Genomic DNA, 115343 nt, shown 5'->3' with positions numbered 1-115343 from the left:
CCTGGGGCCGCTCGCCGACGAGCGCGCACGCCTGCTCGACGCGATGCTGGCGCGCTCGTCGGGCGACGTCGCCGCCCCCGCGCTCGAACGCGACGGCTGGAATTACGAGTCCGCGCGGCCGGCGGGCGCCGCCCATGCCGTCTACACGCGCCAGCGGAAGGGCGCGAAGCCCGAACGGCTGGTCGACGAGGCCGAGCGCGCCGCGGGCCAGCCCTATTTTCGCAGCACCGGGCACCAGCCCAGCCCCGATCATCGCTATTTCGCCTGGGCCGAGGATGTCATCGGCAACGACCGCCATCGCATCGTCCTGCGCGACAATGCGACCGGCGCGGTCCGCACGGTGGTCGACAAGGACGCTTATGGCTATGGCGGCCTCGTATTCTCTCCCTCGTCGCGCTGGTTGTTCTGGATCTGGCGCGACGCACGCAACCGGCCGACGCGGCTCTACCGGACCTCGGTCGACGGCAAGACCACCGACCTTGTCTATGAAGAGAAGGATCCCGCAATCTTCATGTCGGTGAAGCGGACCGCCGCCGACGGCTTCGTCGCCCTCACTCTCGCCGGGCCCGAAACCGCCGAAGTCCGGCTGGTCGCCGCCGACGCCGAAACCGCCGAACCCGCGATCGTCTGGCCACGCAAGGTCGGCGTGCGCTATGAAATCGACGAATGGAACGGCGGCCTGATCGCGCTCACCGACGCCGACGACGCCTTCGACATGGCGCTGCTGCGCCTCGATCCGGAAAGCTTTGCCACCCGCGCGACGCTCGTTCCGCACCGCGTCGGCACTCCCATCCTTCAGGTGCAGCCCTTCGCGGCGGCGCTCGTCCGGCTCGAACGCGTCGACGGGCTCCACCGGCTCGTCATCCTGCGCGCGGACGGATCGGAACAGGCCGTGGCGTTCGACGACCCCGCCTATGCGATCGAGCTGCCGCCCGAGCAAAGCTATGCCGCGCCATCGGTGATGATCGTCCACCAAACGCCCAAATCGCCGCGCCGCTGGATCCGTATCGACCTTGCGAGCGGCAAGCAGACCGTCGTCCAGCAACAGTCGGTCGCGGGTTTCGACCCCGACGATTATGTGGTCGAGCGGCTGTTCGCGCCGGCCCCCGACGGCGAAATGGTTCCGATCACGCTATTGTCACGCCGCGACGCGCCAAAGGACGGCAAGGCGCCGCTGCTGCAATATGGCTATGGATCCTATGGTGTCCCCAGCGATCCCGAATTTTCGATCCCCGCGCTGGCGCTCGTCGACCGCGGCTGGCGCTATGCGATCGCACATGTGCGCGGCGGGTCGGAGAAAGGCCGGCGCTGGTTCCTCGGCGGACGCAAGTTCACCAAGCGCAACAGCTTCACCGATTTCATCGCCTGCGCCGAACATCTGGCGGCCGAGCGCTATGCGGCAAGGGGCAAGGTCGTCGCTTATGGCCTGTCGGCGGGCGGCCTGCTCGTCGGTGCGAGCATGAACATCGCCCCGACGCTGTGGGGCGGCGTGATCGCGCAGGTGCCCTTCGTCGACATGCTCAACACGATGAGCGACGGCGCCCATCCGCTTGTGCCGCTGTTCCGCCCCGACTGGGGTGATCCGCTCGCCGACCCCAAAGCCTATGACTATATCGCCTCGATCTCGCCCTATGAGAATGTGCAGGCGGCCGCCTATCCGCCCCTGCTCTGCACCGCGGGGCTGAAGGACGACCGCGTCGCCTATTGGGAGCCCGCCAAGCTGGTCGCCGAGGTGCGGCGGCGTTCGACGAGCGGCAACCCCGCGATGCTGCTCACCGACATGGACAGCGGGCATCAGGGCAGCGCGGACATCAAGAGCGAGTATCGGGAAAAGGCGCTCTTCTGGGCGTTCGCGATGCGCTGCGTCTAAAAGCCCCGGAACGCCGGGACCGGATCGAACATCAGCGCGATGAAACCATAAGCGCTCGCGAGCAGCAACAGCACGCCCGCCGCGCCGACCAGCCAGTCGGCGCGAAGGCGGCGGACCAGCCAGGCGCCGATCGGGGCGGCGACGACGCCGCCGATCAGCAGCCCGATCGCCGCGGTGCTGAAGCTCTGCCAGCCCATCGCGCCGATGAAACCGGCCGCGATCGTCACCGTGACGAAAAATTCGGACGCATTCACCGTGCCGATGACGGTGCGCGGTTCGGCGCCTTGCGCGAGCAGGTTCGCGCTGACGATCGGCCCCCAGCCGCCCCCGCCCGATCCGTCGGCAATCCCGCCGATCAGGCCGAGCGGGCCGACGAGTTTCAGGCTGCGATAGGTTTGCGGTCGCCGCGCCCCGCGCCACAACAGATAGATGCCGACCGCGCCCAGATAGGCGAGCACCACCGGCCGCGCGATGCTGTTGTCGATATTGGTCAATATCCAGACGCCGATCAGCCCGCCGACGATGCCGGGCACAACGAGCCGACGGAACAGCCGCCAGTCGACATTGCGTTGCAACGCATGGGCAAGCCCCGACACGCCGCCGGTGAAGCTTTCGGCAACATGCACCGCCGCCGACGCCGACACCGGCGGCAGGCCGATGACGAGCAGCAACGCGGTGCCGATCACCCCGAACGCCATCCCGAGCGCGCTGTCGATCAGCTGCGCAGCGAAACCGATGAGGATGAAGGGCAGCAGCGCCCAGAGCGTCAGCCCGTCAAAAATCGTCATCGTGCCGCCTGACGGCGGCGCGCTGCCTTGCTGCTGCTGCGCGTGAACAGGAAGGCCGCCGGGAAGCCGAGCGCGATCAGCGACAATGCGCCGGCGAAGACCGGCTCGCCCCCCGCCAGCCAGGGCAGGACCGCGGCCCAGATCGATACGCCGAGCACCGTCAGCAGCGTCTGTTCCTGATCGATATCGGCGTCGACGGCGAGCGGAACGCCGCGCGCGTCGGCGCGCAAGGCTTCGAGACGGCGCGCGACCGGGCTGTGCGGCGCCGACCTTCGCCCCGGCGCGACCGACGACAGCATCGACCCGAGTCCGGCGCCGACCAGCCGCACGCCGACCGCGCGCGCAAAGGCGCGCGGCTCCTCAAGCCGGTCGCCGACCGCGCGCAGGCTGAGCCGGCCGCCGAAGACGAGGTCGATCAGCGCGTCGCCCGTCACCGCCTTGATCGGCCGTTCTTCCGCGGCGTGGCTGGCCTCGATCCATTCGAAGATCGCATTGGGCACGTCGATGGCGCATGCCCGTTCGAGCCCCTGGAACCCCGGCGCGCTGTTCGCTTCGCAGATCCGGTATCCCTCATTGTCGAACAATATGTCGATGCCCGCGACCTCGAGCCCCAATGTATCGGCAGCGCGCGCCGCAAGGTCGGCCATTTCACCGGTCGGCGTATGGGCGATGCCGACCCCGCCCAGCGAGACGTTCGATTTGAAATGTCCTGCGGGCGAGCGCCGCTCCATCGCCGCGATCACGCGCCCGCCGATCACCAGCACGCGCACATCACGCCCGTGGCTCGACCGGACATAATGCTGGAACAGGAAGTCGGCCTTGGCGTCGGCGCTTTCGAGCAACCCGGCCAGATCCTCGAACTGGCTGCGATCCTCGCATTTGAGCACACCCGTCCCGCGCGTCCCGCGCAGCGTCTTGACGATCACGGGGAAACCCAGCTCCTCCTCGACGATATCGACGTCCATCGGGAATTTGCCGAGGATGGTCGCCGGGATCGGCAATCCGGCGCGCGCGAGCCGCTGCATCGTGTGCAGCTTGTCGGCGACAAGGTCGATCGCCTCGGGCCCGTTGATCAGGCGAACCCCGCGGCGCTCGAAATGACGGAGCACCGCCAGCGTGAAATAATCGGTTTCGGCGCCCGTACGGCACAGGATGAAATCGGGCCGCGCCAGCGAATGCCCCTCATAATGCACCGACCAGCTGTCGACGGGCGCCGCGACAATGTCGAAATTATGCGGCTTCAGAACATGAAGCTCGACGCCGCGTGCCGCCGCGGCCTCCTGAAACCTAAGGATTTCGGGAACTTCCGGCAGGGCCGGATCGAGATCGCGTTGGAAGAATATCCAGCCCAGCAACGATCGGCTCCTTCTGACTCTGGTCGAACGCCCCGCCTCAGTGCCAGAGAACGTCCCGTTCGCGCAATCGTTCACACCGACCTTTCACGTAAATCACTGTTTTGCCGTGACGATTGCGCCGACCGATCCGAAACGGACGATATCGTACGGAAAATTCGCATTCGCCAGCCCCTGTCGGCCTTAAATCCGGGCGCCGCTAAACGTTAAATGTCGCATGACCAGCAAAGCAACACGATCGAACGAGCCGGTAGGACGGCTTTTGGGTTGGCTAGGCTTGCGCGATACGCGCAGCAGCCCTCCGGCGGGCGGTTTCGCCTTTCCCGAGGGCGGCGGCGGACGCGACCTGACGCGCCTCGCCCGGCATCAGCTCATCGGCACGATCATGGCGTTCCTTGTCGACAACGACCTCGACGTTTCGCCGACAAACCTGTTGCTGGCGCATGGCGCCTTTTCGGGGAGCAACCCGCATCTCGCGCGGCAGATTTCGACCCGTTCGCAGTCGCCAGGCGGTATCACCCAGCAATGGCTCGACGAGATGGCCGATCAGGACAGTGGCCAGCCCGATCGCGCCGACCTCGACCGGTTGATCACCCGTCTCGAGACCAATCTCGAATCCTTCCACGCCCATACGAAGGAAGCGCGCAGCGTCACCAGCGACTATGGTTCGGAACTCGAACAGCATGTCGTCGACCTCGAACAGCTCCAGAAAACCGGCCGGATCGTCTCGAGCCTCGCCGATCTCGCCAAGGTGATGCTCGACCGCACGCGCAAGGCCGAGGACGACATGCGCAAGAGCGAGGACGAGGCCAAGGCGCTGCGCCGTAGCCTTGCTCGCGCCAAACGCGATGCCGAAGTCGATTTCCTGACCGGCCTGCCCAATCGCCGCGCTTTCGAACTGCTGCTCGACAAACATTATCACGAAGCGCGCGCCGCTTGCGAACCGCTCAGCGTCGCCTTTTGCGACATCGACGAATTCAAGAAGGTCAACGACGTCCACGGCCATGAGGCCGGCGACCGTGTGATCAAGGCCATCGCCGATACGCTGGCCCGCATTTCCAACGATCATTGCCACGTCGCGCGCCATGGCGGCGAGGAGTTCGTCATGCTGTTCCGCGGCGCGACGCCCGGACAGGCGGCCATGCGGCTCGACGAGGCGCGCGAGGCGCTCGCCGACCGGCGCCTGATCAATCGCAAGACCGACGAGCCCTTCGGCCAGATTACCTTCTCGGGCGGGGTCGCCGACGTCTTCGGCTATGGCGACACGCGCGCGGCGCTGAAGGCCGCCGACGATGCGCTGTACAAGGCGAAAGCCGCCGGACGAAACCGCGTCGAAGTAGCCGATCCGGCCTGATCATCCTTTCCCGCACGGGGGGCGGGGGACCGCGGACGATCGCTCACCAGAGAGCGGCCGCCCGCGGTTTTTTCCTTCAGACGGCGGGTCGCCGCGCGTAGATGCCAAAGGCGGCGATGACCGCGTAGCAGAGCGCCGGCAGCAACAGCGCCGTTGCAAGGCTGCCCGTGCCGTCGGCGATAGCGCCGGTTGCCAGCGGAACGACCGCGCCGCCGAAGATAGCGACATTGATGATCCCCGATCCGTCGGCAGCGCGGCTGCCGAGCTTTTCAGACGCAAGGCTGAAGATCGTCGGGAACATGATCGCGTTCATCAGGCCGATCGCGAGCAGGCTGTAGCCCGAAACCACGCCGGTCGTGTTGGTCGAGATCAGGATCAGCGTGATCGCACCGGCCGCGACCGCGGCGAGCAGTTTGCCGGGGCTGACGAGGCGCATCAGGCCCGATCCGATGAAGCGGCCGACCATCGCGCCGCCCCAGTATAGACCGATCAGCTTACCGGCAGCCTGCTCCTGCAGCCCCATCACGCCGGGCTGCATCAGATAGTTGACGATCAGCGAACCGATCGACACCTCGGCACCGACATAAAGGAATATGCAGAGCGCACCAAAGCCGAAGCGCGGGCGCTTCAACAGGTCGAAGCCGGCGAGACCGGCGCTCGCTTCATGCTTTTCGCCCTGAAGTCGATTGCGGAACATCCATACCGCCCCGGCAACGACCGCCAGCGCGACCGCAATGGCCAGATAGCCATGGACGATCGCCTGGCTTTCGGCGGTGCGATAGGCGTCGAGTTCGGCACCCGACAGCTGGTCGGCGCTGACGCTCGCAAGGCTGCCGAGGATCAGCATCGATCCGACGATGGGAAAGATAGTCGTACCCAGCGAATTGAATGCCTGTGCAAAGGTCAGGCGGCTGTGCGCAGTCTCGGGCTTGCCGAGCAGCGAGATCAGCGGGTTGGCGACGACCTGAACGATCACGACCCCGCTTGCCAGCACGAAAAGCGCAAGCAGGAACAGGCCGTAAACCGCCTGCTGCGACGCCGGGATGAACAGCAGGCAGCCGACGAGCATCGTCAGCAGCCCGGCAACCGCGCCGCGCATATAGCCGATCTTCTTGACCAGCTTGGCGCCCGGAATGCCGATCACCAGATAGGCGGTGAAAAAGCAGAACTGGATCAGCATCGCCTGCGTGTAATTGAGCGTGAAAAGCTCTTTCAGCTTCGGGATCAGCACGTCGTTCAGCGACGTGATCCCCCCGAAAATGAAGAAAAGTCCCATCACGAACAGGCGCAGTTCGGGCGCGTCGACATGCGCCCCCTGCCCCTCGCCGGCGGACGGCGCGCCGCCCGACGTCATATCTGGCGCTAATGCCATAGTCTCTCTCCCCGACCTGTCTCAGGCTAACCCGGCTAAGGTCTTGTCACTTTACTGCGGGCGGGCAAGGCAGATTTTCGCCGACCGCCTGCACATTCGTATTCAGCAGCGTCGCGGCAAAGCCCTTGTCCGCGGTAACGCTCAGCGCATAGTCGAGCTTTTGCAGGTTCGCGCCCGCGTCGGCGAAGCAGCGCAGCGGAATGCGGAACGAACTCACCTGCCCCTTCGGCGCTGCCTTGACCCAGTCCGACACATCGAAGGCCTTGCCGCCGAGCGCCACCTGCACCGGGCCGGTGCCGAGCGCATCGACGCGCCATTCGACGCGCAGGGCGAAGCTGTTGTTGAGCTGGCGCGTCAGGTCGGCATAGGGCCCCGAAAGGTGGAACGACGCCGGGCCGGTCCAGACGAAGCTCTTGCCGTCTTCCTGCGCCTTGACGTCGACCGAGCGCGCGGCAAGCAGCCCGCCCGGGCTCGTCACCGGGCCGGACTCGACCGGGCGCGCGCCGCCGGTGTCGGTGACCGTCAGCGCCCAAGGCGCGCGCGCGCGGCCGCCCGAGAAGAAATTCTCGACGTTCAGCGCCGCTGCGATGTCGACACCCAGTTCTTCGGACAATTGCGGGACAGTTGTGTTCGCGCCATATTTCAAGCCATATCCCACGGCGAACTGGGGCTTTTCGACCGGCGATCGCGCGTCGGCCGGCCAGGCGAAGGGCAAGGTGCCGGTAAAGCCGCGTGCCGTCTTCCCATCCTTGCCCGCAACGAGCACGTCGGCGACGCCGGCGCCCTGCGACCCCGGCAACCAGCCCGCGACGAACGCATCGGCGGCGTTAATTTCGGGATTGGTGAACATCGGACGCCCCGACAGGAACAGCGCCACCACCGGAATGCCGGCGGCCTTCAGCTTCTTGAGCGTCGCAAGATCGGTTGCCTCGGTCGGCTGGTAATCGAGCGTCGCGACATCGCCCTGGAATTCGGCATAGGGCGCCTCGCCGAACACGACGATCGCGACGTCGGGCTTTTCCTTATACACCCCGCCATCGGACAGCGTCGCGACGCCGCCCGCATCGCGGACCGACTTGTCGAGCGCTTCCCAGATCGTCTGGCCGTTCGGGAAGTCCGATCGCACGACATCGGTCCCCTGCCAGCTGATCGTCCAGCCGCCCGACTGGATCGCCATGCTGTCGGCGGCGGGTCCGGTGACGAGCACGCGCGCGCCGGGCTTGATCGGCAGGACGCTGCCGTTATTCTTGAGCAGGACCAGCGACTTGGCGACCGCTTCGCGCGCGACGGCGAGATGTTCGGGGGTTCCGATCGCCTTGACGACGCTGCGGTCGACATGGCCCTCGGGGAACAGGCCGAGCTTGTATTTGACGCGGAGGATACGCCGTACCGCGTCGTCGAGGCGCGCGGCGCTTATCGTGCCGTCCTTCGCCTGTTTCAGCGTCGTCTCGTACAGCCCCTTCCAGCTGTCGGGCGCCATGAACATGTCGAGCCCGGCGTTGATCGACTGCGCGCAATCGGTGACGCTGCAGCCCGCAACCTGCCCATGGCCGTTCCAGTCGCCGACGACGAAGCCGGCAAAGCCCATCCTGTCCTTGAGCGCGTCGGTCAGCAGCCCCTTGTTGCCGTGGTGCTTGATGCCCTGCCAGCTCGAAAAGCTGGCCATCACGGTCAGCGCGCCGGCGTCGATCGCGGCGGGATAGCCCATCGCGTGCTTCGCGATCAGTTCCTTTTCGTCGACCCGCGCGTCGCCCTGATCCTTGCCCTCGAACGTCCCCCCGTCGGCAAGGAAATGCTTGGCGGTCGCGGCGACATGTTGCGCACCGACAGTCTTGCCGGCGACGAGCGGCCCCTGCAGCCCGATCACCATCGCCTTCGCATAGTCGGCGATCAGCTTCGGATCGGACGCATAGCCTTCATAGCTGCGGCCCCAACGCAGATCCTGCGGCACCGCGAGCGTCGGTGCAAAGGTCCATTCGATGCCGCTTCCCGCAATCTCGGCCGCGGTCACCGCGCCGATACGCTGGATCAGCTCCGGATCGCGCGCCGCGCCAAGCCCGATATTGTGCGGGAACAGCGTCGCGCCCGGGATATTGTTATGGCCGTGGACGGCGTCGACGCCGAAGATGATCGGAATGGCGACGCCGTTCGCCTGCGGCTTCATCGACACGGCGCGAAAATCGCCGACGAGCTTGGCCCAGTCGGCCGCGCTCGACCGTTCATTGCCGTTCGGACCGCTGTTGCCGCCCGCAAGGATCGACCCCAGCGGATAGGTTTCGAGATCCTTCGGCGTGATCGTGCTGATGTCGGCCTGCACCAGCTGGCCGACCTTTTGTTCGATCGTCATCTTGCTTATCAGCGCATCGATCCGCGCTTCGGTTTTGGCGTCCGAAATCGCCGCCGGGCTTTTCGCTGTCGGCCAGAGTTCGGGATGGACTTTCGCCGCCTCGGTTCCGGTGGTTTGCGCGGTCGCGGTCGCGGTTCCTGCCAGAAGCAGCGCAGTCGCCATACCCATTGCCTGTCGGCGCATCGTCTCTCCCATCCCTCTAAATGTGAACGTTATCAAAAATCATTCGCATAGTGGCCCGGTGAAAGCAAGGAATGTTTCAGCCGATATCAGCGAAGACGCGGCATCGTCGCGAGCAGCAGCACCGCAATGGCCGAAAGCGCCGCGAGGAGCAGGAACAGGGCATCGAAGCCGAAACCGGGGACGAGCGAGATCGTCAGCCATGGCATGATGAGCGACGGCACCGTGTTGGTGAGGTTGAAGACGCCAAGGTCGCGGCCGCGCCGGTCCGACCGCGGCAGGATACGCAGCGTCTGTCCACTATGCAGCGACAGGAACACCGTCGTCGCGATGCCGAACACGAGATAGCTCGCCTTTGCGGCATCGAGCCCGGTCGCCAGCGCCATGCCGACCATTCCGAGGCTCGATACGGCGGCCGCGACGACGAGCGGCAGGAACGGCCGGTCGTTGCGGTCGGCCCAGCGGCCGCTCGCCAGCGCGATCGGGATCGCGATCGTCAGCGCCATGCCGAACAATCGCGCCTTTTCATTGTCGTGCATCGTGGGATCGATCGAACGGAACCAGAAATAGAGATAGGCGAACAGCGCCGCCTCGGCGATCTGGACGAGCAGGCGCGCCAGCCACATGCGGACCGCCGGGTCCGCCGGATGCAGCCGCCGCTTGACCGCCGCAGACACGAGCGGCTTCGCGATCAGTTCGGGGAAGGCGCGCGGACGGCCGAACAGCAGGACCGGCAGCACGGCGCTTGCGACGAGCAAGGCGATGACCATGAGCCGCTGATCCGCCGACACCAGCCCCGGCCAGGTGACAAGCCATCCCGACCAGCCGCCCAGCGCGGGCGAAAAGGCGAGGAGCCCGCCGAGCAGCCCCTTCTGCGCGTCGGGAACAAGGTCGCCCGCCCAGGCTGCCAGCGGCCCGAGCATCATGTTGAGCGTGAGTTGCCAGGCGACGATCATCGCGACGAGTGACCAGATATCGTGCGCCAGCGGAACCGCCAGCAGCAAGGCGATCGTCAGCACCAGCCCGGCCAGGATCCAGCCGCGCCGATTGGCGGTGCGATCGCTGAGCCAGCCGAAGGCGATGCCGCCGACACTCGCCGCGATCGCGCCGAAAAAGGTGATATATCCCAGCGTCTGCACGTCCGCCGATCCCGCGAGCTGGGTCATCCGGCCGGGCAGCCAGATGGTCAGGAAGGGGACATAGGCGATCGCCCCGCCCGCCGACGCAAGCGCGTAGAGCAGGAGAAAAGCGAGGGATTGGCGGCGCGGAAGCTCGGCGTCAGCCATGGACGGCGACGGGCGGTGCGGCGGTCGATCCGCGCTCGACAAGGCCGCCCTGCACCCGCGTCGGTTCGGTCGGGCGCGGCGCGCCACGCTGCGCCGCGATGATCAGTTCGACCGCGCGCGACGCGGTTTCGGCGACCGGCTGGTCGATCGCGGTCAGCGCGGGCTGGGTGAAGCGCACGATCGGGGTATTGTCGAAACTGACGATCGACAATTGGCCGGGGACGTCGAGGCCCAGTTCGCGCGCGACCTCGAGCGTCGCGAGCGCCATCTGGTCGCTGCTCGCAATGATCGCGGTCGGCGGGTTGGCGCTGCCCAGCAGGTGCCGGGCGGCGGCGGCGCCCGAAGCATAGGTGAAATCGCCTTCGGCCAGCAGCCCGTCGGTCGGCAGGTTCGCGGCCACCATTTCGGCTTCCCACCCGTCGACGCGCCAGCGGCTCAAACTATATTCGGGCGATCCGGGAATGAAGCCGATCCGCTCGTGCCCCAGATCGATCAGGTGGCGCGTAGCGCGGCGTCCCGACCCTTCGTCGTCCATCGTCAGCGCGATCCCCGCCGCGCCGCCGCGCGACCCGATGCGCGCAAAGGGAATTTTCTGCTGGTCGAGCAGGCCGACGATCAGCGGATTGTCCGAATGCGGCGGGGTCAGGATGACGCCGTCGGGTTGCAGGGCGGCGATCGCCGCGCGCAGTTCGCGTTCGACATGGTCGTTATGCGTGTCGACGAGCTCGAAGATCATCCGATAGCCATATTCGGCGCATTTCAGCATGCCTCCGAGCAGCATCTGGTCGACCCAGTCGACCCCCTGCCGGCCGCGCCAGTCGGCGATCGTGCGTTCGCGGTCGTTGATCGCGAGGATCAGATAGGAGCGCGACCCGCTCATCCGCTGCGCCGCGATCGACGGCACATAGCCGAGCTTGTCGATCGACGCCTGGACGCGTTCCTTCATCTCGGGCCGGACGTTCGGCTCGTCGTTGATGACGCGGCTCACCGTCTGCAGCGACACGCCCGCGTCGGCTGCAACATGCTTGATCGTAACCGACTGTCGCCGACGCCCCATTATTGTTTCTGGCCCCCCGTCTCGCCGCAATCGCTAACGCCATCGTCGCCACATTGCCAGACGCGAACCCAGTCGACTTCCATAATTTTCGGGTATCCGCGTTCATCGACGCCTTTCAGACCGCGCCCTTCGGCCAGCCCGCCGCCGACCGCAAGGTTCAGTATCAGGTGAAAGGGACGATCGAACGGCGCGGCGGGATCGCTCGAACCGCTCGTCGACCAGTCGCCCGCGACGCGCGCGGCATAGGGTTGGCCATCGACCGTCCAGACGATCCTGCCCTTTTGCCAGACGATGCCGAAGATGTGGAAATCGTCGATCGTCCCGGGCAAGGCGGTCTCGTCGCCCTTATGCTTGTTCGCGGGCCACGGCCCGCCGAAATGCAGCGTGCCGAGAATGCGGTTCTCGATGCCGCCGGCGCAGCTGTCGCACGGCACACCCAGGTTGACCGCTTCCAATATGTCGATCTCGCCCGACGCCGCCCATGTGCCGTAACGGCTGTCTTCGGGCAGCATCCAGATCGCCGGCCATGTCCCCTGCCCCTGCGGCAGCTTCGCCCGCACTTCGATCTTGCCATAGGTCCACGCCGCCTTGCCGCGCGTGACGAGGCGGGCCGAGGTGAAGTCGCGCGTCGCCTGTGCATCGGCCTTTCCCGCTTCGCCGCGCTGCGACAGTGGAAAGGCGGGTCCGGTCGCTTTCTCCTTACGCGCGGTGATGACCAGCTTGCCATCCTCGACCGCCGCATTGCGATCGGTATAGCATTGGCGTTCATTGTTGCCGCCGCCCCAGCAATCGACCTCGAAGTCCCATTTGCTGTGGTCGATCGCGGGTTTGTCGAACTCATCCGACCAGACGAGCCGCCAACCGTCGCGGGCGGGCGACGCCGCTACCGCATCGCCGGGGCCAAGCGCGGCCGCGAACATCAGGAACGCCGCGCGGCGCGTCATGCGGCCTGCGGTTCCTCTGCGCCGCAATAACGGGCGACATAGGCCTGATGCTGGGGCAGCGTCGCCACCGTCTGGGCGATATTGTCACGGATCGACTGGAACAGGCGTTCGACCTCGTCATCGCGTAATTTTGCGGCGATCGGGTGATAGCTTTGCGGCTCGATCCCCTGCCCCATCATCACCTGCACCCAGCTGTTCTCCGCGAACAATTCCTCATTCTTGCGGAAGACGCGGCCGGTTTCACGGAACAATTCGATTTTCTGCTCCAACGAATCCGGGATCGGCATGGTCGCAACATGACGCCAGAAGGGGCTGTCGCGGCGATTGGTCGCCTTGTAATGCAGCACGACGAAGTCGCGGATCTGCTCGATATCGGTGCGCTGCTGGTCGTTGAATTCCTGCGCATCGCGCTCGCTGACGCGGCCATTCGGCATCAGACGGATGAAGCGCAGCACCGCGCGCTGGATCAGGTGGACCGTCGTTGCTTCGAGCGGCTCGACAAAGCCCCCCGCCAGCCCGACGGCGACGCAGTTGCGGAACCATTGCTTGCGCCGCACGCCGCCCTTGAACTTGATGTCGAACGGTTCGATCAGCGGTTCGCCGACGCTGCTCATCAAGCGGTCATAGGCTTCGTCGCGAGACAGGTAGCCGCTCGAATAAACGATCCCCGCGCCCATTCGGTGCTGGAGCGGGATACGCCATTGCCAGCCGGCGTCGTGCGCGATCGCCTGCGTATAGGGCATTGGCGGACCGAGATGTTTCGACTGCACCGCGATCGCGCTGTCGTTGGGCAGCCAGTGGCTCCAGTCCTCGAACCCCGCGTGGAGCGCACCGTCGATCAAAAGCCCTCGAAAACCGGTGCAGTCGACAAACATGTCGCCTTCGATCCGCCGGTCGCCATCGAGATGCAGCGCGGCGATATCGCCGCTTTCGCTGTTCAGTTCGACGCGCGCGATCTTGCCTTCGACGCGCGTGCATCCGTCCGCCTCGGCCAGCTTGCGCAGGAAGCGGCCGTAGAGCGTCGCATCGACATGATAGGCATAATTCATGCGGTCTTCGGGAAGGTGCGCGAATTTGCCCTGCATCCCGGCAACCAGTTCGAGGCAATAATCGCTGTACGGCTGTTCGTGTCCCCGTTCGCGCGCGTTCAGCCAGAAATGCTGGAAACCGGCGGACCAGTGATCCTTACCCGACAGGCCGAAACTGTGGAAATAGCTGTCGCCGTCATGCTTCCAATTGTCGAACAGGATGCCGAGTTTGAAGGTCGCCTGCGTCGCGCGCATGAATTCGGGTTCGGGAATGCCGAGGATGCGGTTGAAATTGACGAGCGGCGGGATCGTCGATTCCCCGACGCCGATGGTGCCGATCTGTTCGGATTCGACGAGCGTCAGGTCGACCGTCTCGCCCATCGTGCGCGCGATTGCCGCCGCCATCATCCAGCCGGCGGTGCCGCCGCCTGCGATGACGACGCGCTGGACCGGTTTCTTGTCGCTCATTTGCTCAAAGCCCTCAGCAAGAAGGCGCGCAGCCGCCCCGCCGTCTCGGATGTAAGCGGGGCGAGGATGCTGCGCGCGGTTTCGGGAATATGGTTGGTGACGCTGGCGTCGTTGTCGAAGACATAATGGTCGAATTGCTCGCGCCAGATCGCTTTGTCCTCGGGCGGCAGGTCGCGGATCGCAAGGATCGCATGGTTGAGCGCCGCCTGCGGCTGGCCGAGCCACTCGGGGGTTCGGCGCCACCAATAGTTCACCAATATGTTGAAGCCTGCGAGCCCCTCGACATGGTGCCACCACATCGAGGGGATGAAGATCGCATCCCCGGGTTCGAGCTCGACGGTCAGCGCCTCGGCCATCGCATCGACGAAACGCGGATGCGCGGCAAGGTCGGGCGCGTCGAAATCGACCATGCTGACGACGCGCCCCGCCGGCGTATTGTCGATCGGCCCCAGATAGAGGTTGCGGAAGGCACCCGGCGGAAACAGCGTAAAGCGGCGGCGCCCCGCCGCACAGCACGCCAGATTGTCGGGAAAATCATTGTGCGCGGCGATCTTTGTGCGTGTGCCGATCCAGATGCTTTTCAGCGGATCACGGTCGCCGAGGTCGACCCCGTTCGCTTCGTCGAGGCCGTCGAAATGCGAAGGAATATCGATCGAGGCGAGATAGACGGTCCGCTTCTCACCCTGCTCTTCGGCGCTATCGATGCCGCCGAAAATGTCGGCGAGCCGCCCCGTCCCGATCCGGAAATTCATTTCCATTTCGGCATCGTAGAACAAGCGTCCGTCATGGCCAGGCGGGCCGATCGACACCTTGAACGGCCGTTCGCGCGCATGATCGAGCAGATAGCGCCGTGCGTCGCGCGCAGACCGCCGGCCCGCTGCGACGAGCGGCCAGTCGGCGACAAGGCCGCGCAGGACAAAGGGCTCGCGCGCGCCTTCCAGCAACGCGTCGAGCCCCGCCCCCTTATCCCATCCGCGTTCCGGCACCCGCGCCAGACGCGTGTAAAAGGCACTGCCTTCTTCAGCCACCGGCAAGCCGCCGGTTTTTGCGGGCGACGAGCACCGAAAGCTGCGACAGCGACGCGAGCGCCATGAACATAGGCATCAGGTGCCCTGCCGCATGGAGGCTACCCAGCGCTTCGCCATCGAGCGCGCGAAGCTTCGCTTCGTCGATGATGTGAAAACCCACGAGCGAGTGGATCGATCCGTCGTCGAGCGTCACCTCGAGGCTGAATGGTTCGAGCAGTTCATAGGCCAAGAGTGCATCGTAAAAGGCCTTACTCTCGCGATAGCCTTCGTCGAGGTCGCCCAGCCGCTCGACGATGTCGTCGAGATAGGGTGTCGCCCGGCCGTCGACGTCGAACAGCCTGATCCCCTCATGATCCGCCGCCGCGATACGCGGATGCGCCATGTCGATATGCACCTGCCCCGGGCCCTCGCCATTTGCCGGGCGGCCGATCAGGAAAGGCTGGATCGCGACCGAAAGCGGCCGGTACCGCGCGTCCCAGCGATCACCTTCGAGGAACAGATTCTCGCCGTTCTGGAAACCGAACATCGCGAGCGCCGAAAATTCCTCGCGTCCCGTTTCGCGGCGGAAGAGGATCGGGAAATGCGCCTGCACGCGGCGGAACTCGCTCGGCACCGTCAGCGTCGCCATGATGTCGTCGCCAAGATCGGCGCCCGCATCGGTGCGAACGCGCAGGTCGCGGTGGCTGTTGTTGTCGAGAACGGCGTGGCTGCTCATCAAGCTCTTTCCTGTCGTGCCGCCGCGACCCCGGGATCGGGACGCAGCGCGTCGAGATAATCGCGATTGGGTGGCAGCGCGGCGGCGAGCGCGCGGGCGCGCTGCCGGTTTTCGGCGAGCTGCGCCGCGGCGCGTTCGCTCGCAGGCATGCCGGCCGGAACCGGGTGCCCCATGCCATAGAGAATATATTGGTGGCTTTCGGCCGAGAAAATCTCGTTCGAACGCGGGAAGTCCCAGACCGAAGGCGGCTGATCGCGCCAGAGCGCGAGCAATTCGGCGAGCCGCGGCGGGAAATGCGCGGGGTCGCGCTGCGCCAGCCAATAGGCGCCATCGCGGCGGCTCAGCGCATAATGGAGCTTGAGGAACTCGACGATACGGTCCCAGCGATAGCGGAAAAGTTCGTTGAAGCGCCCCGCGTGGATCGACAGCGTGTCGCGGCGCGCGGGGAAATTTTCGATCAGCGCGCGCATCGACAATTCGATCATCACGATCGCCGACGCCTCGAGCGGTTCGATGAAGCCCGCCGACAGGCCGACGGCGACGCAATTTCCTTCCCAGAAGCGCGCGCGATGGCCCGTGGGAAAGCTCAGCCGGCGCGCCGGAACCTCGGGCGCATCGGGGAGCACCCGCGCGATATAGTCGCGCAGCACCGCTTCGGCCGCATCGTCATCCATGAAACGGCTGGCATAGACGCAGCCGATTCCCCGGCGCCCGGGCAGGCCGATGTCCCAGATCCAGCCCGCATCGTGCGCGGTCGACACGGTCTGAGACGCGATCGGGCTCCCCGGCGCAACGGGCACCTGCGCCGCCAGCGCGCGGTCGTTGAACAGCACGTCGCTGCGGTCGATCCATTCGACGCCGAGGTGGTTGCCGATGAGCAGCGAGGCGTGGCCGCTGCAATCGATGAACAGGTCGCCCCCGATATCGCCGTTCGCGCGCGTCGCGACCGACGCGATGCCGCCATTCGTATCGCGTTCGACGCCGGTTACATGATCCGAAACATGCCGGACACCGAGCCGCGCCACGGCGTGCGACGACAGGAGCGCCGCGAACTTCCCTGCATCGAGATGATAGGCATAATTGGCCGCGCCCTGGTAATCGGGCATCGACCTTTGCCGTGGCGCGAGATCGAGATCGCAGACATGCGCCTGCGCAGTCATGGCGGCCGCGAACGACAGATCGGGCGCCCCTGCCTGCCAGGCCGCGAGCAATTCGCCCGTCGGTGCCGATGGCGGCGAGGTGAAGGGATGGAGGTAGCGGTCGTCGGCCGCGCCGGTCACCCAGCCATCGAACCGCGACCCCTGTTTGAACGAACCGTCGCATGCGGCGAGGAATTCGCCCTCGCCGATTCCGATCGTCGCCAGCGTCTCGCGCATCGTCGGCCAGGTCCCCTCGCCGACACCGATCGTCGGGATATCGGGCGCCTCGATCAACGTTACCGAAATCCGGCCCGCGGCAGCGTGCCGTGAGCTTGCGAGAAGACAGGCCGCCAGCCAGCCGGCGGTGCCGCCGCCCACGATGACTATCCTCTCGACCGCTTTATTCATTGCCGGCGATCCTATGCCAACCGTCCGTCGCCGTCACGCAAAAGAGCCGCCCCGAAAAGGTGCGGCTCTCCTGCCAGTGCCGGTCGAAGATCCGGTCCAGCCTTTAGAAGCTGAACCTGACCCCTGCCGCGTAGCGGGCAAAGCCCGGCTGCACGAAGGTGACATTATTCTTGTGTCGAAGGTGCCCGCGCCGACCCTCTCCTGTCAGGTTGATCACCTCGGCAAAGGCGGTGAGGCCCGGAATGAACTCATAGCTCGCACTGGCGTCGATCTGCCAATATTCCTCGGTATAGAAGGGGTTAGGCCCCGTTCCCGCAAGGAATTCGTCGCGCCAGTTCCAGGCGACACGCGCCTGAAGCCCGTTCTTGTCGTAGTAAGCGACGGCGTTGGCACTGTCACTCAGCCCGGTTAGCGCGAACTGCGGCACCGAGGACGGCTGCGTATTGTCATATGTCGCATCGCCGTTGACGATCGTATAGTTCAGGATCACGCCGAAACCCGTGTCCCACAGGCTGTGCTGGAGCGCGAACTCCCAACCGTTGATCGATGCCTTCTGGTCATTGTTGATCGGGGTCGTGATCTCGAAATTCACCAATGGATCGCCCGGCGCGGCGTTGATGATATTGCCGGTCACCGTGTCCGGGAAAGTGGTGATGATATACTGGCGAATATCGGCAACCGTCGCGTTCTGCCCGAGCGCCGCAAGCGCGGCATTCCAGCGCGGCCCGCCGATCGGCGTCGTCAGCCCGAACGCATTGGTATCGACCCGCGTCGACGATATGAAGTTGCTCACATCCTTGTGGAAATAGCCGACCGACACATAGCTGTCGCGGCCGTAATACCATTCCGCCGACAGGTCGATGTTCTTCGACTTATAGGGGATCAGGCCCGGGTTGCCCTGCGCGCCCGTGCCGCCGCCGACGCGGAACAGCGTATCGATCGTGCGCCCGCCCTGCATGCTGGCATAGTCCGGACGCGTGATCGTGTGGCTGTACGACGCACGCAGCTTGACGTCCTGCATCGGCGATATGTCGAGGTCGAACGCCGGCAGCCAATTGTCATACGATCCCTTGAACCGCGTGAAGTCGCTGTCGTTCGAAAAGACGACGTTCAGTTCATTATCGCCGACCCAGCGCGTGGTGGTCGGAACCGGCACCAGCGCCGCTGAGGCGATATCGGTCGTCTCGTAGCGAATGCCTGCCCGGAAATGCGCCGGGTTCTGGAACAGGTCGAACACCGTCCCGATTTGCAGATAAGGCGCGAGCGTCTTTTCCGAAATGCGGCGGTCGGTATTGAAATTGGCAAGGCAGGTCCCCGGCTGTGCCGAGCCTGTTGCGGGATTGCTGCACGTCTGGAAATTCTGCTCGACCAGATCCGCCATCCGCTCGAAGTCGAACGTGTAAAAGCTCTGGATCATCCCGTCTCGCGCCAGCCCCGGAAATTTGTCGGGAAGCGTGACGAGCGAGAAGATATCGTCGGGAATGCTCGACGCCGGCCCTGCACCGCCCCAGGTATCGTCGTTCTGGATCGTGCCGAAGGCCGAGCGCACCTTGCTATCGACATAGGACACGCCGAAATCGATGCTGTCGAGGAAACCGCCGTCATGGTCGTACTGGCCACGCAGCTGCACCTGATTGATCCAGTTACGGAAAAAGGCGTTGCGGAAGGCATTGCCCGTCGGAGTGATCAGCGCCGGGTTCAGCGGATCGATACCGGGGTGCATGCCATAGGAAATCACTGGCAGGTCGTTTTCGAAATTGATCGTCTGGTTGGCCACGCCAAAGACGGCGTTGCCCAGCGACATGCTCGATCCGAACCGGTTGACCGGGTTCACTTCCGCCGTCGAATGATGGGCATCGAGTTCGAACGTGACGCCGCCCGGCCCCTTCCATTCGAGGTTGACGCCGAGCGAGTTATTCTCGGCCCGGTTCTCGGTCAGCGCGCCGCTGTACGACAGATCCTTGCCGCCATAGAGGGCATTCGGACCGGGGACACCAGTGGGCGCCGCGAAACGTTCGGTGTAGAAAAGCGGGCCGGCGACGGGGCCGTCGGTCCAGGCGCTCGACGTATCTTCGTGGTTGAACCACACGCCGACATTGCTGTTCCGCGTTTCCACGGTGTTGCGCGAATAAATATAGTCGACCGTCGCGGTGAACGCGTCGCTCGGACGGAATTGCAGCACCGCCTGGCCATTGATGCGTTCGCGATTGATATCATTGAGGTCGTAGGACGCGTTCTGCGGCACCTGATAGACATCCCCGTCGCCGGGGCGATTGGTGATATTGCCGTAACGCGGATTGTTGGGGTTTTCCTCAAGTTCGCCCCAGTTGTTTTCGGCGGTCACCGCCCCGGGATATGCGTCGCGCCAGCCGACATTCGCCGTGTTGGTGCTCGATTTGCGCTTCTGGTACGAACCGGCGATCATGATGCCGATCCGGTCGTCCGCGAAAGTCGTGCTGACGATGCCCGAGATTTCGGGGGTGATCGGCTTCCCTTCATTGCGCGACGTGTCGTACACGCCCTTCACCGACAGGCTGCCGCGCAGCCCCGGATTGTCGAGCGGGCGCGGCGTGCGGATGTTGATCGTCGAACCGATGCCACCCGACTCGATCGTCGCGCGGCCGCTCTTGTAGACTTCGACGCCAGCGATACCTTCGGACGCAAGATTGGCGAAGTCGAACGAGCGTGACGACGGCGCGCTGCCGCCGTCGCCGATCAATGCGGTCGGGATCTGGCGGCCGTTGACCGTCACGAGGTTGAATTCGGGACCAAAGCCGCGAACCGTGACGAGCGAACCCTCGCCGTTCTGGCGGTCGATCGACACGCCGGTGATACGCTGCAACGATTCGGCCAGGTTGGTGTCGGGGAATTTGCCGATATCCTCGGCGGATATCGCGTCAACGACGCCCTGTGCCTCGCGCTTGATATCGGCGGATGCTGCAAGGCTGGCACGAATACCGGTGACGACAATTTCGTCACCACTCACTTCGCTGTCGACAGGCGCTTCCTGCGCGACCGCCGCCTGCGCCATGCCCATCAAGGACAGCGCCGACGTACCGACCAGAAATTTGGCAAGCCACTGCTTTTGAGACGCCCGCATCCCCATTCCTCCCAAACAGCCGCTCTCTTTTGGTGGCGGCATTCCCGTTATGTGAACGTTATCTAAATGGGAACGTTCTCATTGTCAACGCGCCGAGCGCAGCATTTGGGTCACAATGTTGCGCAATTTTGCGCAGCAAACGTATGCAGCAAAAGCCTGTCGGGCAAAAAGGCGTCAGCGGCTCCAGCGCGCAAAAATTGCGGTAGGAAGCAGCAATCCCCGCGCCTCTTCGCGCACGGCCAGTTCGCCGCACTCGACCGTTCCCGGCAGATCGGCAAAAAGCTGGGCCAGAAGCTCGCCGATCGCGAGCGCCGACATGCGCACCGCATAGACGGTCAGGAACAGCGCGCGGCTGTCCTCATCCAGAAGCTGCCGGCAATCGGCGAGCAAGGGCGCCAGCCCCTCCTCGATCTGCCAGCGCTCGCCCCCCGGCCCGCGCCCGAACTTCGGCGGGTCGAGCAGGATCGCGTCATAGCGCTTTTCGCGCCGCACTTCGCGCGCGGTGAACTTGCCCGCATCGTCGAGAATCCAGCGAACCGGCTTGTCGGCCATACCGGCGAGCGCGGCATTCTCGCGCGCCTGCCCTACCGATTTTTTCGATGCGTCAACATGTGTGACCGACGCGCCTGCGGCCGCCAGCGCCTGGCTGCCCACCCCCGTATAGCCGAACAGGTTCAGAAATGCCGGATCGGCCTTGTCGGCGACTTTCTCGCGCAGCCAGTCCCACACCGGCGCCATGTCGGGAAAAAATCCAAGATGGCGAAAAGGCGTGCACGACGCGGTGAAGCGCGTTTCGCGCCAGCCGAGCGGCCAGCCCTCTTGCGGCACCGGTCTGTTATAATACCAGCGCCCACCGCCATCGTCGTCGGATGCAGGGATGAATTCGCCGTCGGCCGCTTCCCACTCACTGGCGGGGAACGCGGGCGCCCACATCGCCTGCGGCTCGGGCCGGATGAAGCGATATTTTCCATAGCGTTCGAGCTTGCGCCCATTACCGCTGTCGACGAGCCCGTAATCGTCCCACGCCTCACCGACGAGCGTGACGAGGGGAAGAAGTTCAACCACGCGCCGCTTCCGCAAGGACGAACGCCTTCACCGCATCATAGTCGCCGGGCAGGCGCGCATAACGTTCCTCGCGGTCGAAAAGATTGCCGAGCCGCGCGGGTAGCGGCGGGCGTACGCCCGTCGCGCGCTCGACGGCCTCGCGGAACTTCGCCGGATGCGCGGTGGCGAGGGTCACGACCGGAATGTCGGCATCGAGTTCGAGCTGGCGCGCCGCGGCAAGACCGACCGCGCTGTGCGGATCGATCACCTGCCCGCCCTTTTCCTGCGCCCAGCGCAAAGCCAGCGACATGGTATCGCCGTCGATGCTGGCGCTCGAGAAAAGGTCGCGCGCGCCGCCGAGCATGTCGGCCGGAATCGACATCGCGCGGTTCCGGTCGAACTCGCCCATCATGCCGGTGATCGCCGCGCCGTCGCGGCCGGCAAGATCGAACAGCAGCCGTTCGAAATTGCTGCTGACCTGAATATCCATGCTGGGCGTCGCGGTCGGCGTCACCGTACCGGCGCTATAGTCGCCGCTGGTCAGCGCGCGGTGGAGGATATCGTTGACGTTCGTCGCGACGACGAGCCGCGCGACGGGCAGCCCCATCTGCGCCGCGACATAACCCGCGAACACGTCACCGAAATTGCCCGTGGGAACGCTGAACGCAACCGGGCGGTCGGGACCGCCGAGGCGCACGGCGGCATAGAAATAATAGACGACCTGCGCCATCAACCGCGCCCAGTTGATGCTGTTCACCGCCGACAACGTGATCTGGCTCCGCGCTTCCTCGTCGCCGAACAGCCGCTTCACCATCGCCTGCGCGTCGTCGAAGCTGCCGTCGATCGCGATATTATGGACGTTGGGCGCCAGTACCGTCGTCATCTGGCGGCGCTGGACGTCGCTGACGCGGCCTTCGGGATGGAGCATGAAGATGCGGATATGCTCGCGTCCCGCGACCGCCTCGATCGCCGCCGAGCCGGTGTCGCCCGAGGTCGCGCCGACGATGGTGATGTCGGTGTCGCCGCCGGACAGGAATTTTTCGAACAGTTGGCCGAGCAATTGCAGCGCCACATCCTTGAACGCGAGCGTCGGGCCGTGGAACAGTTCGAGCAGCCAGTGGCGATGATCGAGCTGGACGAGCGGCGTCACCGCATCGTGGCTGAAGCGGCCATAGGCAGCGCGGCACAGGGTCCGCAGCTCGTCCTCGGACAGCACGCCCGCGACGAAGGGGCGCATGACGCGCACTGCGGTTTCGGCATAGTCGAGCCCCGCGAGCGCGCGAATTTCGTCGGCCGACATCTGCGGCCATTTCGCCGGGACATACAGACCGCCATCGCTGGCAAGGCCGGCAAGCGTCGCGGCACGAAAGTCGAGGGTCGGCGCGGAGCCGCGGGTGCTGATATATTCCATGACGGACACAGCGCCTAGCGGCGCGTCGTCACGGCTGCAAGCGGCGGCGGACCGCCAGCGCATAGATAATCAACGCCACGATCGCGAAGAAGAACCATTGGAACGCATAAGCGAGGTGATTGTTCGGCGTATCGTCGGCCGACGGCACCGCGCTGGCACGCAATCCCGCCACCGGCTGATCGGCGATCAGCATCGCACGCGCCGGCGTCGCCTTGCCCATCGCGCGCTCCATCACCGTGGGCTGCTCGGGCCCCGGAACGATCGTCCCCTGCACCGTTCCGCCGCTCCATTTGGGCGGATCGAAATCGTCGCCGATCCCGACATCGACGAGCACGCCCGGCCCTTCGGCGCCGGTCCGGCAGTCGGCGATCATGCGGATGCCCGACTTGCCCTTGCTGTCGGTGCCGCTGCGCGGATCCCAGCGCACGGGTTCGAGGCAGACAACACTGCTCTTGCGATAGAGGAAATTGTCCTCGACCGGCGGCACCATCGGATAGGCGACCATCGACGACATCGCCATATTGCGCTGATAGAGCGCGATGAGCGCTTCCTTCTCGCTCTTGCGCTGGAGCTGCCAGACGCCGAGCGCGATCATCACCGCAACCGCGACGAGGACGAGGATCGTCGGGATCAGCGGCCAGCGCCGCGCGGGCTGTTGGGCGGGTTCAGTCATTCTTATCCACCTTGCGGCCTTCCGCCGCCTGACGCTGATGTTCGCTAGCCAGCAGCGCGCCCTTTCCGACGCGCAGGCCATAGACGACAGCGGCGGCGGTGAGCGGCACCCACAGGATGACATGCACCCACAAGGGCGGCCGCACCACGGCATCGAGCGTCAACGCGATCGCGATCAGCAACGCGCCGATGATCAGCGTCAGAAAGGCCGCGGGCCCGTCGCCGACATTGTAACGGCCATAGTCGAGCCCGCAGTTGTTGCAGGTTGCGCGGAACTTCACCGGTCCGTCGAACAAGGTTTTTGCCCCGCATTCGGGGCAAAGACCAAAAAGGGCAGCCCGCCAGACCGGCGGCTGCCCCTTTTGAATATTATCGCCGGTCGGCAATTTAGTGCGCAGCGATCGGCGCGCCCCAGCCGCCCCAGACATAGACGATGATGAAGAGGAACAGCCACACGACGTCGACGAAGTGCCAGTACCAGGCGGCGGCTTCGAAACCGAAATGCTGCTGCGGCGTGAAGTGGCCCTTATAGGTACGAACGAGGCAGACGATCAGGAAGATCGTGCCGACGAGCACGTGGAAACCGTGGAAGCCGGTCGCCATGTAGAAAGCCGAGCTGTAGTTGCTCTGCCCGAAGCCCCACGGCGCGTGCATATATTCATAGGCCTGGATCATCGAGAAGACCGCGCCGAGAATGATCGTCAGCCACAGGCCCTTCTTCAGGCCTTCGCGGTCGCCGTGGATCAGCGCATGATGCGCCCAGGTGATGGTAGTGCCCGAGCAAAGCAGGATCAGCGTATTGAGCAGCGGCAGCGAGAAGGGATCGATGACTTCGATGCCCTTCGGCGGCCACATGGTGATCGCCGCGGCGCCGTCCTGGCCGAACAGCGAGGTGACCGCGCCTTCGGCATATTCGATCGGAACCGGGAAGAGCGAGAAGTCGAACCAGGCCCAGAACCAGCCGACGAAAAACATCACTTCGGACGCGATGAACAGGATCATCCCGTAGCGCAGGTGGAGCTGGACAACCGGAGTGTGGTCGCCGGCATGGGCTTCGTTGATGACATCCGACCACCAGCTGAAGAAGGTGGCGATCACGCCCATGAAGCCGAGGCCGAGGACCCACTTGCCGACGCCGCCGAAATAATCGGCGTGCATCGTCATGACGAGCCCGAAGAACATCACGCACGCAGCGACCGAGCCGATCAGCGGCCAGACGCTGGGATTTACGAGGTGGTAGTCATGATGTTTCGCACCGGACATGGCGTGTTTCCCGTTTTTAGCAGCCCCGACATGACGATTCCCCATCGTCCGCCGGCCCTTGTTTAGACTCTTGTTCGCGGCCTTAGCTCGCCTTTTTACCCTCGTCTACAGGGTGGAAGGTGTAACTAAGCGTGATTTCCTGCACGTCGCGCGCGTCGGGATCATCCATGATCTTGGGATCGACGAAGAACAATACCGGCATGCGCATCTGCTGCCCCGGCTCCAGCCGTTGCTGGGTGAAGCAGAAGCACTGGATCTTGGTAAAATATTTGCCCGCCTGATCGGGCGTGACGTTGAAGCTGGCGGTCCCGACGACGGGGTGCGCCGAAGCATTCTCGGCGATGAAGATCGCCATGTCGCGCGCACCGATGCTGACCGTATCGGTCGGATGCTCGGGATAGAATTTCCACGGCAGGTTCGGCGACACATTGGCGTCGAAGCGGACCGAGATCGTCTGGCTCAGCACCTCCGGCTCGGCGGCCGCCGCCACCGGATCGTAACGCTGCGTCGTGCCGCCGAAACCGGTGACACGGCAGAAAAGGTCGTAGAGCGGCACCGCCGCAAAGCCGAGGCCCGTCATGGCCAGCGCGATCATCGCGGCGAAGCTCGCGGTCCTCGCGTTCGGCGACATGCGCCCGATGACCGGAAAGGACGTCATGCGAATATCTGCATCTTGGCGATGGTGATGAAGAAGAAGAGGATCGCGAGCGCCCCGAGCATCCACGCCATCAGATTGGCGCGGCTGCGCTGGCGGCGGCGATATTCTGCTTCATCGAAGGGCTCTTGGGTCGGTTTGTCGGTCATAGCGGCCACCAATGATCGGCGACGACGGCGCCGAAAAGAATGAAGAGATAGGCGATCGAATAGGCGAAAAGCCGCTTTTCGGGCTGCATCAGATCACCCTCGCCCGTCGTGCGTGTGCCGACCTGGATCGACAGCAGCACGAACACGGCCGACAGGACGATGGCGGTCCAGCCATAGAGCGCACCGGTGTAGCCGAGCGGCCACGGCGCAATCGCACCCGCCGCCATGATGATGGCGTAAAACAGGATCTGGCGCCGCGTCGATTTCTCGCCCGCAACCACCGGCATCATCGGAATGCCGGCCGCGGCATAGTCCGAGCGCACGAACAGCGCGAGTGCCCAGAAATGCGGCGGCGTCCACAGGAAGATGAGCAGGAACAGCAGCACCGGCAGCGGCGCGATCGAACCCGTTGCCGCGACCCAGCCGATCAGCGGCGGAAAGGCGCCCGCCGCACCGCCGATGACGATATTCTGCGGCGTCCGCGGCTTCAGCCACATCGTGTAGACGAAGACATAGAAAAGGATCGAGACGAGCAACAGCAGCGTCGCCTGCCAGTTCGACGCGAACAGCATCAGGAACAGCGAAAAGGCCGCCAGCCCGACGCCGAACTGCAATGCGGTCTGCGGATCGAGGCGCCCGGCGGGAAGCGGTCGGCCCGCGGTCCGCTTCATCTTCGCGTCGAGCCCCGCCTCATACCATTGGTTGAGCGCGCCCGAAGCCCCTGCCCCCAGCGCGATCGCGAGGATCGAGGAGAAAGCCAGCACCGGCGGTACGCTGACCGGCGCCGCGAGCAGCCCGCAGAGCGCGGTGAACACCACCAGCGACATGACGCGCGGCTTCGTCAGCGCGAACAGGTCGCGCCAATCGGCGGGTAGTGCCGTTTCGCCGTGGGTCAGGCTCTGCGCCATGGTCACTCCAGCCATCAGGGAAACGCCCCCTGCCGGATGTCAGCAGGGGGCGGAACCGATCAGGCGATACGCGGCAGTTCGTTGAACTGGTGGAACGGCGGCGGGCTCGACAGCGTCCATTCGAGCGTCGTCGCGCCTTCGCCCCACGGATTGTCGGCGGCCTTCTTGCCGGCGAACAGCGAATAGAGAATGTTCGCGAAGAAGAAGAGCATGCCGACGCCCATGATCACATAGCCGTAGGACGAGACCAGGTGCCAATGCGCATAGGCTTCCGCATAGTCGGGATAACGGCGCGGCATGCCCTGCTGACCCAGGAAGTGCTGGGGGAAGAACATGACGTTCACGCCGATGAAGAAGATCCAGAAATGCAGCTGGCCGAGGGCTTCGCTGTACATCCGGCCCGACATCTTCGGGAACCAGTAATAGAAGCCGGCGAAGAGCGAGAAGACCGCGCCCAGCGACAGCACATAGTGGAAGTGCGCGACGACATAATAGGTGTCGTGCAGGTTGGTGTCGACGCCGCCATTGGCGAGCACGACGCCGGTCACGCCGCCGACGGTGAACATGAAGATGAAGCCGAGCGACCAGACCATCGGGGTCTTGAAGCTCATCGAACCGCCCCACATGGTGGCGATCCAGCTGAAGATCTTGATGCCCGTCGGGACCGCGATCACCATCGTTGCCGCGGTGAAGTACATCTTGAGGTTCACGCTCATGCCGACCGTGAACATGTGGTGCGCCCACACGATGAAGCCGACGACGCCGATCGCGACCATGGCGTACGCCATGCCGAGATAACCGAACACCGGCTTGCGGCTGAAGGTCGAGATGATCTGGCTGACGATGCCGAAGCCCGGCAGGATCATGATGTACACTTCGGGGTGACCGAAGAACCAGAAGAGATGCTGATAGAGGACGGGGTCGCCGCCGCCAGCCGCATCATAGAAGGTGGTGCCGAAGTTACGGTCGGTCAGCAGCATCGTGATCGCCGCGGCGAGAACCGGCAGCGCGAGCAGCAGAAGGAAGGCGGTAACCAGCACCGACCACACGAACAGCGGCATCTTGTGCAGGGTCATGCCCGGCGCGCGCATGTTGAAGATGGTGGTGATGAAGTTGATCGCACCAAGGATCGATGCCGCGCCCGCGAGGTGGAGCGAGAAAATCGCCATGTCGACCGCCGGGCCGACCGACCCGCTGGTCGACAGCGGAGCATAGACCGTCCAACCGGTGCCGGCGCCGTTGCCGCTGCCGCCCGGAACGAACAGCGAGCCCATCAGCATGACGAACGCAACTGCCGTCAGCCAGAAGGAGATGTTGTTCATGCGCGGGAACGCCATGTCGGGCGCGCCGATCATCAGCGGGACGAACCAGTTGCCGAAGCCACCGATCATCGCGGGCATGACCATGAAGAACACCATGATCAGGCCGTGCGCGGTGATCATCACGTTCCAGAAATGCTTGGCGGCCGTCAGATCCTGCGCACCACCGAGCGCCTGCGCCCAGCTGCCCAGATACTGGATGCCGGGATGCGCGAGTTCGAGGCGCATCATGCCCGAAAGCGCGCCGCCGACGATGCCGGCGACGATCGCGAAGATCAGGTAGAGGGTGCCGATGTCCTTGTGGTTCGTCGACATGAACCAGCGGACAAAGAAGCCGGGCGTGTCGTGATCATGGTCATGATCGTGCGCATGGTCGTGGCCGTGCGCGGGTGCAGTCGCTGCGATATCGGTCATCTGTCGGACCCCTTGTTAATTCTTGGCGGCCGGCGCGGCGGCGGGCGCCGCTGCCGGTGCAGCTTCGGTCGTGGCGGCGGCCGGCGTCGCAGCGGGTGCGGCAGCAGAAGCGGCGGCGGCAGGTGCCGGAGCAGCTGCGGCAGGCGCGGCGGCCTCGGGGCCCTTCGGGTTTCCGCCCTTCGAGCGGACCCAGGCTTCCCACTTGTCGACCGGGAGAACTTCGACGGCGATCGGCATATAGCCATGATCGACGCCGCAAAGTTCCGAGCACTGGCCGTAATAGACGCCGACCTTGTTCGCGGTGAACGTCGTTTCGTTGGCACGGCCGGGGACCGCGTCCATCTTGGTCCAGAAGGCCGGAACCGCGAAGCTGTGGATCACGTCGGCGCCGGTGATGATCAACTTCACCTGACGGCCGACGGGAACGACCATGCGGTTGTCGACCGCAAGGTGATAGGGTTCGCCGCGTGCGACGGCATCCTTCTCGGGCAGGATCTTCGAGACATATTCGCCAATGCCCTGGTCGGGATAGGCATAGCCCCAGTACCACTGGTAGCCCGTGACCTTGATCGTCAGCGCATCCTTCTTCGGCGGCTCATATTGCTGGGCCAGAAGCCGGATCGACGGCACCGCGATCACCGCGAGGATCAGCACCGGAATGGCGGTCCAGATGATTTCGATGAAGGTGTTGTGCGTCGTCTTCGACGGCACCGGGTTCGCCTTTGCGCGGAAGCGGAACACCACCCAGAGCAGGAGGCCGAGGACGATCAGCGTGATCACCGTGATGACGGGCAGCAGGATCACATGGTTGAACCAGTAAGCCTGTTCGCCGACCGGGCTGACCTGCGGCTGGAAATCGATGCCCGCGTCGACCGGCTGACCGACCCCGGGGGTCGGCTTCATCGGGACATAGGTCGCATCGCCCGCCGGCGCTGCGGCGGTGGTCGCCACCGGCGCTGCCGCCGGAGCAGCCGCATCGGCGGCGGCCGGAGCCGGATTCGCCGGAGCCGTTGCGGCGGGGGCTTCGGCCGGAGCCGCAGCCGGTGCCTGCGCATGGCCGGCGCCCACCGCGCCGAGCGACAAAGCCGCCGCAATTACAAGGGTTTTCAAGCTCTTCATAAGGATAGTGCCGCCCGTTGCCTGTTGTTCTTATCGATGCCCCAGCCTGCCTTTCCCCTCTGCCGGACATGCGTCCACGCAGCCATCGGACAGGCTGAATCTCGCGGGCGCTATAGACCCGCTTGCCGCTTGCCTCAAGCATCTCTAACACTATTTTGCGGCTGGATAATCTGCGCCGCCAAAACCCGGTCGTCCGTCAGGGGCGACGCACTGGACAAAAGAATAAATCTCCCATGACCGATGATGAAATCCTGGCCGAATTCCGCGCCGCCGACGCCCTGCTTCAGGGGCATTTCCTGCTCTCCTCGGGCCGCCACAGCGAATATTATCTCCAGTGCGCACGCGTGCTGATGGATACCGAACGCGCCGGCCGGCTCGCCGTCGCGCTCGCGGCCAAGCTGCCTCGCGACCTCCGCCAGGCGATCGATATCGTCGTGTCGCCCGCAATGGGCGGCGTGATCATCGGCCATGAAATGGGCCGCGCGCTGGGCAAGCCGGCGATCTTCGTCGAACGCCCGACGGGCACTTTCGAACTGCGCCGCGGCTTCGCGATCGACCCGGGCGCGAAAGTGCTCATGGTCGAGGATGTCGTCACCACCGGCCTGTCGTCTCGCGAAGCGATGGAGGCGGTGCGCGCCGCGGGCGGCGAGGTCGTGGCGGAAGCCGCGCTCGTCGATCGCTCGGCGGGCAGCGTCGACCTCGGCGTCCCCTTCTACCCGCTCGTCGCGATCAATTTCCCGACCTATGCCGCCGACGAACTCCCCCCCGAGCTCGCGGGGACCGAGGCGGTCAAGCCCGGCAGCCGGAGCAAGGCGGCTTGACCGGCCCCTCGCCCTCCCGCCTGCGGCTCGGCGTCAACATCGACCATGTCGCGACGATCCGTAACGCGCGCGGGGGCGAACATCCCGATCCGGTGCGCGCGGCCGAAATCGTCGCGGCGGTCGGCGGCGACGGCATCACCGCGCACCTCCGCGAAGACCGCCGCCATATCCGCGACGATGACCTCGCCCGCATCCAGGCCGCGACCGACCTGCCGCTGAACCTCGAAATGGCGGCGACCGACGAGATGCTCGAAATCGCGCTGCGACATAAACCGCATGCCGCATGTATCGTGCCCGAAAAGCGCGAGGAACGGACGACCGAGGGCGGGCTCGACGCCGCGGGGCAGCATAATCACCTCGCGCCGATCGTCGCGCGCCTGAACGATGCCGGCATCCGCGTCAGCCTGTTCATCGAACCCGATGCGCGGCAGATCGAAGCCGCGATGCGTCTGCGCGCACCCGTGGTCGAATTTCATACCGGCCGCTATGCGCATGTCGAAGGCGAAGAACGCGCCGCCGAACTTCGCCGCCTCGCCGACGCGGCGGCGCTCGCGTGGAAGAATGGTATCGAACCTCATGCGGGCCACGGCCTCACTTATGACAATGTCATTCCGGTCGCCGCAATCCCGCAACTCGCGGAACTCAACATCGGCCATTATCTGATCGGCGAAGCCATCTTCAACGGGCTCGATCCCGCCGTGCGCCGCATGCGCGCACTGATGGACGAGGCGCGCGGATGACGCGTGCCTCGTTGACACAGTTTACCTTGTACGGTTTGGCTTTTTTGGTCGCCGCAACCGCCTGTTTCTTCATTTCCCACTTGCTGCTGGCGATTGGCTTTGCCTGGCCCAACAACAGCGAATGGCGAAACTCGCTCAATATTGTCGTGCTTTGCATCTTCGCGCTGGTCAATCTTGCGTTTGTTGGCAAATCGCTCATTGCAACGCGCAGAAACAAATTCTGGACGGGGTTCCTCTTGCTCACCGCTCCAATAGCGATAACGGGCCTGCTCTTGCTCGCTCTCTATTGGTGGACGACCTTCTCATGATCATCGGCCTCGGCTCCGACCTCTGCAATATCGAGCGCATACAAAATTCGCTCGACCGCTTCGGCGAGCGTTTCGAACAGCGCGTCTTTACCGATGCCGAGCGCGCCAAGGCGGCACGGCGGCCATTCACTCGCGCGGGGACCTACGCCAAGCGCTTCGCCGCAAAGGAGGCTTTTTCGAAAGCCGTCGGCACGGGTTTCAAGCATGGTGTGTTCATGAAGGACATTGGCGTCGTCAACGCCCCCTCCGGCGCCCCGACCCTCGCCCTCACCGGGGGCGCCGCCGAACGGCTCGCAGCGATGATCCCGCCCGGCCACACCGCGCATATCCATCTGACGCTGACCGACGACCATCCATGGGCGCAGGCCTTCGTCATCATCGAAGCAATCAAGGACTGAGTGAATAATGGCGAAGGACAAGACGAAGGATGACGGCGGCTGGGGCAAGCTGATCCGCGATATCGTGGTGATCCTGCTGCTCGTGCTCGGCATCCACAGCTGCGTCGCCAAGCCCTTCTATATCCCGTCCGATTCGATGATGCCGATCCTGCGCAACGGCGACCGGCTCATCGTCAGCAAATATCCCTATGGCTGGTCCTATTCGTCGGTGAGCTTCCACCTCGCGCCCAAGGTCGAGGGACGATTGTTCGGCAAGCTGCCCGAACGCGGCGACATCGTCGTCCTCGAACATCCGGTGACGCGCATCGACTATATCAAGCGGGTGATCGGCCTGCCCGGCGACACGATCCAGCTGACCAACGGCGAACTCAGCATCAACGGCAAGAAAGTGAAACGCGAAGTCCAGCCGATGCTGGCGATCCCGGTCGATCCCAACCTGCCCGGCCCCGACAGCAGCCTGTTCCGCTTCGTGAATCGCAGCGCCGATGGCAGGCAAGTCCTCGAACTGCCGATCGTCCGTGAAACGCTGCCCGGCGGCGCGACCTTCGACACGATCGACATGGGCCCCGGCTATACCACCGATGATTATGGCCCGGTCACCGTGCCGGCCAATCACCTGTTCCTGATGGGCGACAATCGCGACGGCAGCGCCGACAGCCGCGTCGACACGAGCCAGAAGGGCCTTGGCGGCCCGGTGCCGTTCGACGCGATCGCGGGGCGCGCCGAGATCATCAGTTTTTCGACCGATGGAACCGCCGAGTGGTATAACCCATTGAGCTGGTTTAGCGCGCTGAGATCGGGACGCGCGGGAACCGATCTGCGCCCCGAACGTCAGGGCAAATAGCAACAACGGGAAGCAGGCCATGGCGGCAACGCGACAATCGGCAGTAACGCGCACCGCCGCCAGCGCCTCGGCAAAGGCCAAGGCCCACAAGGAAGCCCCCGGCCCCACCGAGATCCGCAGCCAGCTCGTCCGCACCGAGCTTCTGAAAGCGGGCGTCTGGATCGGCCTCGCGCTGCTCGTCGGCGTGTGCATCGTCCTGATCCAGCCGATCCTGCTGATCTTCGCCGGCATCGTCATGGCATCGATGCTCGACGGCGGGACGCGCCTGCTCGGCCGGGTGCTGCCGATCGCGCGCGGCTGGCGCCTCCTCATCGTCTGCCTCTCGCTCCTCGCCTTCCTCGGCTGGACGATCCTGTTCGCGGGCTCGCAGATCGCCGACCAGGCGGCGACCTTGCAAACCGTCGTGATGGCGCAGATCGAGCGCATCGCCGCCTGGGCGAGCGACCATGGCATGGGCAATCTCCAGATCGACACCAAGACGATCACCGACAATATCGCGGGCACCGTCGGGCGCGTCACCGCGGCGGTCGGCACGGTCCTCGGCGGGCTCACCAGCCTCGTCATGATCATCGTGCTCGGCATCTTCATCGCGATCGAACCGCGGCTGTACGAGCGCGGCGTCGCGTGGATGCTGCCGATGAAGAGCCGCGAGAATTTCTACATCACCACCGCGCGCATGGGCTTCACCCTCCGCCGGCTGATGGCTGGGCGCCTGCTCGGCATGCTGGTCGAAGGAATCGGGACCTGGCTCGCCTGCCTCGCCGTCGGCATCCCGATGGCCGCCTTGATGGGCCTGCTCACCGGCCTGCTCGCCTTCATTCCCAATATCGGCGCAATCGTGTCGGGCGTGCTGCTCGTCCTCGTCGGTTTTTCGGCAGGCACCGACACCGGCCTCTGGGCGATCGCCATCTATTTCATCGTCCAGACCGTCGACGGCTATCTGATCGTGCCGATGGTCGCGAAAAAGACCGTCGACCTCGCCCCTGCCCTCGTCCTCGGCGCGCAGATCCTCTTCGGCGCGCTGCTCGGGCTGATGGGCCTGTTCCTTGCCGACCCGATCGTCGCGATGATCAAGGTCGCGCTGGAGCGCGAGGCCGAACGCAACGCAGGCGTCGCCAATATGAAAACGGCGGCAGGTTCCTGACCCGCCGCCGTTTCCGATTCATCCGATTGCCGGGCTCTACGGCTGCGGCACGCCCGGCGGGGGACCGGCGGGGCCACCCGGCGCGCCCTGCTGCTGCATCATCTGTTGCTGCTGCATCATCTGCATCTGCTGCTGCATCGCGCGCACTTCGGCCTCGGTGCGGAAATCTATCAGCGTCACGGTGAAATGCAGCGTGCTGTTTGCCGGGATCGGACCGTTGTCGCGATCGCCATAGCCAAGTTGCGGCGGGATGGTGATCTTGTATTCGCCGCCCTTCTTCATGCGGGTCAACGCCTCGGAGAAACCGGGCACGACGCGCGCGACTTCCATCGGCGCCTGTTCGTTGGAGTCGAAGACCTTTCCGTCGTCGAGCTTGCCTTCATATTTCACCAGCACGACGTCGGTCTTGCCGGGGCTGTTCCCCGTGCCTTCCTTGACGACTTCGAACCCGATGCGCGGGGTCATGTGCCAGGCAAAGGCGGCGCCCGCGACCAGCAAAGCCGCGAGGCCGAACCACATCAGCCACAGGCCGCCCTTGCTCACCGGGCGCAATGGAACCGTCGTTACGCTCATCTTGGCTAATCCTTCCGCTGCCCCGGCGGGGCGAAAATGCTGGCGAGGCCTATAGGCGGTGCGGCGCGGAACGGTCCAGAGGCAATATGCACGCACTCCGGTTTGGGGTGGAGAGCGGACATCTCCCTCCCCTTTCGTCACTCCGGACTTGATCCGGGGTCCATAGCTGCGGATCCCGGATCAAGTCCGGGATGACGATGATCGGAAAGGAACGCATCCGGTCGCCCCGCCCTGCTCCAACGAAAAAGGGCGCCGCGTTGCCGCAGCGCCCTTTTCACGATCAGGATCCCGAACGGGAGACGGTCTTTACTTGATACCGTCGCGCTCCATCCGCTTGCGCTCCATCTTGCGGGCGCGGCGGACAGCGGCGGCGCGCTCGCGGGCGCGCTTTTCGCTGGGCTTCTCGTAGTGACGGCGCAGCTTCATTTCGCGATACACGCCCTCACGCTGCAGCTTCTTCTTGAGCGCGCGAAGGGCCTGGTCGACATTATTGTCGCGAACGATGATCTGCATACGCCGTGTCGTCTCCTGTTCGTCAAAACGATTTGCGCCACCGGGTGAACCGGTTTGCCGTAAATCGCCGATATTCGGGCAATAAAAAGAGCGCCGCGAAAGCGCGACGTTCCGATGTGGAGGCCAACTAAAAGGATTCGCGCCGAAATGCAAGCCCAAAGGCGGCGAAGCGCGCCGGTCGCGCCACAAGGCCACCTCACCCGCTCGCGGGATTGTGCGCGCCCCTCGCCTTGTGGCATAGGTAGCAGGACGAAACCAATCAACATGTAAGGGACAGGCCATGGCGACCCAGCTCAAGCGCAACAGCAAATATAGCGAAGCCGAATGGACGGCGCGGCAGGAGCTTGCCGCCTGCTACCGCATCTTTGCGATGATGGGCTGGGACGAGATGATCTTCAACCACATCACGGTGAAGGTCCCCGACGAGGACGGCGCCTTCCTGATCAACCCCTATGGCCTGCACTTCAGCGAAGTCACCGCATCGAACCTGATCAAGATCGACATCGACGGCAACAAGGTCGACGAGGACAATCCCTGGCACGTCAACAAGGCGGGCTTTGTCCAGCACAGCCTGTTCCACCGCGTCCTGCCCGACGCGCACGCGATCATCCACACGCACACCACCGCAACCACGGCGGTCTGCGCGCTCGAAGGCGGGCTGCAGCCCGTTAATTTCTATGCGTGCAACTTCATGGGCCAGCTCGGCTATCATGATTTCGAAGGCGTGACGGTGCGCGAGGAAGAAGGCGAGCGCCTCGTCCAGAATCTCGGCGACAAGCGCATCCTGATGCTGCGCAACCACGGCCCCGTCGTCATGGGCAAATCACTGACCGAAGCCTTCATCAAATATTGGGCGCTCCAGCGCGCGTGCGAAATCCAGCTCGCGACGATGAGCATGGGCAAGCCGATCACCGTCCCGCAGGAGGTGATCGCGGTCCACCAGCGCGACCTGTTCATGGCCTCCATCCCCGGACAGGCCGGCAAGGCCGAATTCGATGCGATGGTGCGCAAGGTCGACAAGATCGACACGAGCTGGCGTGACTAATCCGCCGGCTGCGCTAACAGGGGCGGCATGACGCGATTCTCGGTCAACGACCGCCCGGTCGAATATCGCATGGAACCCGAAACGCCCTTGCTGTGGGCGCTGCGCGACGCGTCGAACCTGACGGGAACCAAATATGGTTGCGGTACCGGCGAGTGCGGCGCCTGCACCGTCGATATCGACGGCGAGGCGATCCGCAGCTGCATGGTCACGATTGCCGAGTGCGAGGGGCGGTTCGTCACGACGATCGAAGGCCTGTCGCGCGACCGCAGCCATGCCGTGCAGCAGGCATGGGTCGCCGAACAGGTGCCGCAATGCGGATTCTGCCAGTCGGGGATGATCATGGCCGCCGCCGCGCTGCTGCGCGGCAACAGCAACCCAAGCGATGCCGAAATCGACGCCGCGATGACCAATATCTGCCGCTGCGGCACCTATCCGCGCATCCGCACCGCGATCCGCCTTGCGGGCCGCGTGCTGCGCGGCGAAGAGCGGATCGCCGCCGCGCCGCCGCCCGGCATCCGTCCCCAGGATGCGGCAGAGGCCGTCCCGGCGCTTCGCCTGCCGCCCGGGAGCTGAACGTCTCCGTTCATCTAGCTGAACCGCAGGCAACGACGCGGTCAGCGATCGATCATCTTGCCGCTGGTAAGAATCGCTTCATCATCCCGGCTGGCGTCTCCAGCACACGGGACATGAGTTGGAGAATGGCGAGATGAAGAAGATGTTCGGAGGGTTGCTGATCGCGGCGACGATCCTGACCCCTATCGCCCCCGCAGCCGCACAGGCATCGGGCGAACGGGTCCAGATCGCGCAGCGCGGCGACCGCGGGGATCGCGGACCGCGCGGCCCCGAAGCACGCCGCGGTGGCAATTGGGGTGGGCAGGCCCGCCCCGAGCGGCAGCAAAGGCAGCAGCCGCAGGTGCAGCGCAGCGAGCGCCAGCAACAGTGGCAGCAGCGCGGCAATGATCAACAGCGACAGGCGCAGCGTGAACAATGGCGCCAGCAGCGCGGAAACGATGCGCAGCGCCAGCAGTGGCAACAGCGCGGCAACGACCAGCAACGGCAGGCCCAGCGCCAGCAATGGCAGCAGCGTCAGGCCGAACAGCGCCAGCGTGGCACCTATGATCGCAACCGCGATGGTCGCACCGACCGACAGTGGGACCGCAACCGCGACGGCCGGGTCGATCGCCAGTGGGACCGCAACCGCAACGGTCAGGTCGACCGCCGCTATGACCGTAACCGCAACGGCGACCTCGACCGCCGCTGGGACCGCAACGATAACAACCGGGTCGACCGGCGCTATGATCGCAATCGCAACGGCTATGTCGACCGTCGCTATCGCGACGGGCGCAACGACCGGTGGGACCGCAACAACAGCCGCTGGAGCCGCGACTGGCGCAGCGACCGCCGCTACGACTGGCGCAGCTATCGCGACCGCAACCGCAGCTATTACCGCATGCCGCGCTATTACAATCCGTATCGCGGATATGGCTACACGCGCTTCAGCATCGGCTTTACGCTCGGTTCGCTCTTCTATGGCCAGCGCTACTGGATCAACGATCCGGGCTATTACCGCCTGCCGCCCGCTTACGGGGGCTATCGCTGGGTCCGCTATTATGACGACGCGCTTCTGGTCGATACCTATTCGGGCGAAGTGGTCGACGTGATCTACGATTTCTTCTGGTAATATTCCTTTCGGTTACCCGAAGACAAACTGAGGGGCTGGCTTGTCCAGCCCCTCTTTTTATATCTTATACGCTTGCTCTCCCCACGCCGACGCGGCAGACGATGCGCCGAACAAAACAGGGGAGCAGATATGCAAAAATCGGGTTTGGCAGCCGTCGCGTCAGTCACGCTGGCGCTTCTGGGCGCAGCTTCGGCCGAAGCGCGCACCACGGTGATCTATGCGGCGCGCGTCATCACCGATGCCGACAAGCCGGTGCAAGGCCCCGCGACCGTCATCGTCACCGATGACCGCATTACCTCGATCGCGCCCGGCCGCAGCGAAGCACCGGCGGGCGCCGAGGTCGTCGACCTCGGCGACAAGACCCTGCTTCCCGGCCTTATCGACCTCCACGTCCACCTGACCGGCGATCCCGGCGACGATTATCGCGCCGCCGCCGTCGATCCCGACGAGTGGGGTGTGGTCGTCGGCGCCAAAAATGCCGCCATTACCCTGCGCGCCGGCTTCACCACTGTCCGCGAGGCGGGGTCGGCGCAATATACCGCCTATTCGCTCCGCCGCGGCACCGCGAACGGCTTTATCGAGGGCCCCCGCATCATCGCAGCGGGCCCGCCCCTGTCGATCATCGGCGGCCACGGCGACGTCACGGGCTTCCGCGAAGACGTCCATGCCGTGCTCGATCAGGGCTATACCTGCACCGGCCCGCTCGAATGCGCCGAAAAGGTACGCAAGGCCTCGCGCGCCGGCGCCGACGTCATCAAGATTACCGCGACCGGCGGCGTCCTGTCGCAGCAGGGACGCGGACTCGAAGGCCATTTCACCAGCCCCGAACTGCAAAGCATCGCCGACACGGCGCACTCGCTGGGGCTGAAGGTCATGGCGCATGCGCATGGCGCGGGCGGGATCAAGGCCGCTGCGGCCGCCGGCATCAACAGCATCGAACATGGCACCTTCGCCGACGATGAAACGCTGAAGGTCATGAAGGCCAAGGGCACCTACCTCGTGCCCACGCTGATGGCGTTCGAGGGCATTCGCGAGCGGCTCGGCAAGGGCATCTATACCCCGACGGTCGAGGAAAAGGTGCGCATGACGCTGAACGACGTCGGCAAGGCTGTCGGCCGTGCCAAGGCGCTGGGCGTGCCGGTCGCCTTTGGCACCGACGCAGGGGTCTTCGAGCATGGCCGCAACGGCAGCGAGTTCGCGTTGCTCGTCAAATATGGCCTGACCCCGCGCGAAGCATTGGCGAGCGCTACGACCGTCGCGGCGAAGCTTTTGTCGATGGAAAATGAAATCGGCCGCATTGCGCCGGGGATGTCCGCCGACCTGATCGCCGTGTCGGGCGATCCGCTGACCGACGTCCACATGCTCGAAAAGGTGGACTGGGTGATGGCGCGCGGCCGGATCGCCGACTGATCGAAGCCGTCAGGCGGCGCGGCGGACCCGTCCTCGCGCCGATGCCAGCGTTTTTGGACCGAGCAACGCTTCGACATCGACCGCGTCGGCAAATTTGACGCCGACGCGGTTGCCCGCCGACCAGCGCGCCTCGGCATCGAAGACCTGCTCTGGCCCGAACTCGAGCGTCAGCGGCGTTCCCGCCGGGACGTTCCACAATCCCTCGACCAGCGCGCCGCGCGACGACATGTTGCGCACGATCGCCTCATATTGATAACCGCCGCTCACGACCTGGATCGTGCGGAAGATGGTCAGCCGCGGCTCGCGCGCACTCTTGTACCCGTTGGCTTCGACCCGCCCGCCTCCCTCGCGCAGCAACGCCAGCACCTCGGTCAAATCCATCGGCTTGCCATAGATATAACCCTGGACATGGCTGCACCCGAGTCCGCGGATCAACGCGAGGTCGTCGTGTGTTTCGACGCCTTCGGCGGTGGTCTCCATATTGAGCGCGGTGGCCAGGCCCACGATCGACGAGATGATCGCCGCATTCATGCTGGTCGGGTCGGCCGCTCCGAGGACGAAGCTCTGGTCGATCTTGATCTTGTCGAACGGCGCTTTCTTCAAATAGCCGAGCGCCGAATATCCGGTCCCGAAATCATCGAGCGCCAGCCGCACGCCGGTCCGTTTCAGCTTCTGGAACATCGCCAGATTCTCGGGACTTTCGTCGAGGAAGACGCCCTCGGTAATTTCGAGCTCCAACTGCTCGGGGCGGATCCCCGCCGCCGACACCGCGCTCATGATTGTCGCGGGCAGCTTTTCGTTCGCGAACTGGCGCGGCGAGACATTGACCGCCACCCGGTAGCCGGGCCCCAGGTCCGCAATCGTCGCGCAGGCGGTGCGGATGATCCATTCGCCGATCGGCACGATCAGGTTCGATTCTTCGGCAATGGGGATGAATTTGGACGGGCTGATGAACCCCCCGGTCGCATGATGCCAGCGAATCAGCGCCTCGAACCCGGTGATCCGCTCGGTCCCGACATCGACAATCGGCTGGTAAAGCAGCTTCAGTTCGTCCTTCGCCAGTGCGTCGCGCAGCGCATCTTCGATCGCCTTCCGCTCGCTTGCCTGATTGTGCATCGCATCGGCATAGAAACGATAGACGCCGCGCCCGGCGTCCTTCGCGGCATAAAGCGCGAGGTCGGCGTTGCGGACGAGCGCCGACGCACTCACCCCCTGTCCTTCGGACACCGCGATGCCGATCGACGATCCGATACGAACCTGCTCGCCTTCGATCGAAAAGGGCTTGGCAAGGCTCAGGATGATCGCGTTGGCGATGCCCGCCAGTTTTTCGGGCTGGATCATCTGCGGCACGACGATCTGGAATTCGTCGCCGCCAAGTCGCCCGACCTGCCCCTTGTCGCCGACGATCTGCGTCAGCCGCCCGGCAACCTGCTGCAGCAACTGGTCGCCCACCGGATGGCCCAGCGTATCGTTGACCGCCTTGAACCGGTCGAGATCCATGAGCAGGAGCGCGCAGGGCTGCCCCTGCCCGCCATGGCTTTTCAGCGCGCGTTCGAGCAGGTCGGTGATATGGCGCCGGTTCGCAAGCCCCGTCAGCGTATCATAGCGAGCGAGCTGGTTGATTTCGCGTTCCGACCTTTTCTTGTCGGTCAGGTCGGTGCCGCTGCCGCGAAAACCCTGGAAATTGCCGAGTTCGTTGCTGATCGGATGCCCCGAAATCGACCACCAGCGTTCCTCGCCCGGCACCGCCGCCTGCACGGTCAATTCCTTGAACGGTGTGCGCGACGACAGGCTGAACCCCAGCGTGCGTTCCTCGCTGTCGTCATTGCCGATCCGTTTGCGAATGATGTCGGTAAAAGGGTGGCCGAGCAATTCGGACAGCGGGCGGTCGAGCCGCGCCGCGACGGTCGGCGAGATGTAGACGAGATGTCCATAACGGTCGGTTTCCCAGAACCAGCCGCGTCCCGCCCGTTCGAAATCGCGCATCAGGTTCAGCGCCCGTTGCTGGTCGCTCATCGTCTGGCGCGCCGCGCGCGTCGCGCGCCGCTGGTGCCGGATATCCTCGCGCATCATCACGATCAGCAGGCCGAGGAAAACGAATCCCGCGACTCCGAATGGCCACGACGCCACGCCGATCGCGCCGCCGAGCGCCGTCGTACCGGCAAAGATGAAAAACGCCGGGCGGACGATCGCGACCGCCGATGCGGCAACCAGAAGCGATCCGATCTGGATCGCCGTGAAAGCATCGAAATGGAGGCTGCCGTCGGGAATCGCGATTGCGGCGAACATCGCCGCTGCGTTCAGCAGGCTGCCGAGCGCGATCAGTCCCATACACAGCATCACCAGCGCCCGTAGCCGCTGCGTCGACAGTGGGCGCGGGCGGCGCATCGCTTGTCCGATGACCGTCAAGATGATGTCGCAAGGCAGGCCGGCCGCCATGACGAACCATTGCGACGGATGGTCGAGAAAGCCCGCCAGTCCGGGCACGAAAGCAAAGGTCAGGAACGCAAGGACGCGGCTGATCAGCACATAATGCCACAGCTGCGCCACCCGCATCAGGCGCGTCACGAATTCGGGCGAATCGAACAGCGATTCGTCCAGCGACAATTCGCTGCCCGCGGGCCTGATGATGTTACGCCGAACCCCCAATTTCCCGATATTCCTGCCCGACTGGTCCAACCCGTTCCCTGTCCCGAAAGCCTTTCCAAATCCTTACCTGAGCGTGCTGATTTCGGCCGATATTGTGCCAAAACGGAAGGGGTTACGTTTCGGATCGCAACTTGTTATGATGCTTCATGCCTGCCGTTCGCCTGTTCCCGCCCGACCGTTTCTTCGACCGCGCCGAATGGTCGGCGATCACGCGCGCATCGTCATGGCGCGGCATCTGGCTGGTGGCGCACGCGTGGCTCGTCAGCATCGCGCTGGTCGGGCTGGCCGCCTGGTCGCAGAACCCCGCCGCGTGGCTGCTCGCGGTCATCTTTGTCGGCGGACGCCAGCTCGGCCTTGCGATCCTGATGCACGATGCCGCCCACGGGGCCCTGCACCCGAATAGAAAAACCAATAATTTCCTTGGCCAATGGCTGACCGGCGCCGCGGTTGGATCGGACCTGATCGCCTATCGCACCTACCATCTCCAGCATCACAAGTTCACGCAGCAGCCCGAAGATCCCGATCTGGCGCTATCGAAACCCTTCCCGACGACACGCGCCAGCCTGTGGCGCAAGGTGTTGCGCGACCTGACTGGTCAGACGTTTTTCAAGCAGCGCATGGCGCAGTTCGGTTTCGCCTTCGTCGGGTTGAAAGCGATGATCCGCGGCGAAAAGATCGAAAAAGGCCGCGCGAGCACCAAAGCCGGGACGCCGTTCAACAAACAGTCCGACGACGGCATGACGTCACCGACGGTCGACCTTGCCGGCGCAATGGCGGTAACGCGCGCCGTCGGGCGCTTCCTCGTCGTTCAGGCAGTCCTGCTCGCGCTGTCGCTCGCGCTCTATGGCTGGACGCCGTACCTGCTCTGGCTCGCCGGGCTCGCGACGACGTTCCAGCTTTACCTGCGCATCCGCAACATCGCCGAGCATGCCTGCACGACGACGGGCAGCGACGATCCCTTCACCCATGCGCGGACGACGCATGCGGGCTGGCTCGCGCGCGCGACGGTCGCTCCATATTGGGTGAATTATCACGCCGAGCACCACCTGTTCATGGGCGTGCCCTGCTATCGCCTGCCGCAAGTCCATGCCGCGCTCGGCCGCGCGGGGCGGCACGAATCGATGACGATCGCGCCCGATTATGCCGCGGTGCTGCGACAGGTAACTGCGAAGGGCTGAACGCTATTCGACGACGAAACGCTGGCCGGCGCGATCCTTGACCGTCTTTTCGGGATCGAAGATCATCCCGTTCATCGCGACATAGACGCCGGGAGGCAGCGTCTGCACGGCCGCCAGCGCAAAGCCGACGTTGAATTCGGCATCGCTCGCACGCACCGAGGCAGGCTGCATCGCCCCCGTCATCACGATGGTCTTGCCAGCGATCCCCGCGAGTACGCGGCCGGTGACGACCATCGTATCGGTTCCGTGGGTGACGAGGATACGCGACGCATCGCTCGCGGCCACCGCGGCGCGGATCGCCTCGCGGTCGGCGTCGCCGAGCTCGAGGCTGTCCTTACGCATCAGCTGCGTCACGCGGTGCGGGACGTGGACATTGTTTTCGCGTAGCATGTCGGGGATCGCCGCAGGGCCGATCTGGAACTCGGACAGCGCATCGAAATAGACTTTGTCGATCGTCCCGCCGGTGGTGAAAATATCGATCATGTCGGTCACGCGCACTCATCCTGCACCGGCAGCGCCGGCGTTCCGTCGGGGGCGGCAAAGGGCCGCTTGAAAGAGAAGGCCTCGGCAGTCGGCCCGTTGGCCGCAAGCATCGCGATCCGCGCCAGGCCCTCGGCGACCGTCGGGCGATGCCCCGCAGGAACCCACCAGAGCGCAACGCGCGAGTCCTTGTGATCGAACCATTCCTTGCGCCGCTTCATGATCGCAAGGTGGTCGGACGTGCGATAAACATAGGTGGCGAGCGCATCGAGATCGCGCCACACCGACATGTTGGCGATAACGAGCGGATCGTCGGTCACCGCCACATCGGTCGCGTTGTTGCCCTCGCCGATCAGGCGCCAGATAAAACCGTCGGCCGCTTCGGCAACCGCGTTCACATGGTCGAGCGCATCCATGAAATCGCGGTTGGCGACATGGTCGGACGGCAAGCGAAAGCGGCTGATGTTGATCTGCGCCAGTTCGTAACCCGCCATCCTATCCTCCTCAGGCCAAAGCCTCGGCGATCAGCCGCCGCGTGTTGTCGATCCCGAACAGCGCGATGAAGCTGCCCATGCGTGGCCCGGCGCTCGACCCGAGCAAGGTCTCGTAGAGGGCCTTGAACCAATCGCGCAGATTTTCAAAGCGATAGGCCTCGTTCTTGCCAATCTCGTACACGATGTTCTGGATATCGTCGGCCGAAGCATCGGCGGGCAAGGCCGCGAGCTTGGCGTCGAGTTCCGCGAGCGCGGCCCCCTCGCCGCCCACCGGCTTGCGGCGCTTCAGCGTGGGCGCGACATAGTCGCGGTTATATGCCATCGCGTTGTCGATCAGCCCGTCGAGCTCGGGATAGGTCGCAGCCGTCGCGCCCGCGACGTATTGGCCAAGGTAACGCCAGATCTGCTCCTTCGACGCATCGGCACCCATCACCCCCACGAGGTTGAGGAGCAGCCCGAAGGTAACAGGCAGTTCGGTCGCCGGCACGTCCTGCCCACGCGCGACATGGACGTGATGGACCGGGTTGCCGAGCTTCTTGTCGGGTTCCTGCGCCGGATAATTGCCGCGCATCTGCAGATATTCGTCGACCGCCTTGGGCACCACGCCGATATGCAGCTGCTTCGCCGCCTTCGGCTCGCGGAAAGCGAAAAAGGCCAGGCTTTCCTCGCTGCCATAGCTCAGCCATTCCTCGATCGAGAGGCCGTTGCCCTTCGACTTCGAAATCTTCTCGCCCTTTTCGTCGAGGAACATCTCGTAGATCAGCCCCTCGGGCTTGCGCCCGCCGAGCGCCTTGGCGATCTTGCCCGACTGGACGCCGCTGTCGGTGAGGTCCTTGCCGTACATTTCATAATCGACGCCGAGTGCGACCCAGCGCATCGCCCAGTCGACCTTCCACTGTAGCTTGGCGCCGCCGCCGAGGATCGAGTGGGTGATCGTCTCACCCTCGTCCTCGAACGATACCAGACCGGCATCGGCATCGACGACGGTCACGGGCACCTGCAGCACGATCCCCGACTTCGGGCTGACCGGCAGGATCGGCGAATAGGTCGCGGCGCGCTCGGCGCGCAGCGTCGGCAGCATGATGTCGAGAATATCCTGATTGTGCCGCAGCACATTCTTGAGCGCATCGTCGAACGCGCCCGCCCGGTAGCGCTCGGTCGAGCTGACGAATTCATATTCGAAGCCGAAACGGTCGAGAAACTCGCGCAGCATCGCATTGTTATGATGCGCGAAACTTTCATATTTGCCGAACGGATCGGGGATCGCGGTCAGCGGCTTGCCGAGGTGCGCGGCGAGCATTTCCTTTTGCGGCACGTTATCGGGAACCTTGCGCAGCCCGTCCATGTCGTCGCTGAACGCGACAAGCCGCGTCGGCGCGCCGCCGGTCAGCGCCTCATAGGCGCGGCGGACCATCGTCGTACGCAGCACTTCGTTGAAGGTGCCGATATGCGGCAGGCCCGAGGGACCATAGCCCGTCTCGAACAGCACGGCCTCGCCGGCGGGCTTGCCATCGGGATAGCGTTTGACCAGCTTGCGCGCTTCCTCGAACGGCCAGGCCTTGGACGTTTGCGCGGGTTCGCGCAGCGAAGGATGAAGGTGCAAGTCAGTCATGCCGCGCCCATAGCGGCAAGATGGGCCGATGGGAAGCAGACCGGCACGCCAGCCCGCTTCCCCGCCGAACTCAGCCGCGCGGCTGCGTTGCCGGCATGAAACCGCTCTTGCGCAGCAAGGCGGCCGACACGAACGACACCAGCAACGCGACCGGGAGTATTTCGGTCAGCGTCAGTGCCATGCGGAAGATCGGATTTTCATACTGCTTCCCGAACGCCTCCATCTCGGTCGAAAATTGTGCGATCTCCGCAGCCGACTTGCCGTCCGCGCGCATGATCTCGATATTGTTGGCGGCATAATCGGCGATGAACGTCCCGCCGGTCCGCCACATATAAAGCTCCCAGCCGAGAATGTAGAAAAGCGACGCGACGAGCCCGATGCCGAGCCCGACCCCGACCGCTTTCCAGAAGGTGATCACCCCGCCGAGATGGACGTCGCGATAGCGTTTGACGCCGACGAAAACGAAGATCAGCGCGACCAGCATCGACAGATAGCCGGCGACCATCCCCATCGCGCCATAATCGGCGATGAAGCTGACGTTGATGAACATGCCGATGGCGACGATGACGCCCGCGATCGCGCCGTAGACTGCAATAATCCTGCCCACTCATTTTCTCCCCTATCAATGGAATGCCATGCGAGGTGGGTTGGAACAACGGACGAAATCTATCGCCCAAACGGGTGATTTGGCGCTTATCGCCCAATTTTATGGCAGGATATCGAGCGTACGTGCCTTTTGCACCGCCTGCGTGCGGCTGGCGACTGCCAGCTTTTCATACACCCGCGCGACGTGCGTCTTGACCGTGTTGGGCGAGATGTCGAGCCGGCGCGCGATCACCTTGTTCGCATGGCCCGCCGCGAGCATTTCCAGAACCTCGCATTCGCGCGCGCTCAGGCCCAGCGTCGCGATCGCCGCCTCGTTACGCACGAACGCTTGCCTCGGCCGCGCGGTCAGCCGGTTACCGACCCATATCCCGATCGCAACACAGATGGCGGCGATACAGACGATATAGAATTCCGCCGACCAGCGATGCACGACATGCTTGTAATTCAGCCACTCGAGCAGGAACGCCGCAGCGGCAAGGGCAATGCCGTAAAGAAGGATCGGGCGGACCATGGCGCCGGTAGAACACGCCGCGCCATCGCTTGCAACTGGCCGTCAAAGACCTGTCCCGGCGCAAATATCGTTACCGGAAAATTTACCATGAAGGCGTAGCCTTGTCGGCATGAACAGCTTCCGCACCCCGATGGCCCGCAGCCACAAGCGCACGACCGTTTCGATCGACGTCACCGTCAACGGTGTGCTCAACTTCGTCGACGGCCGGATCACCGACCTGTCCGAAGGCGGCGCGCGCGTCGACGGGGCCAGCATGCCGGCACGTTCGCGCTGCGAGATCCATTATGGCGGCGAGGTCACTTACGCTGTCGTCATGTGGTCCGAGTTCGACCGCATGGGCGTGCGCTTTCCCTACGAGCTTACACACGGCCCGCTCCACAGCGCGCTGAAACGGGCACGGGCGGCATCGATCATCGAACCGTCACAGATATTCCACGCGAACCGCCCTGCCGTCTTCGGACGTCGCGGGCTCAGTTAGCGATCAAAAGGGCGCGATCGCTACACCTTCGCGTTCATTGTCCCAGATCATCGCCATGATCCGCCAACCATGGTCCGGATCCTTGAACAGCTGGATCGAATTGACCCCGCGCCGTTCGGGCAGTGCGTCGTCGAGCGCGGTCCGCGCTTCATAGGCGCTCCAGACATGGGCGATATTGCCCAGCACGTCGATCCGCCGTCCGATCTCGATCTCGAAAAAATCATTCTCCGCAAAAAAAGGGGTCGTGTCGCGCGCATAGTCGGCGAGCCCCATGCTCCGGAAGGTCGCGCGCCCGTCGCCATCGATCCATGTGCGGATCTGCCGCGCGTCGGGGTGAAAACAGTTCGCCTGCCGCGACCAGTCGCGCGGCCCTTTCGGCCCGGAGATCATCGCATACATCTCGTCCACCACCGCGCCGATCTCCGCTTCTTCGCTCATCCCGATTGTCCTTTCGTCTGGTTCGGCCCAAACCATCCGCGATTTTCCATGCGCTGCAAGCGGAAAGCGAAAGCCACAGCGCCTGCCTTGCCGCGTTCGCCTTTTGTCCCTAGTTTGGCGCCATGCCTCCTGATCCGCTTTCCCTGCCCGCCATCCATGCGAGCCATATCGGTATCTGGATCGCCGATACGTCCGGGCGGGTTCAGCGTGTCGGGCGCGGCGAGGCGATCGCGGCAGTCGCGGCGACCCCGCACCTGCTGCTCAGCGCCACGCTGACGGGCGACCGGCTCGGCTATCCCGAACTCTCGGGGCTCGACCTGCTCGAACTGTTCGCCTTCCTCTATCCCGCGCGCTTCGCGGTCCCGACCCCGGCCGGAATCGCGAGCGCGATCGGCTTGACGCCGCCCCAGGGCGAGGACGAAATCGCGGCCTTCCTGCCCAGGGCGGCGGCGGCGATGCTCGCGAGCCTCGACGATCCCCAATGGCCTGAGCGCGAGGGCGCCTGGCATGGCGTACAGGCCCTGTCGCGCCAGCGCTGGCCCTGGTCGCCGCTCGTCCAGCCCCGCCTGACGGTCCCCGAGGGCAACGAACGCTGGCTGTTCGCGCGCCTGCCCGAATGGGAAGAACAGCCGCCGCGCGGGGCGCCGCGTCAGGTGTCGATCAACCCCGACGATATATCGGCGCGGCTCGACCGCCTGACCGGCGACGGCGCCGAACGCCGTCCGGGGCAGCAGGACTATGCCCGTGCGGCGGCGGCGATCTTCGCACCGCGCGAGCGCAAGGATGCGCCGCACATGCTGGTCGCCGAGGCCGGGACCGGCATCGGCAAGACATTGGGCTACCTCGCCCCCGCGAAACAATGGATCGACCAGTCGGCCGGCAGCATCTGCATCTCGACCTTCACCAAGGCGCTGCAACGCCAGTTGTCGCGCGAGACCGAAAAGCTTTACCCTGACGCCGCGACGCACCGCGAAAAGGTCGTCGTGCGCAAGGGGCGCGAAAATTACCTCTGCCTGCTCAACCTCGAAGATGCGTTGCAGGGCGGCTTTTCGGGCCGCGCCGCGATCCTCGCGCAGCTCGTCGCGCGCTGGGCCGCCTATACGCGCGACGGCGACATGGTCGGCGGCGACCTGCCCGGCTGGCTCCCCGCGCTTTTCCGCCGCAACGGCACCACCGCGCTGACCGACCGGCGCGGCGAGTGCATCTATGCGGGCTGTCCGCATTTCCGCAAATGCTTCATCGAACATTCGGCGCGGGCGGCGACGCAGGCCGATATCGTCATCGCCAACCATGCGCTGACGATGGTGCAGGCTGCGCGTCCGCGCGATGGCGGCGCGCCGGCGACGCGGCTGATCTTCGACGAAGGCCATCATCTGTGGGATGCCGCCGATTCGATGTTCGCCGCGGCGCTGACCGGACAGGAGGCGGTCGAAATCCGCCGCTGGGTGCTGGGCCCCGAAGGCAAGTCGCGCGGGCGGCGGCGCGGGCTCGCCGCGCGCCTCGCCGATGTCGCGAGCTATGACGAAGCCGGCGACCGCGCGATCCAGGCCGCGATCGCCGCCGCCGCCGAACTGCCCGGCGACGGCTGGCTCGGCCGCCTGTCCGAAAATGATCCGTGGGGCGCGATCGAGCGGCTGCTCGTCGCGGTCCGCGCAATGGTCTACGCCCGCAGCGTCGACACACGGACCGCCGACGCGGGCTATGGCCTCGAAACCGAACTCGCCGATCCCGACCCCGAACTCGTTACCGCGGCGGCGAACGCCGGCGACGCGATCGAGGCGCTGCTGCGCCCGCTGATGGCGCTCGGGAAACGGCTCGAAGCGCTGATCGAGGACCCGCCCGACTGGCTCGACGGGCAGGCGCGCGCGCGCGTCGATGGCGCCCGCCACAGCCTCGGCACGCGGATCGACACGCTCGGCGGCTGGCTGTCGCTGCTCGGGCGCGTCGGCGGTCCCGCCGATCCCGATTTCGTCGACTGGCTCGCGATCGACCGTTACGACGGGCGCGAGTTCGATTGCGGGCTGCACCGCCACTGGCTCGACCCCGCGCGGCCGATCGCCGACGTCGTCTACCGCCCCGCGCAGGGCGTACTCGTCACCTCGGCTACGCTACGCGGCGGCGGCCACGGCAACGGCGGCTGGACCGACGCCGATATCCGGACCGGCGCGCGCCATATGGACGGCGGCGCCCAGCATTTCGCGGTGCCGAGTCCGTTCGATTATGCGCGCCAGTCCGAAGTCCTGATCGTCACCGACATCGCGCGGGGCGACCTCCCTGCCCTTGCCGGCGCCTACAGCCGCCTGATCGAGGCGTCGGGCGGCGGCGCGCTCGGGCTGTTCAGCGCGATCCGCCGGCTCCGCATCGTCCACGCGCGCATCGCCGACCGCCTCGCGCGCGCGGGCCTTCCGCTCTACGCGCAGCATGTCGACCCGCTCGACACCGGCACGCTCGTCGATATTTTCCGCGCCGACCCGCACGCCTCGCTGCTCGGCACCGACGCACTCAGGGACGGCGTCGATGTTCCCGGCGAATCGCTGCGGCTCGTCGTGATGGAAGGCGTGCCATGGCCGCGCCCGACGATTCTCCACGCCGCGCGCCGCGCAGCGCAGGGGGGCAGCGCCTATGACGATATGGTCATCCGTGCACGCATCGGGCAGGCGTTCGGCCGCCTGATCCGCCGCGCCGACGATTTCGGGCAGTTCGTCATGCTCTCGCCCAGCTTTCCCTCGCGGCTGCTCGGCGCCTTCCCCGAAGGCACCCCGATCCGCCGCCTGCCGCTCGACGAAGCGGTCAATCATGTCGCCGCGGCGAATGTCCAACAGCGAAAAAGCGCATATCCCGCCTTTTCACCGTCATGAGATTGCGGCACAGAGCATTCGACTGAGGGGATCGAAGGCAGTTCGGGGAGCGGTTTTGAAAACTCTGACCATTTTGCGCCACGCCAAATCGGGTTGGGACGTCCAGGTCGAGCGCGATTTCGACCGGCCGATCAACAAGCGCGGCGCGCGCGGTGCCGAACTGATCGGGCAATGGCTGAAACGGCAGAAACTGCCCGTCGACCGCATCATCGCCTCGCCCGCGGTGCGCGTGACCGAAACGCTCGATATCTTCCAGCCTGCCGCCGATCTGGACACGCTCGAACCGCATTGGGACCGGCGCATCTATCTCGCCTCGGCGGCGACACTGATCGACGTCATCCGCGACACCGGCAAAAATGCCGAGCATCTGCTGATTTCGGGGCATAACCCGGGTCTCGAAGACCTGATCCTGATGCTCGTCCCCGAATCGGACGGTGACGAACTGCGCGACAAGGTAGAGGAAAAGCTGCCGACCTCGGCACTCGCCCGCCTCGAACTCGACATCGCCGACTGGCACGATCTCGACACCGGCATGGCACGCTTTGTCGGCTTCATCCGCCCGCGCGACCTCGACCCGGCGCTCGCGCCGGCGATGGACGACGACTGACCCGCAATATCTAGCGCAGCGCCGCCGCGAGCCGCTGGCGCAGTACGATCAGCGCTTCGACGGGAATGCCCGCCGTAGCGTTCGCCGCGGCGATCCGGTCGGTCGGCTCACGCACCGGCGGCGCAGGTGTCTGGACGGCCGGCGCGGAGGCCCCGGCTTCGGACAGCGCCTTGCGTGCCCCCTCTACGGTGAAACCCTGCACGTGAAGCAGATGGTGGATGCGCTCGGCCAGTGCGACATCTTCGGCGCGGTAATAACGGCGGCGGCCCGAACGCTGGAGCGGCTTCAGCTGCGGAAAGCGTGTTTCCCAATAGCGCAGCACATGCGTCGGAACCCCGATACGCACCGCGAGTTCGCCGATGGCGAGCATGGCGCCGGACGCCTTGCCGCCATCGTCGGACATATCAGGACCCGCCATGGGCAAAGCCCGGCTTATTTACCGGCAACGCGGCCACGCATCGTCTGGCTGGCGCGAAAGGTCATGACCCGGCGCGGCAGGATCGGCACTTCGATGCCGGTCTTGGGATTGCGGCCGATACGCTGCGCCTTGTCGCGCAGGACGAAGGTGCCGAACCCCGAAATCTTCACATTCTGTCCGGTTGCGAGCGCATCGGACATATGATCGAGGATCGATTCGACGATCGTCGCCGATTCGTTGCGCGACAGGCCGATCTGCTGGTTGATCCGCGTCGCGATGTCAGCCCGGGTGAGCGTCCCTGCAGTCATGATGATCCCTTCCCCCTCGTAAAGCACATGAGTGAATCGGTCTCCGACAGCCCCCACCGTCACGAGTCCCGGTCATCTGTGTAACAAAAGCGAATTAATCCGCCAAACTGAAACGGATGGAGCGAGAAGTTGATGCGACGAGTTTCACCCGTCGCTGCCGTGATCAACCCGGCCCCCGGCCTAGACGCGCAGAACTGCCGCGCCCCAGGTAAAGCCGCCGCCCATCGCCTCGAGCACGACGAGATCGCCGCGCTTGATACGTCCGTCGCGGACCGCAAGGTCGAGCGCGAGCGGCACCGACGCGGCCGACGTATTGGCATGCTGGTCGACGGTCAGCACGACGCGTTCGGCGGGCAAGCCCAGCTTTTTGGCGGTGGCGTCAATGATCCGCTTGTTCGCCTGATGCGGCACGACCCAATCGATCTGATCGGCCGACAGGCCGACGTCGGCCATAACTTCGCCGAGCACCGAGGCGAGGTTGGTCACGGCGTGGCGGAAGACTTCGCGCCCCTGCATGCGGACATGGCCGACGGTGCCCGTCGTCGACGGCCCCCCGTCGACATAGAGCATGTCGCAATATTGGCCCTCGGCATGCAGCCGCGTTGCAAGGATACCGCGGTCGTCCGCGACCTCTTCGGCCGACAGCACCACAGCCCCCGCCCCGTCGCCGAAAAGGACGCAGGTCGTGCGATCTTCCCAATCGAGGATACGGCTGAAGGTTTCGCTGCCGATGACGAGCGCATGGCTTGCAGCGCCGGTGCGAAGCATCGAATCGGCGACCGACACGGCATAGAGAAAGCCCGAGCAAACCGCAGCGACGTCGAACGCGATGCAATCGGGCGCGCCGATCAGTGCCTGCACCTTGGTCGCGCTGGCGGGAAACGTATTGTCGGGGGTTGCCGTCGCAACGATGATCAGGCCGATGTCCGACGGCTGGAGTCCCGCCGCTTCCAACGCCTTTTTCGCGGCGTCGGCGCCCAGCGTCGCGGTCGTCTCATCGGGCTCGGCGATATGGCGGAAGCGGATGCCCGTGCGCTCGACGATCCATTCGTCGCTCGTGTCGACGCGCGCCGCCAGTTCGGCATTGGAAACGCGGGTGCGCGGCAGCGCCGAGCCGGTCCCGGCCAGAATCGCGCGGCGCGTCATGCGGCGTCACCGCTGCGGAAATTCGCGAGATCCTCGGTCACCTGACGCGTAATATCCTTTTCGATCAGCTCGGCGCACAGGTGAACGCAGTTCGCGACCCCCTTTGCGTCGGCGCTGCCATGGCTTTTGAGCACCACGCCGTTGAGGCCGAGGAACACCGCGCCATTATGGTTGTTTGGGTCGAGATGGTGCCGCAGCAACTCGGTCGCGGGGCGCGAGATCAGGAAGCCGATCTTCGAGCGCACCGACGAAGTGAAGGCGCGGCGCAGCAGGTCGGTCACGAAACGCGCCGTACCCTCGATCGTCTTCAGTGCGATATTGCCCGAGAAACCGTCGTGGACGATCACGTCGACATTTCCGCGCGACAATTTGTCGCCCTCGATGAAGCCCGTGAACTCCATCGGCAGCCCATGCGCCTCGCGCAGCCGCGCCGCGGCATCGCGGATTTCATCGGTGCCCTTCAGCTCCTCGGTCCCGATGTTGAGCAGCGCGACGCGCGGCTTTTCGAGGCCCATCGCGGTGCGCGCATAGGCTGCGCCCATGACCGCGAACTGGATCAGGTTGTTGGCGTCGCAATCGGTGTTGGCGCCCAGGTCGAGCATGACGACGTCATTGTCGCCGAGCGTCGGCAGCAGCGCCGCGAGCGCCGGCCGGTCGATTCCCGGCATCGTGCGCAGCGCGAGCTTCGCCATCGCCATCAGCGCGCCGGTATTGCCCGCGGACACGGCGCCGCCCGCGTCGCCGCGCTTTACCGCGTCGATCGCAAGCCCCATCGACGTGCTCTTGGCCTTGCGGATCGCCTGGCTGGGCTTGTCCTCGCCCGAAACCACGCCGTCGGTGTGGAGGATATCCGACGCCGCGCGCAGATTCGGGTGATTTTCGAGCGCTGCCTTGATCTGCACCTCGTCGCCGACGAGGAGGAAGCGGAGGCCGTCGTGCTTGTGGCGCGCCATCGCGGCGCCGGCGAGCATCATGCGCACGCCGACGTCACCGCCCATCGCATCGATTGCGATTCGCGGTGTCAGTGCCATTTCGACGCCCTCCGGCTAATGCTTATGCGCCGACCGACACTACTTCACGGCCATTATAGTGGCCGCAGGCGTTGCAAAGGTTGTGCGGGCGCTTCAGCTCGCCACAGTTCGGGCATTCCTGGAAGGCTTCGACCTTCAGGCTGTCGTGGCTGCGACGCATGCCGCGCTTCGAGGGCGAGGTTTTTCGCTTGGGAACGGCCATGATATTTCCTGCATTCTCAAATAGTGTGTCACGAATCGGCTACCCGGATTTGTCATTCCCGTCGCCGGAAATAACTGGCCCGCCCGCCAAGCCGAAGCCTGTTCCTGCCCGAATGGAGCGGGAAAATCTTCCGCCGGAAGGTGCCTCAACGCCAGAAGGTGTCGGGTGCCGGATCGGGCGCGGCTATAGCGTTTTTGCCCGCAAAGGCAACCCCTGACGGGCAAACATTGCCACCTTGCGGGCGCAGCGCGCCAATGCCACACCCTCCCCGCGGCCGGCCCGTGAAATGTTCCGGCCAATATGGGGGAAGCGATATGATAATCTTGCCGATCAGTCTGACCATCGCCGCCGGCGCGGCGCTGCTCAACCTGTGGCTTTCGGTCCGCGTCGGCCGCGTGCGCACCAAGGAAAAGGTCTTCATCGGGGACGGCGGCAACGACCTCTTGACCCGCCGGATGCGCGCGCACAGCAATTTTGTCGAAAATACCGCGTTCGTGCTGATCCTGCTCGCCCTCGTCGAACTCGGCCTCGGCTCGTCGCTCTGGCTGTGGGGCGTCGGCGCGCTCTATCTCGTCGGCCGCATCCTGCACGCGATCGGCATGGACGGGATGATGTGGGGCCGCATGGTCGGCACGATCATCACGATGCTCACGCAGCTCGGCCTCGCGATCGGCGCGCTCGCGATCGTCTATCTGACCCCGACGAACATCACGACGACCGAAATCGAGGAAAGCGTCGCGGTCGCCCCGCGCTGACCCGTAACGAGGGTCCTGACCCTAGCCGCCCAGCGCCATATCGCTCACGAACGGATTCGTTCGCCGTTCGTGGGCGAAATTGCTGTGCGCGCCATGCCCCGGCAGGAAAGTCGTGTCGCCGCCGAGCGGCCACAGCTTCTGCGTGATCGAATCGAGCAATTGCTGGTGATTGCCGCGCGGGAAATCGGTGCGACCGATCGATCCCTGAAAGATCACGTCGCCAACGATCGCGAGCTTTGAGGGCGCGTGATGGAACACGACATGCCCCGGCGTGTGCCCCGGGCAATGGATGACGTCGATCTCGAGATTGCCGACGGTCACCGTGTCGCCATCGACCAGCCAGCGGTCGGGCTCGAAAGATTCGCCGACCATGCCGAAACGCGCGCCATCCTCGGCGAAGGCGTCGATCCAGAAACGGTCGTCCTCATGCGGCCCCTCGATCGGCACGCCCAATTCCTTCGCGAGCATGCCCGCCTGCCCACAATGATCCATATGGCCATGGGTGACGAGGATCTTTTCGACCTCGACCCCGGTCTGACGCACTGCTTCCTTCAGCTTGGGCAGGTCGCCGCCCGGGTCGACAAAGGCCGCCCTGTTGGTCGCGGTGCACCACAGGAGCGTGCAATTCTGCTGGAACGCGGTGACCGGGACGATCGCCGCGCGCATCGGGGGGTTGGGAGCGTTCATGGCGCCGATGTGGGGAAAAGCCGGCGAAATGGCAAGTCGCGCGCAAATGGTAACGACCGGCTGCGGTCGTTATGCCCCCTGCGAAAGCCGGCCCCTCCCCGCCGGCGAGCGACGGGAAGGGGCGCCAGGATCAGAATTTGAAGCCCGCCTCGATCCCGTAAATACGGGGTTCGTTGACGTAGCTGGTCAGGTTGTTGAAATCGATGCCGCCGGTCGGAGATTCATCGCCCGTGATATTGCGCACGAAGCCCGCGATGTCGAAGCGGTCGGTCTTGTAGCCGACGCGAACGCCACCCTCGAGCAGCTTGTCATCCGAAAACTCGACCGAGCGATAGAGGAAGAACTGGATCTTCGAGCGGTAGTACCAGTCGGTGAAGGCGTAGAGCGCGCCATTGCCGACGGGGACTTCATAGCCCGCGGTCCAGTTGACCGTCCATTTCGGCGACTGCGGCAGCTGGTTGCCGTCGATCGAGAAGATGCCCGGGCTGCCGGCGCGCGGCGGGTCGAGCACGGTGCACGGCGTCGCCGAGCCACAGCCCGCGACGAAGGCGTTGGCATCGTCGATCTTTGCGATGTTCCACGCGCCGCCGACCGAGAAGGTCAGGCCCTTGGCAGGTGCCGCCTGCAGCTCGGCTTCGATACCATGGCCTTTGGCATCGACGTTGAGCAGGCTCGCGACGTTCGATGTGCCGCCGACCGCGGTCAGCTGCAGATCCTTGGTGTCGAAGAAATAGCCCGTCAGGTTAAAGCGGACGCGGTTGTCGAGGAAGTTGGTCTTGATGCCCGCTTCATAGGACATCGTCTCTTCCTGATCGGCGGTCGAGATGACGCGCGAGAAGGTCAGGCGGCCCTGCACCGAGGGCGCGCGATAGCCACGCGCGACCCGGGCGTAGAGGGTGAGCGCATCCGATGCCTCATAGGTCGCGCTCGCGTCCCACGTCAGCAGCTTGCCCTTGACCTTGGCGGCCTGCGGCGGAACCGGCGTGTTCGGATTCACGACGAAGATCGGGCGCGTCTCGACCGGACGCGAGGCGACGAAGTCGCGCGTGTCATGGTTGTAGCGCGCACCGGCCTGCAGCTTGAAGCCGTTGTCGAATTCATAATTGACCGAACCGAAGATGCCGTAAGCTTCGCTGTCCTGCCGCTGGATCGCGATCGCCGACGGCGTGGCGTCGGTGGGGCCGCCGAACTCGAAGCTCGAAATATCGAGCTTTTCGTCGAAATAGAAGGCGCCGAACTGATAGCCGAGCCCGCCATTGTTGTTCGACGCGATGCGGAACTCCTGCGTGAACTGGTCGAGGCTCGGGACATTGTCCTGGCTCTGCGCCTGGAACGGGATCAGCCCCGGACCCGACACCGGCAGGAAGACCGCGCCGAAACCGCCATCGATGTCGCCGCGACTGCGGAAATTGCCGTTCCAATAGGAGGTGATCGAGTAAGCGGTCACCGGACCGAAGTCATATTCGAGGTTGAGCCCGACATTATAGGTGTTGAGCTTCTGGAAATTGAGCCCGTCCTGATAGACCTCGTCGCGCTTGAATTCGGTGCCCGCGCCGCCGAGGCCGACGAGTTTGTTGCTGCCCGGAAGCTGCGTATTGGCGCGGAAGATGATCGCCGAGCCGTCATAGATGCGGACCTGCCCAGTCACGCGACCGGTGAAGGGGCCGTTTTCATATTGGAGCTGGAGGCGCGCGGCGATGTCGTCATAGCCGCCGAGGTCGTTCTTTTTCGTCGTGGCGACATTGTCGACCCAATTGTCGCGGTGCTGGAACAACGTCGACAGGCGGACCGAGAAGCCGTTGTCGTCGGCAGCGCCTGCCGCAACTTCGACCTGCGTCGTGCCGTAGCGGCCATAGCTGGCGCGCGCATAGCCGTCGGTCTTGCCGGGCTTGACGGTGTCGAACTTGACGATGCCCGCCGGCGTGTTGCGGCCAAACAGCGTGCCCTGCGGCCCGCGAAGGACTTCGACACGGTCGAGGTCAAAGATCGGGAAACCCTTGAGGATCGGGTTTTCGAGGACGACATCGTCATAGACGAGGCTGACCGGCTGCGAAGCGTTGAGGTCGAAGTCGGTGTTGCCGAGGCCGCGGATATAGAAGCGCGGGAAGGTGCGGCCGAACGAGCTTTCGATGTTCAGGCTGGGGACGCGGCCCGCGAGGACGCGGACGTCCGAGCCGGTCGAGGTGATCGCGTCGAGCGTATTCCCCGAGAGGACCGAAACGGCGACGGGCACATCCTGCAGGCTTTCTTCGCGGCGCTGCGCGGTGACGACGATGTCGCCAAGGCCGCCTTCTTCGGCAGCGGGGGTTTCTTGCGCAGCAGCGGGGGCGACCCAGCTTCCGGCGGCAAGGACGACGCTTATAGCAATAGCGGAAGGAAAATGGCGCATGGCGAGCTTCCTGAAACAGAGTTGACGATGGGAGAGTAGAAAAACCAAGGGCTCTTTGGCTTTCCCGGCGCCCGCAATCAATTGCCGAAGCGCCGGCCGCTGACGTTCATGTCAGCAGTGTTGCGTTTTTGCTTCACTTTTGGGGTGGGGCGTCTGGCCTTTCTGCCTTGGGTCCCGGCGTTCGCCGGAGCTCACGAGAGGACAGCCCCCCACGTTGCCCATAAGAAAAGGGCCGGAGTTTCCCCCGGCCCTTCGCTAAATCGTTGCGGTGCCTATCAGGCGCCGGTCACGTCGGCCGTGTCGACCTTCACGCCCGGGCCCATCGACGACGACAGCGCGATCTTGCGGACGTACTTGCCCTTTGCGCCCGCCGGCTTGGCCTTGACGATCGCGTCGACGAAGGCGTCGAAGTTCTGGCGGAGTTTTTCTTCGCCAAACGACAGCTTGCCGAGGCCGGCGTGGATGATGCCGACCTTTTCGACGCGGAATTCGATCTGACCACCCTTGGCGGCTTTCACGGCTTCGGCGACGTTCGGGGTCACGGTGCCCAGCTTCGGGTTCGGCATCAGGCCCTTCGGACCCAGCGTCTTGCCGAGGCGGCCGACGATGCCCATCATGTCCGGCGTCGCGATGACGCGGCCATAGTCGAGGTTGCCCGCGAGCATGTCTTCCATCAGGTCTTCGGCACCGACCTTGTCGGCGCCGGCGGCCAGCGCCTTTTCGGCATTGTCGCCGCGCGCGAACACGGCAACCTTGACGTCCTTGCCGGTGCCGGCAGGCAGCGTCACGACGCCGCGGACCATCTGGTCGGCGTGGCGCGGATCGACGCCGAGGTTCATCGCGATTTCGAGCGTTTCGTCGAACTTGGCCGAGGCCAGCTCGCGAACGGTCTTCAGCGCTTCGTCGATGGTGTGCAGCTTCAGCGCATCAACCTTGCCCTCGAGGGCCTTCTGCTTCTTGGTCAGCTTTGCCATGGGGTCAGCCCTCCGTCACTTCGAGGCCCATCGAGCGGGCGCTGCCTTCGATGATCTTCGTTGCCTGTTCGAGGTCGTTCGCGTTGAGATCCTTCATCTTGATCTCGGCGATTTCGGTCAGCTTCGAACGCGCGATCTTGCCACCGCTGATCTTGCCGGGTTCCTTCGATCCCGACTTGAGGTTCGCGGCCTTCTTGATGAGGTAGGTCGCGGGCGGGGTCTTGGTGACGAACGAGAAGCTCTTGTCGGCGAAGACGGTGATGATGGTCGGGGTCGGCGTGCCCTTTTCCATGCCGTCGGTCGCGGCGTTGAACGCCTTGCAGAATTCCATGATGTTCACACCGCGCTGACCGAGCGCCGGCCCGAGCGGCGGCGAGGGGTTGGCGGTGCCGGCGGGCACCTGCAGCTTGATGTAGCCGCTGATCTTCTTGGCCATGATGGCCTCCTTTCTTTCTGTCGCCCCGGACGTATCCGGGGCTCAAAATAAGCGGTCGAACAGAAGGGCATCACCCCTTCCTCCCGCGCGGAATCACGCCCGTATCTGACGCGAAGCGGCGCGCATAAGCGCAAACGCCGCCAAAAACAAGCCTTATGCGTCGGGCGCGGGCGGCGTGATGCGCAGCAGCCCTTCCTGCATCGCCGAAGCGATGAGTGTCCCGTCGCGGCGATAGATCAGCCCGCGGTTGATCCCGCGGCTGCCGCCCGTCCAGTCGCTGTCCATCACATAGACGAACCAGTCATCGACGCGAATGTCGTCGTGGAACCACATCGCATGGTCGAGGCTGGTCGAGAAAAGCCCCGGCGTCGACCATGTGAAGCCGTGCGGGAGCAGCGACGAGGACAAAAGCCCCATGTCCGACACATAAGCGAGGAAGGCGCGGTGGAGCAGCGGATCGTCGCCGATCGGCGCCGCGAGCCGGTACCATTGATAATGGGTCGTGCCGCGCTCGGTCGAGGACGGCCTAAAATTGCGCGTCTCGAACGGCCGCAGCCGCGCCATCCGTTCGAGCTGCGCATCGCTGACATTCGGATCGGCTGCCAGGTTTTCGACGAGTTCGGCGCATTCCTCGGGCGGCAGCACGTCGGGCATCGGCGCCTGATGCGCCGCGCCGGGCTCGGGCGCGTGGAACGAGGCGGTGAGGTTGAAGATCACCTTGCCGTCCTGACGCACGACGACGCGGCGGTTCGCGAAGCTGCGCCCGTCGAAATCGCGGTGGACACGGAAATGGAGCGGCTTCGCCTCGTCGCCCCCGCGCAGGAAATAGGCGTGGAGCGAATGTGCCGTCTTGCCGGGCTCGACGGTCCGCGCGGCCGCCATCAGCGCCTGCGCGATCACCTGCCCGCCGAAGATGCGCTGGCGGGTCGGCTTGTCGAACGCCGGGAAGGTGAATTCGTCGGGTTCTTCGGCCGGGGTCAGGTCGAACAGCCGGGTCACCCCGCGCACGACCTTCTCCGGCGAAAAGCTGGCCTGAATCTCGCGCACGCGATCGAGGCGAGCCTGCATCTCTTCGGGAGTGAGGCTCATAGGTTCGATCCGTTGGCTGGGCCGCGCCAGCCAAGGCGCGGCGCGATGTTATTTGAAGCGTTCGACCTGTTCGAAGTCGAGCTCGACCGGGGTGGCGCGACCGAAGATCGACACCGACACCTTGACGCGCGCCTTTTCGAAATCGAGTTCCTCGACCAGCCCGTTGAAGCTGGCGAAGGGACCGTCGAGCACCTTGACCTGATCGCCGATTTCGTAGTCGACGCGGATTTCGGTCTTCGGACGCGCCGCGGCCTCTTCCTTGCTGTTCAGGATACGCGCGGCCTCGGCTTCGCTGATCGCCTGCGGCTTGCCCATCGATCCCAGGAAGCCGGTGACCTTCGGGGTGTTCTTGACGAGGTGATAGACATCGTCGGTCATCGTCAGCTTGGCGAGCACATAGCCGGGGAAGAACTTGCGTTCGGCCTGCACCTTCTTGCCGCGCTTCACCTCGGTGACGGTCTCGACCGGCACTTCGACGGCTTCGACGAAATCGGTCAGGCCCATGCGCTCGGCTTCGGCGAGAACCGAATCGCGAACCTTGTTCTCGAAACCCGAATAGGCGTGAATGATGTACCAGCGCGCCATGTGTATCCGTATCCTGTTCGTAGTGCCGCGGGCGTTAGCGCGCGAGCGACGTCAGCCAGCTGACGATCGCGTTGAAAACCGTGTCGACGCCAAAGAAGAACAGCGAAAGGATCGTCGTCATGATCAGCACCATGATCGTCGTCTGCACCGTTTCGCGGCTGGTGGGCCACACGATCTTGCGGGCTTCGTCCTTCACCTGATTGATGAACTGCCCGGGGCTGGTCTTCGCCATATCGATCGTCCTGTCCTTATAGCGTCTGCAATCCGGGCCAGATGGGTTGCCGTCCCCCACGCGTCAAGCGCGTTTCGGGCAATAGTCCGCCCACCCTTCCCGAGCATGTCGGCGAAGGGCGGAAGGAAAACGGCGCATCTGTCCGAATGAAAGCGGCCTTTACTTGCGCGGCGCGGCGATTGCAAGAGCGGCCGTCCGACCGATTTCGCGCTGCATCAGGAGCAGCAGGCCGACCATCGCGATCCAGCTCGCCGTCGGAAGGAGCGCGAAGAGCAGGTGCAGTTCGCGCGCGGCCGCCTTCCCGTTTTGCGGATCGAAACCGACGAGATCCAGCGCGGCGTAGCTGACCGCGATCGCGGCAGCCACGCCGAACTTCTGCATGAGATTGAGCAGTGCGAAGAGAAAGGCCGAGCGGCCGCGACCGCAACGCTCCGCATCGCGCGGAATCAGGTCGGCGAGCATCGAGTAGGTGAAGAGCAGCCCGACGAAGCCGGTGCCGAGCGTCAGCGAAAAGCCGACCGCCTGCCCGATCCCTTCCGGCTCCTGGAACAGGGTCGTAACGAGCAGGCTGGAGATCAATAGCCCCATCGCCATCATCATCGGCGGCTTGCCATAGCGGCGGGCCAGCAGGGTCCAGACGGGCGAAGCCAGCGCCCCTCCAATGAAGCTGGCGAAGAGCAGCACGGCGCTCTGCCCGTCGAGATCGAGCACCGCCGCGGCGAAGAAGACGAACAGCGAGGTCAGCGAACCGAAGGCGAAGCTGTTGAGGAACTGGACGCCGAGCAGCAGCATCAGCGGCGGGAACGACAGCGACACGCGAATTTCATGCCGCCAGCCGACGCCCGGTTCGGCGACGACCGCGCGCGGCGGGACGCGGCGGATCGCGAACAGCGCGATGGGCACCATCAGCAGGAACAGGCTGGCATAGGCCATGATCCGGCCCTGCAGGCTGATCCCCGGAACCAGCAATTGCGCCGCCGCCGGCGCCGCAAAGGCCAGGATAAGCGCAATCTTAGCGAACCAGTCGCGCATGCCATAAAGAAGCGCACTGTCCGCGGGGGACCGCACGAGCGCCGAACCCCATGACAGCTGCGCAACCTCGTAGAGGCTGTAGCTCGAATAGAAGAGCACCATCATCAGAAAGAGTGCCGCAAACGGAAGCTGGTCGCCGACCGTCACCAGCGCGAACAGCAGCAGCGACAACGGAACCAGCGCCGTGAGCATCCAGCGCCGGTGTGCGCCCTGCCCTGTTCGTACGCGGTCGACCATCGTGCCGATCAACGGATCGACGACCCCGTCCCATATCGTCGTGAGCGAGAAGAGCAGCCCCACCAGCGCAACCGAAATCGCGCCACCTTCCGCTATATAGGGCGGCAGGTAGACGCTGAACGGCAAGCCGAGAATGACCGTCGGCCCCGCCGTCGCCGCGTAGGCGGCCACCGTCCCGGGGCGCAAGGCCGACATATCGTCGGCAGGCGTGGCCGAAGGAAGAGAGGTACTGGCCAAGCTGCGAGGCTCCCAAAACAGGAAGCCCTACGCTTTCAGCTATTTACAATCATGTCAACAGTCACGATCGGCGTGGATGCGCCGCCTCAGCGTATCTTGAAATGCGAAAGGAAAGGCTGGAGCCGCCAGTCGATCTGTTCAGAATCCAGCCATTCGGTCTCGATCCCCATCAGTGTGTTCAACATCGAATCGCCGACGACGATATCGAAAAACAGGCGCGCGGCGGCGTCCGGGCGGTCGATCTCCGCCCTGCCCGTCGCGGCCCATTCCGCAAACAATTCGATCAACTCTTCCAGCGCAGGCACATGAAGGTCGAGATAGATCTGCATGGCGAATTCATGGTCGCGCAAACTTTCGGATATCAGCATGCGCATCAGGCCGACGGCGTGCGGCGATTCCATGAGTTCGCTCTGCCGGTGCGCGTATCGCCTCAGTATCTCGACACCGGACAGTCCCTGCACGGCGTCGTCGTCGAGCGACCGGAGCATGGCCTCGTCGCACCAGCGGGTCGCGATCGCGCGAAGCAGCCCCTGCTTGTTACCGAACAATTCATAGAGCGTCGCGAGCGAGCCCCCCGAACGCTTGACGATCTCGGCGAGGCTGGTGCGTTCATAACCCTGTTCGAGGAACAGCGACTCTGCCGCGTCGAGGATCGCGCTTTGCCGCCGTTCGCGCGGCGACAGCCTATCTATTTGACATAAATCCGATTCCGGCGTGACCAATTGCAGTTCCTCTCGCTTGCTCTTTTCTGTAATTTAAATTACACGGCGCCTCAGCGCAAGCTTTTGCGTATATACAACTCCCGCACAACTGCGATTTTTCAGGGGTCCTTATGAGTCGCTTTCGTCCTCTTGGCAGCGCCGCCGGCGCCGCGCTGGTCCTGTTGCTGGCTTCCTGCTCGTCGGAAGCCCCGCCCGCACCGCCACCGCCCGAGGTCAATATCGTCACGGTCCGCACGCAGGCGGTGCCGAACGTTATCGAACTGCCCGGCCGCGTGCAGGCCTATCGGACGTCGGAAGTGCGCGCGCGCGTCAACGGCATCGTCGAACGCCGCCTGTTCGACGAAGGCAGCTTCGTCCGCGCCGGGACCGCGCTGTTCCGGATCGATCCGCGCGAATTGATCGCCACCGCCAACGGCGCGCGAGCGCAGCTGGCCCGTGCGCAGGCCACTGCCGCCAACGCGCGGCAGGTCGTCGGGCGCTACCAGCCGCTGCTCGCCGACCAGGCGATCGGCAAACAGGAATATGACGCCGCCGTCGCCGCGCAGCGCACGGCCGAGGCCGATGTGCAGGCGGCACAGGCCAATCTGGAAACGGCGCGCCTCAATCTTGGCTATGCGTCGGTCATCGCGCCGATTTCGGGCCGCGCGCGCCGCGCCGAAGTCACCGAAGGTGCGCTGGTCAGCGCCGGCCAGGGCACCTTGCTCACGACGATCGAACAGATCGACCGCGTTTACGTCAATTTCGGCCAGTCGAGTTCGGACCTGCTCGCAACCCGCCGCGATATGGAGACGGGCAAGGTGAGTTCGCCCCAGCTCGAACGTGTCGAGGTCCAGCTGATCCTCGAGGACGGCACTGCCTATCCGATCGCCGGCCATCTCGATTTCTTCGACCTGTCGATCGACGAGGCGACGGGCACCGCGGCGCTGCGCGCCGAATTCCCGAACCCCGGATCGGTGCTGCTGCCCGGCCAGTTCGTCCGCGCCCGCATCTTTGCCGGCAACCGCGCCGACGGCGTGCTGATCCCGCAGCGCGCGGTCAAGCTGGCCGCCGACAACGCAAGCGTCATGGTCCTCGACGCCAAGAATGTCGCGACCCCGCGTCCGGTGAAGCTGGGCACGATGGTCGCCGGCCAATGGGCGATCCTCGACGGTCTGAAGCCCGGCGACCGCGTGATCGTCGACGGGCTGCAAAAGGTGCAGCCGGGGCAGCCGGTACGCGTCGCGCAGCCCAAGGGCACCGCATCGACCCCCGCGGCGAAGCGCTGACCTGACATGACCCCCCGTTTCTTCATCGACCGGCCCATTTTCTCCTGGGTCATCGCCATCGGCATCCTGCTTGCCGGGATCATCGCGCTGCGCGGGCTTCCCGTGGAGCAATATCCGTCGGTCGCACCGCCGTCGCTGACGATCGGCGTCACCTATCCGGGCGCCGACGCCAAGACGCTCGAGCAGAATGTCACGCAGGTCATCGAGCAGGAACTGAACGGGGTCGAGGGTTTCCTCTACATGGCCTCGACCAGCGAATCGAACGGCACCGCGTCGATCAACCTGACCTTCGAGGCCGGGACCGACATCGACAATGCCCAGATGGAGGTGCAGAACCGCCTCCGCCGCGTCGAACAGCGCCTGCCCGAGGACGTCCGTCGCCAGGGGATTTCGGTCACCGAAGCCAATTCGGGCTTCCTGCTGATCGTCGCGATCACCTCGAAGAGCGGCAACACCGACCCGATGGAGGTCAACAATTTCGCGAACACGCGCGTGCTCGACGAGCTCCGGCGCGTGAACGGCGTCGGCAACGTCCAGGCCTTTGCGCCCGAATATGCGATGCGCATCTGGCTCGACCCGCAAAAGCTCGCGTCGCACAATCTGTCGCCGGCCGAGGCGCTGGGCGCGGTTCAGGAACAGAACAGCCAGACCCCGGGCGGCCAGCTCGGCGACCAGCCGATCGCCAAGGGCGCACAGCTCAACGCCGTGATCACGACGCAGGGCCGCTTCACCAAGCCCGAACAGTTCGAAAGCATCATCCTGCGCGCCAACCCCGACGGGTCGGCGGTGACGCTGGGCGACGTCGGGCGCGTCGAACTCGGCGCAGCCAGCTATCTCTTCTCGTCCGAACTCAACGGCAAGCCGATGGCGGGCCTCGCGGTCCAGCTGACGCCCGGCGCCAACGCGCTGGCGACCGCCGAAGGCATCCGTTCGCGGATGGACGAGCTGTCGAAGGGCTTCCCGCCCGACATCACCTGGTCGATCCCCTACGACACCACGCCCTTCATCAGCCTGTCGATCGAAGAGGTGGTGAAGACGCTCGCCGAGGCGATGGTGCTCGTCTTCCTCGTCATGTTCCTGTTCCTCCAGAACTGGCGCGCGACCGTGATCCCGACCGTCGTCGTGCCGATCGCGCTGGCAGGCGCGTGCCTCGGCCTCTGGATGGCGGGTTTCTCGATCAACGTGCTGACGCTGTTCGGCATGGTGCTCGCGATCGGCATCCTCGTCGACGACGCGATCGTCGTGATCGAGAATGTCGAGCGCATCATGAACGAGGAGCATCTGTCGCCCTATGACGCGACGGTGAAGGCGATGGGCCAGATCACCTCGGCGATCATCGGCATCACGCTGGTGCTGATCGCGGTGTTTATCCCGATGGCCTTCTTCCCGGGATCGACGGGCGGCATCTATCGCCAATTCTCGATGACGCTCGCGATCTCGATCGCCTTCTCGGCGCTGCTCGCGCTCACGCTGACGCCCGCGCTCTGCGCGACGCTGCTCAAGCCGCATGACAATAGCGAACGCAAGGGCCGTATCGGCGCTTTCTTCGACCGCTTCTTCGGCCGCTTCAACGACTGGTTCGGCCGCACGACCGATCGTTATCAGGGCAGCGTCGGCAAGATCCTTTCTGCGCCGCTGCGCTGGCTCGGCATCTTCCTCGCGATGGTCGCGGTCACCGCATTGCTCTTTACCCGCCTGCCCGGCTCCTTCCTCCCGCAGGAAGACCAGGGCTATCTGATCACGGTGATCCAGGCGCCGCCCGGCGCCACGACGCAGCGCACCGGCGAAGCGACGAAGCAGGCCAAGGCCTTCTTCGCCGAACAGCCGCAAGTCGCCAACATCGTGCTGGTGAACGGGTTCAGCTTCTTCGGTCAGGGCCAGGCGAACGCGATCATGTTCACGCCGCTCAAACCCTGGGACGAACGCAAGGGCGAAGGCGACAGCGCCGACGCGATCGCAGGCAAGGCGATGGGCACCTTCATGGGCATCAAGGAGGCCTTCGCCTTCTCATTGAGCCCGCCGTCGATCCCCGAGCTCGGCACGTCGAGCGGCTTTACCTTCAAGCTGCAGGATCGCGGCGGCAACAGCCGCGAGGCGCTGGTCGCGGCGCGCAACCAGATGCTCGGCGGCGCGATGCAGAGCAAGCTGCTCGCCAATGTCCGCCCCGAAGGACAGGAAGATGCGCCGGTGCTGAAGGTCGATATCGACCGCATCCAGGCGCGCGCGCTCGGCCTGTCGATCGGCGACGTCAATGCGACGCTCGCGATCAGCTTCGGCAGCGCCTATGCGAACGACTTCACCCGCGAGGGCCGCGTGCTGCGCGTGCTGCTCCAGGCCGATGCCGCGAGCCGGATGACGCCGCAGGACGTGCTCGAACTGCGCGTGCGCAGTGCGAACGGCGACATGGTGCCCTTCGGATCGTTCAGCAAGGCCGAATGGTCGGCGGAAGCACCCCAGCTCCAGCGCTATAACGGCTATCCCGCGATGACGATCTCGGGCGAACCTGCGCCGGGCCAGTCGACCGGCGAGGCGATGGCCGAGATGGAACGGCTCGCGTCGCAGCTGCCTGCAGGCTTCTCCTACGAGTGGACCGGCATTTCCTATGAGGAAAAACAGTCGGCGGGCCAGATCGGCATGCTGCTCGGCCTGTCGCTCGTCGTGGTCTTCCTGCTGCTCGCGGCGCTTTACGAAAGCTGGTCGGTGCCCGTCGCCGTCCTCCTCGTCGTGCCGCTCGGCGTGCTCGGCGCGGTGCTCTTCTCGATGCTACGCGGATTGTCGGCGGATATCTATTTCAACGTCGGCCTGATCACGATCATCGGGCTTGCCGCGAAGAATGCGATCCTAATCGTCGAATTCGCGATCGAACAGGAAGCCGAGGGCAAGTCGACGTTCGACGCGGTGATGGAAGCGGTGAAGCTGCGCCTTCGTCCGATCATAATGACCAGCCTTGCCTTCATCCTCGGCATGGTCCCGCTCGTCATCGCGAGCGGCGCCGGCGCCGCCAGCCGCATCGCGGTCGGTTCGGGCGTGATGGGCGGGATGATCGCAGCAACCTTGCTCGGCATCTTCTTCATCCCGCTTTTCTATCTGTCGGTACGCAAATGGCTCAGCCGCAAGCGGCCCCCTGCCCCTGCCGAGAAAGGTCATCATGAGGAACCCGGCCATGCGTAACCTGATCGCGCTGCTCGCGGCGACGACGCTCGCCGGTTGCGTCAACATGGCGCCGAAGCACGAGCGTCCGCCGCTCTCGACCGCCCCCGCCTATCCGGCCGAATTTGCCGGCGACGTGACGCTGGGGCAGCGGGCGACCGAGGTGTCCTGGCAGGATTTCTTCGCCGACCCGCAGCTCGAGGTGTTGATCGCGCAGGCGATCGAACGCAATCGCGACCTGGCCGTCGCCATTGCGCAGATCGAGGAAGCACGCGGCCTCTACCGGATCCAGGATGCCGACCGGCTGCCGACCGTGGGCGCGAGCGCCGACGCGACGCGGACGCGCGGCCCGTCGCTGACCGGTCCGGGAACCGACACGACCAACCGCTATTCGGTCGGGGTGGGCGTGACGTCGTTCGAGCTCGATTTCTGGGGCCGGGTCAAGAATCTGTCCGAAGCGGCGCGCAGCCAGTATCTCGCGACCGAACAGGCCGAACGCGCCTTTCGCCTCGCGCTCGTCCGCGACGTCGCCTCGACCTATTTCGCCTCGCGCGGCGCCGACGAACAGATCGCGCTCGCCGAAGCGACGGTGACGAGCCGCAAGGAAGGGCTGCGCATCGCGAAGCGCCGCCTCGATGCGGGCGTCACCTCGGCGCTCGACTATCGCCAGTCGGAAACGCTGCTGACGCAGGCCGAGACGCAGCTTGCCAGCCTGAAGCTGGCCAAGGCGCAGGCCGACAATTTCCTCGCCGTGCTGACCGGCGGCCCGGTCGCAGGCCCCCTGCCCGCGCCGCTGCCGCTCGTCGCGCAGGGGCAATCGCCGACGCTGACCGCGGGCCTGCCGTCCGACCTGCTCGTCGCGCGGCCCGACATCCTCGCGGCCGAAGAGCGGCTGCGCGCGGCGCGCGCCAATGTCGGCGCCGCACGCGCCGCCTTCTTCCCGTCGATCTCGCTGACCGGCAACCTTGGCTTCGCCTCGGGCTCGCTCGACAATCTGTTCAGCAACGATGGTTTCGGCTGGAGCTTCGGCCCGTCGATCCGCCTGCCGATTTTCGACTTCGGTCGCAACAAGGGCAATCTGACTGTCGCCGAGGCGCGCGAGAATATCGCAGTGGCAACCTATGAACGCGCCGTGCAAGGCGCCTTCCGCGAAGTCGCCGACGCGCTTGCCGGCCGCCGCTACCTTGCCGAACAGGTCGAGGCGCAGGAACGCGGCACGCTCGCGACGCGGCGCATCGCCGACCTCGCGCGCAAGCGGTACCGCGAGGGCGTTTCGACCTATCTCGAAGTGCTCGATGCCGAACGCAACCTGTTCGCATCCGAACAGACGCTGATCGAATTGCGCCGCGCGCAGGTCGACAATCTGGTGACGCTCTATGTCGCGCTCGGCGGCGGGCTGGTCGAGCGCCGCTGACCGCGGCGCCCGGCCGGTTCAGCGCGCCACCGCCATCGCGGGCAGCGCCGATCCGGCGTTCGCCAGTTCGCGCTCGGCCTGCGTGAAGCCGTAAGCCGGGACGATCGCGCCATCGCGGTCGGAAACCTCGCCCCAATGCCTGGCGAGCTGTTCGCCCGCATCGGCAGCGGGACCGACATAGCGCCCTTCGGACAGCGTGACATCGGCGGTCGCGAAATGCCCCGCCCCCGCGCAGAGGATCGCGCGCGTCGGCGCATCGTCGCCGACGAGCGCGAGCAGGCCGGGGCTGACGAGCGCCGGATCGAGCCGTTCGAGGCTGGCGTCCGACAGCACGCCATGCGTCATCTGCGTCGCCGCCGTGGGCGCAAGGCTGTTGACGCGAATCCCGTATTTCTCGCCCTCGATCGCCAGCGTCTGCATCAGGCCGACGAGCGCCATCTTGGCGGCGCCATAATTGGCCTGCCCGAAATTGCCCCACAGCCCCGACGAGGAGGTCGTCATGACGATGCGGCCATATTGCTGCGCGCGCATCGCATCCCACACCGCCTTGCAGCAGATGGCGGCGCCCATCAGGTGGACGTCGACGACGAGCCGGAAATCGTCGATGCTCATCTTCGCGAAGCTCTTGTCGCGAAGGATGCCGGCGTTGTTGACGAGGATGTCGATCCGGCCCCACGCACCCTGCGTATCGCGGACCATCGCGGCCACCGCCGCTTCATCGGTCACCGATGCCGCGATCGCCAACGCCTCGCCTCCCTGCCCGACGATCTCCGCTGCGACCTGTTCGGCGGCGGGCAATGCAAGGTCGTTCACGACGACGCGCGCCCCCCGGCTTGCGAGATAGAGCGCATGGGCGCGGCCCAGTCCGCCGCCCGCACCCGTGACGACGGCAACCCGGCCCCGCAGCGGCAATGTCTCATTTCCCATATCGATCTCCATTCACTCTCTTATGAGTTAATATTGTGAACAAGCGAAAGACGGAAGAACGCTGCCGTCCCGCCGCCTAAGCCTTGCTGTTGCAGATTTGCACGAATCCCGCGGCCATGAACGAGGCCATGCGCGCCTTGATCGCTTCGAAATCTTCGGACTTGCACACGCCGCCCGACAGCTTGTCGATGCGCCCGGTGCGCGCCAGCGTGACCATCAGCGCGCCGGTGACGAAATGATAACCCCAGAAGATGTCCTCTTCGGCACAATCGGGCATCGCCTTTTTCAGAAGCCCGATCAGGCGCAGAACCACCGGATCGAAATGGCTGTCCATCAGCTCGGCGCCCCATTCGGGGGTATTGGCGACCTGCGCGCCCAGCGCGCCGTAATTTTTCCAGCCCTCGCCGCCATGGATATAGAGATCGAGGTCGGTATCGAGGAAGGCATGGAGCGCGCCCTCGATCGTCGGCTTGCCGCCGCTCGCGCGATCATATTCGTCGAGCGCCTGCATCCGCTTCGTGCTCGTCACCACCGCGCGGCGCGCAAAGACGGCGTCGAACAGCTTCTTCTTGTCCTCGAAATAATAGTTGAGCAGCGTGTGATGGACGCCGACGCGCTTTGCGACATCCTTGAGCGTCACGCCGTGCAGCCCGTGCCGCGAAAAGAGCAGCTCGGCCTCGTCGAGGATTTGCTCCATCGTTTCGGCGCGCTGTTCGGCCTTGGTCGATCGCCGACGCGTTTTCGCCTGGTCTGTCACGATATCGGCCTTCAATCCCTGTTCTTCAGCGAGCGGGCCGGCGGCGCCCCGCCCCGGTTCAACTCGCGCCATATTCGTTCCGCAGCCGAATCTTATCGATTTTTCCGGTCGGCGCCAGCGGCATGGCGTCGAGCCGGACCACCGCATCGGGAATCCACCAGGGGGCGACGCGCCCCTTGAGCGGCGCGAGCAGGTCGGCATCGCCGACATCCTCGCCCGCGCGCAGTTCGACCAGCAGCACCGGCCGCTCGCCCCATTTGGCGTCCTCGCGGCCGATCACCGCCGCAAGCGAGACCGCCGGCAGCGCGCCGACAACGGCCTCGATCTCGGCAGGGTTGATCCATTCGCCGCCCGATTTGATCAGGTCCTTGGCACGGCCGGTGATGATCAGATTGCCCTTGACATCGATGCGCGCGAGGTCGCCCGTCGCGAACCAGCCGTCGCCGTCGGTCGCGCGCTCGTCCTGCCCGAAATAGCGATCGACCACCGCCGATCCGCGAACGTGCAAATGGCCCTCGCCGCCGCGCTGTTCGGCGAGCGGCGTGCCGTCGGCGTCGGTGAGCTGGAGGTCGACGCCGATCGCGGGACGCCCCGACACTGCCGCCGACCGATGCGGATCGGCGGGCGGCGCGATCGTACCCAGCGGCGACAGCTCGGTCATGCCCCAGCTCGTCTGCACCGTGACGCCCAGCAATCGTTCGATCCGCTCCATCAGCGCGGGCGCCATCGGCGCGCCGCCGACGATGATCCGTTCGAGCGAGGGAAGCGCCTCGCCCGTCCGCTCGACTTGATCGGCCACGCCCAGCCAGACCGTCGGCACCCCGACCCCCACCGTCACGCGCTCGGCGGCGATCAACCGCGCGAGGCTCGCGCCATCGGCGTGGCGCCCGGGCAGCACCAGCTTGCCGCCGACCGCGGGCAGCGCGAACGGCAGCCCCCACGCATTGGCATGAAACATCGGCACGACCGCCAGCACGGCATCGCGCGCGGTCAAGGCCATGACGTCGGCCTGCAACGCGCGGAGCGTGTGCAGGAAACTGCCGCGATGCGTGTAGGTCACGCCCTTCGGCGCCCCGGTGGTCCCCGATGTGAAGCAGAGGCCCGCCGGCGACGTCTCGGCGAAATCGCCCCACACCGCATCGCCCGGTGCATAGGCGATCAACGCTTCGATTTCCGCCAACGGCGGCGCGCTCGCCGGCCAGTCCTCCGCCGCGCCGTCGATCACCAGCACCCGTTCGATCGCCGGCGCGCGCTCGGCGACCAGCCGCGCGAGCGGCAACAAGTCGGCGCTCGCCACCAATATCCTGGCGCTCGACTGAACCGCCATCGATGCGAGCTGCGCCCCGGTCAGCCGCGGATTGAGCGTGTGGCACACCGCGCCCATGCCCATGACGGCGTACCAGCATTCGACATGCGCCTGGCTGTTCCAGGCCAGCGTCGCCACCCGGTCGCCCCGTCCGATGCCATATCCCGCGAGCAGCGACGAGATCGCGAGGCTGCGCGTCCGCAGTCCCGCATAGTCGATCCGCGCGATACTACCGTCCTCGCGCGCCGTCACGACCTCGGCATCCCCGTGCCAGCGCGCCGCATGGTCGAGGAATTTGTTCAGCGTGAGCGGGAAATCCTGGATGCTGCCGTCGATCATGGACAATCTGCGCTCTTGGTCAGGACGGGGGAGACGATGCCAGTGTTCCAGTTCCACGGCTGGTTGCCCGCCGCGCGGCGGCGGCATGTCGCTGCCTCGTGCAGCGCGAACATGCCGGGCATCAGCCGGGCGCCGCTGCGCGGAATGTCGGCAAAGGCCATGAAGGCGGCGTCCGTGCCATAGGCGCGCCATGCCGCCTGCCCCGCCGCCTCGGGCTTGCCGGTGCGCGCGAAGGAAACCCAATAATCGCCCATCGCGGTCGCAAGGCGGCGCTCGCCCACGCTGTCGGGGATTTTGGGCCAATAGGGCGGCGTGTCGGCGGCGGTCCCGAAGACAAACGGGATTTCGGCCGCGTGGAAGCCGTGCAGGCCCGCCTCGCTCGCGGCGGGATAGCCATGGTCGAACAGATAGAGATAGGCGGGCTGGCCGAGCGCCGTCTGCCGGATGGCGAGCCGTTCGGACGTCCAGCCATACATCGCGTCGCGCGCGCCCGCGAGCATCGCCTCGCCGAGGTCCCTCGCCGGATAGAGCTTCAGCCAGGCATCGGCGAGATCGCCGTACCGCGCGCGGATGATCGCCTCATAGGCCGCGGCATTCGCGGGCGGCGGCGGCGCAAGGATGCGCAGCGAACGGATCTCGCCAATGTTGAAGCCCGCGATCATCGGCACCGGCGCCTGTTCGCCGCGGTCGAAACTGTCCGCGATCTGGCGCGGCAGGATTTTCCCGTCGATCGTCCCCCACGGGAAATAGCCCGCCTTCAGCGCATTGTCGGTCAAGACACCGGCATCCATCGCGCGCAGCGCTGCAAGGTCGGCGGCGCCAACTGCGGCGGCGACCTTCGCGCCCATTGCCTCGGCGGGAATTTCGCCGTGGCGCGCTTCCTTGAGCGACGGCGTCGAGATCATATAGGCGCTTTGCGCGATCGCCTTGTGGAACAGGCCGCGCGCCCGGGGTGCGGTCATCAGATACATGACGCTGAGTGCGCCGGCGGATTCGCCCGCGATGGTGACATTGCCGGCATCGCCGCCGAACGCACCGATGTTCGCCTTCACCCATTCGAGCGCCGCGATCTGGTCGAGCAGCCCGTAATTGCCCGACACGCCGTCGGGCGTTTCTGCGCTGAGCGCCGGGTGCGCCAGATAGCCGAGCGCGCCGAGCCGGTAGTTGATCGAGACGACAATCGCGCCGCGGCCGGCAAGCTTCGCACCATCATACATCGCTTCATGGCTATAGCCGCTGAGCAGCGCGCCGCCGTGGATCCACACGATCACCGGAGCGCCTTTCGCCTTCGCCGGGGCCCAGATATTGAGCGTCAGGCAGTCTTCCGACATCTTCACGGGCGGGTTGGTGTAGATACCGATCGCGGTCGGGCGCGGCTGGATACAGGCCGCACCGAAAGCCTGCGCCTTGCGCACGCCCGCCCAGACGGGCAGCGGCTGCGGCGCTTTCCAACGCAGCGACCCGACCGGCGGCTGGGCAAAGGGAATGCCCTTGAACACATCGACCTTGCCGACGGTCTTACCCTCAACCGTGCCGGCGGGGGCCTCGATCACCGGGTTCGCCGCGACGGCCGGCATCGCCATTAGCAATCCGGTCGTCGCCAGCGCAGCGCGCAACATCTTCATGCCTGTACCTCCTGTCGGACATCCTGCCGGCGCAGCAGCCGGGCGAGCCAAAGGAACAGCCCGATTGCGATCAGATAAAAGGGCGTCAGCGTATACAGCGCCGTCTGCAGCCCGTGCGGATCGCCCTGCGCCTTGAACCAGTCGCTCGCAAAGCCGACCCACGTCGGCCCCAGCCCCAGCCCGATGAAATTCATGATGAGCAGCAGCAACGCCCCCGCGAGCACGCGCTGCCCCGGCTTCACTTCCTCTTGCACCAGCGCGACCGAGGCCGAGAGGTAGAAATAGTTGAAGACCATCACGACGGCGAGCAGCGCGAGCGCGAGCGGCCATCCGGGCGCCCAGACGAACGCGACATAGAAGGGCATCGCGACGACCAGCGACAGCGCCGGGGCAATCGCATAGCCGGCGCGCGATTTGCGCACCATGCGGTCGATCACGCGGCCCGACACAATCATGCCGCCGCCCATGCCGATGAGCAGGACAAGCGCGTACCAGATCGCGACGTCGCCGAGTTCCATGCCCTTTTCGCGCATCAGGAACAGGACCGCGAAATTGCCGAGGCCGTAGGTGACGAACTGCGTTGCGCCGCTGCCGAGCGCCGCGAGCATCAATATGGGATGCGACAGGAACATGCGCACCGTCGGCCAGAAGGCCGCCTTGTCGTCCGAAGCCGGGCCCGCCACGTCGGTAGCGCCGCGCGCCGGTTCGCGCACCGTCAGCCAGACGAGCAGCGCGGTGACGACGCCGATCACACCGACGGCGATGAAGGGGATGCGCCAGCCGAAACTCTCGGCAATCGCCGCGCCGAAGGCGACGCCCGCCGCCGCGCCGATGGCGGGCCCCAAATTGAAGATGCCGAGCGCCGCCGCGCGCTTGCCCGGCGGATAGGTGTCGGTGATGATCGCGTAGGACGGCGGCACGCCCCCCGCCTCGCCGAAGCCCACGACCATACGCGCGATCGCGAGCTGCGTGTAATTCGCCGCCATGCCGCACGCGACCGTCGCGCCGCTCCATATGGCGCAGGCGAGCGACAGCACGCCGACGCGGCTCGTCCGGTCGGCGAACCAGCCGACCGGGATCGCGATGAAGCAATAGAACATCGCGAAATAGAGCCCGCTGATCAGCCCGAGCTGCCCGTCGCTGATCTGGAGCGCGTCCTGGATCGGCTTGGCGAGGATCGACAGCAGCTGCCGGTCGAGGAAGTTCAGTACATAGACGAAGCAGAGCATCCCCAGCACGAAGCCCGGCCGGGCGGCCGGTTTCGTAGCGGGCACGGACGTGACGCCGGTCGCCATGACTTAGAGGCTGTAACCGAGGCGGACACCGAAGGTCCGCGGGCGCATCGTCCCGAAGCGGCTCACGAGGAAGGCTTCGGGATGGATGTAGGTGATCGAATGATCGTCGAAGAGATTTTCGACATAGAATTGCGCCGACATATCGCCCTTCTTCAATCCGAAGCTCAGGTTGACGTTGCTATAGGCATCGGTCTTGCCAAAGGTCGAGAGCGGCACGTTGGGCCGTCCCGGAGTGTTCGGGAAGCTGCTGTTATACGCGCCGATATGCTGCGCATTGGCGGCCAGCGTCGCCTCGACGTCGCTCGCGAGGTTGAAGCTGTAGGCGATATAGGCCGAGCCCTGAATGCGCGGCGCCGACAGGCGATGGCCGAGCACCGCCCCCGAAATCGCGGCTTCCTCCGCCGACAATTTGGTGATCTTGGCGTCATTGTAGGCCCCGTTGAAGCCGATCGCCCAGCCGGTCGCGGGAATGATACCGATTTCGAACTCGAAACCCTTGCTGCGCGCGGCGCCGATGTTCGTCGCGAACTGCACCGAGTCCGACTGGCGGTTCGCCTGCGCCTGGATGTTTTTCCAGTCGATCAGATAGAAGGCGACATTCATCGATACGCGGCCGTCGAGCCAGCGCGCCTTGGCGCCGACTTCATAGCTTTTGAGATTGTCCGACGTCGCACCATAGGGGATGATGATGTCGTTATCGTCGACCAGGCTCGGCGCGCCTGCACGCGCGTTGACGATCGGCGCACGGAAGCCGGTCGAGAAGGTCGCATAGGTCGTCAGCGCGTCACTTGGCTTGAAGGTCGCACTCGCCTTCCACGATGGCTTCGAGCCCTTGGCCTTCACGCCTTCGGCCGCGACATAAGGCGTGAAAGTGGTGAAATTTACCGGCAGCCCGAGCAGCGCATAGTCATAATAGTTGAAGCCGAACGCCGTCGCGAGATAGCCGCCCGCCTCGGTAAACGCCTGCGCCGAGGTCTCGCCGTAGCGCATCCCGCCGGTCAGCCAGAATTTGTCCGAAAAGCGATAGGTCAGCTCGCCGAAACCCGCGAGTTCCTTGCTGAGCGAGTGGGTGTAGAGCTTCTGGAAATATTTGTCGGGAAGACCCGTCATGTTCCGCGCGGCGAGAAAGGCCGGGTTCGAACGATAGAGATAATCGACGTCGCGGCGGCGGTCGAGATAGAAGCCGCCGATCACGAACTGGAACGGGCCGCCCAGCGTCGAGGCGAGCCGCGTTTCCTGCACGAACACCTTGTCATACGCATCGGCGTCGAGCCCGAAGGCGATCGGCGCACCCGCGAACGACCCCGGCGGGAAGGTGCCGGCAAGATCGACGTAAAAGCGCTGGTCGAAATCCGAATAGGTCGACGAACTGGTGAGCTTCGCAAAATCGAACTCATAATCGATCGTGGCATTGGCGATGAACTGCTTGCCGGTAAAGCGATCGGGCTCGTCCGAGATACGCTTGTTGCGGCCGAGCGACGGGCTGGTCAGCGAGCTGTCCTTGGGGTTGCTATATTCATAGCTGCCGAGCAGCTTGATCGACAGGCGGTCGGTCGGGCGCCACAGCAGGGTCGCACGGCCGCCGTAATCGATCAGCGTGTTCGAATTCTTCACGCCCGTCCCGACATTGTCGAGATAGCCTTCCTCGTCGCGGTAGAAGCCGACGACGCGCAGCGCGAGCTTGTCCTCGACCAGCGGGACATTGACCATGGCGTTGTAACGCTGGCGGAAACTGTCCGATCCGGTCAGCCCGAAATCGACGAGCGCCGCAGTGTCGAAATCGTTGAGGTCGGGGCTCTTCTGCAGGATGCGCATCGCGCCCGACAGCGAGCCCGATCCGAACAGCGTGCCCTGTGGCCCGCGGAGGAATTCGACGCGTTCGACGTCGAACAAATTGGGGTCGACGACGGTGGTGTTGCCGATCGTCGAAACGGGAAGCTCGTCGATATAGATGGCGACCGAGCTTTGCAGATTGGCGTTATAGCCGTTGGTCGCGATGCCGCGCGCGGTGAAGTTGTTGAAATTGGCGGTCGGTTTGTTGAGCACGACGCCCGGCGTTTCGCGCCCGATTCCTTCGTAACCGACGATGCCCTTGTCGGTCAGCTCTTCCTGCGAAAAGGCCGAGATGCTGATGGGAACGTCCTGGATGCGCTCTTCGCGGCGGGTCGCGGTGACGATGATATCGTGCGATTCCTGCGCGTCGGCCTGCGGCGGCGCTTCGGCCGCGTCCTGCGCGGCGGCACCGGCCGGGATTGCGAAAAGCGCGCCCGCGCACACGGATGCAAACAGCTTTGCCCTCATCTTGCCCTCTCCCATTCATCGCCGCTCGAACGTCGGCATGCCGCATCTATGCCTCGCGCTATCCGTGGAGTCAATATTCACTCTCACGAGTGTGAATGAAATAATCGCGCCGAAAGATGGGCCAGACGGACGGCTATTGATAGAGGGTCCGGCGCGGCTATATCCCGGCTTGCAACGCCGGTCGGCTACGCCGCACGGCCACATCGAATCGCAATCCGGACAAGTCCCGCCATGTCGACCGACGCCGCATCCCCCGCCCTGCTCAAGAATATTCTCGGTCCGGCAGCGCTCGAAACGATCGCCGCTGCCGGCACGGCCGCATCGCGACGATTCGACCGCGCCGCCTTCCTGACCGCCGCGTCCAGCGGCCTCGACGCGCTGTCGATCATGGAACGCGTACGCCATATCGCCGACGCGCTGCATGACGCGCTGCCCGGCGATTATGCGACCGGCGTCGACATCGTCCGCGCGATGGCACCGCAACTGACCCACAGCTTTCAGGCGATGGCCGTCACCGAATATGTCGCCCGCCGGGGCCTGCAGGATTTCGACCGGTCGATGGAGGCGCTGGCCGATCTCACGCGTTTCGGCACCGCCGAATTTGCCATCCGTCCCTTCCTTGCGGCGGACACGCCCCGCGCGCTCGCGGTGATGACGGAGTGGACCGGCAGCGACAACGAACATGTCCGGCGGCTCGCCAGCGAAGGCGCGCGGCCAAGGCTGCCGTGGGCCGCGCGCGTCCCGGCGCTGAAGGCCGACCCGACGCTCGCGGCGCCGATCCTCGATACGCTGAAGGCAGACCCCAGCCTCTATGTCCGCAAATCGGTCGCGAACCATTTAAACGATATCGCGAAGGACCGCGCCGACTGGCTGCTCGATCGCCTCGCACGCTGGCCACAGGACGATCCGCGCACCGCTTGGATTATCCGCCACGCGCTTCGCACGCTGATCAAGCAAGGCGAACCGCGCGCGCTGGCGCTGATCGGCGTCGGACAGGATGCGGCGGTCACGCTACGCCACTTTGTCGTCGAACCGCAGGCCGTACGCCTCGGCGACCGGATCGCGATCACCGCCGAACTGGCCTCGGACGCGCCGGGGGATCAGCGATTGGTGGTCGACTATCGCATCCACTACGCTCGCGCCGGGGGCAAGACCGCGCCCAAGGTATTCAAACTCAGGACTTTCGACCTCGCCGCCCGCGACACGGCGACGCTCGCCATCTCGCAGACGATCCGCGATTTCAGCACGCGGCGGCATCATCCGGGCCGGCACCGCGTCGAACTGATCGTCAACGGACGGACGATGGCCGAGAGCGCATTCGATATCCTGCCCGGCTGAGGCGCCCCGCTAATTGCCGGGTGGCGGCTGCGGCTCGGGTGCCGTGGGCGGCGGCGTACTTCGATCCTGGATCGGCAGGCGCAGGTCGATCCGGCTACCGTTGATCTCGGTCGAAATCACCGCATCGCCGCCCTCGATCCCGATGCGCGTTCGGTCGCCCACCGGGATGTCGCCGATATCGGGGATGTCGAGCGGCTCGACGGGACCGGCGGGATCGGCGGGTTTCGGCCGCGGCGCCGCTTTCCTGCCCGATGCCTCGGCCATGAAATCACGCCAGATGCGCGCCGGCAGCCCGCCGCCCGAGATGCCCTGCAGCGGCGTATTGTCGTCGTTGCCGATCCAGACGCCGACGACGAGGCCGTTGGCATAGCCGACGAACAGCGCGTCGCGATTGTCCTGGCTCGTGCCCGTCTTGCCGAAATTCGCCTGCGGGAGGCGCGCGGCGCGACCCGTGCCGCGATTGACCGCGGCGCGCAGCATCTGCTCGATATCTGCATGCTCGCCCGACCCGAAACGGCTCGGCCCCGAGATCAGATTTTCGAACCAGCCCCGCTCCTCGCCCTTGAACGCGCGCGGTTCGACCGGGTAGCTGTTCGCGGCGACCGCGGCATAGGCGGCGGTGAGTTCCATCAGCGTCATGCTCGATGTCCCGAGCGCAAGGCTGGGATCGCCCTTGGCCATCGGCGCGGTGACGCCAAGGTCGCGCGCCATGTCGATCACCTTGTCGTCGCCCACCTCGCGCAGCAGGCGCACTGCGGCGACATTGCTCGACGTCGCGAACGCATCCTCGAGCGTGATCGTCTTCGAATAAGACCCGCCCGAATTCTTGGGCTGATACGCTCCCGTTTCGATCGCTTCGTTGCTGATCACATCGTCAGGCTCCCAGCCGTCCCGGAGCGCCGCCAGATAGACGAACAATTTGAATGTCGAGCCCGGCTGGCGCTTTGCCTGCGTCGCGCGGTTGAAGGGCGACGCGGCATAATCCTTGCCGCCGATCATCGCGACGACCTCGCCGTTCGGGCGCATTGCGACGAGCGCGACCTGCGCCTTGCCCAGCCCCGCGCGTCCGGTCACGCGCCGCGCGATCCCCTGCAACCGCGCGTCGAGCGTCGTCGTGATCGTCTGGCGCGAATAGCCGACGTCGCTAAGCTTGCGCGCTTCGGGCAGCGCCCAGTCGGCGAAATAGGTGCCGGTTGGCAACGTGTTGCGCGTGCGCACGTCGATGCGCGGGGTACGGATCGCCCTCGCTTCTTTTTCGGTCAGATAGCCGGTGTCGACCATCGCATTGACCACCAGCTTCATCCGCTTTTCGGCGAGGCCGGGATTCTTCGTCGGCGCCAGCCGCGACGGCGCCTGCACCAGCCCCGCGAGCATCGCCGCCTGCGCCGGGGTCAGCTTTTCGGGCTGGCGATAGAAATAATGAAGCGAAGCGGCGCGCAGGCCGTAGGTGTTGTCGCCGAAATAGGCGTTCGACAGATAGCGTTCGAGGATCTCGTCCTTGCTGAGCCACGCTTCGAGCCAGAAAGCGATCAACGCCTCGCGCGCCTTTCGCCCCAGCGTGCGCTTCGGCGTCAGGAAGGTGAATTTCGCGAGCTGCTGCGTGATCGTGCTGCCGCCCTGCGTGCGGCCGCCGGTGACGTTGCTCCACACCGCGCGTGCGATGCTGCGCGGATCGACGCCCCAATGCGTATAGAAGCGCCGGTCCTCGATCGCGAGGAAGGCGCCGGTGACATGCTTCGGCAGATCCTTGGCCTTGACCGGCGTATCGACGATCGCCCCCGTCCGCGCGATCGGGGTGCCATCCGACGCGAGCAGCGTGATCTGCGGCGGCGCGATCGGTTCGAGCGATTTCGACAGCGGCGCGGTCAGCGCGAGCCACCCGACGAGCAGGATGAAGACAATCGCGAAGACGGCAAAGCCGCGCGAAATCCGGCGCATCCATTTGCGCCCCCGCGTTTCGGGAACGGCGGGCGCGGGCGTTTCCGCGACCGGATCGCCCGGCATCGGCGCGAGTGCGGGCGCGGGATCGGGGCTGGAGGGTTTACGGAACCATTTCATGCGCTGCGGCCGTATTAAAGCCCCAACACAGCATAAGCAAATCCCTTATCGCCGGGCCTGTTCGGCCAGCGTGTCGCGCGCAACGGCCTGTAGTGCTGCCGCCTGCGCGTCCGAAAGCCCCAGTTCGTCGGCGCCCTTTTCCTTTGGACCCAGCGTCGCCGGGTCGATGCCGGTGATCGCCCCGAAGGTCACGAGCGCCGAGAGATAATAGCCCGCGACGCTGCCATGATAATGGTCGTACGCCCACAGATCGAGCTGGCCATAGCCGATGCCGTCATAGGGATCGGGATCGGCGACGCCCGTCGTCATCGCGCGATTCCAGGCCTGGCCGACCGGCACGATCCCCGCCACGGACGGAGTGGCGGCGCGTGCGCGGTCGGCCGCGGCGCGGAGGTCATCGGCCATCGTCGTCACCGGCTTGCCATACCAATGCCCCCCGGATTTATAGGTCTGGTCGGCGCGCGTCCATGTCGACGCGAGCCGGATGTCGACCGCCGGGTTGCGCGCCGTAAACAGCGCCGACAGGCGCGCGACGTCGCGAAGATATTTCGCGGGATCGCCGGGCTTGTCGCGATCGAGTGTGCTGAATTCCTGCAGCACGACGATATCCCACGATCGGTCGAACAGCTGGCGACGCTCGTCGTAATGAAACCCCAGAGACTTGCCGCCCTGCGTCTCGAGGCTGACGTCATAATCGAGCCCCGCCTGCTCGGCGAACAGCTTGAACAGCGCAGGCACGCCGCCATAGCCCGCCTTGTTGAGATCGGTGACGCTGCCCGCGCGCCAGTTGCGCGCCGCCGAATGCGCGCCCTGCGTGAAGCTGTTGCCGATAAAGAGGATCGTCTTCGGCGGCGCCTTCGCGGGCGGAGCGGAGGGAGTCGCGCCGGTGGCGGCGGTCGGCGCGGGCGCGCGTTCCTTTGCCGTTGCCACCGGCGCGACGGCGAGCGCGGCAGCGCCGATCGATAACCAGATGCCGTGCCCGTATTTCATGTCAGAACTCCGTGGTGACCGAGGTGTACCAGTAACGGCCATAGGGGCTGTAAAGCGAGCCCAGATAGCCTTCGGACGTGAGCGGCGGTTTCTTGTCCGCGATGTTGCGCACCCCGACGCGCCAGCGCATGTCGCCGCCGAGGCCCCCGGCATCCTTGATGCGCACCTGCGCATAGAGGTTGGCGGTGAGCTGCGATTTCACGCGCCACGGATCGCCGTCGGCATCGACGAACGCGGTTTCGTCGACCGCTCCCGTGTAGCGCGCGAAGGCGCCAATCTGGAACTGGCCGAGCGACCAGGTCAGCGATGCCGTGCCGCGCCATTTCGGGCGGCCGTTCGCCTCGATCAGATTTTGCGTTTCGGGAAGCGGCGTCCCCGCGTCGATGTCGCCGGCCTCGCGCGCGGCGACGAGCATGTCGACCGCATCGCCCGGCGAACGCGAGAATTTGAGCAGCCGCGTCGCGTTGATCGACAGGTCGAACTTGCCGACATCGGTCTTCGGCGATTGCCAGTAGAAGCCGAAATCGAGCCCGCGCACCGTCTGCGGCTGCAGGTTGATGAACTGGTCGCGCACGGTCGTGATCGCACCCACCGGCGCGATGCCGGTTCCCGCAAATTCATCGACATCGTCGGCATCGGGCGCGGCGCGAATGACATTGGGGTTCGACGATCCCTGCAGGCGAAGCAGATAGTCGAGCGCGATCGCGGTGTCGTTGCCGAGGATGCCGACGATGCCCTTCTGCTTGATCGACCAATAATCGACCGTGAAGGTCATGCGGCCGAAGCGATCCGACAGGAAGGTCGGTTCGAACACAGCGCCCAGATTATAGTTGGTGCTCTTTTCGGGCTTGAGGTCGGGGTTGCCCGACACGCGGCGCGAATAACCGACATTGTTGCCGCACTCGGTGAAATTGTCGATGCGCCCGGCGCGGAGGTCAACCTCGCAGCGCAGGAAGTCCGGGCTGGTCGCAAGCCGGGCATATTCGACCGCATTGACCTGTTCGAGGTTCGGCGCGCGGAAGCCCTGCGAGAAGGAACCGCGCAGGCGGAACCCGTCGACGACGTCCCATGCCGCCGCGATCTTCGGCCGCGCGACGCTGCCGAAATCGCTGTAATGTTCGTAGCGGCCGGCAAGCTGCAGGTCGAACCGGCGGACGAGCGGGATATTCATATCCTCCGACACCAGGGGCACGGCGAGTTCGGCATAGCCCGCCGCGACCGTCCGCTTGCCATAGGTATCGGGATTGTCGCTGACCGCCGCGGCGTCGCTGATCGTCACCGCGCCCGACACGGCGTCGATGAAGGGGCTCGATCCGTCGACCGCCGAATCGCGATCGTCGCGCTGGGTCTCGCGGCGCACTTCGACGCCGAAGGCCACGCCGACATCGCCGCCGGGCAAGGCGAACAGGTCCGAGCGCGACGCACGGAAGTCGCCCATCGTCAGCGTCGTCTTCGACCGGCGCCGGAGCTGGAAGGTGATCGCGTCGATCGCCGCCTGTGAACTCGGCGTGCAATCGCCCGAACTCAGACTGTCGATGCAGCCGCCGTTGAACGGGTTATAGGCATCGGGCGTCGCGAGCGCGAGGCTCTGCTGCAGCGCCGAACTGCGCACCGCGAGGCTGCTGTCGACCGCGGTCGCTTCGGAATAGACGAAGGCGCTGTCCCATTTGAAACCCGCGGCCTCGCCGCGCACGCCGATCAGGCCGCGCAATTGTTCGCCCGACACCTTCACCGTCTGCGGCCCCGTATCGACGAAGCGATAGGTGGTGAGCAGCACCGGCAACCCGGCGTCGGGCACGTTGGTGAGGCCCGGCAGGCGGTTCAGGCTGCCGACGGGACCGAATGGATTGTAATAGTTGGTCGCCGGGATCCATATCTGGTTGAGGTTGATGACCGGCGGCTGGATGCGGGTCGTGTTCGACCGGTAATATCCGAACTCGCCGAACAGGGTCAGCTCGTCGCTCAGGTCGTAATGACCGTTGATGAAGGCGTTGTAGCGCTTCACGCTCGGCATCACCGTGGTGCCGACCGCCGTATCGTAACGCAGGTCGCGGAACGCATTGTTGGTCGCAAGCGCCGTGTTCACAAGGCAAAGATCGGCGGTGAGCGCCTGCGTACAACCACCCAGCCGCGTCGGACGCACCGTGAACGCGCCCGCGGCGGTGGTCAGGTTCGTCGAACCGCGACGCGGCCGGCCGCCGGTAACCGGCACCTGCAGCGCGGGCCAGGCGCCGCGCGTCGCGCGGGCATCGGGGGTCGTCGATCCCGCAAAATCGGGATAGTCGGCGAACAGCGGCCGCAGATTGGCAGAGGCGGTGAAATCCTGATCCTCGGCGCGGAGCGCCGTGCGGTCGGTATATTCGAACGACAGCGTGATATTGCCGCGGTCGAAGCTCTTGCCCGCAAGGATATTGCCCTGGAATTCGCGCAAGTGGGTGCCTTCGGCGCCGCCATATTGCGCCTGCATCCGAAGGCCGTCGTAATTGTCCTTGAGCACCGTGTTCACGACGCCCGCCACCGCGTCCGAACCATAAAGCGCCGCCGCACCGTCGAGCAGCACTTCGAGCCGCTGCAATCCGGTCGTCGGGATCGCGTTCGAGTTATAGCTCAGCACCGGCACGGTGCCGGTGTCCGACAGGCCCTGGCTCGCGGGGTGGGTGACGACGCGGCGGCCGTTGAGCAGCACCAGCGTGTTGCCGACGCCGAGCGAGCGCAGGTTGACCGAACCGACGTCGCCGCGCGCGGCGTTGCTCGTCTGCGCATTGTTGCCGGGGTTGAAGCTGACGTCGCCCATCTGCGGAATGTTGCGGATCAGCTCATCCCCGCTGACCGCACCGATCGCGTCGATCTTGTCCTGACCGACGACGACGACCGGCAGCGCCTCGGTGACGCGCGCGCCTTCGATGCGCGTGCCGACGACGACGATATCCCCGGCAGCCGCATCATCGCCCTGCACCTCGCCGGTATCGGAGACATCCGGCGCGGGATCCGCCGCAGCCGCTTCGCCGGACGTCTGCGCCCGGACGGGTGCGCTCGCGAGAAGGCAGATCGCCGTGCTCGCAAGCAGCATGGTTCCAAAACTGCGCCTCATTGTCATTCTCCCCAATATTATCGTTTGAATTTTCGTGTGGCCCGTCCGGGCATCAATCGCTGTCGGTCTCGACCGGCGGCGCCGCGAGCGGCGCGGGTTCGCCGTTCAGCGCGCGGCCCAGCGCGTCCTCGTCGAGCGCATTTTCCCACTTGGCGACGACGATCGCCGCGAGCGCGTTGCCGATGAAGTTGGTGAGCGCGCGGCACTCGCTCATGAAGCGGTCGATACCGAGGATGAGCGCGAGCCCCGCGACCGGTACCGTCGGCACCGCCGTCAGCGTCGCGGCGAGCGTGATGAACCCCGCGCCGGTCACGCCGGCCGCGCCCTTCGAACTCACCATCGCGACCAGCAGCAGCGCGACCTGATCGCCGAGGCTGAGGTCGATCCCCGTCGCTTGCGCGACGAAGAGCGCGGCGAGCGTCATATAGATGTTCGTGCCGTCGAGGTTGAAGCTGTAACCCGTCGGCACGACCATGCCGACGACGGGCTTGGCGCAGCCCGCCTTTTCGAGCTTGTCCATCAGGCTGGGCAGCGCCGCCTCGGACGATGAGGTGCCGAGCACCAGCAGCAGTTCGGCCTTCAGATAGGCGATCAGCCGGAAGATCGAAAAGCCGCACAGCCGTGCCATTGCGCCGAGGATGACGACCACGAACAGGATCGAAGTCAGGTAGAAGGTCGCGATCAGCGCGCCGAGATTGACGAGCGATTCGACGCCATATTCGCCGATGGTGAACGCCATCGCGCCGAACGCGCCGATCGGCGCAAAGCGCATCAGCATGCCGACGAGATAGAAAAAGACGCTCGACAGCTTTTCGAGCATGCCGAGCACCTGCGCGCCGGCGGCGCCGGTGTGCGACAATGCGATGCCGAACAGGATCGCCGCGAACAGCGCCTGCAGGATCGACCCCGACGTCAGCGCCGATACGAACGTCGTCGGGATGATCGCGAGCAGGAAACCGACCAGCGAAGTGTCGTGCGCCTTCGCGTCATATTCGGCGATCTTGGCGACCGCGTTCGGATCGAGCGTCGCCGGGTCGATGTTCATCCCCGCGCCCGGTTGCACCACATTGGCGACGATCAAGCCGATGATCAGCGCGAGCGTCGAGAAGAAGAGGAAATAGGCGAAGGTCTTCGCCGTCAGGCGGCCGAGCGTCCTGCCGCCGCCGACCGAGGCGATGCCGGTCGAAACGGTCAGGAAAATCACCGGCGCGATGATCATCTTGACGAGATCGATGAACCCCTTGCCGAGCGGCTGGAGCTTCACGCCGATCTCGGGCCAGAAATGGCCGAGCAGGACCCCGCCGAGGATGGCCGCGAGCACCTGCACATAAAGATGCGACCACCAGGGCTTTCGCCCCGAGCTTTCGGGCATCGCATTCATATCGATCGTGGCGGCCACCGGCCTCTCCCCTGTCATACGGCCGTTATTCGACCTCGACCGAAAAATAGGCGGACGGGAGAATGGCGGTCAAACCGACGACGCATTTTCCTATATATTTGATACTACTATATTTTATGTGAAATAGCCGAACCGATCCCGAAAATTTGTGCGAATATCCGCATAAAAATCCATATATCTGTGCAATAATCCGCACATGGCATCGCAACCCGATTCGCACCGCATCCTGCCCCGGCTCGACCGGCGGCGGCTGTTGTTCGCATCGATCGCCGGCGCGTTGATCCTGCTCGTCGCCGCGCTTGGCCTTTCCCAATGGGCGGCGGGCCATGCGCGGACGCGCGCCGACGCCGACGCGCGGCAGAATGCACGCGCGCACGCGAGCCTGCTCGAAAGCGAGCTCCAGAAATTCCGCCTGCTCCCGCGCGTGCTCACGGAATTTCCGGACGTCCGCCTCGCGCTCGCCGACAAGAGCGCGGCGGCATCGCGGCGGCTCGACCGCGAACTCGAGCAGCTCGCGCGCCGCACCGACGCGGCGGTGATCTACGTGATCGGCGCCGACGGCACGACGATCGCAGCGAGCAACTGGCAGGCGCAGACCAGCTTTGTCGGGCAGGATTATCGTTTCCGTCCCTATTTTCGCGGCGCGATGCAGCGCGGCGAAGCCGAACTCTTCGCGCTGGGCACCGTCAGCGGCCGGCCCGGCCTGTTCCTCGCACGGCGCGTCGACGTCGGCGGTCGCCCGCTCGGGGTGATCGTCGTCAAGGTCGAGTTCGACAAGCTCGAGGCAAAATGGGCCGATTCCCCGGCGACGACGCTCGTCACCGACGATGCGGGTATCGTCATCATGACCAGCGAGCCCGCGTGGCGCTTCCGTTCCTTCGGTCCGATCTCGCCCGCGACGCAGCAGCGGCTGCGCGGGACGCGCAGCTATGGCGAGGCGACGCTGGCGCCGCTCTCGGCGCGTCAGGCCGACGGCGACCTTCGTATCGCCGACAGGGGCAGTGCCACCCTCTATCGTCAGGCCGTTCAACGCGTGTCGCTCCCCGACAGCCGGCTTCACGTCCTCCAGCCCGCACAGCTCGCGCGCGACGGCGCCAACGCCACCGCGCGCGTCATTTTCCTCGTCCTGCTGATCCTCGTCGGCGCCGCGATCCTCGCACTGCTCCGCCTCGTCGAACGGCAGGCATTGCGGCAGGCGGCGCATGTCGCGCTCGAGCGCGAGGTCGCGGCGCGCACGCAGGACCTGCGCGACGCCAATGCCGAACTGCAGCAGGCGGCCGAACGGCAGGCCGAAACCGACCGCCGCTTTCGCGAGGCGCGCGAAGAGCTGGCGCAGGCCAGCCGGCTCGGCTCGATCGGACAGATCACCGCCGGTGTCGCACACGAGATCAACCAGCCGATCGCCGCGATCCGCACCTTCGCCGAAAACAGCCTGCGCTATCTCGATCGCGAGCAGCCCGCGAAAGCGCGCGGCAATTTGGGCACGATCGTCGAACTCACCGCGCGCGTCGGGGCGATCACCAACGAACTGCGCAATTTCGCCCGCCGCAAGCCGACGCCGCTCGGCCCCGTCACGGTGCAATCGGCGATCGAGGGCACCAACCTCCTCATCGGCGACCGGCTGCGCGCGCAGGGCATCGCGTTCGACATCGTGATCGAGGACCCGGCGCGCACCGTCCATGCCGATCGCGTCCGGCTCGAACAGGTTCTCGTCAACCTGCTCCAAAATGCCGCCGACGCGCTGCAAGGGGTCGACGCACCGCGCATCGCGCTCCGCGCCCACGGCGCCGATCCGGTGCTCATCGACATCTGCGACAACGGCCCCGGGGTCGCCGCCGACCTGCTGCCCCAGCTTTTCACGCCCTTCGTCACCGGCCGCCCCGACGGGCTGGGCCTCGGGCTCGCCATCGCTAGCGACATCATGGGCGAATTCGGCGGCGCGCTGACGCTCATCCCCTCGCCGCTCGGCGGCGCGGGTTTCCGCCTGACATTGAGGTCCGCATGAGCTTTTTCACCGACGAACAGGCGATCTTCTTCGTCGACGACGACGCCGCGCTGCGCGAGGCGAACGTCCAGACGCTCGACCTCGCGGGCCTCGCGGTCGAGGCTTTCCCCGACGCGCAGAGCGTATTGCCGCGCATCGAAGCCGGCTTTTCCGGCATCGTCGTCACCGACATCCGCATGCCCGGAATGGACGGGCTCGAACTGCGCGCCGCGATCCACGCGATCGACCCCGATATCCCCGTCGTTCTGATCACCGGCCACGCCGATGTCGCGATGGCGGTGCGCGCGCTGCACGATGGCGCATTCGACTTCCTCGCCAAGCCCTTCGCGTCGGACCATCTCGTCGGGGTCGCGCGCCGCGCGCTCGCGCATCGTGCGCTGATCCTCGACAATCGCCGGCTGACCGCGGCGGCGGCGGCAATCGACAGCCCGCTGATCGGCGAGAGCCCTGCCATGCTGCGGCTGCGCGAAACGATCGCACAGCTTGCGCAGGCCGATATCGACGTGCTGATCGAAGGCGAAACGGGTACCGGCAAGGAGCTCGTCGCGCATATGCTCCACCGCCAGAGCCGGCGCAGCGCTGCGTCGCTCGTCGCGGTGAATTGCGCCGCGCTGCCGCAGGAACTGGCCGAGACCGAGCTGTTCGGCAGCGACCTTGTCGACCGCACGACGGGCAAGCCCGGCCAGGCCGGCCGCATCCGCGCAGCGCATCGCGGCACGCTCTTCCTCGACGAGATCGACACGATGCACCCCGCAGTGCAGGCCAAGCTGCTGCGCGTGATCGAGGAGCGCGAGGTCCAGCCGATCGGCGCCGCCGCGCCCGAACCCGTCGACCTGCGCGTCATCGCCGCGACCAAGACCGACCTGATGGACGCGGTGCGGTCGGGCGCCTTCCGCGAAGATCTTTATTACCGGCTCCATGTCGTGAAGCTGCGCATCCCGCCGCTGCGCGAGCGCCGCCCCGACATTCCGCAGACCTTCGCCTATTTCCTCGACGAAGCCGCCACCAAGATGGGGCTCAAAGGCTTCCAGATCGACGACAGCGTGCGCCGCCACCTCGTCGAGCACGACTGGCCGGGCAATGTCCGCGAGCTCAAGAATTTCGCTTACAGCGTCGTGCTCGACCTGCCGTCGGATCCCGGCCTGTCGGCGATGCCGGGCGACGCATCGCTGTCCGAACGCCTGCGCCGCTTCGAGGCGACGATCCTCCACGACACGCTCACCCAGACGCAGGGCAATATCGCCGAGACGATGGCGCGGCTCGGCATCCCGCGAAAGACGCTCTACGACAAGATGCAGCGCCACCGGATCGACCCGAAGCTGTTCCGGGGGTGAAAAGGGATTGCCGATTTCCATCCGGAAGCGGCCGATAGAAATTGTGCCGTCACCCCTCGCCCGGAATCCCCGCCTTAAATTCGGCGACAAGGTCGAAGCGGTCGCCGCGAAACAAGAGCCGCACAAGCGTCACCACACGCCCGGCGCGCCAGGTCGTGCGATCGAGCTCGAGGCACGCCATGCCGGTGCCGGTTGCCAGCAGCGCCGCTTCGCGGCGCGTCGGCGATACCGCGCGGATGACGTGCCGCACCTCGGTCCACGGGATATGCGCAAGCAGCCATGTCCCGGGCGCTTCCTGTCCGAAATCGACCGCCTCCGCATCGGGAACCTCGGCGAGCGAGATCAGCCGCCGTTCGAGCGCAAAGGGTTCGTTCGCCGCCAGATGAAGACCGGTGACGGACAGCGCCGGGCCCGGAACCGCACCCTCGCCCAGCTTCGCCGGTTCGACCGACAGCGCCTGCCAGCGATACTCCTCGCCGCGCGCCGCGATCAGTTCAGCAAGGTCGGGGACCGTCATCACCGCCGAATGCACCGGCGGATGCGCGACGAACGACCCCGCCTTGCGGCGGCGCTCGATCAGCCCCGAGGCGGCAAGTTCGCTCAGCGCCTTGCTCACCGTCGCGCGCGCACAGCCGTGCTGCGCCGCCAGTTCCTGCTCGGTCGGGATGCGATGCCCCGGCCGCCAGGCGCCCGAGCGGATTAGCCCTGCGATTTCGTCGCGGATGCGCCGCGCGGGGCTCATGCGAGGATGCGCGCGACGCAGGCGCGATAGGCGGCCGCGACCGCGTCGCCAGCGACGTGGCGGCCTGCTGCGACGCGCTTCGTCCCCGCGCGCCACACGCAGTCGATCGCGCCGGCGCGCGCGGTAAAAATCCAGCGATCAAGCAAGGTCGCATCGTCGGTTCCGGCAAAGGCCACATGGTCGAGATCTAGCGACACGATATCCGCCGCATGGCCGACCGCAAAGCCCTCGGCAACACCGAGCGCCTGCGCCCCGCCCTGCACCGCCCGCGCGAACAGGTTGGCGCCGACGAACGGCGAGTCCTCCCCCGCGAGCAAAGCCCGGGCGCGCTGCGCCAGTCGCTGCGAATATTCGAGCGCACGGAGTTCCTGTGCCGCATCGACAAGGATATTGCTGTCGGTGCCCACACCGAACCGGCCGCCATCGGCCAGATAGTCGACCGCGGGAAAAATCCCGTCGCCCAGATTGCCCTCGGTGATCGGGCACAGCCCGGCGACCGCGCCGCTCGCCGCGAAACGCCGGACCTCGTTTGCGTCGAGATGCGTCGAATGGATCAGGCACCAGCGTTCGTCGACCCCCGCATGATCGAGCAGCCATTCGACCGGCCGCGCGCCGCTCCACGCCACGCAATCGGCGACTTCCTTCACCTGCTCGGCAGCATGGATATGGACCGGACCGGTCGGCGACAGCTCGAGCAATGCGGCAAGCTCATCGGGCGTGACCGCACGCAGCGAATGCGGCGCGATCCCCATATTGGCGTCGCCCGACAGCTTCGCCCGCGACGCGTCGAGCAGCGCGGAAAATCCGTCGATATCGTTGAGGAAGCGCCGCTGGCCGGGGCTCGGCGATGCGGCACCGAAATTGCCATGCGCGTAGAAAACGGGGAGCAGCGTCAGGCCGAGCCCGGTCGCCGCGGCGGCTTCGGCGATCGCGCCCGCCATCGCGGCGCGGTCGGCATAGGCATCGCCCGCGGGGTCATGATGCAGGTAATGAAACTCGCCGACGCGCGTGAAGCCTGTTTCGAGCATCTCGGCATAGGCCTGCGCCGTGATCGCCGCGACATCCTCGGGCGTCAGGCGGTCGAGGAAGCGGTACATGATTTCGCGCCAGCTCCAGAAATTATCGTCGGGACGGCTGCGGCGTTCGGACAGCCCCGCCATGCCGCGCTGGAAGCCATGGCTATGGACGTTGCACAGGCCCGGGAGCGCGACGCGATGGCGTTCGTCCCCAGGCTCCGCCGGGGCGCCGGTCTCGATCGATGCAATCCGGCCGTCGGCGACGCCGATCCGCACATCCTTCGCCCAGCCATTGTCGATCCACGCGCGTTCGAACCAGAGAGCCATCGTCGTTCGTCCTCATATTATGTCTAGACATAATGACGCATTCGAACGACACTGTCCAGATGGAGCAACGCTGGACGAACGCCCGACTCGCAACGATGGCCGATGGTGACCTCGGCCTGATCGACGATGGCGTGGTGGCCGCGAAGGACGGCCGGATCGTCTATGCCGGACCCGCCGATGGTGCCCCGACGGCCGCGGGAACCGTCCATGATTGCGAAGGCCGGCTCATCACCCCCGGCCTCATCGACTGCCACACCCATCTCGTCCACGGCGGCAACCGCGCGAACGAATGGGCGATGCGCCTTCAGGGCGCGAGCTACGAGGACATCGCGCGCGCGGGCGGCGGGATCGTTTCGACGATGCGCGCGACACGCGCGGCGAGCGAGGCCGAACTGGCGGCGAGCGCCCTCCCGCGCCTCGATGCGCTGATCGCCGAGGGCGTCACGACGATCGAGATCAAGTCGGGATACGGCCTGTCGACCGACGACGAACTCAAGATGCTGCGCGCCGCGCGTGCGCTCGCGGGGCACCGCAACATTCGCGTCGAGCCGACCTTCCTCGGCGCGCACGCCCTGCCCCCCGAATATAAGGGCGACAGCGACGCCTATATCGACCTCGTCGTCGGCGAGATGATCCCCGCTGCCGCGCCGCTTGCGACCGCGGTCGACGGTTTTTGCGAAGGCATCGGCTTCTCGCCCGCGCAATGCACGCGCGTGATCGAAGCCGCGAAGGCGCACGGCCTTTCGGTCAAGCTCCACGCCGAACAATTGTCGGCGCTCCACGGCAGCGCGCTCGCCGCGAGCCATGGCGCCTTGTCGGCCGACCATCTCGAACATGCGACCGACGACGACGTCCGTGCGATGGCCGAAGCGGGCACCGTCGCGGTACTGCTTCCCGGCGCTTATTATTTCATGCGCGAGACGAAACTGCCTCCGATCGAGGCGATGCGCCGCCACGGCACGCGCATCGCACTCGCGACCGACAACAACCCCGGCACCTCGCCGACGACCTCGCTGCTGCTGATGCTCAACATGGGCGCGACTTTGTTCGGGCTGACGGTCGTCGAGGCGCTGCGCGGCGTCACGGTCAACGCCGCCGCTGCGCTGGGCCTTTCGCGCGAGATCGGCACGCTCGAGCCCGGCAAGGCATGCGACCTCGCGATCTGGGACGCCGGCGACCCCGCCGAGCTTGTCTACCGCATCGGCTTCAACCCGCTTCACCAACGTATCAAGGACGGACAATGATCATCGAGCCCGGGCATATTTCGCTCGCCGACTGGCGCGAAATCTATGAGGGCGCGAGCGCCGAACTCAGCGCCGGCGCATGGGATGCGATCGATGCGAGCGCGGCGGCGGTCGCGCGGATCGTCGCCAAGGGCGCGCCGGTCTATGGCATCAACACCGGCTTCGGAAAGCTTGCGAGCGTGCGCATCGCCGACGACGACCTGGCGACGCTCCAGCGCAATATCGTGCTCAGCCATGCCGCCGGGACCGGCGCGCCGTCGCCGACGAAGATCGTCCGCCTGATGATGGCGCTCAAGCTCGCGAGCTTCGGCATGGGGGCATCGGGTGTCCGCCGCGAAACCGTCGCGATGCTCGAGGCGATGCTCGCGAACGACCTGACCCCAGTTGTCCCGTCGCAAGGATCGGTCGGCGCCAGCGGCGACCTCGCCCCGCTGTCGCACATGGCGGCCGCGATGATCGGCGTCGGCAAAATCGAAGTCGGCGGCAAGACGCTACCCGCCGCCGATGCGCTCGCCGAGGCGGGCCTCGTCCCGCTCGACCTCGGGCCCAAGGAAGGGCTCGCGCTGCTCAACGGCACGCAATTTTCGACCGCCAACGCGCTCGCCGGCCTCTTCCGCGCCGAAACCGTCTTCCGCTCGGCGCTGATCACCGGCGCGCTCTCGACCGAAGCAGCCAAAGGCTCCGACGCGCCCTTCGATGCGCGTATCCATGCGCTGCGCGGCCATGCCGGCCAGCGCGAGGTCGGCGATGCGCTGCGTGGTCTGATGGCCGGTTCGGCGATCCGGGCGTCGCACGCGGTCGACGACCCGCGCGTGCAGGACCCCTATTGCCTCCGCTGCCAGCCGCAGGTGATGGGCGCGGCGCTCGACCTGCTGCGGCAGGCGGGAACGACGCTCGGCATCGAAGCCAACGGTGTCTCGGACAATCCGCTCATCTTCGCCGACACCGACGAAGCGCTGTCCGGCGGCAATTTCCACGCCGAACCCGTCGCTTTCGCCGCCGACATGATCGCGATGGCGCTGTGCGAGATCGGGTCGATTTCGGAGCGCCGCATCGCGATGCTCGTCGACCCGGCACTCTCGGGCCTCCCCGCCTTTCTCACGCCGCGCCCCGGCCTCAACTCGGGCTTCATGATCCCGCAGGTCACCGCCGCCGCGCTCGTCAGCGAGAACAAGCAGCGCGCCTATCCCGCGAGCGTCGACTCGATCCCGACCAGCGCGAATCAGGAGGACCATGTCTCGATGGCCGCGCACGGCGCGCGCCGCTTGCTCGACATGGCCGATAACGCCAGCGCAGTGATCGGCATCGAGCTGCTCGCAGCGTGCCAGGGAATCGATTTCCACGCCCCGCTGAAATCGAGCGACGCGCTAGAGGCCGCGCACCGGCATCTGCGTGCCGGCGTGCCGACGCTCGAGGACGACCGGCATTTCCATCCCGACATGGAGGCCGCGACCGCGCTGATCCGCGCGGGCAGCCTCGTCGCCGCGGTCCCTGCCAGCCTGCCGGGCGTCGGCTGATGGACTGGCTGCGCGTCCACCGCGGCGACGCACCGCTCGTCATCGCCTTCCCGCACGGCGGCACCGACCTTGCGGGCCTCGACGAGCAATATGTTTCGCCCTGGCACGCGCAGATCGACACCGACTGGTGGATCGCCGAACTCTACGCCTTCGCCGCCGACATGGGCGCCACGCTGGTTGCAACCGATATCTCGCGCAGCGTCATCGACATGAATCGCGATCCGTCGGGGGCGTCGCTCTATCCGGGGCAGGCGACGACCGAATTGTGCCCGACGACGACGTTCGACGGCGATCCGCTCTATCGCTTCGATCAGCCCGACGAGGCGTCGATCATGCAGCGGCTCAACCTCTATCACCGTGCCTATCATGAAACGCTGGCCGCCGAACTCGACCGGCTGAAAACACGGCACGGCCGCGCGGTCCTGTACGACGCGCATTCGATCCGCAGCCACGTCCCGCGCCTGTTCGATGGCGAGTTGCCGCAGTTCAACATCGGCACCAACGGCGGCGCAACCTGCGCGCCCGAGCTCGAAACGATCGTCGCGAACATCTGCGCCGCGAGCGGGCACAGCCATGTCGTCAACGGCCGCTTCAAGGGCGGCTGGACGACGCGCCACTATGGCCGTCCCGGCGACGGAATCCACGCAATCCAGATGGAGCTGGCGCAGCGTGGCTACATGACCGAGCCCGACACGATCACCCACGCCAACTGGCCCTCCCCCCTCGACCCCCATCCCGCGATCCGGCCCGTGCTCGAACAGGTCATCGCCGCGACCCTCGATTTTGCGAAAGGATTTTCATGACCACCCGCCTCGACAACAGCCGCGTGATCCGCCCGGCGACCGGCCCCGAGATCAGCGCGAAGAGCTGGCTCACCGAAGCGCCGATGCGGATGCTGATGAACAACCTCCACCCCGACGTCGCAGAGGCACCGCACGAACTCGTCGTCTATGGCGGCATCGGCCGCGCCGCGCGCGACTGGGAAAGCTATGACCGGATCGTCGAGACGCTGAAGCGGCTCGAGGGCGACGAGACGCTGCTCATCCAGTCGGGCAAGCCCGTCGGCGTGTTCCGCACCCATGAAAACGCCCCGCGCGTCCTGCTCGCCAATTCGAACCTCGTCCCCGAATGGGCGAATTGGGAGCATTTCCACGAGCTCGATAAAAAGGGCCTGATGATGTACGGCCAGATGACCGCCGGCAGCTGGATCTATATCGGTAGCCAGGGCATCGTTCAGGGCACCTACGAAACCTTCGTCGAAATGGGCCGCCAGCATTATGGCGGCAGCCTTGCGGGCAAGTGGTTGCTCACTGCGGGCCTCGGCGGCATGGGCGGCGCGCAGCCGCTTGCCGCGGTGATGGCGGGCGCGTCGTGCCTCGCGATCGAATGCCAGCCGAGCCGCATCGAAATGCGCCTGCGCACCGGTTATCTCGACAAGCAGGCGAACAGCATCGACGAGGCGATCGCGATGATCGAGGCCTCTCACGCCGAGGGCAAACCCGTCTCTGTCGGCCTGCTCGGCAACGCCGCCGAAATCCTGCCCGAGATCGTTCGCCGCGGCACCCGCCCCGACCTGCTCACCGACCAGACCTCGGCGCACGACCCGGTGAATGGCTACCTCCCCGCGGGCTGGTCGCTCGACGAATGGTTTGCGAAACGCGAGAGCGACCCCGCCGCAGTCGCCAAGGCCGCCAAGGCATCGATGGCCGTCCATGTGCGGGCGATGCTCGACCTGCAGGCCGCGGGCGTGCCGACGACCGACTATGGCAATAATATCCGCCAGATGGCGAAGGACGAGGGCGTCGAGAACGCCTTCGACTTTCCGGGCTTCGTGCCGGCCTATGTCCGCCCGCTCTTCTGCCGCGGCATCGGCCCCTTCCGCTGGGCCGCGCTGTCGGGCGATCCCGAGGATATCTACAAGACCGACGCGAAGGTGAAGGAGCTGCTCCCCGACAATAGGCATCTCCACAACTGGCTCGACATGGCGCGCGAGAAGATCCGGTTCCAGGGCCTGCCTGCGCGCATCTGCTGGGTCGGGCTCGGCGACCGCCACCGGCTCGGGCTCGCGTTCAACGAAATGGTCGCGTCGGGCGAACTCAAGGCGCCGGTCGTGATCGGCCGCGATCACCTCGATTCGGGCTCGGTCGCCTCACCGAACCGCGAGACCGAAGCGATGCGCGACGGCAGCGACGCGGTCAGCGACTGGCCGCTCCTCAACGCCCTCCTCAACACCGCATCGGGCGCGACCTGGGTGTCGCTCCACCACGGCGGCGGGGTCGGCATGGGCTATTCGCAGCACAGCGGCATGGTGATCGTCGCCGACGGCACCCCCGAAGCGGCGAAGCGGCTCGAACGTGTGCTGTGGAACGATCCCGGCACCGGCGTGATGCGCCACGCCGACGCGGGCTACGACATCGCGATCGACTGCGCGCGCGAGAAAGGCCTCGACCTGCCCGGCATCACCGCGTGAAACCGTCGGCGTCCCGTGCCCGGCACGGGGCGCCGCAAAAGGCAGAATGTAAGGGAAGTGGTGCCGCTTAGGTGACTCGAACACCTGACCCCATCATTACGAATGATGTGCTCTACCAACTGAGCTAAAGCGGCAACGAGGCGCGCCTCTAACAGCGTGCCCCAATGAAAACAAGCACCGTTGCAATCAATCTTCGTCGAATGTCGAAAGTTGCGCGCTCCAGCGCTCCCGCGATGTCAGGCACCGAAGATCAGGTCGAGCATCTGCGCCTTCCAGATCGCGATCGCCTGCTCGACCACCGCCGGGTCGGGATTGCGGATATATTCGACCGTCAGCCCGCGCGTCACCGCATTGTTGAGCAGTTGCAGGCTGCGATGCGCGGCGTCGTCGCGGATGCCGGCCGCGTGGAGGATCGAATAGGCCCAGAGCCGCACGCGCCGGTCGAACCGGCGCGCACCCGGCCCGACCTCGCGGTCGAGGTCGGGGTCGTTGCGACGCGCAAGGTGGATTTCCAGCACCGCGGCCATTTCGGGCCGGCTGACCATGCGGAAATTGGCGTCGATCAGATTTTCCATCGACTCTCGCGGCGTCGTTCCCTGCCGGATCGCGTCGATATAGATGCGCGTCCGATAGGCCGAAAATTCCGCCGCCACCGCCGCCATGATCTTCGCCTTGGTCGGGAACTGGTGCTGGATCGCGCCCAGGCTCATCCCCGCCGCGTCGCGAATGGCGTGCATCGTCGCGCCCGAATAGCCCTGCGCGCAGAGCACGTCGCGCGCCGCCGCGATCACCTTGGCGCGGGTCGCGGCGCTGCGGTCGGCCTGGCTGCGGCGGGGTTTCGGTGCGGCGCGGGTCACAGCCGCCCCCTCTGCGACATTATCCGGCGGAGGCAAAGACGAGATTTCCGTCACGCCGTTCAGAACCCCGCGGTCAGGTTGATGCCGAAGGTGCGCGGGCGGAGCCGCGCCGTGCCGAGCGCGCCGCCGGCGTTGCGCGGCAGCCCGGCGACCCCCAGCAACGCCTGCGTCGCGGTGATCCCCCGGCTGTTGCCGACGTTGTTGACATAGGCGTTGATCGCATAGCGCCCGAAGGCGACGCCCGCGCGCAGGTCGATCACCTCATAGGCACGCACTTTCGGGAAATGGCCATGGATCGCGCGATAGGCGGGATCGAAATTGCCCGACTGGCGCGACAGCGACCGGATCGACCCGCCGACCGACGCGGTGACGTCGCCGCCCAGATCCCATTGATAGTCGGCATTGACGCTGACCGCATATTTGGGCGTGAAGGGCAGCGGGTCGCCCTTCACCGCCGCGACGACGACCGGGTCGGTATCGCCGCTGAGCTTCGCATCGTTGATCGCGAGGTTGATCGACGTCGCGAGCCCTCGCACGGGGCGCAGCGTCGCGGTGATTTCGGCACCGTCGACCTCGGCGCCCGCGCCGTTGGCGTTCACGCCGAACCCGTTGACGACCGCGGCGAGCTGGATGTTGTTCCAGTCAATATGATAGATTGCGGCCTCGATCGACGCGGTCCGGTCGGCGGTGTCGCCCTTGAACCCGATTTCGTAGCTGGTGACCGTATCGGGCTCGAACGTCGTCGGCGTTCCCGGCGGAGCGCCCGCGGGAATGACGTTGGGACCGCCCGGACGATATCCTTTCGCGATACGGCCATAGAGCGATGCGCGGGTGCCGAACTTGACCTTGGGCGCGACCGACCAGGTAAAGACATTGTCGGACGAACGGATGCCCTCGATCGTCGACGCGCCGAGCAGCACGCCGTCGGTTACCTGATCGGCGCGCTGGCTGTTGTGGCTGTACCGCCCGCCAAGGTCGATATCGAACCAGGGTGCAAGGTGCAGCGTCGCATTGGCGAAGCCCGCGATTTCCTCGTAACGCGACGCGAGGTCGTAGACCGCATAATCGAACGGCAGGTCGATGGGGGTCAGGGTGCCCGGCGTGCCGGGAACCGCGGTCTTCAGATTCTGGTTAATCCGTGCCTTCTCGCGCGTGTAATAGCCGCCAATCAGCCACTCGACAAAATCGCCGCCGTTCGACGCGAGCCGCAGTTCCTGCGTCCATTTGCGGTTCTCGGTCAGCTGGTCGAAATAGACATAGGGACCGCCGAGTGCAGCGGAAAGATTGGCGGTATAGTCCGCACGGAACGACTGGAGCTGCTGCGCATAGCTGGTCGCCGAGGTCAGCGTCGCGGGGCCGAAATCATATTCGATCGTGCCGTTGTAGAGCCGGTATTTGATGTTGCTGAACTGCGGCAGATATTCCGACTGTGTCAGCCCGCCATAGAGCGGCTTCAGCGTAGCGGGATCGGCCTCGACGAAACTCGACCCGTCGACATAGAGATTCTGGAGCAGCGCACCCAGCCGGACGCTGAGACTCGCATCGGGTTTCCAGAGAAGCGAAGCGCGGCCGCCATAGCTTTCGAAATCATTGGTGTTGCGGCGGACATTCGATTCCGCCGTGCCGACCGAGTCGATATAGCCGCCCTGCTTGCGGTACGAACCCGAAGCGCGGAACGCGAGCGTCTCGCCCAGCGGGACATTGACCATCGCCGCCCCCCGGTACGACGCATCGCCGCCGTCGGTGAACTCGGCGCCGCCCAGCGCCTTGCCCTCGAACGCGGCCGTCGAGGGCTCGTTGGTGACGAATTTCAGCAGCCCGCCGAGCGAACTCGCGCCATAAAGCGTCCCCTGCGGCCCGCGCAGAACCTCGATCCGGGCGACGTCGAAGGTATCGAAATCGCCCGCAAGCTCGGCGCCGTTGGCCAGCGCCGTGCTCGACCCGAAGGGCGTTTCGTCGACATAGACGGCGACCGTCGATGCGACCCCGCCGGTATTGATCCCGCGCAGGACAAGCCGCCCCTGCCCCGGCGTCCCCTGCACGAGCTGCAGGCTCGGGACATTTTTCAGATAGTCGCTGAAGTTCGTCGCGCCCTGCTGCTCGAGCGTCGCGCCCGACACGACCGACACCGACTGCGCGACGTCGATCAACGTCTGCGTGCGTTTCTGCGCGGTCACGACGATTTCGTCGGGTGCATCGCCCGCGGCATCCTGCGCCCACGCCGCCGCGGGCGACGCGATGGCGGCGGCGAGGGCCGTCCCGGTGAGCACCTTGGTCAAATGTCGCATAATCCCTCCCGATATCCCATTTTCGATAAACCCGGCTTCGATAGGCTCAGCGATCGCGCCCCAACGCGAAGCGCATGCCGTGCAGAATGGCGGCCGGCGCGGCCGAGACATGGTCGTCCTCGGCGAACGCGACGTGGCGCAGTTCGGTGACCCCGGCGGCGCCGAGCGCATCGGCAAACTCCTTCGCCGCATCGACCATGCGCGCGGAGCGTATCTGCGCCTGCGCTTCCGCCAGCGTCACGCCGATCCCGTCGGGCACGCTCGTCGGCAGATCCTGCTCCTTCGCGCCGACGTCGACGAAGACGCGCGGCCGGCGCGGGAGCCCCGCGAGCCGGTCTCCGAACGCAGCTATCCGGTCGAGGATCGAAAACCCGTCCCACCACAGCGACGGGCTGCTGACGATGAAGGCCGAAAAACTGTCCGGCCGGCGCAGCAACGCGTGCGCCGCGAAAAGCCCGCCGAGCGAATGGCCGCAAAGGATTTGCTCGCCGTCTGCCGTAGCCGGATAGCGCGCCGCGATTTCGGGCCGCAGCCTGTCCGTCAGGAAATCGAGGAACGCATCGGCCCCGCCGCTCTTCTCGCCGCCGATCGCGGTGCCGAGCGCCCCGAGGTCCGTGAGCGCCTCGGCGCCGATCGGCGGCGTCAGGTCGGCCGTCCGCAGCTTCAGGAAATCGGCATATTCGGCGTCATATCCGATGCCCACGACATAATGCGCGGGAAAGGCCGCGACGCTCGATACCGCGCGCGCGATTTCGGCCGCCATCCCGAACAATATGTCGCCATCGACGACATAGAGCGTCGGAACACCCGCCGCGGGGGCTTCGCCCGCCGGCGCCGCGACGCTGATCCGCAGCTTTCCGGCGCCCGAGGGATGTGGAAGCGCGAACTGCTCGAGCGAGGCACGAACCGAAAACTGCATCGACCTTCTCCACCCAGTTGCGGCTCACCGAAAGCCGCGCGCCGGCCTCCGTCCCTGGGCCACCTTATTTCTTGTCCCGATTCATCTGCTCACTTTACAATAAAGTCAACTTGTTTATTAAATGGAAGCAAGGGCCGCGCGATACCGCCGGACTTTGGGGAGAATCGAGATGGAGAGCGGGTCGGATCTGATCGCTGAACAGCCGCTTTCCCGGCCTGCGACGCCGGGCGCCGCCCCTGCGACGAACGGCACGGGCACCGAGTCGCGCCATGCCGCCGCGCTCGCCTGGTACGGTCTCGCCGTCCTGATGATGACGACGCTGTTCGCGCTCGTCGTTCGTCAGATGCTCAGCCTGATCGCGCCGTCGCTCCAGACGTCGCTCGGCTTCACCGACTTTCAGATCGGCATGTTACAGGGGCTCGGCATGGCGATCTTCGCCTGCGTCGCGAGCTATCCCATGGGCTGGCTCGCCGATCGCTACGGGCGCCGCCTGCTCTTGGCGATCGGGGTCGGCATCTGGTCGCTCGCAACCTTCTTTTGCGCCTTTCAGGACAGTTTCGGCGGGCTGTTCGCCGGCACGGTCGGCATCGCCATCGGCGAAGCGGGGCTCGCGCCGATCGTTTATGCGATGATCCCCGACCTGTTTCCCGAGCGCAAACGCAATACCGCCAACCTGATCTTCTACGGCGGATCGCTGTTCGGCGCAGGTATCGGCATGGCGCTCGGCGGGGCGATGCTCGAATGGCTGGCGACCTCGCCGGGCAGCCTGCCCGCGTCGCTTGCGGGCGTCGACGCCTGGCGCATCGCGATGGTCGCGATCGCCCTGCCCGGTCCCCTCTTCTTCCTGCTGGTCGCGACCATGCCGCTCGGCAAGCGGACGGCGCCCGCCGCACCGGCGACCGCGACGGACGCCGCCGCGAATCTTGCCTTCCTGCCCTATGCGAAGGCGCATTGGCGCGCGCTCGGCTGCGTCTTCGGTTCGATCTTCGCCATGGCGATCGCCATGACATCGGGGCTCGTCTGGTTTCCGATCGCCTTGCCGCGCGCCTTCGGGATCGATCCCGCGACCGTCGGCGTCGGGCTCGGCACCGCGGTCACCGTCGCGACGCTGATCGGGGTCTTCCTGCCCGGCCTCGCGCTCAGGCTCGGCGCGCGGGCGGGACAGCTGCCCCCGATCCGCGCCGCGGGCTTCTTCATCTGGCTGACGCCCCTCCCCGCCGCCTTCCTGCCCTTCGTCACCTCGCCGTTCCAGGCCTATACCGTCGCAGCGCTGCAGGGCGCGATGGGTGTCGCGGGGTCGGCGTTGATGCCGGGCATCATCCAGGACCTTGCGCCGGCCGCGCTGCGCTCGCGCGTTCTCGCCCTGCTCGGCATCGTGAACGCCCTTGCGCTCGCCGCCTCGCCGCTGATGATCGGGACGATTTCGGGATGGATCGCGGGGCCGCGCAATATGCTCTATTCGATCGCCATCGTCAGCATACCGTCGCTGGTCGCGGCAGCGGTCCTCATTTCGCTGGCCCGCCGGCCCTATGCGGCGACCGTCCGGGCCATCGGTTCGCACTTACCGGGAGAAGACGCATGACGATGTCCGACATGTCCACCATGCTGGACGATCTTGCCGCCGGGCGGACGACGCCGTCGGCGCTCGTCGACCGCGCGATCGCGCGCGCCGAGGCGGTCAATCCGCAGCTGAACTTCATCGCCTGGCCCTGTTTCGACCGCGCCCGCGCGCAGGCCGCGACGCCGCGCCCCGGCCCGCTCGCGGGCGTTCCCATGCTGATCAAGGACATGCTGCCCGAACAGGATATCCCGGCGAGTTTCGGGTCGATGGCGCTCCGCGACTTCATCCCGCCCGCCGACGCGCCCTATGCCCGGGCGATCGCCGACGCCGGGCTCATCTCGATCGCCCGCTCGGCGATGCCCGAACTCGGGCTCAACGCGGTCACCGAATCGCCGCTGGTCGGCGCGACGCGCAATCCGTGGAGCCTCGATCATACGCCCGGCGGCTCGTCGGGCGGCAGTTCGGCGGCCGTCGCCGCCGGCGTCGTCCCGATCGCGCATGCCAGCGACGGGCTCGGCTCGATCCGCCACGCCGCCGCGCCCTGTGGTCTCGTCGGGCTGAAGCCGTCGCGCGGCCGCAATGCCGGCGAGGAAGCGTTTCGCGCGATTACCGACCTCACCGTCAACGGCTGCGTCAGCCGCACGGTGCGTGACACCGCGCGCTGGCTCGACGCAACGCAAACGCGCGATCCCGCCTGCCTGCCGCCCGTCCCGCTGGTCACGGCGCCGGTCGGCCGCAGCCTGCGCATCCATGCCTACAGCCGCGTGATGCGCACCGGCGCGCTCCCCGACGCCGGCGTCCAGCGCGTCTTTGCCGACACATTTGCCCTGCTCGAGCGGCTCGGCCATGCCGTATCCGACGCCGATCTCCCCTTCGATGGGCCCGAAGCCGCCGGCCTGCTCGGCGATATCACCGAGGGCATGTTCACGCGCCGCCTCGGGGCGCTGTCGCAGCAGATCGGCATTTCGGTCGCGGCGGACGATCTCGAACATCGTTCGGCGACGCTGATCGCCGCCGGCGACGCGATCGACGACGCGCGCTATGCGGCGGCCTGGGCCTCGATGGAAAGGCTGGTCGCCGCCTATTTGGGCCGGCTGGACGCGATCGACATCTGGATGACCCCGACGCTCGGCACCGAAATACCGCGCATCGGCGTGTTCGGTCCCGATGTCGGCTGGCTCGACCAGCGCGACGAACTGATCGACTATGCCGGCTATTGCTGGATCGACAATTTCGCCGGCACGCCCGCGATCACGCTGCCGATGGGCTTCAGCGGCAACGGGCTGCCGGTGGGCGTCCAGTTCGCCGCAAGTCCCGGGGGCGAAGCGCTGCTGCTGGCGCTCGCCTATCAGCTCGAAGCCGCGACCGAATGGTGGCGGCACACCCCGCCCCTGTGGGTCGGCGACGACTGAGGCGCGGCGGGCATCCTTTCTCCCTCCGAAACGTTGACTCCTTCCCCGACCGGAGAGGATTAACGCTTGAAAATCATTCCCTGTTTCGCCGCTCTCGCCCTGCTCGCCGGTTGCAATGCGGCGCCCGGCGACAATCCCGAAAAGACCGGATCGCGCTCCGCCGCCACGACCGATTCCGGCAGCCTTCGCTTCGTCGATGCCGAAGATCGGGGGACGGCATTTGCCGAACCGGCAGTCCTCCGCACGCAGGTCGTCCTCGATCATCTCGGCTTTTCGTCGGGAGTGATCGACGGCAAGGAAGGTGCATCCTACGCCGCCGCGCTGCGCGGTTTCCAGGCGGCGCACGGTCTGGACGAGACCGGCAAGCTCGGCGCCGAAACCGCGCGGGCGCTGGAGCAATGGCGCGATATCCCCGCGACGCGGCTGGTCGTGATTCCCGCCGCCTTTGCGGACGGCCCCTTCGTCCCCGCCTTCCCCAAGGACGCCGCCGATCAGGCAAAACTGCCCGCGCTCGGCTATCGCAACCTGACCGAAGCGCTCGCCGAACGCTTTCACACGACGCCCGAAACGCTCGTCGCGCTCAACAGCCCGTCGACGCTCGTCGGCGCGGGGCGCCCGTTCCGGGTTCCGAACATCCCCGATATCGACCGCTCGAAACTCGGCGAGGACACGCGCGGGTGGAACGCGACGCTCGAACGGCTGGGCGTCGCGCCGGTGCAGCCGGCGGCCGCGAAAGTCGTCGTCGACAAGTCCGAAGGCGTGCTGAAGGTCTTTGGCGAAGACGACAGGCTGGTCGCGCAATTCCCCGCCACGATGGGCAGCAGCCGCGACCCGCTGCCGATCGGCACCTGGAAAATCCAGGGCGTCAGCCGCAATCCCGACTTCCACTATAATCCCAAGCTGTTCTGGGATGTCAGCGACAGCAAGGAGGCAGTGCTGTTGCAACCCGGCCCCAACAGCCCCGTCGGCGTCGTCTGGCTCGACATCAACAAGCCGCATTACGGCATCCACGGCACCAGCGAACCGCACATGATCGGCCATACCGAAAGCCATGGCTGCGTCCGCCTCACCAACTGGGACGCCGCGCGCCTCGCACAGATGGTCAAGCCCGGCACGCCGGCGATATTCCGGAACTAGTCCACGTCCCGCTCGCCCAAAATGCCCCGCCCGAAACAACAAAGGGCCGCCCCCGCGGGGACGGCCCTTCCATTGTCTTGCTGCACGCGGACGGCTTAGCCGGGCATGGCCCCCGCGAGGACGGTCATGCTCGATCCTGCCGCATGCGGCGTGTGACAATGAGACATTCGACCACCTCCTTTCGCTTGTTGACGATAAAAGGAAGATGGGCCGCAATCGCCGATAATTCAAGATGGCTTGTTTTCAGACGCTTCGGGGGCGGATCGAGAGGATGCGCCGCGCCGACTATTCTTTCCGCGAGGCCGGTTGCACCCATCGAATAGGCTGCGCGCGCGCGGGCGATGCGCTAAGGCGGCGGCATGTCCTTCAAACCGAGTCTCCGCGCCGTTCGCGCCTGTCCGGCGGTGCCTGCATGATCGCCGAAGGGGTCTGACGCGCGATGGCGGACTATGTCTTCAAACCGCACGAACGACCGACCCTGCCGGGATCGCCGGCCAACCCGGACCACCCCACCTCGCGCATGGTGCGCCACTTCCTGATCGGATGCCTGATCGGGATCACCGGCGGGCTCGGCAATGCGCTGGTCACGGTCAACCTCAACTTCGCGCAAGGCACGCTCGGGCTCAACAGCGACGAGGCGGCGTGGCTGACCGCCGCCTATTTCATGACGAACGTCACCGCGAACCTGCTGCTCGTCAAATATCGCCAGCAGTTCGGGCTGCAACCGTTCATCCGTTATACTTTGGTCGCCTATGCGGTGACGACGCTGATGCACCTGTTCATCCACGATTTCTGGACCTCGGTCGCGGTGCGGGCGATGAGCGGGATCGCCGCGAGCGGCCTGTCGACGCTCACCATCCTCTACTTTTTTCAGGCGCTCCCGGCGTCGAAGCGGCTCGCCGCGGTGATGATCGGCATCTGCATCCCGCAGATCGCAACCCCGCTCGCGCGCGTGCTGTCGCCCGGGCTGCTCGTCTGGGGCGACTGGCACAATCTTTACTGGTTCGAATTCGGGCTCGCGCTCGCGACGCTGGCGGCGGTCTGGGCGCAGCCGCTGCCGCCGAGCGAACGTGAAAAAGTGTTCGAACCTCTCGACTTCCTGACCTTCGCGCTGTTCGCGCCCGGATTGTGGCTGCTGATCGCGGTGCTGTCGCAGGGGCGGATCCAGTGGTGGACCGAACGCCCGTGGATCGGCTGGTCGCTCGCTGCCAGCATCGCGCTGATCGCCGCTGCGGTCATCGTCGAACATAATCGCAGAAACCCGCTCATCAACACCCGCTGGCTGGGCACGCGCGAAATGCTGCGCCTGATCGCGATCGCGGCGTCGGTCCGTATCCTGCTGTCCGAGCAGGCGTTCGGGTCGGTGGGGTTTCTGGGCGCCGTCGGGCTGATCAACGACCAGATGGTCACGCTCAACCTGATCGTCGTCTTCGCATCGATCGCCGGCCTTGCGACTGCGGTGCTGACCTTTCGCCCCGACAAGCTCACCCGCCCGATCCTGGTCGCGGTGATCCTGATCGTCATCGGATCGTTCATGGATGCCAATTCGAACAATTTGACGCGGCCGAGCCAATTCTACCTCAGCCAGGCGCTGATCGGCTTTGCGTCGCTGCTCTTCCTTGCGCAGGCGATGGTGATCGGGATCGCCCGGACGCTGCTTGCGGGGGGCAAGAATTTCATCAGCTTCGTCGTCCTCTTCAGCATGAGCCAGAGCCTCGGCGGGCTGGCCGGCGGCACGCTGCTGGGCACCTTCCAGACGGTCCGCGAGAAATATCACTCGCACGAACTGGTGCAGGAGATCGTGGCGACCGATCCGATCGTCGCGGCACGGCTCGGCGCAGGCAGCCGCGCCGTCGCCGCCACCGTCGGCGACCCCGTGCTGCGCAACGCCGAAGGCGCGGCGCTGCTCAGCCGACAAACGACGCGCGAGGCCAATATTCTGGCGTATAACGATGTTTTCCTGCTCGTCGGCGTGCTCGCCATCCTGACGACGATCTGGGGCTTCATCATCACCTGGTCGATCCGGCGGCGAAACGAACCGTCGCCGGTGATCATGCTGGTCCAGCGCCTGCAGGCGCAGGCACAGGCGAATATGAAACAGGGGCAATGAAATGACCGAAGAAAAGGCAAAGATGCCAACCCCCGACAAGGAAAGCGCGCCGCCGCCGACCGATCCCGCACCCGCCGCCACACCGGCGGCCGATGCGAAGCCTGCCGAGCCCGACACCGACCCGCAGGTCGATCCGCCGCCGTCGGCGTGGCGACCGCCCGAAAAGACGAAGACGACGGTCATCGCGATCGTCGCGATCGCGCTGCTCGCGATCCTTGCCGTGCTCTTCGCATGGAAGCTTCCGCCCTTCGCCGGCGGCGCCGAACGCACCGACAATGCCTATGTCCGCGGCCGCGTGACGGTCATCAGCCCGCAGGTCAGCGGCTATGTGACAAGCGTGCCCGTCCAGGACTTTGCCGAAGTGAAAGCGGGCCAGGTCCTCGCGACGATCGACGACCGCATTTATCGTGCACGCGTCGCGCAGGCCGAGGCCAATGTCGCGGCGCAGGAGGCCTCGCTCGCCAATTCGGCGCAGGCCCAGCGCTCGCGCGAGGTGGCGACCGACAGCCAGAATGCGGGCATCGCCAACGCACAGGCGCAGCTCACCCGCGCCGAAGCCGACATGCGCCGCGCCCGCACGCTCGTCGCCGACGGCTCGATCTCGACCCGCGAATTCGACCAGACGCGCGCGGCGCTGCTCGCCGCACAGGCGTCCCTGCAGCAGGCCCGCGCGAGCCGGGCGATCGGCACGCAGGACGTCCGCACCGTCGTGGTCGGACGCGCCGGGCTCGAAGCCTCGGTTGCGGCGGCAAAGGCCCAGCTCCGCCTCGCCCAGATCGATCTCGACAACACGGTCATCCGTGCGCCCGCCGACGGCCAATTGTCCGAAATCGGCGTGCGGCAGGGCGCCTATGTCACGGCCGGGACGCAATTGCTGTCGGTCGTGCCGCACAATGTCTGGGTGATCGCCAATTTCAAGGAAGCGCAGACGGGCAATATGGCGATCGGCCAGCGCGCACGGTTCAGCGTCGACGCGCTGGGCGGCGCCGAACTGACCGGACGGATCGAAAACCTGTCGCCGGCGGCCGGGTCCGAATTTGCGGTTCTGAAAGCCGACAATGCGACGGGCAATTTCGTCAAGGTCGCACAGCGGATCGCGGTGCGGATCGCCATCGACCGGAACCAGCCGCTCGCACGGCGGCTGCGCCCCGGCATGTCGGTCGAGGTCCATGTCGACACGCGCAGCGGATCGCGCCGGTGAGGCGGCCGTATCCGGCGCTGGCGTCGTTGCTGGCTATCCCCCTCGCCGCCTGCGCCGGCCCGAACGTCGCGACGACCGCCGTGGCGCCTGTCGCGCCGCCGGTGGCGTGGCGCACCGACGCCGGGCCGACGGCGGCGCTCGAGCGCGACTGGTGGCGGGCGTTCGGCGACCCGGCGCTCGCCGCGCTGGTTGAACGCGCGCTCGCCAACAACAATGACATCGGCGTCGCCGCCGCGCGCGTGCGCGAGGTGCGCGCCAATGTCGCGCTGGCCCGCGCACAGACGCTCCCGGCGATCGACGCGACGCTCGGCGGCGGGCGGTCGCGATCGGTCAATCCCTTCGGCCAGCCGGTCGAACAGAATTTCGCGCAGCCGCAGGTCCAGATCGCCTATGAGGTCGACCTGTTCGGCCGCCTCGACGACCAGAAGGCGGCCGCGCGCGAACTTTATTTCGCCAGCGAGGCCGCGCACGACGCCGTGCGGCTGTCGGTCGCGGCGGCGACGGCCGCCAACTATGTCACGCTCCGCAGCCTCGATGCGCGGCTGGAGGTCGCGCGCGCGACCGTACAGGCACGCGCGGAATCGCTGCGTATCGCAAAATCGCGCGTCGGGTCGGGCTATTCGCCCAAGCTCGAGCTCGAGCAGGCGCAGGCCGAATATGACGCGACGGCACAGATCGTGCCGCAGATCGAACTCGCGATCGCGCGCACCGAAGACGCGCTCGGCCTGCTCGTCGGCGAGACGCCGCAGGCAATCGGCCGGGGTGCGGCGCTCGCCGCGCTGACGGTCCCGCCGGTTCCCGACGGGCTGCCATCCGATTTGCTGCGCCGCCGGCCCGATGTCGCGCAGGCCGAATATCAGCTGGCGGCGACCGACCATAATCTGGCGGCCGCGCGCAAGCGCTTCCTGCCGCAACTGCGCCTCTCTTCCGCGGCGGGCGCCGCCTTTTCGACCCTGCTCGCCGATCCGATCACCATCTGGTCGGTCGGCGGCAGCATCCTCGCCCCGATCTTTCAGGGCGGGCGCCTGACCGCGCAGGCCGAGGCCGCGGGTGCCCAGCGCGACCAGGCCGCCTTCGCTTATCGGCGCACCGCGCTCACCGCGTTCCGCGAGGTCGAGGATGCGCTTGCGGCGGTCCGGCTGATCGACCGGCAGATCCTGTTTGCACAGTCGCAGCGCGACGCGCTGGCCGAAGGGTTACGCCTCGCGACCAACCGCTATCGCGAAGGCTATTCGCCCTATCTCGAACAGCTCGACGCACAGCGGGGCCTGCTCGGCGCCGAACTGTCGCTGATTCAGCTCCGCGCCGATGCGCTGTCCGCGCGCATCCAGCTCTTTCAGGCAATGGGCGGCGGCTGGACCGATTCCCGATAGTTGCAGTCGGGGCAAGGATCGCGCTACCGGCCTTCAGGGGAAACGAAAACGGAAGCGGCCGGGTGTCAGAGGCATATGAATTGAACGATCGCGTCGCGGCGGCTGAGGCCGATGCCCTGTTGCCCGCTGTCGCGCTGGGCGCGGTCGCGGGCCTGGCCGGTGCCGTGCTGATCGCGGCGACGATGGTCGGGACGGCCGCCGGGGCTGCCGCGCAAATCGTCGTCGCTGTCGCCGTATTGCTCTTTGGCGTGCAGCTGATTGCCTTCGCCACATACCGCACGCGGGGCCACCGCCGGCCTGCAGCGTGGCTGCGCGGAGCAACCGCGCTGACGCTCCTCTCGGGCCTCGCATGGGGCACCATGCTGTTCTGGGGCACGCGCGCCGCGACCGATCCGCAATTGCTCGTCGCTACGGCGGTCGCGCTCGGCGCGATGATGCTCGGCGCCGCATCGCTTCGCTATTGGCCGGCGCATCTCGCCTTCCACGTCCCGGCGTCCGCCGTCGCAGCGGCGGGATTCCTGACCAGCGACCGCAGCGGCCACCTGCAGGTCGGCATCGCGGCGGCCGTCCTGTGCGGCGCGGTGGCAATCGCAGTCCGCCGTTTCGGAAACGGGATGGCACTGACGGCGCAATTGTCGGCGGAGAACGACCGGCTGGCCGCCGAACTGCGCGAGCAGGCGATGGAATTGAACCGCACCGATCCCTCGACCGGCCTCGCGAATCGCCGCGCCTTTGACGAACGGCTCGACCTCTATTGGGCCATGGCGGCGCGGACGGATCGTCCGATCGCGCTGCTGGTCATCGAGATCGACGATTTCGACGTCTACGGCAAGGATTTCGGCCCGGCTGCCATCGATCGATGCCTGCAGGCGGTCGCCGACGTGCTCGCCAGCAGCGCGCGCGAGGCGACCGACCTCGCGGCACGGCTGGGCGTCAGGGTCTTCGCACTCATCTTGCCCGACACGCGCGGGGATGCCGCGGCGCTCGTTGCCGAACGGATCAGGACGACGATCGCGTCGTTCACGCACGAACCGACCGCCGACCTTCCCGCTCCGGTCACAGTCAGCATCGGCGTCGCGGCGATGGATCCGGCCGGCGCCGGGCCTGCCGCAGCGCTGCTCGAACAGGCGGACGGCGCGCTCGACCGGGCGAAAAAGGCGGGCCGGAACCGCGTCGCGGCGTCGAACTGAACCGCTGCTGTAACCGGGGGCTGCGTTGCGCCGAAACCCCGCGGAACCGATTTGATCGGCCCCGCAAGGCAGAAAGGGTTGCCGCCATGAAAAGCATATTGATCGCCGCCTCGCTCGCGCTCGTCGCCGCACCGGTCGCCGCGCAGGCATTGCAGCCCGCAGCGGCGCCGAGCGTACGGAAGGACCTCCAGAACCACGCGCTGCGCGACACGGGGCGTGAGGTTTTCCAGTCGGAAGTCCATCTCGAACCCGGCGCCGCCTTTCCGCGGCACCGCCACCCGGGCGAAGAATTCATCTATGTGCTCAAAGGCACCTGGGTCTATCAGCTCGACGGCCAGCCCCCGGTAACGGTCAAGGCCGGCGAGGCGCTGTTCATCCCCTATGGCGTCGTCCACTCGGCGCGCAATGCCGGCAGCGATCACGGGATCGAGCTCGCCACCCATGTGATCGAAAAGGGAAAGCCCTTGTTGACGCTCGCCGATACGCCCGCTCAGAACTGATCGCGCAGCATCTCGCCGATCGAATTGGCGAAATGGCTTTCCATCGCGGCGCGCGCGCGCGCCGGATCGCGCGCGGCGATCGCCTCGGCCACCTCGCGGTGGAGCTCCAGCGTCTCCGCACGCTCCTCCTGCGTCGTCCGCCCGGCCCAGGCGCGCGGGATGGCGAGCGCCATCAGCTGCTCGAAAGAGCGCACGATCTGGTAGAAAAGCTGGTTGCCGCTCGCCTCGGCGATCGTCTGGTGAAACGCCGTGTCGGCCGCGGTGCGCGCTGCCTCGTCATGCCCGACCGACAGGCCGTGCGCGGCGGCAAGGATCGCGCGCGCCTGTTCGTCGCTGCGGTTGATCGCTGCAAGCTCGGCGGTGCGCAGTTCGAGCGTACGGCGCACCTCCCACACGTCGGCGAGGCTGACTTGCGCCGTGTTGACGGCATGCCCCATCGACGCCGCCATCACCGATCCGTCGATCGCGCCGACGCGCGGTTTGCGCCCATTGCCGACGTCGACAAGGCGAAGCGCGGCCAATGCGCCGAACGCCTCGCGCATCACCGGCCGGCTGACGCCGAGCTGTGCCGCGAAACTCCCCTCGCCCGGCAGCGTGTCGCCGACCTTGAGGTCGTTGGTGCGGATGAAATCGCGCACCGATTCGACCGCGCGCTCGACCAGCGACCCGCGCGCCCCGGGATCGATCATCCCGCTCATGCCGCGACTCCCACGCGGCGCATCGCGGTCGGCGCCATGCCGAAACGGCGCGAGAAGGCGCGCGTGAAGGCCGCGTTGTTGAGATAGCCGCAGCGATAGCCGATGCTCGCCACCGGCAGGTCGCTCGCGGCGAGCATCTGCCGCGCCTGGCGCAGCCGCCGTTCGCTCAGCGCCTCGGCGACGCTGCACTGGTACAGCTCGCGAAACCCGCGCGTCAGCTTGTCGCGATTGATGCCGCAGCTTTTGGCGATGTCGTCGATGGTCAACTTCTCGTGCCAGCGCGTGTCGACGATCCGCCGCGCCGCCGCGATGCGTGCGATATCGCTTTCGGTCAGGCTCGGCTGGCCTTCGACCGCGACGAGATCGCCCGACCGCAACGCCGCGAAGAATTGGCAGAGCAGTTCGATGCTGCGCGCAAGGCGTAGCGTGTCGGCGGCCGCCTCGTCGCAATCGGGCGCGACGATCGACTGGCCGAGCGCGCGCAGGTCCGACGGCAGATACCAGCGCGCATCGCGATCGGGCAGGTCGCCGAAGAGGCGGCGGCAGGCGCGGCGCGATACTGCAAAGACGAGCAGATGCGCGTCGCCCTCGAGTTCGCGAAAGCTCAGGGTGCGGACGACGGGCTCGCCGATATCGCCGAAACCGAGCAGCAGCGCGTCGGGCGGCAACAGTAACCGGTCGCACGGACCGCGGCCGACATAGGTCGTCATTTCGGGCGATACGATGATGGCGTGCTTCGGCGGCATAGCTCTCTCCCTATGCCAGCCATAGACCTATATGATAGCTTTCACAATAGCTATCTTACAGGTTCGGGCGCGCGCCGCATGGCGAGCAGGAAGGCGAAGAAGGACAGCGCGCTGACGATCACCCCGACCAGCGCGAGCGCCTCCGCCAGCATCGCCTCCCCGCCCATCAGCGCGCTCACCCGCGTCACGACCCACGGCGCGAGACCGAAGCCGATCAGTCCGGCGATCGCGATGAAAGCACCGATGCACAGCCCACGCAGTTCGTTGGGCAACAGGACTGTCAACGCGACCGACACGACGAGCCCCGTCACGGCGCCGCAAAGCGACATCACGCCGAGCGCCACGGCAAGGCCTGTTACGCTCGGCATCAGCGGGAACAGCGCGGCGGGAACACCGATCCCCGCCGCGATGACCGCGCCCAGAAGAATGCCGCCGCGGCGGCGACTTCTCTGTCCCATATCGGCCGAAATCCCGCCGAGCACCGCACCCGCGACGCCGGTGCCGAACATCAACGCGCCGACCCAGCCGGCGAACTGCTGCGGCTGCAGCCCGAAATCGCGCGACAGCACCGGCGCGACCCACACGGTGGCCGCGACATCGGCCATCACGACCGCGACCTGCCCGGCGAAGAGCGGCCCGAGGAAGGCGCGGCGCGCCCAAAGCTCGGCGGCGACGATCCGGAACGGCGCGTCGGAGCTCGCCTCGACCTCGCGCCGTTCGGGTTCGCGCAGGAACAGCAGCGGCAGCAGGCAGAGCGCGCTGATCGCGGCGAGCAGCACATGCGCGCCGCGCCACGGCGCGAGCCCCGCGAGCCAGCCGGGCGCCGAAAAATCGGCAAGCAGGCCGAAAAGCCAGCCGGTGAGCGCGAAGCCGAGCGCAACGCCGAGCGCCTTGCCCAGATTGACGATCAGCATCGCGCGGCCGCGCTGTTCGGGCGCGCAATAATCGGCACAGAGCGACAGCGCCGCGGTGAGCGATCCGGTCGAGCCGATCCCGACGAGCATCCGCGCGGCGGTGAGCAGCCCCGCGCTCGGCGCAAAGGCCGTAAGCAGGGTACCAAGCGTCCAGAGCAGCGCCAGCCCGATCGTCAGCCGGACGCGGTTGCGGCGATCGACAAGGATGCCGATCGGGATCGAAAAGAGCACCATCGGCACCGCGGCGCCGAGCCCCTGGATCAGCGCGAGCGCATCGTCGCTGAGCGCGAGTTCGGCCTTGGCGCTTTCCTGGATCGTGCCGAAGCTGCCGAGCGCGGTGAAGCCCATCGTCGTCACCAGCGCGAGCAACAGCAGCGGGACGAGCGTCGCGGGCGCGGTCAGGCGCGAGGTCGGCGCGGCGAGCGGTTCGGCATGCGTCGCCATCAGAGCGCGAAAATCTTGCCGGGGTTGAGCAAATTCTGCGGATCGAGCGCGCGCTTGATCATCCGCATCTGTTCGACCGCGTCACCGAGTTCGGCGACAAGCCATTCCTGCTTGCCGATGCCGATGCCATGCTCGCCGGTGCACGTCCCGTCCATCGCCAGCGCGCGTTCGACCAGCCGCGCGTTGATCGCCTCCACCTCCGCCATTTCGTCCGGCGCATCGGGGTCGATCGAAAAGATGACGTGGAAATTGCCGTCGCCGACATGGCCGAGGATCGTCGCGGGAACGCTCGCCGCATCGAGATCGACATGCGTTTCGGCAATGCATTCGGCGAGGCGGCTGATCGGCACGCACACGTCGGTCGCCCAGCCGATCGCGCCGGCGCGCATGTTCACCGCGGCGTAATAGGCCTCGTGCCGCGCGCGCCAAAGCTTGGTGCGCTCCTCGGGCAGGTTCGACCAGCTAAAGGCGCTGCCGCCATTGGCTTCGGCGAGCATCTTCACCGTTTCGACCTGTTCGGCGACATTGGCGGCGCTGCCGTGAAACTCGAAAAACAGGGTCGGCGCTTCGGGATAATCGAGCTTCGACCAGCGGTTGACGGCAATCATTTGCTTCGTGTCGAGGATTTCGACGCGCGCCAGCGGCACCGCGCACTGGATCGACTGGACGACGGTATCGACCGCGCCGCCCAGCGTGTCGAAGCTGCACACCGCCGCCGAGATCGTGTCGGGCACCGGATGCAGGCGCAGCGTCACTTCGGTGATGATGCCGAGCGTCCCTTCGGATCCGACATAGAGCCGCGTGAGGTCATAGCCCGCCGCCGAC

99 protein-coding genes and 1 tRNA gene (2 of these 100 only partly in view) are annotated in these 115343 nt (G+C 65.8%); 35 read left to right on the top strand and 65 right to left on the bottom strand.

Translation table 11 applies throughout. The features are described from left to right. On the top strand, positions 1-1870 hold the 3' portion of the coding sequence (locus VGU00_RS06920; RefSeq protein ID WP_327466842.1) for a S9 family peptidase. 263 nt of this gene lie to the left of the window's left edge; the window shows 1870 of its 2133 coding nt (coding positions 264-2133); its start codon lies off the left edge, out of view; its stop codon occupies positions 1868-1870. Here the strand turns inward: VGU00_RS06920 and VGU00_RS06915 are convergent. Both VGU00_RS06915 and VGU00_RS06910 read right to left on the bottom strand, forming a co-directional pair. Next, positions 1867-2658 (bottom strand): sulfite exporter TauE/SafE family protein, encoded by a 792-nt coding sequence (locus VGU00_RS06915; RefSeq protein ID WP_327466840.1) that lies wholly within the window; start codon positions 2656-2658, stop codon positions 1867-1869. The genes VGU00_RS06920 and VGU00_RS06915 overlap by 4 nt on opposite strands. Continuing rightward, on the bottom strand, positions 2655-4013 hold the full coding sequence (locus tag VGU00_RS06910) for a RimK family alpha-L-glutamate ligase (protein ID WP_327466838.1): 1359 nt from the start codon (positions 4011-4013) through the stop codon (positions 2655-2657). The genes VGU00_RS06915 and VGU00_RS06910 overlap by 4 nt, the downstream gene beginning before the upstream one ends. Before the next feature lie 214 nt (positions 4014-4227). Between VGU00_RS06910 and VGU00_RS06905 the strand changes: the two genes are divergently transcribed. Beyond that, positions 4228-5364 (top strand): diguanylate cyclase, encoded by a 1137-nt coding sequence (locus tag VGU00_RS06905; RefSeq protein WP_327466836.1) that lies wholly within the window; start codon positions 4228-4230, stop codon positions 5362-5364. A 76-nt stretch (positions 5365-5440) separates the two neighbouring features. Here VGU00_RS06905 and VGU00_RS06900 read toward each other — a convergent pair whose 3' ends face one another. The 20 genes from VGU00_RS06900 to coxB all read right to left on the bottom strand — a co-directional run bounded on the left by VGU00_RS06900 (position 5441) and on the right by coxB (position 29390). Further along, positions 5441-6736: a sugar MFS transporter gene (locus VGU00_RS06900; protein WP_414713510.1), complete on the bottom strand. Its 1296-nt coding sequence runs from the start codon at positions 6734-6736 to the stop codon at positions 5441-5443. 46 nt (positions 6737-6782) lie between these two features. Beyond that, positions 6783-9266 (bottom strand): glycoside hydrolase family 3 protein, encoded by a 2484-nt coding sequence (locus VGU00_RS06895; RefSeq protein WP_327466834.1) that lies wholly within the window; start codon positions 9264-9266, stop codon positions 6783-6785. A gap of 86 nt (positions 9267-9352) precedes the next feature. Next, on the bottom strand, positions 9353-10549 hold the full coding sequence (locus tag VGU00_RS06890; protein WP_327466832.1) for an MFS transporter: 1197 nt from the start codon (positions 10547-10549) through the stop codon (positions 9353-9355). Next, a complete protein-coding gene (locus tag VGU00_RS06885; RefSeq protein ID WP_327466830.1) occupies positions 10542-11606 on the bottom strand; it encodes a LacI family DNA-binding transcriptional regulator in 1065 nt (354 codons plus the stop codon). The genes VGU00_RS06890 and VGU00_RS06885 overlap by 8 nt, the downstream gene beginning before the upstream one ends. Next, the gene (locus VGU00_RS06880) at positions 11606-12550 is read right to left on the bottom strand and encodes a glycoside hydrolase family 16 protein (protein WP_327466828.1); all 945 of its coding nucleotides are present in this window, start codon (positions 12548-12550) and stop codon (positions 11606-11608) included. The genes VGU00_RS06885 and VGU00_RS06880 overlap by 1 nt, the downstream gene beginning before the upstream one ends. After that, entirely contained in the window at positions 12547-14046 is a 1500-nt protein-coding gene (locus VGU00_RS06875) for a tryptophan halogenase family protein (protein WP_327466826.1), read from the bottom strand. Before VGU00_RS06875 ends, VGU00_RS06880 begins: the two co-directional genes overlap by 4 nt. After that, a complete protein-coding gene (locus VGU00_RS06870) occupies positions 14043-15074 on the bottom strand; it encodes a cupin-like domain-containing protein (protein ID WP_414713509.1) in 1032 nt (343 codons plus the stop codon). Before VGU00_RS06870 ends, VGU00_RS06875 begins: the two co-directional genes overlap by 4 nt. Continuing rightward, positions 15067-15789: a SapC family protein gene (locus VGU00_RS06865; protein ID WP_327466824.1), complete on the bottom strand. Its 723-nt coding sequence runs from the start codon at positions 15787-15789 to the stop codon at positions 15067-15069. The genes VGU00_RS06870 and VGU00_RS06865 overlap by 8 nt, the downstream gene beginning before the upstream one ends. Then, positions 15789-17336, bottom strand: a complete 1548-nt coding sequence (locus VGU00_RS06860) for a tryptophan halogenase family protein (RefSeq protein ID WP_327466822.1) — start codon at positions 17334-17336, stop codon at positions 15789-15791. The genes VGU00_RS06865 and VGU00_RS06860 overlap by 1 nt, the downstream gene beginning before the upstream one ends. Before the next feature lie 103 nt (positions 17337-17439). Beyond that, a complete protein-coding gene (locus VGU00_RS06855) occupies positions 17440-20436 on the bottom strand; it encodes a TonB-dependent receptor (RefSeq protein WP_327466820.1) in 2997 nt (998 codons plus the stop codon). Between the two features lie 174 nt (positions 20437-20610). Further along, positions 20611-21501, bottom strand: coding sequence for a class I SAM-dependent methyltransferase (locus VGU00_RS06850; RefSeq protein ID WP_327466818.1), 891 nt, complete (start codon positions 21499-21501; stop codon positions 20611-20613). Further along, positions 21494-22891: a threonine synthase gene (gene thrC, locus VGU00_RS06845; protein ID WP_327466816.1), complete on the bottom strand. Its 1398-nt coding sequence runs from the start codon at positions 22889-22891 to the stop codon at positions 21494-21496. Before thrC ends, VGU00_RS06850 begins: the two co-directional genes overlap by 8 nt. A 28-nt stretch (positions 22892-22919) precedes the next feature. Beyond that, complete coding sequence (locus VGU00_RS06840; RefSeq protein WP_327466814.1) at positions 22920-23564, bottom strand: SURF1 family protein; 645 nt, start codon at positions 23562-23564, stop codon at positions 22920-22922. Continuing rightward, complete coding sequence (locus VGU00_RS06835; protein WP_414713508.1) at positions 23557-23991, bottom strand: DUF983 domain-containing protein; 435 nt, start codon at positions 23989-23991, stop codon at positions 23557-23559. Before VGU00_RS06835 ends, VGU00_RS06840 begins: the two co-directional genes overlap by 8 nt. Continuing rightward, a complete protein-coding gene (locus VGU00_RS06830; RefSeq protein WP_327466812.1) occupies positions 23951-24826 on the bottom strand; it encodes a cytochrome c oxidase subunit 3 in 876 nt (291 codons plus the stop codon). Before VGU00_RS06830 ends, VGU00_RS06835 begins: the two co-directional genes overlap by 41 nt. Positions 24827-24908: 82 nt before the next feature. Further along, positions 24909-25484 (bottom strand): cytochrome c oxidase assembly protein, encoded by a 576-nt coding sequence (locus tag VGU00_RS06825; protein ID WP_327466810.1) that lies wholly within the window; start codon positions 25482-25484, stop codon positions 24909-24911. Further along, positions 25481-25630, bottom strand: coding sequence for a hypothetical protein (locus VGU00_RS06820; protein ID WP_327466808.1), 150 nt, complete (start codon positions 25628-25630; stop codon positions 25481-25483). The genes VGU00_RS06825 and VGU00_RS06820 overlap by 4 nt, the downstream gene beginning before the upstream one ends. Continuing rightward, a complete protein-coding gene (locus VGU00_RS06815; RefSeq protein WP_327466806.1) occupies positions 25627-26553 on the bottom strand; it encodes a heme o synthase in 927 nt (308 codons plus the stop codon). The genes VGU00_RS06820 and VGU00_RS06815 overlap by 4 nt, the downstream gene beginning before the upstream one ends. A gap of 44 nt (positions 26554-26597) precedes the next feature. Beyond that, positions 26598-28271, bottom strand: a complete 1674-nt coding sequence (ctaD, locus tag VGU00_RS06810) for a cytochrome c oxidase subunit I (protein ID WP_327466804.1) — start codon at positions 28269-28271, stop codon at positions 26598-26600. A 15-nt stretch (positions 28272-28286) separates the two neighbouring features. Then, entirely contained in the window at positions 28287-29390 is a 1104-nt protein-coding gene (gene coxB, locus VGU00_RS06805; RefSeq protein WP_327466802.1) for a cytochrome c oxidase subunit II, read from the bottom strand. Between the two features lie 233 nt (positions 29391-29623). Between coxB and pyrE the strand changes: the two genes are divergently transcribed. The 6 genes from pyrE to VGU00_RS06775 are packed head-to-tail and all read left to right on the top strand — an operon-like array spanning position 29624 to position 33645. Then, positions 29624-30211: an orotate phosphoribosyltransferase gene (gene pyrE / locus VGU00_RS06800; RefSeq protein WP_327466800.1), complete on the top strand. Its 588-nt coding sequence runs from the start codon at positions 29624-29626 to the stop codon at positions 30209-30211. Next, a complete protein-coding gene (locus VGU00_RS06795; RefSeq protein ID WP_327466798.1) occupies positions 30208-30951 on the top strand; it encodes a pyridoxine 5'-phosphate synthase in 744 nt (247 codons plus the stop codon). The genes pyrE and VGU00_RS06795 overlap by 4 nt, the downstream gene beginning before the upstream one ends. Then, entirely contained in the window at positions 30948-31259 is a 312-nt protein-coding gene (locus VGU00_RS06790; RefSeq protein ID WP_327466796.1) for a hypothetical protein, read from the top strand. The genes VGU00_RS06795 and VGU00_RS06790 overlap by 4 nt, the downstream gene beginning before the upstream one ends. Then, on the top strand, positions 31256-31657 hold the full coding sequence (acpS, locus tag VGU00_RS06785) for a holo-ACP synthase (protein ID WP_327467447.1): 402 nt from the start codon (positions 31256-31258) through the stop codon (positions 31655-31657). Before VGU00_RS06790 ends, acpS begins: the two co-directional genes overlap by 4 nt. A gap of 7 nt (positions 31658-31664) precedes the next feature. After that, positions 31665-32501 (top strand): signal peptidase I, encoded by an 837-nt coding sequence (lepB, locus tag VGU00_RS06780; protein WP_327466794.1) that lies wholly within the window; start codon positions 31665-31667, stop codon positions 32499-32501. 19 nt (positions 32502-32520) lie between these two features. Further along, positions 32521-33645, top strand: coding sequence for an AI-2E family transporter (locus tag VGU00_RS06775; RefSeq protein ID WP_327466792.1), 1125 nt, complete (start codon positions 32521-32523; stop codon positions 33643-33645). Positions 33646-33681: 36 nt separating this feature from the next. On the opposite strand, the gene VGU00_RS06770 is transcribed toward VGU00_RS06775, so the two are convergent. Then, the gene (locus VGU00_RS06770; RefSeq protein WP_327455990.1) at positions 33682-34218 is read right to left on the bottom strand and encodes an FKBP-type peptidyl-prolyl cis-trans isomerase; all 537 of its coding nucleotides are present in this window, start codon (positions 34216-34218) and stop codon (positions 33682-33684) included. A 306-nt stretch (positions 34219-34524) separates the two neighbouring features. Beyond that, on the bottom strand, positions 34525-34731 hold the full coding sequence (rpsU, locus tag VGU00_RS06765; RefSeq protein ID WP_003047635.1) for a 30S ribosomal protein S21: 207 nt from the start codon (positions 34729-34731) through the stop codon (positions 34525-34527). A 280-nt stretch (positions 34732-35011) separates the two neighbouring features. Here rpsU and VGU00_RS06760 point away from each other — a divergent pair, with 280 nt between their 5' ends. From VGU00_RS06760 to VGU00_RS06745, 4 genes are all read left to right on the top strand, one after another. Next, the gene (locus VGU00_RS06760; RefSeq protein ID WP_327455992.1) at positions 35012-35776 is read left to right on the top strand and encodes a class II aldolase/adducin family protein; all 765 of its coding nucleotides are present in this window, start codon (positions 35012-35014) and stop codon (positions 35774-35776) included. A gap of 27 nt (positions 35777-35803) precedes the next feature. Further along, a complete protein-coding gene (locus VGU00_RS06755) occupies positions 35804-36349 on the top strand; it encodes a (2Fe-2S)-binding protein (protein WP_327466789.1) in 546 nt (181 codons plus the stop codon). Between the two features lie 133 nt (positions 36350-36482). Further along, on the top strand, positions 36483-37457 hold the full coding sequence (locus VGU00_RS06750) for an RcnB family protein (RefSeq protein WP_327466787.1): 975 nt from the start codon (positions 36483-36485) through the stop codon (positions 37455-37457). 129 nt (positions 37458-37586) lie between these two features. After that, the gene (locus VGU00_RS06745; protein ID WP_327466785.1) at positions 37587-38867 is read left to right on the top strand and encodes an amidohydrolase family protein; all 1281 of its coding nucleotides are present in this window, start codon (positions 37587-37589) and stop codon (positions 38865-38867) included. Between the two features lie 9 nt (positions 38868-38876). Here the strand turns inward: VGU00_RS06745 and VGU00_RS06740 are convergent, their stop codons facing one another. Then, positions 38877-41516 carry an EAL domain-containing protein gene (locus VGU00_RS06740; protein WP_327466784.1) on the bottom strand — a complete coding sequence of 880 codons (2640 nt, stop codon included), beginning with the start codon at positions 41514-41516 and terminating at the stop codon, positions 38877-38879. Positions 41517-41662: 146 nt separating this feature from the next. On the opposite strand from VGU00_RS06740, the gene VGU00_RS06735 reads away from it, so the two are divergent. Beyond that, entirely contained in the window at positions 41663-42694 is a 1032-nt protein-coding gene (locus VGU00_RS06735) for a fatty acid desaturase family protein (RefSeq protein WP_327466782.1), read from the top strand. Between the two features lie 3 nt (positions 42695-42697). Here VGU00_RS06735 and VGU00_RS06730 read toward each other — a convergent pair whose 3' ends face one another. The 5 genes from VGU00_RS06730 to VGU00_RS06710 form a co-directional block, all read right to left on the bottom strand. Continuing rightward, positions 42698-43177 (bottom strand): asparaginase domain-containing protein, encoded by a 480-nt coding sequence (locus tag VGU00_RS06730; protein WP_327467446.1) that lies wholly within the window; start codon positions 43175-43177, stop codon positions 42698-42700. Positions 43178-43182: 5 nt separating this feature from the next. Continuing rightward, entirely contained in the window at positions 43183-43668 is a 486-nt protein-coding gene (locus tag VGU00_RS06725; RefSeq protein ID WP_327466780.1) for a DUF3291 domain-containing protein, read from the bottom strand. 10 nt (positions 43669-43678) lie between these two features. After that, complete coding sequence (locus VGU00_RS06720; protein WP_327466778.1) at positions 43679-45280, bottom strand: lysine--tRNA ligase; 1602 nt, start codon at positions 45278-45280, stop codon at positions 43679-43681. Between the two features lie 70 nt (positions 45281-45350). Then, positions 45351-45887 carry a DUF4199 domain-containing protein gene (locus VGU00_RS06715; RefSeq protein ID WP_327466776.1) on the bottom strand — a complete coding sequence of 179 codons (537 nt, stop codon included), beginning with the start codon at positions 45885-45887 and terminating at the stop codon, positions 45351-45353. 99 nt (positions 45888-45986) lie between these two features. Further along, positions 45987-46397, bottom strand: coding sequence for a response regulator transcription factor (locus VGU00_RS06710; protein ID WP_327466774.1), 411 nt, complete (start codon positions 46395-46397; stop codon positions 45987-45989). A gap of 109 nt (positions 46398-46506) precedes the next feature. Between VGU00_RS06710 and VGU00_RS06705 the strand changes: the two genes are divergently transcribed. Then, on the top strand, positions 46507-46875 hold the full coding sequence (locus VGU00_RS06705; protein WP_327466772.1) for a PilZ domain-containing protein: 369 nt from the start codon (positions 46507-46509) through the stop codon (positions 46873-46875). A 3-nt stretch (positions 46876-46878) separates the two neighbouring features. Here the strand turns inward: VGU00_RS06705 and VGU00_RS06700 are convergent, their stop codons facing one another. Further along, positions 46879-47313, bottom strand: a complete 435-nt coding sequence (locus tag VGU00_RS06700) for a hypothetical protein (RefSeq protein WP_327466770.1) — start codon at positions 47311-47313, stop codon at positions 46879-46881. 122 nt (positions 47314-47435) lie between these two features. Between VGU00_RS06700 and VGU00_RS06695 the strand changes: the two genes are divergently transcribed. After that, positions 47436-50171: an ATP-dependent DNA helicase gene (locus tag VGU00_RS06695; protein WP_327466768.1), complete on the top strand. Its 2736-nt coding sequence runs from the start codon at positions 47436-47438 to the stop codon at positions 50169-50171. 55 nt (positions 50172-50226) lie between these two features. Further along, positions 50227-50778 (top strand): SixA phosphatase family protein, encoded by a 552-nt coding sequence (locus VGU00_RS06690; protein ID WP_327466766.1) that lies wholly within the window; start codon positions 50227-50229, stop codon positions 50776-50778. Between the two features lie 10 nt (positions 50779-50788). On the opposite strand, the gene VGU00_RS06685 is transcribed toward VGU00_RS06690, so the two are convergent. The 5 genes from VGU00_RS06685 to rpmF all read right to left on the bottom strand — a co-directional run bounded on the left by VGU00_RS06685 (position 50789) and on the right by rpmF (position 53883). Next, positions 50789-51196, bottom strand: a complete 408-nt coding sequence (locus VGU00_RS06685; RefSeq protein WP_327466764.1) for a MerR family transcriptional regulator — start codon at positions 51194-51196, stop codon at positions 50789-50791. A gap of 14 nt (positions 51197-51210) precedes the next feature. Continuing rightward, a complete protein-coding gene (locus VGU00_RS06680; protein WP_058804876.1) occupies positions 51211-51504 on the bottom strand; it encodes an integration host factor subunit alpha in 294 nt (97 codons plus the stop codon). Positions 51505-51684: 180 nt separating this feature from the next. After that, positions 51685-52650 (bottom strand): beta-ketoacyl-ACP synthase III, encoded by a 966-nt coding sequence (locus VGU00_RS06675; protein ID WP_327466761.1) that lies wholly within the window; start codon positions 52648-52650, stop codon positions 51685-51687. Next, positions 52647-53681, bottom strand: coding sequence for a phosphate acyltransferase PlsX (plsX, locus tag VGU00_RS06670; protein ID WP_327466759.1), 1035 nt, complete (start codon positions 53679-53681; stop codon positions 52647-52649). Before plsX ends, VGU00_RS06675 begins: the two co-directional genes overlap by 4 nt. 22 nt (positions 53682-53703) lie before the next feature. Next, positions 53704-53883, bottom strand: coding sequence for a 50S ribosomal protein L32 (gene rpmF / locus VGU00_RS06665; RefSeq protein ID WP_011541714.1), 180 nt, complete (start codon positions 53881-53883; stop codon positions 53704-53706). Between the two features lie 314 nt (positions 53884-54197). Between rpmF and VGU00_RS06660 the strand changes: the two genes are divergently transcribed. Next, positions 54198-54638, top strand: coding sequence for an MAPEG family protein (locus tag VGU00_RS06660; protein WP_327466757.1), 441 nt, complete (start codon positions 54198-54200; stop codon positions 54636-54638). Between the two features lie 21 nt (positions 54639-54659). Here VGU00_RS06660 and VGU00_RS06655 read toward each other — a convergent pair whose 3' ends face one another. The 9 genes from VGU00_RS06655 to VGU00_RS06615 form a co-directional block, all read right to left on the bottom strand. Beyond that, positions 54660-55325 carry an MBL fold metallo-hydrolase gene (locus tag VGU00_RS06655; protein WP_327466755.1) on the bottom strand — a complete coding sequence of 222 codons (666 nt, stop codon included), beginning with the start codon at positions 55323-55325 and terminating at the stop codon, positions 54660-54662. A 130-nt stretch (positions 55326-55455) separates the two neighbouring features. Beyond that, on the bottom strand, positions 55456-57714 hold the full coding sequence (locus VGU00_RS06650; RefSeq protein WP_327466753.1) for a TonB-dependent receptor: 2259 nt from the start codon (positions 57712-57714) through the stop codon (positions 55456-55458). Between the two features lie 275 nt (positions 57715-57989). Then, positions 57990-58688, bottom strand: a complete 699-nt coding sequence (rplA, locus tag VGU00_RS06645; protein ID WP_327466751.1) for a 50S ribosomal protein L1 — start codon at positions 58686-58688, stop codon at positions 57990-57992. Positions 58689-58692: 4 nt separating this feature from the next. Further along, positions 58693-59124 (bottom strand): 50S ribosomal protein L11, encoded by a 432-nt coding sequence (gene rplK, locus VGU00_RS06640; RefSeq protein ID WP_120218097.1) that lies wholly within the window; start codon positions 59122-59124, stop codon positions 58693-58695. A gap of 153 nt (positions 59125-59277) precedes the next feature. Continuing rightward, positions 59278-60213 carry an acyl-CoA thioesterase II gene (locus VGU00_RS06635; RefSeq protein ID WP_327466746.1) on the bottom strand — a complete coding sequence of 312 codons (936 nt, stop codon included), beginning with the start codon at positions 60211-60213 and terminating at the stop codon, positions 59278-59280. A 48-nt stretch (positions 60214-60261) separates the two neighbouring features. After that, positions 60262-60798 (bottom strand): transcription termination/antitermination protein NusG, encoded by a 537-nt coding sequence (gene nusG, locus VGU00_RS06630; protein ID WP_058802935.1) that lies wholly within the window; start codon positions 60796-60798, stop codon positions 60262-60264. 34 nt (positions 60799-60832) lie between these two features. Beyond that, positions 60833-61030: a preprotein translocase subunit SecE gene (gene secE / locus VGU00_RS06625; RefSeq protein ID WP_058802934.1), complete on the bottom strand. Its 198-nt coding sequence runs from the start codon at positions 61028-61030 to the stop codon at positions 60833-60835. Positions 61031-61189: 159 nt separating this feature from the next. Beyond that, positions 61190-62536 carry an MFS transporter gene (locus VGU00_RS06620; RefSeq protein ID WP_327466742.1) on the bottom strand — a complete coding sequence of 449 codons (1347 nt, stop codon included), beginning with the start codon at positions 62534-62536 and terminating at the stop codon, positions 61190-61192. Positions 62537-62622: 86 nt separating this feature from the next. Next, a complete protein-coding gene (locus VGU00_RS06615; protein WP_327466740.1) occupies positions 62623-63258 on the bottom strand; it encodes a TetR/AcrR family transcriptional regulator in 636 nt (211 codons plus the stop codon). Positions 63259-63368: 110 nt separating this feature from the next. On the opposite strand from VGU00_RS06615, the gene VGU00_RS06610 reads away from it, so the two are divergent. The 3 genes from VGU00_RS06610 to VGU00_RS06600 are packed head-to-tail and all read left to right on the top strand — an operon-like array spanning position 63369 to position 69087. Next, complete coding sequence (locus VGU00_RS06610) at positions 63369-64523, top strand: efflux RND transporter periplasmic adaptor subunit (protein ID WP_327466738.1); 1155 nt, start codon at positions 63369-63371, stop codon at positions 64521-64523. Between the two features lie 6 nt (positions 64524-64529). Continuing rightward, positions 64530-67694, top strand: coding sequence for an efflux RND transporter permease subunit (locus VGU00_RS06605; RefSeq protein ID WP_327466736.1), 3165 nt, complete (start codon positions 64530-64532; stop codon positions 67692-67694). Continuing rightward, the gene (locus VGU00_RS06600) at positions 67687-69087 is read left to right on the top strand and encodes an efflux transporter outer membrane subunit (protein ID WP_327466734.1); all 1401 of its coding nucleotides are present in this window, start codon (positions 67687-67689) and stop codon (positions 69085-69087) included. The genes VGU00_RS06605 and VGU00_RS06600 overlap by 8 nt, the downstream gene beginning before the upstream one ends. Before the next feature lie 18 nt (positions 69088-69105). Here the strand turns inward: VGU00_RS06600 and VGU00_RS06595 are convergent, their stop codons facing one another. The 6 genes from VGU00_RS06595 to VGU00_RS06570 all read right to left on the bottom strand — a co-directional run bounded on the left by VGU00_RS06595 (position 69106) and on the right by VGU00_RS06570 (position 77637). Next, a complete protein-coding gene (locus VGU00_RS06595; RefSeq protein ID WP_327466732.1) occupies positions 69106-70014 on the bottom strand; it encodes an SDR family NAD(P)-dependent oxidoreductase in 909 nt (302 codons plus the stop codon). 76 nt (positions 70015-70090) lie between these two features. After that, positions 70091-70843 (bottom strand): TetR/AcrR family transcriptional regulator, encoded by a 753-nt coding sequence (locus VGU00_RS06590; RefSeq protein WP_327466730.1) that lies wholly within the window; start codon positions 70841-70843, stop codon positions 70091-70093. Next, entirely contained in the window at positions 70830-72416 is a 1587-nt protein-coding gene (locus tag VGU00_RS06585; protein ID WP_327466728.1) for an AMP-binding protein, read from the bottom strand. The genes VGU00_RS06590 and VGU00_RS06585 overlap by 14 nt, the downstream gene beginning before the upstream one ends. Continuing rightward, positions 72413-74041, bottom strand: coding sequence for a carboxylesterase/lipase family protein (locus tag VGU00_RS06580; RefSeq protein WP_327466726.1), 1629 nt, complete (start codon positions 74039-74041; stop codon positions 72413-72415). The genes VGU00_RS06585 and VGU00_RS06580 overlap by 4 nt, the downstream gene beginning before the upstream one ends. Continuing rightward, entirely contained in the window at positions 74038-75315 is a 1278-nt protein-coding gene (locus tag VGU00_RS06575) for an MFS transporter (protein ID WP_327466724.1), read from the bottom strand. The genes VGU00_RS06580 and VGU00_RS06575 overlap by 4 nt, the downstream gene beginning before the upstream one ends. Before the next feature lie 24 nt (positions 75316-75339). After that, on the bottom strand, positions 75340-77637 hold the full coding sequence (locus VGU00_RS06570) for a TonB-dependent receptor (RefSeq protein ID WP_327466722.1): 2298 nt from the start codon (positions 77635-77637) through the stop codon (positions 75340-75342). A gap of 231 nt (positions 77638-77868) precedes the next feature. Here VGU00_RS06570 and VGU00_RS06565 point away from each other — a divergent pair, with 231 nt between their 5' ends. Beyond that, the gene (locus VGU00_RS06565; protein WP_327466720.1) at positions 77869-78975 is read left to right on the top strand and encodes a DNA alkylation repair protein; all 1107 of its coding nucleotides are present in this window, start codon (positions 77869-77871) and stop codon (positions 78973-78975) included. A 9-nt stretch (positions 78976-78984) separates the two neighbouring features. Here VGU00_RS06565 and VGU00_RS06560 read toward each other — a convergent pair whose 3' ends face one another. The 4 genes from VGU00_RS06560 to VGU00_RS06545 are packed head-to-tail and all read right to left on the bottom strand — an operon-like array spanning position 78985 to position 86495. After that, entirely contained in the window at positions 78985-81033 is a 2049-nt protein-coding gene (locus VGU00_RS06560) for a transglycosylase domain-containing protein (RefSeq protein WP_327466718.1), read from the bottom strand. A gap of 45 nt (positions 81034-81078) precedes the next feature. Further along, on the bottom strand, positions 81079-82023 hold the full coding sequence (locus VGU00_RS06555; RefSeq protein ID WP_327466716.1) for a DUF4886 domain-containing protein: 945 nt from the start codon (positions 82021-82023) through the stop codon (positions 81079-81081). Between the two features lies 1 nt (position 82024). Beyond that, entirely contained in the window at positions 82025-85114 is a 3090-nt protein-coding gene (locus VGU00_RS06550) for a TonB-dependent receptor domain-containing protein (protein WP_327466714.1), read from the bottom strand. A 52-nt stretch (positions 85115-85166) separates the two neighbouring features. Then, a complete protein-coding gene (locus tag VGU00_RS06545; RefSeq protein WP_327467444.1) occupies positions 85167-86495 on the bottom strand; it encodes a dicarboxylate/amino acid:cation symporter in 1329 nt (442 codons plus the stop codon). Between the two features lie 214 nt (positions 86496-86709). Between VGU00_RS06545 and VGU00_RS06540 the strand changes: the two genes are divergently transcribed. Both VGU00_RS06540 and VGU00_RS06535 read left to right on the top strand, forming a co-directional pair. Further along, positions 86710-88518: a sensor histidine kinase gene (locus tag VGU00_RS06540; RefSeq protein WP_327466712.1), complete on the top strand. Its 1809-nt coding sequence runs from the start codon at positions 86710-86712 to the stop codon at positions 88516-88518. Then, entirely contained in the window at positions 88515-89852 is a 1338-nt protein-coding gene (locus VGU00_RS06535) for a sigma-54 dependent transcriptional regulator (protein WP_327466710.1), read from the top strand. Before VGU00_RS06540 ends, VGU00_RS06535 begins: the two co-directional genes overlap by 4 nt. 49 nt (positions 89853-89901) lie before the next feature. Here VGU00_RS06535 and VGU00_RS06530 read toward each other — a convergent pair whose 3' ends face one another. Together VGU00_RS06530 and VGU00_RS06525 are read right to left on the bottom strand one after the other, a co-directional pair. Beyond that, positions 89902-90594, bottom strand: a complete 693-nt coding sequence (locus VGU00_RS06530) for a UTRA domain-containing protein (protein WP_327466708.1) — start codon at positions 90592-90594, stop codon at positions 89902-89904. Beyond that, positions 90591-91937, bottom strand: coding sequence for a formimidoylglutamate deiminase (locus VGU00_RS06525; RefSeq protein WP_327466707.1), 1347 nt, complete (start codon positions 91935-91937; stop codon positions 90591-90593). Before VGU00_RS06525 ends, VGU00_RS06530 begins: the two co-directional genes overlap by 4 nt. Positions 91938-91996: 59 nt before the next feature. Between VGU00_RS06525 and hutI the strand changes: the two genes are divergently transcribed. Genes hutI through hutU form a run of 4 tightly spaced genes read left to right on the top strand, consistent with a single transcriptional unit; the run spans position 91997 to position 97168 of the window. Then, positions 91997-93181, top strand: a complete 1185-nt coding sequence (gene hutI, locus VGU00_RS06520; RefSeq protein WP_414713507.1) for an imidazolonepropionase — start codon at positions 91997-91999, stop codon at positions 93179-93181. Then, positions 93178-94698 carry a histidine ammonia-lyase gene (hutH, locus tag VGU00_RS06515; protein ID WP_327466703.1) on the top strand — a complete coding sequence of 507 codons (1521 nt, stop codon included), beginning with the start codon at positions 93178-93180 and terminating at the stop codon, positions 94696-94698. Before hutI ends, hutH begins: the two co-directional genes overlap by 4 nt. Next, complete coding sequence (gene hutG, locus VGU00_RS06510) at positions 94698-95501, top strand: N-formylglutamate deformylase (RefSeq protein WP_327466701.1); 804 nt, start codon at positions 94698-94700, stop codon at positions 95499-95501. The genes hutH and hutG overlap by 1 nt, the downstream gene beginning before the upstream one ends. Further along, positions 95498-97168 carry a urocanate hydratase gene (gene hutU, locus VGU00_RS06505; protein WP_327466699.1) on the top strand — a complete coding sequence of 557 codons (1671 nt, stop codon included), beginning with the start codon at positions 95498-95500 and terminating at the stop codon, positions 97166-97168. The genes hutG and hutU overlap by 4 nt, the downstream gene beginning before the upstream one ends. A gap of 58 nt (positions 97169-97226) precedes the next feature. Here hutU and VGU00_RS06500 read toward each other — a convergent pair. The 4 genes from VGU00_RS06500 to VGU00_RS06485 form a co-directional block, all read right to left on the bottom strand. Further along, a tRNA-Thr gene (locus tag VGU00_RS06500) sits at positions 97227-97302 on the bottom strand. Between the two features lie 102 nt (positions 97303-97404). Next, the gene (locus VGU00_RS06495; protein WP_327466698.1) at positions 97405-98025 is read right to left on the bottom strand and encodes a TetR/AcrR family transcriptional regulator; all 621 of its coding nucleotides are present in this window, start codon (positions 98023-98025) and stop codon (positions 97405-97407) included. Between the two features lie 59 nt (positions 98026-98084). Beyond that, positions 98085-100313 (bottom strand): TonB-dependent receptor, encoded by a 2229-nt coding sequence (locus VGU00_RS06490; protein WP_327466696.1) that lies wholly within the window; start codon positions 100311-100313, stop codon positions 98085-98087. 46 nt (positions 100314-100359) lie between these two features. Then, positions 100360-101232 (bottom strand): alpha/beta hydrolase, encoded by an 873-nt coding sequence (locus VGU00_RS06485; protein ID WP_327466694.1) that lies wholly within the window; start codon positions 101230-101232, stop codon positions 100360-100362. 169 nt (positions 101233-101401) lie between these two features. Here VGU00_RS06485 and VGU00_RS06480 point away from each other — a divergent pair, with 169 nt between their 5' ends. The 8 genes from VGU00_RS06480 (at position 101402) to VGU00_RS06445 (ending at position 111716) form a co-directional block, all read left to right on the top strand. After that, complete coding sequence (locus tag VGU00_RS06480) at positions 101402-102814, top strand: MFS transporter (RefSeq protein ID WP_327466692.1); 1413 nt, start codon at positions 101402-101404, stop codon at positions 102812-102814. Then, positions 102811-104205: an amidase gene (locus VGU00_RS06475; RefSeq protein ID WP_327466690.1), complete on the top strand. Its 1395-nt coding sequence runs from the start codon at positions 102811-102813 to the stop codon at positions 104203-104205. The genes VGU00_RS06480 and VGU00_RS06475 overlap by 4 nt, the downstream gene beginning before the upstream one ends. A 66-nt stretch (positions 104206-104271) precedes the next feature. After that, the gene (locus VGU00_RS06470; RefSeq protein WP_327466688.1) at positions 104272-105342 is read left to right on the top strand and encodes a L,D-transpeptidase family protein; all 1071 of its coding nucleotides are present in this window, start codon (positions 104272-104274) and stop codon (positions 105340-105342) included. 439 nt (positions 105343-105781) lie between these two features. Further along, positions 105782-107452, top strand: a complete 1671-nt coding sequence (locus tag VGU00_RS06465) for an MFS transporter (RefSeq protein WP_327466686.1) — start codon at positions 105782-105784, stop codon at positions 107450-107452. Between the two features lie 22 nt (positions 107453-107474). Beyond that, positions 107475-108653, top strand: a complete 1179-nt coding sequence (locus VGU00_RS06460) for an HlyD family secretion protein (protein WP_414713514.1) — start codon at positions 107475-107477, stop codon at positions 108651-108653. Beyond that, the gene (locus tag VGU00_RS06455) at positions 108650-110026 is read left to right on the top strand and encodes an efflux transporter outer membrane subunit (RefSeq protein ID WP_327466682.1); all 1377 of its coding nucleotides are present in this window, start codon (positions 108650-108652) and stop codon (positions 110024-110026) included. Before VGU00_RS06460 ends, VGU00_RS06455 begins: the two co-directional genes overlap by 4 nt. 62 nt (positions 110027-110088) lie before the next feature. Further along, positions 110089-111216 (top strand): GGDEF domain-containing protein, encoded by a 1128-nt coding sequence (locus VGU00_RS06450; RefSeq protein ID WP_327466680.1) that lies wholly within the window; start codon positions 110089-110091, stop codon positions 111214-111216. Positions 111217-111302: 86 nt separating this feature from the next. Further along, complete coding sequence (locus VGU00_RS06445) at positions 111303-111716, top strand: cupin domain-containing protein (RefSeq protein WP_327466678.1); 414 nt, start codon at positions 111303-111305, stop codon at positions 111714-111716. On the opposite strand, the gene VGU00_RS06440 is transcribed toward VGU00_RS06445, so the two are convergent. The 4 genes in view from VGU00_RS06440 to VGU00_RS06425 are tightly spaced (at most 50 nt apart) and all read right to left on the bottom strand, a layout consistent with a single transcriptional unit that may run on beyond the window. Beyond that, on the bottom strand, positions 111707-112414 hold the full coding sequence (locus tag VGU00_RS06440) for a FadR/GntR family transcriptional regulator (RefSeq protein ID WP_327466676.1): 708 nt from the start codon (positions 112412-112414) through the stop codon (positions 111707-111709). The genes VGU00_RS06445 and VGU00_RS06440 overlap by 10 nt on opposite strands. Then, positions 112411-113160, bottom strand: a complete 750-nt coding sequence (locus VGU00_RS06435; RefSeq protein WP_327466674.1) for an AraC family transcriptional regulator — start codon at positions 113158-113160, stop codon at positions 112411-112413. Before VGU00_RS06435 ends, VGU00_RS06440 begins: the two co-directional genes overlap by 4 nt. 50 nt (positions 113161-113210) lie before the next feature. Beyond that, positions 113211-114518, bottom strand: coding sequence for an MFS transporter (locus VGU00_RS06430; protein WP_327466672.1), 1308 nt, complete (start codon positions 114516-114518; stop codon positions 113211-113213). After that, positions 114518-115343, bottom strand: partial view of an FAD-binding oxidoreductase gene (locus VGU00_RS06425; protein WP_327466670.1) — the 3' portion only. 578 nt of this gene lie beyond the right edge of the window; only the last 826 of its 1404 coding nucleotides appear in the window; its start codon lies off the right edge, out of view; its stop codon occupies positions 114518-114520. The genes VGU00_RS06430 and VGU00_RS06425 overlap by 1 nt, the downstream gene beginning before the upstream one ends.

The organism is Sphingopyxis sp. (genome assembly GCF_035944815.1).
Lineage (GTDB): Bacteria > Pseudomonadota > Alphaproteobacteria > Sphingomonadales > Sphingomonadaceae > Sphingopyxis.
This window is presented reverse-complemented; position numbering and strand designations above follow the sequence as displayed.

Coding starts and splice junctions, on each gene's coding strand:
- VGU00_RS06825 (WP_327466810.1), bottom strand. CDS start 25,484: ATGACGTCCTTTCCGGTCATCGGGCGCATGTCGCCGAACGCGAGGACC.
- VGU00_RS06430 (WP_327466672.1), bottom strand. CDS start 114,518: ATGGCGACGCATGCCGAACCGCTCGCCGCGCCGACCTCGCGCCTGACC.
- VGU00_RS06660 (WP_327466757.1), top strand. CDS start 54,198: ATGATAATCTTGCCGATCAGTCTGACCATCGCCGCCGGCGCGGCGCTG.
- VGU00_RS06530 (WP_327466708.1), bottom strand. CDS start 90,594: ATGAGCCCCGCGCGGCGCATCCGCGACGAAATCGCAGGGCTAATCCGC.
- VGU00_RS06580 (WP_327466726.1), bottom strand. CDS start 74,041: ATGAAGATGTTGCGCGCTGCGCTGGCGACGACCGGATTGCTAATGGCG.
- VGU00_RS06570 (WP_327466722.1), bottom strand. CDS start 77,637: ATGAGGGCAAAGCTGTTTGCATCCGTGTGCGCGGGCGCGCTTTTCGCA.
- VGU00_RS06460 (WP_414713514.1), top strand. CDS start 107,475: ATGCCAACCCCCGACAAGGAAAGCGCGCCGCCGCCGACCGATCCCGCA.
- VGU00_RS06890 (WP_327466832.1), bottom strand. CDS start 10,549: ATGGCTGACGCCGAGCTTCCGCGCCGCCAATCCCTCGCTTTTCTCCTG.
- coxB (WP_327466802.1), bottom strand. CDS start 29,390: ATGAAGAGCTTGAAAACCCTTGTAATTGCGGCGGCTTTGTCGCTCGGC.
- VGU00_RS06835 (WP_414713508.1), bottom strand. CDS start 23,991: ATGTCTGGGGCGGCTGGGGCGCGCCGATCGCTGCGCACTAAATTGCCG.
- VGU00_RS06560 (WP_327466718.1), bottom strand. CDS start 81,033: ATGAAATGGTTCCGTAAACCCTCCAGCCCCGATCCCGCGCCCGCACTC.
- VGU00_RS06860 (WP_327466822.1), bottom strand. CDS start 17,336: ATGAATAAAGCGGTCGAGAGGATAGTCATCGTGGGCGGCGGCACCGCC.
- rplA (WP_327466751.1), bottom strand. CDS start 58,688: ATGGCAAAGCTGACCAAGAAGCAGAAGGCCCTCGAGGGCAAGGTTGAT.
- VGU00_RS06655 (WP_327466755.1), bottom strand. CDS start 55,325: ATGAACGCTCCCAACCCCCCGATGCGCGCGGCGATCGTCCCGGTCACC.
- VGU00_RS06605 (WP_327466736.1), top strand. CDS start 64,530: ATGACCCCCCGTTTCTTCATCGACCGGCCCATTTTCTCCTGGGTCATC.
- hutH (WP_327466703.1), top strand. CDS start 93,178: ATGATCATCGAGCCCGGGCATATTTCGCTCGCCGACTGGCGCGAAATC.
- secE (WP_058802934.1), bottom strand. CDS start 61,030: ATGGCGAAGACCAGCCCCGGGCAGTTCATCAATCAGGTGAAGGACGAA.
- VGU00_RS06480 (WP_327466692.1), top strand. CDS start 101,402: ATGGAGAGCGGGTCGGATCTGATCGCTGAACAGCCGCTTTCCCGGCCT.
- hutU (WP_327466699.1), top strand. CDS start 95,498: ATGACCACCCGCCTCGACAACAGCCGCGTGATCCGCCCGGCGACCGGC.
- VGU00_RS06775 (WP_327466792.1), top strand. CDS start 32,521: ATGGCGGCAACGCGACAATCGGCAGTAACGCGCACCGCCGCCAGCGCC.
- VGU00_RS06445 (WP_327466678.1), top strand. CDS start 111,303: ATGAAAAGCATATTGATCGCCGCCTCGCTCGCGCTCGTCGCCGCACCG.
- VGU00_RS06745 (WP_327466785.1), top strand. CDS start 37,587: ATGCAAAAATCGGGTTTGGCAGCCGTCGCGTCAGTCACGCTGGCGCTT.
- VGU00_RS06600 (WP_327466734.1), top strand. CDS start 67,687: ATGCGTAACCTGATCGCGCTGCTCGCGGCGACGACGCTCGCCGGTTGC.
- VGU00_RS06435 (WP_327466674.1), bottom strand. CDS start 113,160: ATGCCGCCGAAGCACGCCATCATCGTATCGCCCGAAATGACGACCTAT.
- VGU00_RS06865 (WP_327466824.1), bottom strand. CDS start 15,789: ATGAGCAGCCACGCCGTTCTCGACAACAACAGCCACCGCGACCTGCGC.
- VGU00_RS06830 (WP_327466812.1), bottom strand. CDS start 24,826: ATGTCCGGTGCGAAACATCATGACTACCACCTCGTAAATCCCAGCGTC.
- VGU00_RS06635 (WP_327466746.1), bottom strand. CDS start 60,213: ATGAGCCTCACTCCCGAAGAGATGCAGGCTCGCCTCGATCGCGTGCGC.
- VGU00_RS06595 (WP_327466732.1), bottom strand. CDS start 70,014: ATGGGAAATGAGACATTGCCGCTGCGGGGCCGGGTTGCCGTCGTCACG.
- VGU00_RS06705 (WP_327466772.1), top strand. CDS start 46,507: ATGAACAGCTTCCGCACCCCGATGGCCCGCAGCCACAAGCGCACGACC.
- VGU00_RS06790 (WP_327466796.1), top strand. CDS start 30,948: ATGACGCGTGCCTCGTTGACACAGTTTACCTTGTACGGTTTGGCTTTT.
- VGU00_RS06820 (WP_327466808.1), bottom strand. CDS start 25,630: ATGACCGACAAACCGACCCAAGAGCCCTTCGATGAAGCAGAATATCGC.
- thrC (WP_327466816.1), bottom strand. CDS start 22,891: ATGGAATATATCAGCACCCGCGGCTCCGCGCCGACCCTCGACTTTCGT.
- VGU00_RS06700 (WP_327466770.1), bottom strand. CDS start 47,313: ATGAGCGAAGAAGCGGAGATCGGCGCGGTGGTGGACGAGATGTATGCG.
- VGU00_RS06475 (WP_327466690.1), top strand. CDS start 102,811: ATGACGATGTCCGACATGTCCACCATGCTGGACGATCTTGCCGCCGGG.
- hutI (WP_414713507.1), top strand. CDS start 91,997: ATGGAGCAACGCTGGACGAACGCCCGACTCGCAACGATGGCCGATGGT.
- acpS (WP_327467447.1), top strand. CDS start 31,256: ATGATCATCGGCCTCGGCTCCGACCTCTGCAATATCGAGCGCATACAA.
- VGU00_RS06895 (WP_327466834.1), bottom strand. CDS start 9,266: ATGCGCCGACAGGCAATGGGTATGGCGACTGCGCTGCTTCTGGCAGGA.
- VGU00_RS06875 (WP_327466826.1), bottom strand. CDS start 14,046: ATGAGCGACAAGAAACCGGTCCAGCGCGTCGTCATCGCAGGCGGCGGC.
- hutG (WP_327466701.1), top strand. CDS start 94,698: ATGGACTGGCTGCGCGTCCACCGCGGCGACGCACCGCTCGTCATCGCC.
- VGU00_RS06675 (WP_327466761.1), bottom strand. CDS start 52,650: ATGACGCGCCGCGCGATTCTGGCCGGGACCGGCTCGGCGCTGCCGCGC.
- VGU00_RS06550 (WP_327466714.1), bottom strand. CDS start 85,114: ATGAGGCGCAGTTTTGGAACCATGCTGCTTGCGAGCACGGCGATCTGC.
- VGU00_RS06900 (WP_414713510.1), bottom strand. CDS start 6,736: ATGGCATTAGCGCCAGATATGACGTCGGGCGGCGCGCCGTCCGCCGGC.
- nusG (WP_058802935.1), bottom strand. CDS start 60,798: ATGGCGCGCTGGTACATCATTCACGCCTATTCGGGTTTCGAGAACAAG.
- VGU00_RS06720 (WP_327466778.1), bottom strand. CDS start 45,280: ATGACTGACTTGCACCTTCATCCTTCGCTGCGCGAACCCGCGCAAACG.
- VGU00_RS06815 (WP_327466806.1), bottom strand. CDS start 26,553: ATGGCTGGAGTGACCATGGCGCAGAGCCTGACCCACGGCGAAACGGCA.
- lepB (WP_327466794.1), top strand. CDS start 31,665: ATGGCGAAGGACAAGACGAAGGATGACGGCGGCTGGGGCAAGCTGATC.
- VGU00_RS06855 (WP_327466820.1), bottom strand. CDS start 20,436: ATGCGGGCGTCTCAAAAGCAGTGGCTTGCCAAATTTCTGGTCGGTACG.
- VGU00_RS06880 (WP_327466828.1), bottom strand. CDS start 12,550: ATGACGCGCCGCGCGGCGTTCCTGATGTTCGCGGCCGCGCTTGGCCCC.
- pyrE (WP_327466800.1), top strand. CDS start 29,624: ATGACCGATGATGAAATCCTGGCCGAATTCCGCGCCGCCGACGCCCTG.
- VGU00_RS06545 (WP_327467444.1), bottom strand. CDS start 86,495: ATGAATGCGATGCCCGAAAGCTCGGGGCGAAAGCCCTGGTGGTCGCAT.
- VGU00_RS06565 (WP_327466720.1), top strand. CDS start 77,869: ATGTCGACCGACGCCGCATCCCCCGCCCTGCTCAAGAATATTCTCGGT.
- VGU00_RS06885 (WP_327466830.1), bottom strand. CDS start 11,606: ATGGGGCGTCGGCGACAGTCGGTTACGATCAAGCATGTTGCAGCCGAC.
- VGU00_RS06525 (WP_327466707.1), bottom strand. CDS start 91,937: ATGGCTCTCTGGTTCGAACGCGCGTGGATCGACAATGGCTGGGCGAAG.
- VGU00_RS06490 (WP_327466696.1), bottom strand. CDS start 100,313: ATGCGACATTTGACCAAGGTGCTCACCGGGACGGCCCTCGCCGCCGCC.
- VGU00_RS06695 (WP_327466768.1), top strand. CDS start 47,436: ATGCCTCCTGATCCGCTTTCCCTGCCCGCCATCCATGCGAGCCATATC.
- VGU00_RS06760 (WP_327455992.1), top strand. CDS start 35,012: ATGGCGACCCAGCTCAAGCGCAACAGCAAATATAGCGAAGCCGAATGG.
- VGU00_RS06840 (WP_327466814.1), bottom strand. CDS start 23,564: ATGACTGAACCCGCCCAACAGCCCGCGCGGCGCTGGCCGCTGATCCCG.
- plsX (WP_327466759.1), bottom strand. CDS start 53,681: ATGGCACTGACACCGCGAATCGCAATCGATGCGATGGGCGGTGACGTC.
- VGU00_RS06585 (WP_327466728.1), bottom strand. CDS start 72,416: ATGATCGACGGCAGCATCCAGGATTTCCCGCTCACGCTGAACAAATTC.
- VGU00_RS06680 (WP_058804876.1), bottom strand. CDS start 51,504: ATGACTGCAGGGACGCTCACCCGGGCTGACATCGCGACGCGGATCAAC.
- VGU00_RS06555 (WP_327466716.1), bottom strand. CDS start 82,023: ATGAAATACGGGCACGGCATCTGGTTATCGATCGGCGCTGCCGCGCTC.
- VGU00_RS06710 (WP_327466774.1), bottom strand. CDS start 46,397: ATGGTCCGCCCGATCCTTCTTTACGGCATTGCCCTTGCCGCTGCGGCG.
- rplK (WP_120218097.1), bottom strand. CDS start 59,124: ATGGCCAAGAAGATCAGCGGCTACATCAAGCTGCAGGTGCCCGCCGGC.
- rpsU (WP_003047635.1), bottom strand. CDS start 34,731: ATGCAGATCATCGTTCGCGACAATAATGTCGACCAGGCCCTTCGCGCG.
- VGU00_RS06440 (WP_327466676.1), bottom strand. CDS start 112,414: ATGAGCGGGATGATCGATCCCGGGGCGCGCGGGTCGCTGGTCGAGCGC.
- VGU00_RS06905 (WP_327466836.1), top strand. CDS start 4,228: ATGACCAGCAAAGCAACACGATCGAACGAGCCGGTAGGACGGCTTTTG.
- VGU00_RS06590 (WP_327466730.1), bottom strand. CDS start 70,843: ATGGCGCGAGTTGAACCGGGGCGGGGCGCCGCCGGCCCGCTCGCTGAA.
- VGU00_RS06755 (WP_327466789.1), top strand. CDS start 35,804: ATGACGCGATTCTCGGTCAACGACCGCCCGGTCGAATATCGCATGGAA.
- VGU00_RS06650 (WP_327466753.1), bottom strand. CDS start 57,714: ATGCGCCATTTTCCTTCCGCTATTGCTATAAGCGTCGTCCTTGCCGCC.
- VGU00_RS06750 (WP_327466787.1), top strand. CDS start 36,483: ATGAAGAAGATGTTCGGAGGGTTGCTGATCGCGGCGACGATCCTGACC.
- VGU00_RS06770 (WP_327455990.1), bottom strand. CDS start 34,218: ATGAGCGTAACGACGGTTCCATTGCGCCCGGTGAGCAAGGGCGGCCTG.
- VGU00_RS06610 (WP_327466738.1), top strand. CDS start 63,369: ATGAGTCGCTTTCGTCCTCTTGGCAGCGCCGCCGGCGCCGCGCTGGTC.
- VGU00_RS06730 (WP_327467446.1), bottom strand. CDS start 43,177: ATGATCGATATTTTCACCACCGGCGGGACGATCGACAAAGTCTATTTC.
- VGU00_RS06485 (WP_327466694.1), bottom strand. CDS start 101,232: ATGCAGTTTTCGGTTCGTGCCTCGCTCGAGCAGTTCGCGCTTCCACAT.
- VGU00_RS06540 (WP_327466712.1), top strand. CDS start 86,710: ATGGCATCGCAACCCGATTCGCACCGCATCCTGCCCCGGCTCGACCGG.
- rpmF (WP_011541714.1), bottom strand. CDS start 53,883: ATGGCCGTTCCCAAGCGAAAAACCTCGCCCTCGAAGCGCGGCATGCGT.
- VGU00_RS06685 (WP_327466764.1), bottom strand. CDS start 51,196: ATGGCGGGTCCTGATATGTCCGACGATGGCGGCAAGGCGTCCGGCGCC.
- ctaD (WP_327466804.1), bottom strand. CDS start 28,271: ATGACCGATATCGCAGCGACTGCACCCGCGCACGGCCACGACCATGCG.
- VGU00_RS06725 (WP_327466780.1), bottom strand. CDS start 43,668: ATGGCGGGTTACGAACTGGCGCAGATCAACATCAGCCGCTTTCGCTTG.
- VGU00_RS06915 (WP_327466840.1), bottom strand. CDS start 2,658: ATGACGATTTTTGACGGGCTGACGCTCTGGGCGCTGCTGCCCTTCATC.
- VGU00_RS06535 (WP_327466710.1), top strand. CDS start 88,515: ATGAGCTTTTTCACCGACGAACAGGCGATCTTCTTCGTCGACGACGAC.
- VGU00_RS06465 (WP_327466686.1), top strand. CDS start 105,782: ATGGCGGACTATGTCTTCAAACCGCACGAACGACCGACCCTGCCGGGA.
- VGU00_RS06735 (WP_327466782.1), top strand. CDS start 41,663: ATGCCTGCCGTTCGCCTGTTCCCGCCCGACCGTTTCTTCGACCGCGCC.